This is a genomic window from Patescibacteria group bacterium, assembly GCA_041665365.1.
GTDB lineage: Bacteria > Patescibacteriota > Patescibacteriia > UBA9570 > UBA9570 > UBA9570.
Window position 1 is genome coordinate 115,343 of record JBAYIY010000001.1, and the last position, 95,805, is coordinate 211,147.

A 95,805-nucleotide genomic window follows, 5' to 3' on the forward strand; every position below is an offset into this window, starting at 1 on the left:
TTAAACCAAATGCAAACACTAATAAAGTATAAATATACGGCGTTGGCTCATCTAACTCTAACGATATTAAATCTGTTTTTGTCGTAAACACAAATATTAAAACAACAAAAGTAACAATTAATCCAATGAGAACTCTGATTTGCATCGCTGATCGACTATCATGCACTTTTAAAAAAGCCTCCGCGCCAATGGCTATCAACAACAAACTTATCAAATAAAAATTGACTGTATTCACCAACACATGATCAGAATAGTTAACAAACGCACCCATACTCATGCTGAAATATTCCACAATATGCGATATGGTGAAAACAAATAAAGCCGCTAAACTGGCTTGAAAAAATTTTTCTAGAATTGGATCGTAAGAATAATACCGCACAAAAATTCTGACAATCGCTAAGGCAATAAAGAAAACAGCGATCATATGAATGATACCAAATTGAAAGAATAATTGTCCGGTAAATTCTGTTATGGCGATAATGGCTAAGTTAACAAAAAACAACACCACTGGACTAAATATTTTTTCGGTTTTGATTTTATCCATAAGTACAGATTAATTTTTTTATAAATAGATAATGTAATAAGTATACTACATTTTACCAAAATTGCTATCTGACAACTGGAATTATGACCCTTATAATTCTTTCTTAATGGCCTCTAATAACAAAACAAATTTATTGTAACCAGCGGCGTCATTAAAATGACCGGCGTTTTTGACTAGTGTAACAGTAACACCCAACTCAGTGGATAATTTATTAGCGGCATTGATCGGCACATAGGGATCATTATCCGAGTAGAATAAATAGAATTTTGGACAATTTTGTTTTATGTTTGGCCAAATAAAACTTCTGTCGACAAAAGTCTTATTGATCTCATCAAACGCTGGGTTGTCCAATAAACTAATAAAGCCAGCCACGAAAAAAGCTGCTTTGATTGGTTGGTTAATCCTTTCCAAAACATCTAACAAAAAAGCCACGCCTAGACTATGCCCAATCACTATAGAGTTCTGATCTAATAATTTTTCGTATTCACTAAAAACATCTTTCCAACTAGCCAGAGTTTGGTTATCTGGTGTCGGAAATTTCGGCACATAAACTGTATTACCTAATGTCTCTAATTCACTCTTCAACCAAGGCAACCAATTTTCTTTTGGTTGTCCAAAGGCACCGTGGATAATAAATATGTTGGACATAATTTTGTCGGGGTAGCCAGACTTGAACTGACGACCTCACGCACCCCATGCGTGCGCGCTACCAACTGCGCCATACCCCGTTATATTAACACTGCCAAATCGTTCAACACTTGTTCTACATGCTCAGCCGGTTTGACGTGCTCATAGATTTTAGCAATTTTACCAGCCGGGTCAACTAAAAACGAACTCCGTTTGGTGCCGAGTAAACTAGTTACACCATAGGCTTTAACCATGTCTTTCTTTTCATCAGACAGTAATGTAAAAGGTAAACCGTACTTATCAACAAATTTTTTATGGCTAGCCACGGAATCAGTACTGATACCAACCACGATAGCATCAACATTTTTAAACTTTGGTAAGTTATCCCGAAATGAGCAGGCCTCTTTAGTACAACCAGGGGTATCATCTTGTGGATAAAAATAAACCAGCACCCACTGCCCGGCCCAATCGGCTAAGGCATGCAGCGCACCGGTATAATCTGGTAAATTAAACTCCGGGGCTTTATCCCCAATCTTGAGTGTCATTGTCTTCTTCGTTATTGTTGGTCACTCCGGCCACGGTGGCAATGTCGGCATCTTGAAACAACACATGTTCTTGCTCGAATAACTTATTTAAACCGGTCACATCTTTTTCGGCTAACATTTTTTTCTGTAGTTTTACACCAGCCACCACGGCGCGGATTTTTTGGGGGTGATCCAAGAAATAATCCATGGCCGCCTCCCGTTTGGTATCAGGCACAATATCCAGCACTTTAAAAAAAATATCCTGATCACGTCTGGTCAGACCATCAAATGGATCAGCAATCGAAGCTTCTGCGTCTTCTGAAAAGCTATCGTCTAACCATGTTTCTTCAAAGTCCCCCATAAACTTTATTAAGCAGCTTGTTGTCTAACCCTAAATCTTTCTAAAAACTGATCTTCTAAAGATATATTATTATTAGCAGCATCGTCGTCAAATAACTGAACGGCACCTTCAAGAACTTCCCCTAAATTATTAGAGGCCAAACGTTTCTCTGCTGCTATTTTCACTCGTTCCTCGAGTGATACTATATTACCGCGTTCTAAGTTCTTCATAAAATAGATAGATTGAATAATGTTTACTAACAAGACTTATCAGAAAAAAACGATTTTGTCAAGAGCCTGTGATTAGTATATCATATCGACATGATTTGTCGACAATGCCAGCAGCCATTTACAGTGTTTCCGGATGAAACAGAGCTTCATCAGAGTTTTGGTCTACCAGCACCAACCTTGTGCCCGGTTTGCCGTTTACAAGGCAGATTAGCGTTTCGTAATGAACGTTCGTTATATAATCGCACATGTGACCTGTGTCATCAACCCATTGTGTCAATTCATAAGGGAACAGCCCCTTACCCAGTATATTGCCAACCCTGTTGGTGGAGTGACCAATACGATGCTATGGCATCGGGCCAACCATTTGATTTTTCTAAAACATTTACGGAGCAATTTAAACAATTACAACTGGCTGTCCCACACGCTGCCCTCTACCAAACTAATGCCACTAATAGTACTTATAATAATTACGTCTTGAATATCTCTGATTGTTACCTGTTATTCGGTGGCGGTAATAACGAACACTGTTTATATGGCAAATATATTATTGATTGTAAAGATGTGCTGGATGTCTATTCCAGTATCCAAAATGAACTAGGTTACGAATTAGTTGGCTCTGATCATTGTTATAATTGCCGGTATGCGGATTTTAGCCGTAACTGTCGTGATTGTGCGTTTATTGCCGAGTGCCTTGCCTGTAGTGATTGCATCATGTGTTACGGTTTACAACATAAACAATATTATTACCAAAATAAATATGTCGGCCCGGAAAAGTTTGCCGTGTTGAAAGACCAATATGATCATCTCACCGCGGCGGGTTGGGAAAATGCTGTCCAAGAATTTAAAGACTTTAGAAAAACCTTTCCGCAACGCGCCAGTCATATCTATGCCAGTGAAGATTGTACCGGTGATTTAATTTCGAATAGTGTGGATTGTCACGAATGTTTCGATATTAAAGAATCTGAACATTGCCGCTATGTCTCGTATATTCCCTTGGCCAAGGATAGTGTAGATTGTACGTTTGGTGCGCCGTATGGTGTCGAACACTGTTATAATTTATGTTCCGCCACCGGCAATAAAAATTGTCATAATGCTTTTTTAATCTGGAACAGTTACGACGTAGCTTACTCAACCGAGTGTCATCTCAGTCATGATTTATTTGGCTGCGCCGGTTTACGCAAGCAACAATACTGTATTTTAAATAAACAATATAATCCTGCAGAGTATCAAGCATTAAAAGAAAAAATTATTACCCATATGACAACCACCGGCGAATGGGGTGAATATCTATCTCCAGAATATGTTACATTGTAAACGCTGTCAGGCATCTTTTAAGATTATTCCAGACGAACAGGCTTTGTATAAACAATTACACGTGCCTGAACCGGTGATGTGTTTTAATTGTCGTCATGCTGATAGAACTACTCGGCGGAGACCTTACCAATTACGTTCAATTCAGTGTAGTAAATGTCAAAAACCAATCATGACCAACTCTCCTCGAGACATGGGTAATGTGATATACTGTGAGCAGTGTTTTATTGAGTCATTAATTTAATAAATTAAATAAATAAAAAAAACTTTATGTTGACACGTACTCTAATTTGCCTCTTATTGCTACTGCCCAGTTTAAGTTTGGCCGAAACCATTAATCAAACTACGGCTCGGGCGACTAACTTAGGTATTTTTGGAGGAGAAGTGCGCGATGTAGCAATTGATACCACTAACAATGTTTGGTATATCACCACCTACTCACCAACTGGTTTTTTCCATTCCAGTGATAATGGTGCTACCTGGCTTGGTTTAGATAGTACCACAAATAATTTAGGTCAACCCAGTGGTGTAGACATTGATGCCGACGGCAACGTGTTTACTATAATGGGTGGAAATCTTTATGAGAGTACTGACCATGGTATAACTGTCACAGAAATAGGCGATTTTAATGGTTACGCCAATTTGGTGCATTATGCTGATGGGATATTATATGTCGGCCGACAAGATGGTAATATTTCTATCAGTACAAATGGTGGTAATAGCTTTTCAGATGTCTTAGTTGATCGCACCGATCAATATCCCGTCTCACTGGCTACCTCCTCAACTAGTAACATTGTTTATGTGGTAATGGAAGATGGCAATAATTCAGTCTTGTACGTATCAAGTAACGGCGGACACACCTGGGCAGTAGCCAATACCGATGATGTCGCTGAGCGCTATGTGGTTATCGCCGTTGATCCGACTGATGAAACCCACTTGATTCTGACGAGCCATGATGAATCGGCCAGTAATTGGCAGAGTTATAACGCCGGGGCAACTTGGGATCCTATCGTTGGAGTGAATTACACAAAAACTGTCACCTTTGATAGTACCGACCGCATTTATATGGGTGTGTCATACTCTGATGATAATGGTGTCACTTGGCAAAGTATCACCGATACTACACCTAGTAGTCGTGTGAACCAATCGGTTTGGGTAGATACTAGTAACAATAATAATCTATTTGGTGCCAGTTTTGCTGCACTGGCTGTCAGCACTGATCGTGGAGTTACTTGGACAGATAGTAATAATGGCATTACTGCAGTTACTGTAAAAGATCTGGCGCAATCGACGGATAAAAATACCGTTTGGGCGGCGACTAATTCTGGTCTGGCGAAAACGACTGACTTTTTGTCCGCTAGCCCCACCTGGGAATTCCCGATTTTTTATGATTCATTTCCGGAATCGGTTTGGTTAGATGCGGCCAATTCCGATCATGTTGTAGTGGGTGGTATGGGTGCGATGTATGTGTCGACTGATGGGGGTGATAATTGGACAACCGCCACGGGTTGGGATAGTAATCTCACGGCTTACCAAATAGCCAGCGCTGTAGGTGAATCTAATACACTGTATGCCGCTGCCGCTGTGCAATCGCTTGAAGCCACCAGGACGGGTGAGGTGTTTAGTAGTACCGACGGCGGTGCTACTTGGACATCGTTAAGCATTCCAGGTGATGCCGCTGTCCAAAGTTTGGCTGTTACCACCACTGGTGAAGTGTATGTTGGTGCCGGCATTATCGGTATCTCTGGAGCGGGTGCCACGGGCATTTATAATTATGATGGCACTTGGCACTATTTAGATAACAGTCCAACTGAAGAAATCACGAGCATAATTGTTGATCGAAGTGATGATAATACTCTCTATGCGACCGCCAGCGATTTTAGCAGCACCCAAACGAGTGCTGGCGGTGTTTATAAAACTACCGATAGTGGTAATAGTTGGACACAACTGACCAGTGGTTTAGAAAATGCCTCACAGTATCGCGTAATTTCACAACAGATTAGTACTAACACCTTATATGTTTCCGGCACTGATACGGCGAATAATTCTGGAGCGTTGTGGAAATCAACCGATGGCGGAAATACTTGGGGTGAATATTATGTTGGTTTGAAAGATGAGGATTTTAATTGTTTGTTATTCGATGGTTTAATGACCGGTAATAGTCGTGGTGCCTACAACCTTAAAGGTAAGGCGAAACTGAAAATTACTGTTACCAATACTACGCTCTCATCAACTTTAAAAGATGCGGCTACCCACAAAAAATTAAAACACAAAAAAGTGACCCTTTGGAAAAAACACAACGACTCTTGGACAAAGATTGGCACGACTACTAGTAACAACAAAGCCAAGGTTCATTTCACAGTACATCCACGGAAAAAAACCACGTATCGTTTACAATACAAACCAACCGGTCAAGCGGCCGAAGAATATACTAAGTCTTACTCAAAAACGTTGACGTTGACGGTGCCCAACTGAACCGCCGGAACGACGGCCACTGAAACCACCTCTACGTCCACCAAAAGATCGTCCACCGAAAGATTTTCGGCCGGCTGGGTGACTGCTGGCAGCGGGTAGATCAATTGTTTCGATTGATGTCATTTTGCGCTGAGTCATTGGTTTAGTCGTGAAACGTTGAATTCTACGAAACAAATCAGACTGATCAATTGCCACTAATGATATTGCTTTACCCATTCGACCCGCTCGACCAACTCGACCAATGCGATGAACATAATCTTCAGCCTGTTCAGGTAAATCATAGTTAATTACCACATCTAAGTGGGCAATATCAATACCACGACCAGCGATGTCGGTAGCTACTAATATTTTGGAACGTTTGCTTTGTAAGGCCGCTAAGGCTTGTTTACGTTGAAACAATGAGCGATTGGAATGTAATTCTTCGGCGCGCCAACCTTTTTCCCGTAATACTTGAGTTAAACGTTTGGCGCCATGTTTTGTGCGTGTAAAAATTAGAGCTGTGGTATTTTTATCAGCAATTAATTCAAAAATCGCTGTATTTTTTTGGCCAGTTCCAACCACCACAAATTCCTGCTCAATATTTTCGGCGGTTGTGCCACTCGGTGCCACTTCAATCGATACCGGTGTACGCATCGATTGCGTCACTAAACTGCGAATACTGCTGGGCATAGTAGCGGAAAACAATAAAGTTTGACGCTGCGCGGGCGGTACGACATGTTTTAAGATATCTTTAATTTGAGGAGCGAAACCCATATCAAACATGCGGTCTGCTTCATCTAAAATTAAGGTATTGACCGCTTGTAAATTAACAGTACGTTGGCGTAAATGATCCAATAAGCGACCGGGTGTAGCAATTATGCAACGCGGTCGTCGTTTCAAAGCCGAAATTTGTGCCCCCATCCCCGCTCCACCAATTACCACGGCATAAGGTAAACGCAAATCGCGCTCAAACCATTGCCATACGTCGGCGACCTGCTGAGCTAATTCACGCGTTGGGACTAAAATTAAAGCCTGTCCTGGATTCTGAGCCAATTTCATTACGGTTGGTAAGACAAACACTAGTGTTTTACCGGTGCCGGTCTGGGCTAAACCAATCACATCGTGTCCTTGCAAAACCGGCGGTAACGCCTGATGTTGAATGGGTGTGGGGATATTAATATGGCGTTGTTGCAACAACCGCAGAACGGCTGGAGCAATGCCAAGATCAGCAAAAGTTGCTGGTGTCGCAGTGGTACTCATAGAATGTGTATAATGTTAACCGATACTCCGGAACATTTCCACAAACCAGAGAACCGATACGAATAAATAAAACGTGATGAGTATATAGGAACCGGCGGTTCCTGTCAAGAACACACCCCGTTGATTAATATATATTCATTCAAAAATAATTTTTCGGGTTGTCAATAATATATTTCCTTATATTGCATAATTCATGTTCAGTACGAATAATATGATCATGATACCGCGGTTGCCATTGAAAACTATAACCGGATGACCAAATACGTTTGGTACAGATCGATTTGAATTGGTTGATGATGGAACCAAGTGAATTGGGTAATAAACGCGGTTTGTGCGTTGAAACAACCCGTGTAGAGACGTCCCGCCGGGACGTCTCTACGAAAAATACTCTTTCATTGGTGCGAAATAATGTTCTTCCCAGCCTTCCCGATATGACGCTTCCTGATTTTTTGGTGTGCCGACATGCTTGAGTTTTAAACTGGTACCAGTTTTGGTGGCTTTTAATTCAATCGTCAGAATTGAATCTGGATCAGCGTCAGAAAATTCGGTTGTTCTCCAGGTTTGCACAATCTTTTTTCCAGGCACTAATTCCAGGTTTTTCCCCGAAATATATCCATCCCAAGCCGTAAATTTTTCACCAACTTTTTTTGAGGCGGTGGCTTGACCGCCGGTCATGGCACCGTGTTTTTCCCCGTCCAACCAGGCTGTGTAAACCGCTGTTGAACTAGCGGGTAATTTTGTTGTGAGTTTTATCATAACCGTAGTATACATAATAAAAGAAAAATGTTATAGTACGCGTAATGTCTGAACAAAAATTGATACTAATAGCCGAAGATGAACCAGCTCTAGCCAGAGCCATGCAACTCAAATTAGAGCGCAGTGGTTTCGCTGTGGAGGTCGCGAGCGATGGTGAAGTTGTACTGGAAAAATATGTCCCGGGTAAATATGACTTAATCTTATTAGATTTAATGATGCCAAAGAAAAACGGTTTTGACGTTTTAACCGCTTTGCAGAAATTAAAAAATACCACACCAATTATTGTCAGTTCTAACCTTAATCAAGCGGAAGATGTATCTCGTACCAAAGAACTAGGTGCCGTGGATTACTTAGTAAAATCTGAAATTCCCATCTCAGAAATTATCACTAAAATAAAAAGTCGCCTGACACCTACTACTTAGCCACTCAGATAAAAATAATAAACAAAAAAATATGGCCAAACGAGAATTCAATGTTCGAGCCGTGCAAAGCATTTTAGTGCGTGAAGATTATATTACCTCACAAGATGTAGCCAAGGCTGAAAATTATGCCAAAACCTACAACGCTAGCCCACTTGAATATTATTTGTCTAGTGGCGTACTCACTGAAGAATTACTTGGCCAAGCTTTAGCTGAAGCGTTTAATGTAACATTCGTTGATTTGCTGACTAATCTACCAGACGCCACCCACATTCAACTTATTCCCAAAGAAACTAGTGAGGCCTTACGGATTGTCGTTTACAAGATAGACGATCAAACAGTCACACTAGCGACCGACGATCCAACTCAGCTCGATATCAATAAACTAACCAACCAACTGTTTCCTGATCGTCAGTTAAAAATTGTTTACGCTTTACCATCTGCCATCGATTTTGCACTCGCCACCTATCGTTCTTCATTGGATTCTCAACTCCAAAATTTATTTTCCGGCGATGCCTTACAGGCTCCGGAAGGCATCCAAATTATTGTCAGCGAAGCGATTTTGCACCGGGCGTCGGATATTCATTTTGAGCCCAGCGAAACTGAAGTCATTCTTCGTTATCGCATTGATGGTATGCTGCATGAAATGGCCAAATTAAAACACGATTTTTTTGATCTACTAGTTAATCGTATTAAAGTCATGTCCCGCCTACGAATTGATGAGCATATGACTCCTCAAGACGGTGCCATGCGCATGGTAATAGATAATAAACCAGTTGATTTACGCGTCTCATGTGTACCAATGTTAGATGGTGAAAAAATTGTCATGCGCGTGCTGGCTCAATATGTAAAAGATTTTTCTTTGCAAGATATTGGTTTATTAACTGATCATCAAACCAAAATTAAAGAAGCTCTCAAAAAACCGTATGGTATGGTGTTAACCACTGGTCCAACTGGCTCCGGTAAAACTACCACGCTCTATGCTTTGATAAAATTGCTTAATACTCCTTACGTCAATATCACTACCATTGAAGATCCAGTCGAATATAAAATCAGTGGTGTCAATCAAATGCAAGTGAACAATATCATGAACGTCACTTTTAGTACTGGTTTACGTTCGTTGATGCGGCAAGATCCTGATGTTATTTTGTTGGGCGAGGTGCGCGATTTTGATTCCGCCAACAATGCAGTTAATGCTGCCTTAACTGGCCATTTAATGTTTTCTACGTTTCACGCTAATGATGCCGCTACCACTATCCCCCATTTGCAAGAAATGGGGATTGAACCATTTCTACTAGCCTCAGCTTTAGAATTGATTATTGCCCAACGGTTAGTACGTAAAATTTGTAGTCATTGTCGCATTAGTTACGTTGTGCCACGTAAAAGCTTAAAACCAATTGTGCGCGCCCACTACGGCAGTGAAACTGCCACTCTCTATAGAGGTAAAGGTTGCGTGGCTTGTAACCAGTTGGGTTACATGGGTCGGGTGCCAGTCTTTGAAATGATTCAAATGACGAGTGAAATGCGTGATTTAGTACTTAACCATGCTTCATCTGAACAAATTTGGGAATTAGCTTTACAACAAGGTAGCCAATCGTTTTTTTCTGATGGTATGAAGAAAGTTAATCTTGGATTAACTACTTTGGAAGAATTACTGCGCGTCATTCCAACAAAATAATCACTATGCACATACCTGGCTTGAAAAATTTTGGACTGCGTAAAGAAGTCTACATTATGGTGGAAAATTTATCTGATTTGCTCACCAGTGGCATGAGTATTATCACGGTATTAGATTCCATTGCGTCTGAAGTACGCACCACTCGCTTACGAAAACGGATCTATAGTATTTCTAAACAAGTACAAAGTGGTTCAACTTTAGCTAGTGCCTTTGCCAAAGAAGATCTGCTTCCACCCCGCATGATTACGCTAATTAGAATTGGTGAAAAAACTGGTAAACTATCAGAAAACCTTAAAGTCTTAGTGCTGCAAAACCAAAAAGATGAGATGTTTCGTTCGAAAGTACGCTCTTCCCTACTCTATACCACAATCATTATGGTGCTGACAGTATTAATTGGCGGTGGCACTGCCTGGTACGTTTTACCAAAACTAACTTTAGCTTTTGAGCAGTTTGATGTGGTTTTGCCTTTACCAACTCGCATTATGTTGTGGTTTGGTACCATACTGAGTCGATTTGGTTATATTATTATGCCGTTAGTCGCCTTGATATTAATAAACGTATTTTATTTTCTGTTTAGTTTTCCGCGCACTAAATTTATCGGGCATAGAATACTGTTTCACGTCCCGTTAATAAAGACTCTGATTCGTGACGTCGAAATTGCCCGCTTCGGGTTTATTTTAGGCACGATGGTTCAAGCTGGCGTACCAATTGTACCCGCTTTGGAAGCACTAATTGACACCACTACATATAAAAATTATCAAGCTTTGTACAGCTATTTGGCAAAATCAATTGGTCAAGGCAAATCATTCCGGCAGTGTTTTCATGAATATCCAGGGATTGATAAATTATTTCCGAATACAGTGACGGCTTTGATTATGGCTGGCGAATTATCCGGCAATCTGGATAAACAATTACTCCATATTGGCGAACGCTATGAACGCTTTGTTGATGAAGTCGCGCGCAATTTACCTATCATCATTGAACCAATTCTGATTGTTGGCGTTGGCATCGCGGTGGCTTTTTTAGGTGTCAGTATTATTTATCCAATTTATCAATTGGCTGATTCTATTTAACATGCTGCCACGGGCGGGGTTTAGCTTAATCGAATTAATTGTAGTTCTAGCCGTAGTTAGTTTATTAGCGGTGTTATCTATTTCCACTTACGGCACAATTAGCGTTCATCATGATGTTAATAGTTCGGTTACAATGTTGCGTAGTAATATTGAGGCAGCCAAACACAGAGCGGTGGCTGGAGTGAACGATTCAAACTGGGGTATAAAGTTATTAGCTGATCGCATGGTGATATTTAGAGGTGTCAGTTATGCCGCTCGAGTAACAGCCTCTGATATTACCACCTACTGGCCACAGGGTGTAACATTTACTGGTACAGATGAAATCGTGTTTACTAAACTGACCGGCTCGCCCTCAACCACTACTGCCTGGCAGTTAACGAAAAAAAACTTTTCCACTAACTTAACGCTCAATGCGACTGGAACATTACAATAATAAAGCAGGTTTCTCTTTAGTTGAAGTAGTGGTAGCTACGGCCATTCTGGCGTTGCTGGCTACTGCTGTCACTGGAGTAATGATTTATGGTAGCCGCATCGGTTACACTGTCAATCAAAAACAGCAAGCCTCAGCCCTAGCCGAAGAAGGTTTGGAAGCCGCCCGCAATATCGCTGATAATAATTTTAGTAATCTAGTTAATGGCACTTACGGTTTGGTGATTAGTGGTAATCAGTGGACATATTCTGGAGCCAATGACACAACCGGCAGTTTTACTCGTACTACGACCATTAGTACGGTTGATGCTAATACCAAATCGGTCGCTGTTAACGTCTCTTGGACCGGTTTATTTGGGAGCAGCTCAACGAGTGCTACATCTTACTTGACCAACTGGAAAGCCGCTACCTATACTCCTTGGCAAACGCCTGTGGTATTTACTAGTTTAAATTTAGCCGCTGGACACGATGGATTAAAATTAGATCAATCAGGTAATTCTATTTATTTAGTACGCTCGAATGCTACGGTTAACCTGATAGATGTTTCTACTCCATCCGCACCAACCTTAACTAGTTTTTTCACGGCCACGGTATCACCGAACAATTTAGCAGTGAGTGGCACAAATGTATTTTTATCCTCATCAGCCAATGCCCGAGAACTGGAAATAATTAGTTTTGCTACGCCACTTAGCCCGGTGTATGTTGGCAGTTATAATGCCGCTGGAACAGATAATGCTACTAGTATCGCAGTGGTTGGTACGACGGCTTACCTAACACGAGTTAATGGCACTAATCCTGAATTTAATATTATTAATGTCTCAACTCCAGCAACTCCAACCTTAACTGGATCATTAAACCTTTTAGGTAGCGCCAATGACATTAGTGTTAGTGGTAGTTATGCTTATATCGCTAGTAGTGAAGATACTCAAGAATTACAAGTGGTGAATATTTCCGTACCGGCTACACCCAGTTTAGCTGGTACATTAGGTTTAACCGGCACCGCTGACGCTACCGCCATAGTTATCTATGGAACGACTGTTTATGTCGGCCGTACCGATGGCAGTGTGGCCATTATTAGTGTCGCTACTCCAGCTACACCAACTTTATTAGGTACCTTTACTTCAGCCACGGCCATAAATGATCTTAAAGTAAACCCCACTGGTACCTTAGTATTTATTGCGGCCACACTTGGCACGGCCGAATTTCAAGCCATTGACGTTACGATACCGGCTACCCCAACTTTATATAGTAGCTTAAATTTATCTGACACTTTATACGGCATAGTTTATCAAACTTCACCTGAATACGCTTTTGGTGCATCAGCCGATAATGCCGCCGAGTTTCAAGTGTTTAGCCCCAATTGATATGAATAAACATACAACCGGTTTTACTTTAATTGAATTGATTGTCTATATAGCCATAGCCAGTATTTTGATTTTAACCGCCGCTGGTTTTATTCAAAGTATTTTACAAATTCAACGCACGCAAAAAATCGCTTCGTTGCTCGAGGCCAATGGTAATAATGCCATGCGGCGTATTACCCAAGCGGTGCGTAACGCCGATAGTATTACACTACCAACCACCGGAACCAGTGGCACCACGTTAACAGTGGCTACCTATAGTGGACCAACTAATCCAACTAGTTACACGCTCAGTGGTGGTCAATTACGTGAACAATTGGGCGCTGGTAGTGTCACACCTATCACTAGTACCGAGGTCACTGTTTCAGCGTTATCTTTTTATAATCTGTCACGAGCCGCAACACCGGGCGCTGTCCGTATTCAATATACCGTCACTTATGGTACACAAAGTAAAACATTCTATGGCACTGCTACACTCCGTTAAACCAAGTAATGGCTACACTATTTTAGTAGCAGTTATTTTAATATCAGCTGTGGCTTTAATTGTAGCTACCACCCTGGCCTTAACCAGTATTAATAGTTTGCGCGATCAAAGAATTGATAATGCCGCTGTTATTGCTCAAGCCACCGTCAACGGCTGCGGTGAATTAGCTTTATTGGCCATTCAACAAAATACCAGCTTCACCGGCACTGTTAACACTACAGTGAACGGTAATGCTTGTACCTACATAGTTACCAACACAGGCGGTAGTACACGCACCGTGACTGCTACAGCGACATACAACACAGTCACAAGAAATATCACTATACTGGTTAATCAGGTAACGCCCAATATTACTTTCACGAGTTGGTTAGAAAATTAGGTTTTTACTTTAATAAAGTTTCCAAATCCAACCGCTCTGTAACATTTATTTGATTCAAGAATTCTTGATCGTGACACACTAAAATAATGGCTCCAGCAAACTTATTCAGCGCCTCAGCAATAATTGGTAAGTGTCGAAAATTTATATGGTTAGTTGGTTCATCCAGAATTAATAAACCGGGTTGTTGCACCATAAAACGAGCGTAACAAAGCAAACCTTTTTGGCCTTCTGATAATGACCCAATGTTATTTTGTAACAAATCTCCGGTTAACATAAAATGCGCCGCCGCCCGATAGACCGTTTCATCTCCCCCACTATTTTCCAATTGACTAGCCCGCAATGTTTTCATGGCTGTACTGGAAAAATCTAAACCGGAAAAATCTTGCTCATAATACCCTACTCTTAACCCCGCCGGCGGTGTTTGCGCCAGACGTTTAAGAGCCGTAGTTTTGCCGATGCCATTGGGCCCAATAATATGTAAAATATCTTTTTGGCGTAAAATAATATCAACCGGTTTATCTAAAATAGAGGTCAATTTTATCACCGGATTGCCAATATTTTGTGCCTGAATAATAAATGGCCGAATGGTTTTATCTTCTTGTCTAACATCTACTATATTCTCTTCACTCTCTTCAATTTGATCGCGTAATTTACTGGCTAACTTCCGCATCTTGCCCCCTTTATGTGAGAAGAAGTTCACTTTATCTTTACGATCTTGAATGTTTTTTTGCAGTTGAGCATTTTTATGTTTCTCACGCTCTATTTGCGCCGCGATTTCTTCCACCACATCAAAGTAATTACCAACATATTGTTGTACGGTGTGTGTAAAAACATCTAAATTTAATACACCGTCAGTGAAAGTATTTAAAAAACCAGCGTCATGGGAAATAACAATGACAGTTTTTTCGTAACCTAATAGAAAGCCGGTCAGATGATCTATCCCGGCACTATCTAAATTATTAGTCGGCTCATCTAATAATAAAATGTCCGGCTCTTGAATTAAGGCTTGGGCTAATAATAACCGCGCTTGTTGACCACCCGATAATTGTTTGACTAAACGATCTAGTGGTATATCCAAATTTACTACCTTAAATATTTTCTCAATCCGTCTAGACAAATCATAAACTTTGTCCGGAAAGGCTCTCGTAAAAAAATCCTGTACAGTAATGTCTAAACAATCACGCGGTACAACTTGGGCTGCCAAGGCAATACTAGCACCCGGTTGAATATGAATATTCCCACCCTGAGGTTGTAATTGCCCAGTGATTAATTTAAATAAGGTGCTTTTACCGGCTCCATTTTGACCCATGATGGTAATTTTAGCGTTGGCGCGCACCGAAAAATTCGCCTCAGTCAAAATAACCTTAGTTTCGTTATAATGATAAGTGACATTATTAAATCGAATGGCAACAACTTGGTCAGTCATACAGTGGCTCACACTAATAGATTTCACCAGTTTGGTCAAATCGCATCACTATGTCACTTGAAATTAATCAAGTAGAGACGTGCCGGCGGCACGTCTCTACTTGATTAATTTTATTTGGTTTGATAATCGCATCACTTGATCAGTTCAACGACCTCATCTGTCGCATCAGATATTTCTTCAGTCTTAATTTTTTCAACCACAGAAGTGAGTTTTTTTGTGCGTGTAACCGATACTTTTTGGTATTGATCTGAGGCCGATTGGAGCCGAGTACCTAAAGTATCTAACTCTTCATTAAATTTTGTGTATTCTAATTCAAATGTTTTTATTAATTTAATAATATCGTGTAAATTTTCTTGATAGCGAAAATTACGATAGGCTTGATAAACCATACGCAATAGGGCTGTGAAACTAAATGGTCCGGCTAAAATCACCTTTTGTTTTAACGCATCTTCCCAAATATCTGGCATTTTTTCATAGATGAAACTAAAGATCATTTCATTTGGTACAAACATCACCACAAAATCCAAAGTCTGTTCGGCCGGATTAATATAATCACGCGAGGTGGCTTGTTTGATTTTTTGTTTAACATCCTTGGAAAATTCCCGTAAATATATGTCTTTATCGACTTTAGTTTCGGCGGCTTGATATTTTAACAATGACTGAAAAGGAAATTTAGCATCAATGTTCAATTTGGTTTTATCTGGTAACAGAATCGTAAAATCTGGCCGAGTGGTGACAGTATCTAAGGCGGTATTAGCTAAATATTGTTGCCCCTTAACAAAGCCAACTGACAATAATAGATTTTCAGCCACTTCTTCACCATAGCGTCCACGCAATTGATTGTTCGATAAAATATTTTTCAAATCATCCGTCGAGGTTTTTAATTCACTAGTCACTAATTTATGTTCGTCCACCACACTCTTGAGGGCACTGAATTGGCTAATCCGGGCTTGCTCGGATTGTTCAATTTTTTTCTGACTCGCCTCCAGATCATGTCCGATCCGATCAACTAGTTCTTTAATGGCATCTTTTTTACTATCCAGCGTTTGCGCACCTTGTTTCATTTTTTCATCTAAAACTGATTGTAAACGCTGCTGCATGACATCGGTCGCTAGAGTTGTAATATAATGCACAATTGGTTTCTGCAGAACAAACAGCAGTGCCGTGCCAAGTGCAATGGTAGCCAGAATAGTCAAAATAATGGTGGTAATCATATAAATAATATTGTTATAAAGCCTGCGTCAGTAACTCCTTAATAAATTTTAAATTGTTGTATTTAGCGTGTCGGCCGACTAATTCAAGAAAACCATCGCCTGTTACCGGCTTCCCTGCCATCGTACCACACACCTGTAGTGGACCTTCCCAGTAATTCATTTTTCCAAAGATCATTTCTTGCTGTTTGACTTTTGGTGTGACTGTGACATCCAATTTTATGGCTGGAATTTTTATATGCCAGGTTAATTGATAAGTGGCACTGGTATTAGGACTAGTCCAGGCAGTACCAACTGGCTCAAGCGTAAATTTTTTATTATGAACTTGAGTATTATCTGGAAAAGATACGCTGGCACTATTTTTAAATTTTTCATTATCCTTAAAACGAGCCAACAAAATATCAGTTTTATTATCCAGTTGTAAGGAAAACCACGTCCAGTCAAAATCAACGAATCGCGCCTCAGCCCACTGATGATCCATCCAAGCAATCCCCTGTACTGGAATGAGGTTATTGTTCCACTGGATATTACCAGACACATATAATCTGGGTATTGAATAATAACATGATGATTTACCTTGATATTTCATAATACCCGTTCCACCTACTAAGAGGGGCGGTTTTTCGGACAATAATTGGAGGTGCATTTTATCGGTTTGCACAACATAATGAAATGGTTCCAGTTCGTCTAGGCGCTGCGGTGCTTGTAATGGTTTTAATGGGAGACTACACGATAAAGACAACAACTTAGCTCTAGGAGGCTGTGTATGTAAGGCTAAATAACTAATTTGCCGTTCACAACTTTTTTGGCTAACATTAGTTAATACAGCATGGGGAAAATAGATTGACTCCACTGGTAAATATTCCAAAATGGGTAAACTGGATTTTTTTGGATTAACATGAAAAATACAGTACATAAAAGCATACTGTTTGTTGTATTTATCGGTCAGATGCCCATTAATGTACCACCACTCTCCGGCGACATTGTGGGGTAACTCATCGTGAGGGAATCGTAGTGCTTTCATAGTTACCCTGTATGATATAGAATAACCTCAGTCTAGACAACTCTAAACATTTTTTTAATATCACTATGAAACCCATCGCTGAACTATTTAATCTAACTGGCCAAACTGCTATTGTCACCGGTGGCGCTATGGGCATTGGTCAGGGCATCGTCCAGCGTTTACACGAAGCCGGAGCTAATGTCATAATTGCCGACGTTGCTGAACCGAAAAGCTTAACAGATAATGAGTTTTACATAAAAACCGATATCAGTGATGAAACGAGTATAAAAAATTTAGTTACTGCTGTACAAAAACAATTTGGTCGAATAGATATACTAGTAAACAACGCCGGTATCTTTCCACAACAACCAGTCTTAGCTATGGAGTTATCCTTCTGGGAAAAAATCCAGGCGGTTAATTTAAGAGGGACTTTTTTGTGTTGCCGCGAAGTTGGTAATGTCATGGCCAAGCAAGGTCGAGGTAATATTGTTAATATCGCCTCAATTGATGCGTTACACCCCAGCATGGCCGGGTTAGCCGCCTATGATGCTTCCAAGCACGCTGTATGGGGCTTTACGAAAAACTTTGCCTTAGAGGTAGGTAAGCTAGGTATTCGTGTTAACGCCATCGCGCCGGGCAGTATAAACACTGAGGGTGTAAAAAACCTGAATTCAGGAGCCGTACCGGCCGGTGTTGATATGACCGCCATCATGAAACAATTTTTAGCCAAAATACCATTAGGCCGCATGGGTGAACCGGATGATATCGCCATGGCAACACTATTTTTAGCCAGTGCTGCCTCTAGTTACATGACCGGTAGTATGATGGTAGTAGACGGCGGCGTGTTGTTGTCTTAAAAACTACTGAATCGCGTTTAAGCGCACTTGAAATTGCAAAGTAGCATTGGGTGGAATAGCGGCGCCGGCACCCATAGAACCATAACCTAACTCAGATGGAATCACTAAAATTCTCTCTTGCCCAATTTTCATACCAGCGACACCTTCATCCCAACCGGCAATCACTTGACCAACGCCTAAGGTAAAGGTAAAAGCCTGACCACGATCAAGCGAACTATCAAATTTCGTACCATCGGGCAACATGCCAGTATAATCCATTACAACATTATCACCAGCTTTGGCAGTATCGGTAGAAGTACCAACCGTTAAATCTTTATATTTTAAACCAGATGTAGTAGTGGTTAATGTACTCATATCAGTGATGGGTAATTGCAAACCACTGCTAAACTCACCACTTGATATATTAACATTTGCATTCATATTTTTTGTAGTAGATTTATTAACGTTTATATTCGTATTTGAAGAAGTGGTAGTGGTGCTAGCACAGCCACTGATTAACACTAGTGATAAAATAATGGTAGTTATTTTAAAAACATTTTTCATAGAATTGATTTATTTATTAATCAATGATATCACATTGTCTCGATTGCGACTAGAAAAGCCTACACTAGTGATGGGTACAATTCACAATTAGTATGATGAAGCTATATTTAAAAAAAGTCTGGATTTTGTTTAGGTTCCAGAAACCATGTTTCTACTCGCAGCCCTCATCGACTACGAAGTCGCAATCGTTGTCCTGCCCGTCGCAGAGCTCGGGCGCTCCGGGGTAGACACTGTCGTCCCCTTCACTACAGTCGGCATCTTCGACCATCAGCGCCCACCCATCGGGCTGAGTGCAGTCGACAACTCCATTGAACGGGTTGATGTACCCGTCCTCATCCTCATCCTCGTACCAGGTAGACGGGCCAGCAACATCTGAGTCGGCGTCGTCACAGTCAGTGGAGGCCGCCACCCCGTCGCCATCGGAGTCGGGCCAAGTACCCTCGTCGATGTCTCCATCGCAGTCGTTGTCGAGACCGTCACACAACTCCGGGGCTCCGTTGTAAACCGTCGCATCGCCGTCGTCGCAGTCGGTCGCATCGGCCAGGTACCCATCGGGCTGAGTACACGACATGATGGGACTATCCTCCTGACCATGACCGTCCCCGTCATCGTCAGAGTGCCAAATCTCAGCTAACTCTGACGTCACGCCTTCAATGCAAACATCGTTGAGGTTGCAGCCGGAAAGCAGAAACAAAGAAATAGAGATAAACATGAATACCTCACATGTTGGTGGCCTGGGGTTTGGCTGTGGTTGAAAGTAAAACCCCGCGCTTGCCATTACCACTTGGTACTGAACAGTGCGGGACTTACTTTCGCCTCATCCACCAAACTATGCGGCTAAACCGAGCTTAGCCACATAGCCTGTGTTAGCTGATGTTGGGCTGATTTTATTAGAATTTCAATGTTGAGATAATCTCTTTTAGGGCTTCATTATCTCTCTCAGTCCAATAAACTCTAAAAGCGACGATCTGATTATTGTGTTTTGTGTAGTATCCTGTCACGTCGAACATATCGCTAACTGTGATTTTGACAAAATCATTGTCGCCGATTTTTACATTCTCATATTTAATGCCGGTTTGTGCTGACATTTCTGCCAAGGTTGTTCCCGGCAAGTCGTAATCACTAATGATTTGTTGATCCACGGTGTTATTTGACGTTGTGGCTTTTACTTGTACTTCTGGTATCTGACATGTGTCGCAAGCTTCAGGCGGATTTATATGTCTTTGATAACCTTCTTCTGTCCAAAGTCCTTTATCATCTGCTGTATATCCTTTTTGATATGTGAATGAAAATCCGCTACCCTCAAATGTTTTGTCAGTTTCAACTGCTGGAACTGGCGTTTTGTCTTTTGTCTCTTGTGTAATTTGTGGGGTTTCCACTTCTTTGTTTTGTTGCCAGAAGTAAAAGCCACCCCCGACAACGATTGCCGTAATTATGACGGCGACAATGATTTTCCATGTTTGATTCATAAGAATTATTTAAATTATATATTAAGTCGCTTTTAAAATCAGCCCAACCTCATCCACCAAACATTCTGTGATGTGTACGCTTACTCTATCTGTAACGATTCAATGATGGGTGCAATGTCACTATCATGCCCTTTTAATACAATATGATAACCGGCGGGCGCATTCGGGATGTAGTAGCTCCAGAATTCAAACTCACCGGTTACTTTCAACGCATCATGCCCATCTACTGTTGACCTGGTTACATCAATACGTGTGTGATCCGCTTCTGGATAGAGTGTGTTTTCTAGCTCTTCATCTGATTGGGCAAAGTCAATACAATTAAAACAGAAATTAGCGCCAGTATCTCGATCACCCGTTTTTTCAAAATCTATGGTTTGGTACCAAAATAGAAATGTCCCTTCTTCTGCACCGTTTAGAGATGTATCTTCTCCGCCTTCAAACGTAATCGCGTAATATTCTCCTATCTTGGCTTCATCTCCAATTGCTGAAGGTTCAATGATCGGCGCTCCCCAGGCGGGATCATAACAAAAGGATAACGCGACATCCGCTAGCGCGTAGCGTTCCCAGCCATCCGTGGCACAGGCAGTCTCAGCTGTATCTGCAGTAGCCACATTCAATTTCAAACTTGGTTCAACAACTTTTTTCACTTCGTCACAGCCAATCGGTAGCCCTGATCCATCGTCAAATCCACTGCCACAGGAATCTTCAAACAGCAGCCAGTCTGTATTGAGCATTGTAGGATATAAACTTCCTCCGGTAGCACATATATCCCAGTCATTTTTGAACTGATCTAGAGATGTATAACCTGCCGTATTAGGGATGAGTGTTACTTTAAAAGTATCTGCTGTTTGACTGGCCCCAGTATATTTAAAGTCATATGTTGTCATGACCGTGCCATTAAACATGGTAACCAATTGATCAAAATAGCCACTTTCATGTTGTGAACCACACTCAGTTGCGTTGCTCTGTAGTTGATCAGCAGTGTAATCAAATGGTGCTGTCGTTTTTGAAACCGCTACGGAAACGCCGCTGGTTGAATAAGACAGTGGCTCTGATTGTCCTATAGCCACTTTAAATTCTTGCAATAAGTTAGCAATGGTTACGGTGGCTTCATGATAGGTCGGAGCTGCATCGGCATCACCTCTCATTAAGGCAGTAGTTAAACGTTGAGAAATGTTCACGATGTCAATGGACGCATCATCGTGGGTGGCAATGAAGGTTTGCAGATGGGTACTGACGCTAGACATAGCCGTCATAAACTCACTATAACTTGGAGCTGCATCGGCATCACCGCGTTGCATGGCTGTCGACCATTCGGTGTCAATGTCGGTTAATTCAGGAGAAGTTGTGTCAGAAACTGTTGTAACTACGTTTGTATTTTTGACTGGATCCACCGGTGTTGGCGTGGTACAACTGGCTCCAATGAGAGTTATTAATCCGACTAAGCTCGTGATAAGATAGGTAGTGCTTTTCATAGATTGTATTGGTTAAATTGTTTATTTAAGAGCTTGTTGAATAGTTTTAATGACTGCTTGCACGAATGGATTATTATGTTCAAGTTTGGGAAAAACTTTTTTTCCATTTCGCTCCTTTTGCAATATATTAGCGTGTACTAAAATTTTGATGTGTTGCGAGGCTAACGGTACGGAAATGTTGAGAATTCTGGCGATATCACCAACCGTCAGTTTGGGCTGTTTGGCAAGCACCATGAAAATGCGGTAACGATTCACGTCGCTGAGCACCTTAAATACCCCTGCCATGGTTATATCGGTTTCACTGAATGTTTGACGATTTTTACGCACTTCTTTTTCACTGAGCATTAAAATATAGTTTAATACTTAAACAAGTGTTAAACTTATACCACGCCATAATTTATCTGTCTAGAGCAAGAGTTCTTTCTGATATCGAGCTGGCTTGCCAGCCGGAGTAACGAACCTTGTGAGTTACGTAGGCTGGACGTACTGGTCTAGAACCTAGACCACCGAGGGTTTACTTGGGTTAAATTCGGAGTTACCAACAGGGTTGTTGGGTCACCTAAATGAGACAAACGAGACAGTATAAAAAGGATATCATACTGTCTCGATTGCGACTAGAAAAAAGCCTAGACTTGTGAGGGGTATTGTTGCGTAATATGCTGTAAACTATACAGGGCGTAATGTACCGGCAAACACCTGCCAGGCCAGTAAAGATTTCGCCACCAGACTTAGGATAATATACACTTTTTCGCCATAGGTATACTCTTTCCATTTCCCGATTTTCTTATATTGCAATAACATATTCACTGCAAATGAATTGAAGAAGAGAAACATCGAGAAAAAAATCCAATACACAAAGGTGGGTGCATGATGATCCGCATCACCGGAAAAGGCTAAATAGCACGCAATCACAATCCAAGGGATAGCTCCTGCAATGCAGCCAAAGATATAGGCTGTCCAATCAGTTTTTTTGGTAGATTGATTATGCAATTCCATCATCCAGCCAAACAAAATCATCATGGCATTTAAGCCAAACATCAGCAGCAAACTAAATACATCATAGATACCAACCAACATACCAATCACTACAATCATCAGCGACGAGCTCAGTGAATATTCAACCCAACGAGCATAGTTCGCGCCCTTTTTTAAATGGTTCACATACCATTCATAGATACCGGGTAACGACACCATTAAATGTGCTAGGGCCGACAAGGCAAAAAAACCTGCCACCAGGGGCCCTACCGATACAGTAGTTAACTCTTGCAAATTTTGTTGCAGCGTGAAGTTTTGAGTATTGAAACTTAAAAATGCAGTCGTTAGTGGTACTGCAAACGAATTGCTCAATACCAGTACAGCGACAGCTTGCACGGCATGCAAACAAAACATGACGATATTCCAGCGTCGCAAATTAAGAAATGTATTTGGGTTCGGCATAGTCCTCCGTATGCTTAATGATAAATTAATTATTTACGGCTTGTACGATAATATAGAGCACCAATGCAGTAGTAATAGTAGCAGAGACCATCATGCCAATAAATAATTGCCGTTTAATTGGTTTGGCCGAAAAACCTGAAAACTGACTCAAGTCATCAAGCTCTTTTACGTTAGCTACTAATTCATCTTTGGTTAAAATAGTACTTTTGCTGACATAACTATCGGTCACAAAGTGTTGAGCATAGGGAAAACACACCACTTGAATTGGTTGTGGTTCAAATAAACCTGGATACCAGCTATTGGTTTCAACTGTGACGTGTTCAAGCGGAATGCGTAGCGCCTGTTCAACTTCTAATGGATCAAACTGCAGCGAAAATACATTCGATTTACCATCCGATACGTTTGTACCATAATCGATCGATAAATTGCCTTCCAACCATAGTCGTTGATCGAGCGGCCACATGGTTCCAGCGGTACTATCTGCTTCTACGACGAGTTTACGAGAAGCATCGTCACGTTCCATATGTACGAGCACCTTGCCATGATGCGTAGTGGTCATCACTGAATTTGTGCTATTGGCATTCACTAAACCATGTTTGGGATCATAACTATTGGTATTGGTATCGTAATCTACAATCACCCAACTGAGTAACCCGGTGTGTTTATTTTCTGCAATCACATACATTTCAATTCTACTTCCCCAGAAGGCACTGGTATGGGCGGTCACGCAACCAAAAATAATATAGTACTCTGGTTCATCGTCAGCAAATATTTTGGTTTTGATCATTTCATAATCTGCCGAGATTAAACTTTGTGCTAAGGCAACATTTTTAAGTTTATAACACAAAAACAGACTATACGGCTCCACCACAAAACCCATGTGCGGGATGGTCTTGGCAGTACTGGTCATCAACTTCTTTTGAATTGGCTTGGGAATAAGCTTGGTAAAGGAATTTAAAAAGCTAATTGCCACCACGTCGGTTGGTTTCACTAAACGTTCTACACCTTTAATAAATTGAGTTGTGTCGATTTCCTCCATGATTGATGAGTAGTATAGCACATATCAATGACGAGGACTTTTGAGAGGGTGAGGTTAGCTGGCTTGCCAGCCGGAGTAACGAACCTTGTGAGTTACGTAGGCTGGGGCGGTAGGGTTCGAAAATCACCTTTGATTTCGAAGCTCATCCTAAATTATCAATAAATACCAGTGTCGCAGGTTAGTCGAGCATCACAATGACGGTGTAGAAATGACGGCTTTGATCTGTGTGGAGTTGGCATGCCACCAGGCTCGGATCTCATCGGCTTTGCCGACCCCGCTAAACTGATTGACGGAAAATGCATTGCCTGCAAGCGCTGCTTGTTCGAGCTGTCTGCGCAGTTCTCCACCCACTCTGGAAGCTGCGTAGGAAGATATAGTTGTATTCAAGGCATCGTTTGACATCTCTCCCGTGAACATAATCGTACCGGTTGTCATCGTTGCGGAGTCCGTTGCCCCCATTGCGTTGAGTGACACGATGTCTGGGCTCCCATCGGCGGCGAGAAGGTCATGCAATTCAGATGCCTTCTCGGGTACGACCAAGCGGACAAGTACTTCTACCTGATCAGTGCCCTGACTCGCCAACATCGCGTCGAGATTCTGCTCGTACGCCGTCGCACCAAACGGTGGTTCTCCATTGCTTGCCGGCTGTGACGGAAGCCCAATTTTACAGCCAGTCGTGAGGCCGAGAAGGATGACGACGGTGGCGTACGCATATGTTCGCATAGGCATATTTTAGGCCTGGAAAGCCAGTGCTGTCAACAGCCCGCGGAGACGGGCTATACAACCTGACAGGTCCAGAACCTAGACCACCAAGGCTTTATCGGTCAGCTTATTCCGGGTCTCTTGGCCAAGCATGCGCTTCTCGATCCATTTGTCTGATCTGCCTAGTTCCTGCCAATTTTCTCGAGCTCGATTAAGACCCAACTCTGGATCAACAGTTTCTTGTAAGCGCTCATAACCAACTTTAGCTAGCCATTGTTTAAATGGTTCTGCTTTACTAAAATACCATTTCTCCTCGGCTTCAGCCCAAATACGACGGACTGGGCTATATGAGGACTTTTGAGAGGGTGAGGTTAGCTGGCTTGCCAGCCGGAGTAACGAACCTTGTGAGTTACGTAGGCTGGACGTACTGGTCTAGAACCTAGACCAGTCGGGGTTTATTGGGATTAGATTTCGAGTTACCTACAGGGTTGATGGGTCACCTAAATGAGACAGTTGAGACACTATAAAAAGGATATCACGTTGTCTCAGTTGCGACTAGAAGAAGCCTGGACTTGTGAGGAGTATAGTGGCGTAATATTCTGCACTTTATACTGGACGTAATGTACCGGCAAATACTTGCCAAGCCAAGAGTGATTTAGTCACCAAACTCATGACAATATACACTTTTTCACCATAGGTATAATCTTTCCATTTCCCGACTTTCTTGTATTGCAATACCATATTTATCGCAAAACTATTGAAGAAGAGGAACATCGAGAAGAAAATCCAGTAGACAAAGGTTGGGGCTTTAAATTCTCCTTCTCCAGCAAACGCTAAATAGCAGGCGATGATAATCCACGGAATGGCACCAGCAATGCAACCAAAGATGTATGCTGTCCAGTCCGTTTTTTGTGTGGATTGATTATGTAGCTCCATCATCCAACCAAACAGAATCATCATGGCATTCAAACTAAACATCAGCACCAGGCTAAAAACGTCATACATGCCGGTCAACATCGCAATGACCACAATCATTAACGACGAACTGAAGGTATACTCTACCCAGCGAGCATAGTTAGCCCCTGACTTTAAATTCTTCACATACCATTGATACACACCAGGCAATGAAACTATTAAGTGGGCCAAAGCTGACAGGGCTAAAAATCCAGCAATTAACGGGGCAATCGGTACTGTGGTCAGTTGCTGTAAATCTTGGCCGAGACTGCGCGTTTGCGGATTAAATTCAACAAACAATGTCGTCAACGGTAACGCAAAGCTATTACTGACTACCAGCATGATTGTGGCTTGGATTGAATGCAGGAAGAACATCGCAATGTTCCACCGGCGTAAGTTACGAAACTTGTTAGTTATTGGCATAATCGTCCTCCTAAGTAGTGTATAAAATACTAGGCTTAGGATTAAGATATCATATTGTCTCGATTGCGACTAGAAAAAACCTAGACTTGTGACGGCATGGCGGCGTAATACGAACTAGCTTTTTTGAGTATGGTGATTAGCCTTTACGCTCTGATGGGCGTCCTGTAGTAAGGATTTTAGGGTAGAGGCAAAGGTTGGATGACCTAATAACTGTGGTAACTGTATGCTGCGAATCTCATCTGGCAAAGACAAGTTGGCAAATACTGACACCTGACTCATTTTTAATTCTTCTACCGGAACAATATCAAGTAAAGAACCCTGCCTTTGCTCAAAGCGTTCTACTAGCTTAGTTAATTCCTGCTTAAACTCTTCGGGATATTGTTTAACATAACGTTTGTTCGTGAACCCTACTCTGCTAGCCAATTGAATGATATCTTGCGGTTGTATATTCTCACCTAAAAATCTACGAATGAGAAGTACCTCGTTGGAAGTACCCTCTAGCATTGATAAATTATTTTGCGCAAAATCAATCCTTTTTTTATGAATAATAGCAACCATTAAGGCTTGCTGAGCGTAGGATCGGAAAGTCCCTTTATCATGATGATTTAATAATCTCAAAATTTCTTCAGCGGCCAAATCAAAATTACCAACCAGCAACTGACGCTCAAGACCATAGTAGTATAAAAAGACATAACTTAGATTAGTTTCTTGAGTGACATCCCGCAACCAATTAATATATTGATACCGTTGTTCAGGCGTAAGTCCAGTATATGATGGATAGTAAAGCTTATCCTGTTCAAGCTCATCATTTTGCTCCACTGGTAATTGCGTCCAAATTAAACTGGGTTCAGCAAAAAAATTATGTCGATCTGGTATGTTAGTCCTTATACCGTCTGGACCCAGACTAATAGTGATATTGATGGTAGTGGCGGATTGAATTTTAGATGGGGGTTCATCTGTAAACCAAAGTAAGGACAGCGTAGGTTGAGGTATATGAAAAGAATTACGCAGTATAGACGGTATACTTGGCACTAGCGCTTGGTGCCTTGGAATTAAAGGTGAAAAAAGCTTTTTGAAAATGTTCATTTTATAGATTCAAAATATTTTCTTGCTGCGCTTGTAAAATACAGGTAATCTTTTACTGCATTATAAACATTTTTCTGCTCTTCTTTGGAACAAGCAAATAAATGATTATTTTTAGACCAAAACCCTTGTTTAAACATTATGGATTTCTTTTTTACTTTCCCAAAATATAGATTCTTCCAAACTAAATTGCCTCTCTCAATATGATGCTTGCTACTCTTATCTTTTAGAATACCTTCCAAATAACCATTCGTGAAATAATTAGCACTATTATTGGCTGTGTTTTCTTCTAACTTCTTCCAGCCGATTTTTTTGATAAAATGATTGATACGTTGAGTATCACTACAGCTAAAAAATCTCAACTGCCAAACAAGTTCATCTAAAACTAGTAACCAAGATCGTTTAGCATAAAATGGGAAATCAGGATAGCGAACAAAGTTATAAACACTTAAGTTCTTTACCAAATCAAGGCACTCTTTGTAGATGTTAAAAGATGGAATATTAGATTTACATAAATTATACAAATACTCTAGTTCATGCCATTGATTACCAGTTGCATTTCTGGGAACTTTTACGCCGTTGTATAAAAGTATCGATTTCAAATATTTCTCAATACTTTGATGAGCTAAAGTAAGGAACTGATCCAAGCACTGGTTGCGGAACAGTGTACGTGCAGCAATGTAGTCTCTATCAGCATAGGATCTAAAATCACTAGCTATCGCATTTCTATGGATAATACTTTCGTCGATCATAATAAGTATTATAATCCTAGGTACATTTTAATCATAGCCGTATCTTAGAATGATCACTGCCAGTCACATCCCATTCATCCGTTTCTTTTTTTATCTTTGGTAATTTTAATAAACCTTTCTTGAGCCGAGATATGACCAGCTGTTTAATAGCATCCTCTTGGTCATAACCATGTAAACGGCCTGTCAGTACTCCCATTCTAAAGGTTAAGCCTTCAGACATTAGTGACCAGTTGGTGGCCGCTAAATTCTTTTCAAGCAACCTGGTCAAAGTTCTGATGCTATCGTATGACTGGCGCGTTGATTCATCTTGGACTGAAAAGCCAATCTGCACATCTTTACTAATCGCCGGCTGTTCAAAAGTGATTTGAGTATATTCGTTTTTTGTAGCTAGTGCCTCTACACGCTTGCGTAACTGCGGGACAGTGAGTCGTTCAATGGACGCAATTAATTCATAAAGCCCCTTATGCTCTTCCTGTTCTTTGGCTTCATCGGTTATCTTTTTCATTTCTTCTAAATCTACCAGAAACTTCAAATACTCATGACCCTCTTCATCGGAAATGCAATATTTCTTACGCAATTTCTTAAACTCAATTTCACTCATTTCATCCTTTTTTTCTGTTTTTAAATCAAGCACATCTACAGTTTTGTGATGGCATTTCGTACAACGCTCTATAGTTGTAATAATATCTCCCTTACGTGATCGTTCTGTTTTAATTGTTTGCCGATGACAACGCACACAAACTTTTGGTTGCGATACGTATTCAATGCCATCATGGTAGAAAGCCCGGCCCCGATGTTTACTTGGACAAGTGTAAAAGAATAAGACGACGTCTTTGCCGTCTCGATCAGTTAATGTTTTAAAGTCAGATTGTATAGACTCATGGCATGTGGAGCAGTAGATATTTTTTGGAGCAATTGCTGCTTCAAGTAACTGATCCCGCACCCTGTCACGCTCCATCCATTCTTGGATTGTTTTTTCTTTGTTTTTCCATAGCTCACCTTTTTCAAAATACATTTGCAATTCAAGATTCATTTTTGAAAAAGTTTTATATTGCGCAAACTCAGGGGTTCCTTTCTTAAAATTTTTAGCTTCACTGACACGCTGCTGTGCATGCTCGATCATCTGACAATACTTGATAGTATGCAAGTCATATCTATCATCATAATGAGTTCTTTCTTTCAGCTCTCGTACAGTACCCATCTAAGCTTTGTACAACTATTTTTTTGTATGCGCTTCAAGTACGTCAATATAATTTTCCAAACGGCTAAGCAATTCATCATAAGTGACTATTACCACATCTTTCAATCCCTGCGTGAGTAGTCGCAAGTCATCTTTCTGCTTTTGCTCAGTTAAAATGGAAGCATTCCCTGCTAAGATAATGCCTCGTGGACGCAAGACCTGCAGTTGAATTTTATGTTTATCTATCAGATAACTTCGAATAGCATCACCATGACGATGAACTTGGGACATGTAATTCTCGGTTTGAATAATAGCTTTAGAAATTTCTTTATCAAAGTAATAATTGCCTCGGCTATCATCTGGCAGAAGCAGATTGGTATCCGGTTTTTTTATTTCTAGAATATCTAAATAGTTATCATGTGTTATTAAAGCAAAGTCAGGTAATTTTGTATTACCAATTGCTACATTCATTTTCTCTATTGCTTTAATGTACCCTTGTTGAATAAGTAAAATATTATCCCGAATATATTTTTGCCACCACGACTCCGCATGCTTCGATTGGATGGCTTTCTTGAGATAAGCTGCCAACTCTTTCAATGATTTAATTTGTGCTTGGGCTTTTAAGAGGTTAACGCTACTAATTGATTCAGATGCAATATACCCCGGTAAAAACTTATTCAGAACATCCCTATCCTCTGAGGAAAGCTGAGGTATCATCGCTGGACTAATAACCTTAGATAATAAACCTGGCACATATACTTGGATATCCTCAGCAGCAAAATGATTCGGATATGTTGCAGCAAAAAAATGATCAACAATATCATTTTTAATATCTCGGTTTCGTGTAATGCTCTCTCCACCCATTTTAGAAAGCAATGTTTTTGAAGTGTAAACAAGGTATTTTCCTCTAAAAAGATCTATGTGAGAATCTGAGTCTGTGATAATCCACTTATAATTGCCTGGAAATTTACGTTGCAACTTTTGCAAAATATGTTTTCCAAAAGATATCATGCCATCCTTTTTTAAATTCGATGGCTTTTTGCCTTCGTAATAAATACAAACTCCTTTAAGGGCATTACCATAAGTTCTATTCTTGATTTTGACATGTTTTAATTTTTTCTTTACAGCTCTCATAAGTTCATTTTATTGTTTGATTGTGTTCACTTGAAATTTACACAGCCGACAAATACCATTCACGTTGGTATTTGTGTTAACGTAAAATTCAAATCGATCCTTATTACATACTGGGCATAATACTAGTCCATTTTTATTTTTAGTCTCTCGTATTGCATTCAAAACAGTTTTAGCATTGCGGACATACTGATCTACTTTTTCTTTGTTATCAATATACCCCTTTACCCAAAGATCTGTGGTAATACGTCCGGCTGATGTTTCACGATATAAAATTTTGCCTTGGTTTAATAATTTTTCCCAATACTGACGACTATGCCCGTATTGTTTGGCGATATCACTGGATGATAATATTTCAGCATTGGCCGGGATGTAGCCCCTTTGCTCCATGAATCTAATGCAATCCTTTAAAGCTTGGGCCAAAGCTGATTCCTTTTTTGCTTTTGACAAGCCTTGCGCAAGAGTTAACCTAACACTGAGTGTTCCTCCACTTGAAGTATTGGCGTGCCAGTAAAATTTATTTGAATCTTTAAGCATTGTGCCAATGCTAACATATCTGGTTTCTTTTGGCAACCTATGTTAAACTGTCTCTATGGCTACAAAATTTAAAGCTCAGGGGAAAAATATCCTACATAACCAAGATAGATTTTGCTTGGTACTTAAAGACTATGGATTAGTTAGCACCCCTTTCGTGCTAAATGAATTCAGCAAACAGGACTTACTGAAACCAGGTAAGGGAAAGCAATATCAACAAGAACAGATTATTGTTTATGATAATATTCGAAGGCATTTGTTTAAACAATATCAGTTACCGATTATTTTTCAGCAACACATGAATGATGGTAAGACATTCGCTACAATGCTTTCGAGTTCACCCCAAGTCATTAAAAATGATTTAAAAAAATTAAGTACAATTTTATCTTTTTTAAAAAAAATCAATAACATCTGTGCGGATGCAGGACTAAATATTGAACGCATTTTAATTGATAGCAAGGTAAATGGTTACAATAGAAAAGATATAGAACGTGACTATAAAGCAAGTAGGAAGCACGAACTCAAAAATACTGTTATTCCAGGGTTGAAGAAACTGATCAAGACTTTTGGTTTTAGTATAAAGGATCTTCAGGAGTGGCAATCAGAGTTTGCATTTTTAGGAAAACAACATGATGACACAAAAGACTTTTTTGGTTACATGGAATGTATTCCACTCGTAGTACGACGTCGCGCAAAAAATCCGTACCGGCTAGCGATGCTTTACTACGATTACTCTTATGACTTGGAATGGGTATTACGTCAGTTGGACGAAAAAACCGTACACCTTCATACCCTGGTTACAAATATGCCTTATCAAAAAGTTTGCGTGTATTGTAACGCAGAATACGAACCAGTAAGAGCCGATAGTAAGAATTGCGCTAAAAAAGCATGCCAACAGGCCTATAAAAACCATCAAAAGCGTATTCAACGAGAACTTGGCAACTACAGCTAGCGGAACTTTACGGAACTTTCCAAATCTCCAAACACCCTATGCTTAAATGTATTGGGTGTTTTTAATTACTAAGAAAAATAACTTATGAATCAACCCATTCAAACCGTTCAGGTTAAGATAGTCGACCTAAACCCTGCCCCCTATAACCCGCGGCGCTGGGACGAAGCAGCCAAAACTCATCTCAAAGACAGCATTCAGCGCTTTGGCTTAGTAGATCCAATTATTGTTAATAATAATCCAGACCGTCACAATATTGTTATCGGAGGACATTTCCGGCTGCACATTGCAAAAGAACTAGGATATGTAGAGGTGCCCGTGATCTATCTCAATATCGCTGAGGTTGCCAAAGAAAAAGAACTTAATCTTCGGCTCAACAGGAATGTGGGGTCATGGAACTTCGAGTTGCTTAAAGAATTTGATCTGAACCTCTTGCTCGATGTTGGATTTGATGATGCAGACCTTTCTATCATTTGGGATGAAATGTTAGAGGTAGAAGATGATCACTTTCATACCCAAAAAGAATTCAAAGAAGCACAACATACTACTATTCAAGCTGGTGATTTGTTTGCGCTCGGTGATCATCGCGTCATTTGTGGTGACGCTACTCAACCCGAGGTGATTCAAGCACTGCTAGGAGGTCAGCATGTACAGATGATTTACTCTGATCCCCCATACAACATTGCCTTAAATTATTCTAAGGGTATAAGCACCCAAGGCAAGTATGGCCATAGCCAGCTGAATGATCATCAATCCGATTCTGAGTATCAACTATTTTTACAACGTTCCCTAGAAACCGCGTTGACAGTACTGGATGATGCAGGTCATGTGTTTTACTGGTGCGATGAGCGATATATTGGCTTGTTGCAGCAACTGTATACCACAGTAGGGATCAACCACAAACGGGTCTGTCTTTGGATTAAAAACAACCACAATATGACTCCCCAAGTGGCATTTAATAAACTATATGAACCATGTGTCTACGGCACTCGTGGTAAACCTTATCTGGCTGAAATTAAAAACCTGCACGAAATTCTGAACAAGGAAGTGGGTACCGGCAATCGCGCTATTGATGATCTCCAAGACCTCTTAAATATTTGGTTCGAAAAACGCCTGCCTGGAATGCAATATACACACCCCACTGAAAAGCCAGCTACCCTACATGAAAAGCCCATACGCCGTTGTACTAAGCCCGGTGACCGTATATTGGATAGCTTCGGAGGTTCTGGTTCAACGTTAATCGCCTGTGAACAACTAAAGCGGGTAGCCTATGTAGCTGAAATCGACCCTATTTTTACACAATTAATACTCAATCGCTATGAACAACTTACTGGAAATAAAGCCAAACAGCTCAACGGAACTAAATGAACCACAACAGTTAGGTTACCACTACGTCATGTGTGGCGATGCTACTAATCCAACTGATGTCGCTCAACTGATAGGAAAACAGAAAATTAATCTAGTACTGACGGATCCACCGTACGGAGTTGGCTATGTAGAAAGTAAACAAGGTTTTCAAACTCTTCGTCATGAAAAAGTGATCGCTAATGACCACGTCCAAAGCGAAGAGGAATATCAAAACTTTATGGAGCAATGGCTAAAACTGACAGTGCCGCATTTAGCCAAACGGAATGCTTTCTATGTATTTAACTCAGATAAGATGCTATTTGCCCTCCGCCGTGCCATGGATAACCACAAGTTACACTTTGCTCAGTTACTAATCTGGATGAAACAACATGCTGTTATTGGTCGCTTAGATTACCTGCCACAACACGAGCTCATTATGTATGGCTGGTACGGCACGCATCGTTTCTATAAAAATAAAGATAAGTCCGTCCTCTTCTGCCCAAAGCCGCAGCGGAGTCGCCTGCACCCAACCACCAAACCAGTGAGTTTGCTACGCCGCCTCATACTGAATAATACCCAGGTGGGTGACGTTGTGTACGATCCCTTTGGTGGCTCAGGGTCGACGCTGATTGCATGTGAACAAACCCAACGCCGTTGTCTCATGATGGAACTTGATCCAGATTATTACACGACGATTCTACAACGCTTTGAGCAGCACATTTTGAAATATGGGGATCAATAAATATGGAACCTAAACACAAGAGAAGAATGACCATTGAAAAACGTCAGCAAACCCAAAAGGACGCCTTAATTGAACTACTGAAGAAAACACCCATCATCCAAGCGGCTTGCCAAAAGATGGAGCTGGGACGGGCTACCTACTATCGCTGGCTAAAAGATGACCCAGCATTTGCAGAGGCAGTACACACTGCACTCGACCATGGCGTGGGACTGGTAAATGATATGGCAGAGTCGCAGTTAATTTCTGCGATTAAAGATCAAAATATGACGGCCATCATCTTCTGGCTAAAACATCACCACATGGCTTATACAACACGTATTGAATTGACGGGCGGTCAATCTACGGATCTGCCTGAATTAACTCCAGAACAGCAGCGTGTAGTTCAAGTTGCTCTTGAACAAGCACGACTCCTAAATAATGAGTCACCACAGATACTATGAACACAGCTGAACAATTTGCGATTATCAGCAGCACAAAATCGGTACGGAAAGCTATAACAATGCAATCGCATTTTTGGTTTTTTCATGTTTACCTTAATCAATATATCACCTACGAAACGGCGCCGTTTCATCGAGAAATGTTACAGCTGACTGAAAACCCACAATTGAGTTTATTGGTCTTTATGGCGTTCCGGGGTTCTGGCAAATCCACTATCTTATCCTTGTCCTATCCCTTATGGGCCTTGCTAGGGAAGAAAAAGAAACGCTGTATCTTAATTTTAAGTCAGACCCAGTATCAAGCGCAGTCATTATTGCAGCACATTAAACATGAACTGGAGGAAAATATTTTATTACGTAAAGATTTTGGACCATTTGTCACACGCACTACGCAATGGAGCGCGGACACCATTGTTATTCCTCGGTACGATGCCAAAATTATTGCTGCTTCTACAGAACAAAGTATTCGTGGAATTCGTCATGCAGAAGTAAGGCCCGACCTCATTATTTGTGATGATATTGAAGATTTGTCATCAGTTAAAACCATGGAGTCAAGAAACAAAACATTTCAATGGTTAAGTGGTGAAATCATCCCTGCCGGTGACCGACACACGCAGACCGTCATTTTAGGAAATTTACTACATGAAGATTCCTTGCTGATGCGGATCAATAAACTGATTGATGATGACCGGATTGATGGTATTGTAAAACGCTATCCCATCATCTCAGAGGGCAAACCTTTGTGGGCTGCTAAATTTCCTAACGAAGCGAGTCTGGTTCAGGAACAGCGTAAGATTGGTAATCCCATTGCCTGGAAACGCGAATTTGAATTACAAATTGTACCCGAAGATGGACAAGTCATTAGCTATGATGATATTCATTATTACGACACACTCCCTGAACCCAAGGAACCAGAACAGCGAGAGCTGGATGATTACACAAATGTTATCCGTTTAGAAAAGGTCTGTACTGGTATTGATTTAGCCATTAGTAAAAAAGACTCTGCAGACTATACAGCAATGGTTTCTATTGAAATATTTAGTTTTGAGCACGAGGAAATTAAATTCTATGTGTTGCCGCACCCTATCAATAAACGTCTTAGTTTTGCCGAAACGATTGAACAGGCGGATAATATTAGTAAACGTTTAGGTAAAACGCATCCTACTCAACTCTACGTCGAGCAGGTAGCTTATCAGGCTAGTGCTGTGGAAACCCTCAAGGAACGTCGTCTGCCGGTGGAAGGCATTACTGTGACCGGGGCAGATAAACGAGCCCGATTACAAATCGTCTCACCTTTGATTGAACAAGGCCAGATCCTGTTTCCACGTACGGGTGCAGAGGATTTAATTGCCCAAATCGTTGGATTTGGAGTAGAGCGCCATGACGATTTACTAGACGCCTTTACCTTAGTCATCATGCAGGTGATGAATATGCGGCCAGCTTGGCAGCTAAGTGATATGAATAATGAACCCATTAAACGGATGCGCATGTACAGTAAATGCGTACCAGGAGGCTACTTTGATCCCCCAAACTGGAACATTATCTAAGAGAAAGTTACCAACAAGTTACCTACAGCTGTCACTGGATAGCCTACAAAGGGTGTGACATTACTGTAGATAGATGATTACCACTACCCTAGATACAACTCGAGTCAACCTTAAGTACTGCCTGTATGCGCGTAAGTCTTCAGAGGAAGACGAACGGCAAGCCATGTCGATTGAATCACAAGTCAATGAAATGCTGCAGCTTGCTGAGCAACAGGGGCTACAGGTCACTGATATCCGCCGTGAGGCCCATTCAGCTAAAAATTCAGGCCAGCGCGAAGTCTTAAATACTCTCTTGGCAGATATTGCCACAGATATGTTTGATGGAATACTCACGTGGGCGCCAGATCGATTAAGTCGTAATGCTGGCGACCTAGGCTCAATTGTCGATCTGATGGATCAAGGGCACATCAAAGAAATTCGTACCCACGGCCAGACGTTCAGCAATTCACCTAATGAAAAATTCCTACTGATGATTCTGGGTTCTCAGGCCAAGCTGGAAAATGATCACCGGGGTCTTAATGTGAAGCGCGGCCTACGGGCCAAAGCCGGTACGGGCTGGCGTCCAGGGATGCCGCCACTTGGATACAACATCATGAAAGCGATTGGACCAAATGACAAGAAGATTGTGATTGATCCAGAGCGAGCTGAGACGATCCAACTGATCTTTAAAAAGGTAGGGCTCTATGGGTTTAGCGGCCGGATGATTCATCGCTGGTTAAAAGAAGAAACTCCCTTTACTACACGTAGTGGTAATATGCTGGCACTAAGCGCCATTTTCCGCATGATGAAAAATCCATTTTACTATGGCATGTTCGAATTCCCTGAGGGCAGCGGTAACTGGTATGTTGGTAAACATGACCCACTCATTACGAAAGATGTCTTTGATGCTGCTAATGAACAGATGCAGCGGCCAGATACTGAAATAACAGTCTGGGGAGCAAAGAATTTTCACTTTACACAACTCCTCACCTGCGGAGGATGTGGTTCAGGAGTAACCGCAGAAGAAAAGTTTAAAAAGTTGCTCGATGGAAGTAAGAGGCGGTACGTGTATTATCACTGCACACGAGGACGTGATGTGAACTGTGCCGAAAAGTTTATTCGGGAAGAGGAACTTCTAAAACAACTACTGTACATTATTGATCAGGTTGATTTAAACACGATTGCAGCTAAGCGAAAATTCCAGGAAGAACTAGAACGCTTCAGAAAATTTGCACGAGGCGTGCTTGGACAGGTGACAGATGGCTCAACTGGCCAAAAAGTCGTTGATATGAAGATGTATGTGAGATATGTGCTGCAAGAAGGAACTAGAGAAGAGAAGCAGGAGATACTAAAATGTTTGGATAGTAAGCTGATGTTGAAGGATCAGAAAGTGAATATTGAAAATTAAATTTCTGATTTTTCTATATTCTTCTTGAAACAATCTTCAACTTGCTTCCAATTCTCATTCAAATAATATTGTATGCTTGCTATACTACATACTTCACAAGTAATGTTTAGTGACCGATTATCACAAATTTTGTTTACAAAATTAGGTTCAGTTTTAACATCATGAACGCTAAATATTTTATTATTAGCTTGTTTTACTAGTAATACGTTTCCTGGATTTTTTAGAGGATTAACTTTAGGCATAAAGATATAAGATAACAAGTTAGTCTTGTTGGGTTAAAAAACAAACGTTCTGAGTATGGTGACAACTGGCCTCAGCAAATCAGAGGTGCTTATTGATTATTTTTTAAATCATTAAGTGACTTGATCTTGTTCTCTTTTAAGTAGGTACCCAGATGCATATCTGAACGAACTTTTAGATTCAATCTATATTGCTGTTCAATGGTACCAATATGAGTGTCATCACGCTTATCGCGTAATTGGCCACTTTTATTGCGGGAACGATATCCACGCATACCTGGTGCGTCTTTTGCCATATCAATTTTAACATTAATTTGGAAGAGCTCGACCACATCTCTCCGACTGCTTAATGCAGTCTGCTGCAACCTGCAACAATCGGAACATGAGTAGAACGGCTGAGACCAGCTCACCGAAATATATTGTATAATTAGCACTCTCCATAGTCAAGTGCCAATTATTATCTATCAACCAACTTAGGCTATGAAGCAACTGAAGCTGATGGCTTGTTATCGTCTCTGGCATCAATAAGAATAATATTTTCTTGCCCACTCATTTCTAGTGCCTTAAGGATATGATCAACGCCGATTTTTTCCTGCTCAGAAAAATAGAAAATAACATAGATACCCTTATCGGTAGCATTCGCTTCTTTATAGATTTGCAATTGCTTTTGTAAATTTGTTCTCAGATGGGTGTTACTGGCTAATTTAAATTCGACCATTGTTTTATCGGCCGCGCCCATAGACACCTTAAAATCAGCTGGGCCTCTACCATTATTGACCTCTGCATTAAAATCATACTCTGAACCATACCAAACCAGTTTAAAAACTATTTGAAAATCTGACTCTCGTTTCACAGGATGACCATCAATATAAAATAGCTTATAGCCATCTTGTTTTTCAATAACATCCTTTAGATATTTAATTCTACGCATGCTTTCTGCGTACGAATTAATTGGCGTTCTTAAAAAATTGGTATTTTTACCAAGTAGCTTTAGAAGTTCCTTAGTATTCTCAATAAACAGTTGTTCAGAAAACTGAACCTTCAAATCACTTATTGCTTCAGCCTGGTCACCTGTTTTTTCTTTATAGCGAATGTAGTGGTCAATTACCTCAGGGAATTCTTTAATAGCTCTTTGTCCGGCTTCTTTCTTTTGTTTATCTTTAGAATCATCAGGAAGTACTTTTTGAAAATATCGATCTAAGTTACTTCTTAAGTTATCATCATCAATCGCATTTCCAATACTTACAACTTCTTTTACTAAATCTGGATAATTAATCCAACTTTCATCTTTAGTCAATAAATCTTTCGGTGTCAAGATAATGTAGTCACCATTATATGTAGGAAGAATATATTGCTTTTGTACCCATGTTTCTGTTTTATAATTAAACCAGACTCTGCTTACCGCAAATTCTCTACATAACGCAGGATCAATATACTCCCTTGCAAACTGTGCCGTATACTCTAGTAAGAAACCTTTTATTAGATTAACAGTAAAATCACTTATACTATCTCTGCCAACACCCGGTTGAATAAGACCTAATTTTTCAAGATGGCTACTAGCCGTAATTTGTTCTTCGCCAAAATTTCTTAAAATCGAAGACAACCCGGAATGCAGCGCCTTGGCAAATTTTGGTCCCAGGCCACGCCCCTTATTTCCGCCGACTGTGAAACCAAACCAATTCTGTTCAACTTCCTTAAAATGAAATAACTCTTTTCTTAAACCAGATGAGATAGTTTCATGCCTTATAGAAATTTCTCTCAAGAAACGAAGATACTTGAGAATTTCCAAATGTAAATTCTGATATACTTCCTTTTCACTGTGAAAAATTAAAAATGGATCAATAAACAATGGTAGGTCAGTCACTAAACTTATATTAAACGCCCCGTATTCCTCTAAATGTTGTGGAGGCACCTTAAAATAGTCACTAAATAGTAGACTGGGCTCAGATGTAGGGAGTGTTTGAGCAATCATATTTAAACAAGTTCACCCTTAAACGCTTTTTGCATCAATGCTTGAAATTGGGTTTCTATTTTTACAGATTGAACATGCATGGTTTGTTTTAGGGATTCTGTTTTTTATAAAATTTGAGCAAATTTCGTTTAAAACTTAATAAGTCTATTTGTTGAATTCTGAATAATTCCAAGTTTCATAATGATTATATTACTCCCTAATCGGTAACATTACTAATGTAAAAAGGATGCCCCGGACACAATCGTGAGATCATGCCGGGGCGAAGTACAGGAACGGATCACGTTGCCGTGACGGTGTTCACTGTTGGTCTGCGTTGCAAAGAACGAGCTGCTGCACCGTAGCCTTCCTAGGGTCTACAACCCATAGCCATAGCTGAAGGTCCAAACACCAGTCTGGCTCCCGTTGGGGGTGATGGTGTCGGTGCAGTGGAGCAGAGCACCTCGCACGACGCAGATGCCGTCAGTGCCATCACCGTCGAAGTCCGCGAAGTACCACTGGCTATCCAAGGTGGTATCACCGAAGGTGAACCAGTAGTCGTAGACCCCAGAGGTATTGTCGTCGACGTAGAACCGGTTACCTTCACGGAAGATCAGGTCAGCCAGGCCGTCACCGTTGAGATCGGCCAGGTAGTAGTCGTCGGCTCCGTTGCCCGTACCGTAGTACAGGTAGGTGTCCATGATACCGTCGAGATTGCGGTCGATCTGGAGCTGGCTGCCAAAGCGAGCTGCGATGGTAGTGTGCCAGTACAAGAACTGGTCAGCGGACACGTCCGCATAGACCAACACGTAGTCGGCGATGCCGTCGGCACCCATGTAGTCGTAGTAGCTGGTGCGGCCGGAACGCCAGATGATGTATTCTCCCGTTCCGATCACTTCGCCCGGAACCGTCCACGTGCCGTAGAGGCCGTCGTAGAGGCAGAGCAAGGTGGTTGCACGCCGGACGCAGGGATCATCGTCACCGTTGCCGTCGAAGTCGAAGAAGATGTATTGATCCTCGAAGAGGAAATCTTCATCGATCTCGCCGTCACAGTCGTTGTCGAGGTCGTCGAGGAGTTCGGGAGCACCCGGATAGGTGTGGTCAGCCGTGTCGTCGCAGTCGCCGTTGGTGCTGGACCAACCATCGTAGTCGTTGTCACCGACTTCGTCGGTCACCCCGTCACAATCGTTGTCGAGACCGTCGGGAATCTCTACGGCATAGGGGTTGATGTTGTTGCTCTGTTCGGAGCAGTCACCCTGGTCGTAGGACCAACCGTCACCGTCGAGGTCGAAGGCTTCGTCGATCAGGGCATCACAGTCGTTGTCGAAGGTGTCCCACAGTTCCGGGGCACCCGGGTAGGTGTGGTCGGCCGTGTCGTCGCAGTCGCCGTCGTCGGGGGTGTAGGAGTCGTAGTCCTGATCCAGATCGTTGTCAGCCACTTCGATGTAGACGAATGGAGCAGTGCAGTCAGACTGCAGACCACCAAAGTTGCCGAACAGCAACGTGCCATCCGTCGGCAGGTTGCTGACGATGTCCTGCTGATCTCCCTGTTCTTCGAAGGTCGTGGCACTGGTGTGCTGACCCAAGTAGAGCGTGCCGGAACTGTTCAGACGGAGCAGATCAGGGTAGTCGTCGTTGTAGTCGAGCGGGTAGACGAAGTAGTCTCCGTCGGTGCCACCGACATCGTTGGCCATCGTACTGACACTCAGCCACTGCAGCGTGCTGCTGTACTGGGCCAGGTAGGCTTCCACGGTGCTGTTCGTTTCGTCGATCCGCAGGAAGTCGTCCCGGCCATCGGCATCGGCATTGAGGTTCGACACGAGGTAGGTGTTGCTGGGTGAACCCCAACCGGTCGCGATGGTCGCACTGTTTCCAGTTGTATCCAAGCGCTGCCAGCCCAGTTCGACTCCACCGCTGTTGGTGGTGCCGACCAGGATTTCACCCTTACCGTTACCGTTGAAGTCTCCGACCAAGAAGTGACTGTCGGTGGAACCGAAGGACTCACTCCAGGTGGTCAGGTCAGCGAAGTCGCTGCCGATGTTGGTGCCGATCCGCCACTTGATGCTGCTCCCATTGGGATAGCCGAGTACCAGGTCCAGATCGTCGTCGTTGTCCATGTCGGTCAGGAAGGCGTGGCTGTAGCCGTTGTTGGCCTTCAGCCAGCGATCGCGACCGACGAAGGTGCCATCACCGTTGCTGACGTACACCTGAACGTAGGTGTAGTTGCCGTTGTCCGTGACGTTGACGATATCGTCGTTACCGTCATTGTCCAGGTCGCCTACCAGCCAGGTGTTGACGTTGTTGGTGTTGCCCAGGCCAGTCATGGTGTAGCTACTGTCGGGCAGCTTGAGGCTGACGCTGTTCCCAGAACCGGTGTGGTAGTAGGGTTTGATGGTGAAGGTGTGGGTACTGGCGTCTGCGGTGACGGTGAGCAGGTGAATGGTGTAAACGTCGGAGGTGCAGGTGGAGACTTCGGCATTGTAGGTCGGAGGACAGCTGGCCCAGAGGTAGTCTGAGTCAGTTGCTGCATCGCAGTCGAAGTCCGAATGCTGGCTGGAAGTGCCTTCGTTGGGACAGCCATTCGGGATATCACAGCAGGTAGCGTTGTCGTCATTGAGGTTGTAGGGATCGAGCCAGTAGTCATGACTGAGGTACTGAAGTGATCCGTAGTCCTGAACGCCGAAATGGAGATGCGCGCCGTCAGAGTAGCCCGAGTTACCCATTTGACCGATGAGGGTGTTGGAACTGACGGAGTTGCCGACCGCCACGGTGATAGAACCAGACACGAGATGAGTGTACTTGGTGGTGTAGTCGTAGATGCTGTCACCATCCACATCATGCTTGATATCCACGAAGCAGCCCCAAGTAGGATTTCCATTGGGGTACGTATTAGGACAGTCACTGTTCTGGATATTAGACACGACACCAGAAGCGGCGGCGTAGACGTTGTCGCCTTCGTCGCCGTCGAAGTCATATCCACCGTGGCTCGCGGGCAACGGATAATAATCGACTTCATACTGCGCGGCAGAACAACTCACACTGTAGTTCCAGGCACCGCCATTGATCTCGACGCTGTTGTTGTGGATCGGCAGAACGAAGGGACCATAGGCCAGAGCCTTGGTGGTGGGCAAGAAGAAGCCCAGGATCATGAGAAGCAGAACGAACAGAGGCTTGCGCATTGGAGTTTCCTTTTGACTTTGAATTGTCAACGTACTATCTTGCTGTAGCCTTGTATGGCGAGCAAGTCAGGGTGAGGATTCACCGCTGAAGCCATCTCATCAATCCGGTGCTGATGAGATGAATCAGGAGTGAATTAGAATTGTAAAGAGTTCAATAGTGTGTCAGGATCTATACCGGTAGCGGCTTCATCTGTTAACCTAATTTCTAATGTTTTTTCGTCTGAGTCTAAGTAATAATACTCAGCTACATCTTGAAGTTTATGGTCTTCATCGACTGGATAATTACCAGTTAGTCCTTGCACTCTAAAATTTTCTCCATAATATTGCTGGACTGAGTAGGTAGTTTCATTGACTACATTGTCATAACTACCGTCTGGCCTGGGTCCGAGTACAGATTGAACAGAATTGATTTCACTCGTTGTTGGGTGAGCAACAATACTATCGAAAAGAGTAATTCTTACTGGATCTATCTGTAAATCAGTTCTATCAATCATAAATACAGCGCCGGCATCGTCAATAAAGTCGGCTCGGGTTGATTTACTAACACTTACTGAATAAATTTTTGGATACTTAAAACTAAACCCATACTCCTCATTCGTATAAGTTAGCCAATCGCTGGTATCGAGAACCCCTTCATCAACTGTGACTTGCTCCCAATCACTAGTATCTACTTCACTTACTATTTCTGTATTTGTATTCTCATTGGTTAAATTGGTATTTTCATTAACTACAGTGACATTTATATTTTCGTTGGTATTCACTTCGGCATTTGTATTCACTGGGTTTACATTAACAATCTCATTAGTGACGGCCACCGTATTTACATTCGTCGATGGACCCGCACACCCAGTCAGTGTCAGAGCAAAAACTGCTGCTGTAGTTAAAAATAGTTTTTCTTTCATAGGTATTTATTAATAAGGTGTGTTAGAGAACAAATATTTACATATCTAATAAATTCTTTCCGGATACCTGACCATTTCACCTATAGTCTTTTCCGGCACCTTAACAACATGATTCTGTATATAGGTAAGTAACTGGCTATTGGACATGACAGTCAAATCATCAATCTCATCGATATCTGGAATAAAATATAATTTACCATCACTCTCGGCTGCCATGATGACACGTCCAACTAAACGTTGCTGTAAATTATCATATAGTTCCTCACGACCCATAAGAACATCACTACAAGCTGCTCCCTCGCCATAGTCTAGACAAGCTAGTGCTTGAATATCTAAATCTGATGCAGGCGTAACACGAGAATCACCTTTAATCGCAGTTTCTAAAAACGCCGAATAAATGTTTTTTAATTTCAATTTGTGTTTATAACCATCAGCTACCCAGTAATATCTATTTTTTTTAACCTGATAAAAACCATCAGGTAAATATCTGTAACGTATTGGTAAAATATCAGAGGTATCTACCAAGTACATTTCCCCAGCATGCTGGGCACGTAAAATAACTCTGCCTTCTAAATCCTCCCATATAGGGTCACACAATCGTCCTAATGCAGTTGTGATTGCATCACTAGATGCGCTGTCGGCTACATTGTAACAACGACTATCTAACAACTCTTTATAAGAAGATTCACTAATACCAATGATGTCAGGGGTAAGATTAACCACTGCCATAGCGTTAGTTAAGGATGGTAGTACTAACGCAAGTACCAATAAACTAGCAGTTAGGGTGGAAATGAGGATGGTTTTGGGTTGGGTCATAGGGTCGTATAGATGAAAAAACGTCCAGTAACAGCTACAGATGGTTAGATCTGCATATTGTTAAGGTGGACGCCTTTAAGATTGTTAATAAAATGTACCTCAAGTATAGCACGCGCCCATACGGTGTACAGGGTATTAATAAGCTCATTCGCTTCGACCTACTACCACATTATTATGCTGCGTAACAAGCTCTGGTTTAATCTTTTGACGCTTAAAAATCGTATTGGGAACACCAGGTTGTTCAAACGCTATTTTTTCAACAATAATCTGGTAAATGGATGCAAAAATATCCTCGTCAGAAAATGTTAGTCCAGCTTTCTTTTTGAGGGCACGGCGTAAGAGATTACCAACCTCTGTGGAATAAAGGTACTTGCACAGATTATTTGGCTCGAGTGCCTGAAACCGAAGCCAGAAATCATCCAGCTCATTTTTCAACATGCTGCGTTTGGTCATCATCGCAAAATACTCAATGGATTGTTTGAGTTGGGCTTTATCCTTGAGGTCAAATGAACAGATGCGTTTATGCGTAATCGGTTTTTTAAAGACTACTCGATACAGTGAAAAGACTCTGCCGTTAGTGAGTAACACCCAGTCTACACCTTCATTAGCGGCATAATTAATGGATTGGTAAATATGCTTATCCGACAAATCAATCTGGATAGCTTTCACTTCAACGATGATATACTTTTTGCGTTGGACTTGGATAATGTAATCAGCGTAGGTATTATTGATCTGGTACTCTGTTTTAATCTCATCCAGTTCAGCATAACCCAGTACCTCTGTTAGAAAACTATTAATCATCAGGCGAGTAGCTGACTCATCTAACGTCTCGTATTTCTTCGACAGGTAACGCTTAGCATACTCTTTGAGTCGTTTAGCTATTTGGTCTTTTTGAGTTTGTGTAGGCATAGTGATCAAAAGTTATAAGGAAAGCATTAACTCACCCTCAACTAGTCCAGCACGAATGCTCGGGTGGATAGATTGGTATTCAGTATTATCCTGCATAGTTTGGTAGATGGGCTGAAACTCTAAGTTTTCCCAGTTAAACTTTTCAAATGTCTCTTTTCCCATCTGCAAACCAACTGCATCTTTTATAGATTCAGCTCCAAATTCGTCAACGAATGGCACCTGGTAAGAGATGTCAACATACTCTACCCCATCAACCCTGAAAGCCTCCTGACCAAATTTGATGAAGTCAGTATATGTATCTTCGACTAAGTCTTGCTCGTCCCAAAAGGTATCTTGTGTACGTGTTAGCCATGCTGTCTTATATTCCTCGTCCCATTGCACATCATAACCATTGCGTGTCCTGATGCTATCGTCTAAAGCAATCCAGAGTTTATCTAGTGTCGTTGGTTCCGGCTTAGGTTCTTCTTTGACTTCTTCAACCACAGCGGGAGCAACTTCTTCTTGAACGGGTTCCTGGACCACATTGGTATTTGATACAACGGGAGCATTAACTACATCTGCCGTATTGGTATCTTCGTTTGGTACCACTTCGTTCGTATTCACTACTGCGTTAGTAGCTACGTTGGTATTCTTATTAGTGTTTTGAGCTATTTTAGCTGTATTGTCCGTCGAGCTCGGAAAAGTAAATATTGATGCTGCAATGAAAAACGTACCTATAAAGAAAGCCATGAGACGAGGTATTTTTTTATGAATTATACTCTCAAACCATTGACGTGATGGTGGAAGCAGTAACAACCCGAGCAGTAGCATGGCTAGTCCTGATACAATGCTGCTAAACACGAGCAAGATACTGATGAATATAATGACGATGCCAAATACCCATCCAAGGATGTGGTTACCTTCTTTGGCGGAAGGTGTTGTGACTTGCGAATTTTCGCTGGCCATATTGTTGTGTAGTTAGGGATTTGTTAGATTGGTTCAGAAAACACAAAGGGTCCCCTGAACCAGCGACAGCCCTTACGGAACTGCCACCCATCCTTTCGAATGGGTACCCTAACTACAAGATGCTGATCAGGAGACCTTCTCTACGTAGTTAGGGATTTATAACCATGCCGCTGGAAATCAACGGTTTAGGCCATTAAATTGTATTTAAAGTATAGCTTGAAAAGCACCAGAAAGAAAGTCTGGGATTTTGAAGTTACCAACAATCACCCCATTCAAGCCACGTGCAAGCATGTGGGGTTTTAGACCCAAACTGGGACACTGACTCACAAAACAAAAATCCTCGCGGTGTACGAGGACTTTTGAGAGGATGAGGTTGATGGGTCACCTCCAGAACTTTCTGAAATCAAGCTGGGGCGGTAGGGTTCGAACCTACGAAATGGCGGCGCCAAAGGCCGCTGCCTTACCACTTGGCTACGCCCCAATGTAAATAAACGCTATTTGTATATACCATATACTTGTTTTGTGTTCAAGTGATTACACCTATCCCCCGGCCCCTTTCCTAAACAGGAAAGGGGTGTTAGACTACGGTTAGAAAAGCGCTGCCGAAGTTTGGGGCGCTATTATGTTAATACAGGGTTATCATCCACATAAACTTAGCTATGATCGCAAACTACGATCAATCGCTGAACAATTTAGAGATAATGCCACTGAGGCTGAACAACTCTTATGGAAAAGTTTAAAAGGTAAACGTTTAGGCTATAAGTTTCGCCGACAACATCCTTTACATGGATTTATTGTTGATTTTTATTGTTATGAATTAATGTTGGTAATTGAACTAGACGGTCCAATTCATCAAGATCAAAAAGAACGCGATTCTTTAAGAGATATAACCTTATCCCATCATGGCTTCAAAACATTGCGCTTCAGTAACGAAATAGTACTAACTGAATTACATTCAGTTATAAAAAAGATTTTCGATCACACTTCTTCCACCTCCCCCTTTCCTGCATAGGAAAGGGGGCCGGGGGGATAGGTGTTCTACACCTTCAAGTATCTCCCAATCGAAAGCATACTACTCCCCAAAGCCAGCGCTAATGATATTAAGAATTGGCTCAGAACAATAATCCAGAAATTACTCAAGAAAAATACATTCAAGCTGAAATTATAGCCGGCAAAAAAACTATCGACATAAGGTGAAGCGGAAAATACGGTGATGGCTAAGGCCACAGTGGCTAAGGTACAGGCACAGACGGCATACAAAACACCTTCCCATAAGAAGGGGGCACGAATAAACCAATTAGTGGCTCCGACCAACTTCATAATCCCCAACTCTTCTCGGTGAGAATAGATGGCTACCCGAATGGTGTTATATAACATAATTACCGATATCAACACAAATATGCCACTAATCAATAAACCACCTTGATAAATCCGTTTGGTAATTTCGGATAATTTCGTAATGGCGGCTTGGTGATCAGAAAAATTCTTCTTATCCACTAACACATTATATTCGGATGCCGAAAAAGCATCACTAATTACTTGGTAGTTATCCAGGTCATTAGATTGCACACTAAGTGTGGCTGGTAACGGGTTCTCATCTAGTTCACCTAAGGCCGCTTGAATATCAGGATCATCGGCATGAGTTTCAGTAAAGCTAGACAAGGCTTCCGCTTTGGAAATATAACGCACATTGGTCACTTCGGGTAATGATTCTAAATAAATTTTAGCTTTTAATATATCGCTTTCATCCGTACTGGCTTTAAACGTGAAATCAATATTGATTTTTTCCTCAACGGCATTAATCGCTTGGTCGGCCACTAAATTTAGCGTGCTCACTAAACCAACAATAAATAAGGTTAACGATAAAATCAGAATGGTGATACTGGAAATCCAGAGGTTTCTCCAAAAATGTTGAGTGGCATACTTAGTCGTGCGCGTTATAAAAACCAACATATTATAAAGTATACTTACCGGCTTCTTGATCGGATACTATCACGCCATCATCAATGGTGACTACGCGTCGCCGTAAGCGATCCACAATATCTTTATTATGTGTGACTAACATAATAGTAGTACCTAAGGTATTTATTTTTAATAACAAATCTATCACTTCTTGGGCATTAATGGTATCTAAACTGCCAGTCGGTTCATCGGCTACTAGCACTTTTGGTCGGTGTACTAGGGCTCGACCAATGGCCACACGTTGCTGTTGACCACCGGATAATTGGTGCGGAAATTTATCCCGTTTATTCTCCAAACCAACCACTTTTAACACTTGCGGCACAATCGTATTGATTTTACTTTGTTCTACCCCACACACTTCTAAAGCAAACGTGATGTTTTCATAAACCGTTCTTTTGGGTAATAATTTATAATCTTGAAACACTACTCCAACCTGCCGCCGTAAGACTGGAATGTCATGGGATTTTATATCGGTAATATCCCAACCACCGATCACTACTCTACCCCGGGTTGGATGTTCCTCGGCAATTACCATCTTAGCTAAAGTCGTTTTACCAGTGCCAGATTGGCCAACAATTGAAATGAATTCACCCGAGCGCACTAACAAAGACAAATCACGGGCGGCGTAAGTGTTATCGGAATATATTTTGGTTACTTTTTTGAATTCGATCATGGTACTAATTGAACTGTCACGGTGGCAACGCCAGCTGACAAATCGGCTATTTTTGAAAAATCATCGCGGGTTAAATCTACTACTCGCCCCGGAATAAATGGTCCGGTGGAAACAATAGTGGAATCGACATAAGCACCGGTGGCCACATTGGTAGTTCGAATCCGACTACCCATTGGGAAAGAGTTACACGCCGCTCCTGTCCAATCATACCAACTAGCCAAGCCCTCGACAACCTCTCCGCTGGCATTCTTTTCGAACAAAGCAATAATAGCGTGTTTTTTAAGTAATCTGCCTCTTTGCACCAATAAATTATTAACATTAGATTGTTTACCAACGGGGCGCCAACGGTTTACTACTGAATCATAATACTTAACCACTATTGTCTGACCACCATAACTGGCCGGATAAGACAGTTGCAGTGCCACGGGCTGTTTTAATTTAAAAGTATCTTGACTTTGAAAGCTGTAACGATATAAATCAGAGATCGGTTGGGAGGTGCCATAATATTTTTCCGGATGAGCCACTTTACTTAATTTAACCCGGAGTTTTTTGGCACCGGATACACTGGCCGCCGGCAAACCGAGCCAAGCTGTTTGCGTTGGATTGACTAGTGTATAACCAGACCGCAAAGCATCCCGCCGCAATACAGTCTCCACACTGAAAAGATCAGCCGCCAAAGTGGGTAATGTGACCGATAATAAAACTATACCCGTTAGAAAATAATATTTCATAAATCAAACTAAAGCGTTAATTTCCTCAACAATTTGTTTTGGCACCACGTTTGATTTTACGATGTAACCATTGGCTCCCAAAGTTTCGGCCATTTGCCGATCTTCATTATTATCCAAATTAGTCATGATAATAACCGGCACCAACTCATACCATTTATTCTGCCGTAACCATTGCAAAATTTCGAACCCGGCTCGATCCCTAAATTTTACAGCTTCTGTGCGCGCTCCAGGCAAAATTAGATCGAGCAACACTACGGACGGCTTTTTATTTTCGGCCAGTAACCGCTCAAATAACTCGAAAGCATCCTGTTTGGTGCTAGCTGCTAACACCTGACCAATTTTATGTAGACCAAAGCTGTATAATGATACGAGCGATGGTTCATCTTCAATCAGGACAATCCTTAAATCGCTTGACATACGGGCTGAATGATACTATTTTTACTCTCGTTCGTCAACCCCCACACTAGCCGACTTGTCGGCCGGAGTGAATCTGATGAACGAAGGCCGATGTAGCTCAGCTGGTAGAGCAACGGTATCGTAAACCGTGGGTCGCCGGTTCAATTCCGGCCATCGGCTCCAATGTTTTGATCTAGTCTTTATCAGCAAACACCACTAGCCGCGTGGCATATTGTTTAGCATTCTTGTCCCAGGTACCGGAACAGGTAATCAGATTGAGATGTGCCTTGTTATCGTTTGAGGTAAAAACATCCGTCGCATCAGCTTCAGCATCATACGTTCGGCTATCACGCACAATAAAACTAACTAACTGTCCGGTACTATCCTCCAGGGTAATTTTATCGCCGGTTTTTAATTTATTTAAATCTTCAAATACTCCAGTGGCACCGTTGTACCAATCAACATGTCCGGCGATAACGGCACTGCCTGTTTCTCCCGGGCGAGGCCCTAATTCATACCAGCCACCGTTTAACGGGTCTTGCGGCACGGCCATTGAGCCATCATCAGTTAAACCCACTGCTTCAACCGCAGCATCAACTGCAATACTCGGGATTTTAAGACGTTGCGGTAAGCCAATTGCAGAAACGTCTGGCGTTTCATTATTAATTACGATTTCAGGTTCACTTTTTTCATTCACTACCACATGAGGAGTAAAAACATTTCTCCAAACTAACAGACCAAACAGCACAACTGCTAGAGCGGCTAAGGTTAGTATTATATTGACTGGATTAAGTATTTTTTTATGCATGCCTTTCACTGCTCAGGCTCGACGCCTGTATCAGGTAATCCAGGTACAAATACAACTGTGTCTGTAGGTGATGGTAATGCTGTAGCCACAACGACCGTAATAATAGCAAAGTCGCGCGCGATCAAACCGTTGGCCTCACCTGTCGCGACGGCCGTATTTGTGGTAGTTTCCGTAAGATTTGTCTGACAGGTGTACACCCATGATTCGGTCGGATCAAGTTTAGAATCGTCATTGATGTCGCCCGACACAAATGTTAACGGACTACATTTATCATCCGAAAGCGTCACATGACTCAATGGGACAGTTCCTGGGTTAGTGATTGTTTCCGTATAAGTGACCAGCCCCCCATCAACTGACAACGCCAGCGGATCTGGAATTTTTGTGACGTGGATCAACGGCGGCACAACTGGAACACCAACCACCACCGTGGCACTGGCAATATCCGTGGCGCTGATACCGTTGGCCCAACCAGTCGCAACAACCGTGTTGGTATGCGTTTCCTGAAGCGTAGTGGTACAGGTAAATGTCCATGTTTCATTCAGATCGAGTTTCGCGTCAGCATTAGCATCACCAGATATAAGTACAATGGGGCTACAAGTATCACCAACCAATGTAATATCAGTTACCGGCAGAGTCCCAATATTAGTTAATGTGTAGGTGTATTCCACTTTCCCTGGACCATCTGGCAAAGACAGTAGATTCGGCACCTTCACTACATCAATGATAGGCGGTACAACATTAGGTGGAACCACCACAGCGGCTATGTCATTATTCGTGATAATACAGAACAAGTTGTCGCCCGGATTGAGAGCCATCTGACCATTACTATTACAATCGCCTGATATTGTCTGCGTATAATTAGGGTCATCGGTTTCAGACACCGTATATGTTGCCGGTGCGGAAAACGTGTTGGTTTCGCCAGAAATGACGCTAGTAGTACCCACAAACAATGGAAAATCACCCACAGTCTTAGTCCCACCATTATCATTCACAACCGTTTTGACGACATTGATTGTCGCAGTCGGCACTACAACAGCTGCCATATCATTATTCGTGATGGTGCAGGTCTGGTCATCAGCCAAGGAAAGTGTCACGTGGCCCGTTGCATCACAATCCCCACTAAACGTTGCATTATATCCAAAAAATGCATCCTCACTCACAACATATGCACCGGCATCTAAGGTATATGCAGTTCCAGGCGATGCCGCTCCAGGTGCCGGGCTTCCTGACACATCCACGCCTCCATTCTTCACATACAAATTAAAATCAGATCGCACAGCCGTTCCACCATCATTGTTCACAACACGTTTAATGACGTGTAAAGTGGCTGGAATATCATTGTTAATAATCCTGCAAGTCTTGTCCTCACCCGCCGCCAGCGTAATGTTACCGCTCGCATCACAATCCCCTGTGAAACTTTGTGTATAGGAGGTATTTACATCTTCACTGACCGCATAGGTTCCTGCAGTTAGGGTATAAGCTGTGCCAGGGGATGCAACACCAGGTGCCGGACTGTCGGCGACGTCTGCACCACCCGTCATCACGTGCAGATTAAAGTCAGACCGCACAGCCGTACCGCCATTGTCATTGGTAACCGTTTTTATCACACGCAGAGTTGCGGGAACGGGAGCACATGTGGCACGCGTAATGGTATTAGTATCTAAAGTAACGGCACCATTTCTGGCTAAAACGCGACCTTCGACATTAGCTCTGGTGGTAAGAGTAGCTGAGGTTAAGGCCAGAATATTACCTTTAAAGGTGGAGGTGGCACCGAGTGTAGCGGAACTGCCGACTTGCCAAAAAACGTTACACGCCTGAGCACTATTAATAAGACTTACCGTACTTGCTCCTGCTGTAATCAGAGTGGAAGCGGTTTTAAAGATAAAAACCGCATTAGGGTCACCCTGGGCGTCCAGCGTCAGGGTTCCTGTGATTCCAAAGGTGCCTGAGGCAGAGTTATAAACCCCTGAAGTTTTAGTCGTTCCCCCAAGCTCAGTTGCGACTGTAGAAACTGGTGTTTGTCCGGCGGCGTTTGTATAGGCTGTTACCAGATCAACTTTAGCCTGCACAGCAGTAGCATCGGCTACATGGGACGTTCCATTCAACGTTCCTGGTGGAAAACCAGTAACAGACGTACCGGGGCTAAGACCGAGATCGCCATTTAATACACTCGACCCCGTGTTAGTGACGGTTGAGCCGCCTAACACGACAAAATTATCCGCTGAGCCAAGATCCACGGCCGTAGCCGCACTAACTGCATTAATTCTAGCTAGACCAAATGCAAATACAGTAGTTAAAACGATAGCTGAAAATCTACTAAAATCTTCACCTACCATTTAATCACTCGCTTATTCAAATAAGAATATAATAACTTTAGAAACACTCTCCGAAATGATCCAAAAAATATTCTGGTCATAGGGAGCAACGCCGGTGTCTGGTAATCCAGGAACGGTTGTAGTAGTGTCGGTTGTGGTATCAACCGGAGTAGAAGTATCTTCCGTTGTATCTTCTGTTGTATCTTCAACAGGAGTCTCAATCGGAGTTGTATCCTCCTCGACTGGAAGATTAACAACTGTCACGACAGAATAATCGATAATAGTTATTCCATTGGCACTACCTTGGGCAGTACCGGTGTTGGTAGTTGTGTCTGTTAAATTCGTGGTACAGGTATAAATCCATGTTTCTAACACATTCAAAGTACCACTATCATTGTCATCACCAGACACATAAGTAACCGGGCTGCATTTATCATCAACCACACTAACGTCAGTTAAGGCCACTGTGCCTGGATTAGTGACAGTGTAAGTATAGGTCACATCGCCACTCTCTGGAATAGTTGTGGAGTCTGGTGTTTTAACTAAAGTGATCAGAGGTGGGGGTAAAGCGACACCAACAACCACTGTGGCGTTAGCCGTATCAATTGCAGTATAACCATTAGCTTCGCCGGTAGCAGTGACAGTATTAGTAACGGTTTTTGAGACTGTTCTGGTACAGCTATAAAGCCAAGCTTCATCGAGGTCAAGCATGTCGTCACTGTTGGTATCACCTGAGACATATTCTACAGTGTCACACTTATCATCTGTAACTGCAATATTGCTCATTGCCACTGTACCAACGTTGGTCACAGTATAAGTGTATATCACTGCACCAGCTCCATCAGGTAACGCCAGTGGATCAGGAACCTTTGTCACGTTAATTAGTGGCGGCACGGCTGGAGTTGTTGGAGGTGTGGGCAACTCAGGTGGAGCGACACAAACTGCTTTGGTAATAGTATTAGTATCCAAAGTAACAGCCCCATTTCTAGCCAATACGCGACCTTCAACATCAGCTCCAGTAGTAAGAGTAGCTGAAGTTAAGGCTAAAATATTACCTTTAAAGGTGGAATCAGTTCCAAGTGTGGCCGAACTGCCGACTTTCCAAAAAACATTACACGCCTGTGCACCGTTTAATAGACTAACGTTACTGGCTCCAGCTGTTATCAAGGTTGAATCAGTTTGAAAAATAAACACGGCATCAGGATCACCTTCGGCATCAAGAGTTAATGTTCCGGTTACACCAAAAGTACCAGCTGATGAATCGTAAATACCAGCCGTTAAGGTTGTGCCACCCAGCTCAGTTGGGACTGTGGAAACGGGAGTTTGTCCGGCGGCGTTAGTATAGGCTGTTACCAGATCAACTTGAGCCTGCACAGCAGTAGCATCAGCTACATATTCTGTTCCATTCAACGTTCCCGGTGGAAAGCCAGTGACTGAAACCCGGGCTAAGACCAAGATCGCCATTTAATACACTAGGCCCCGTATTTGTGACGGTTGAGCCACCCAACACGACAAAATTATCCGCTGAGCCAAGATCCACGGCCGTAGCCGCACTAACTGCATTAATTCTAGCTAGACCAAACGCAAATACAGTAGTTAAAACAACTACTGAAATTTTATTATATGTTTTGTTCATAATCCCCCTCTATAATTTATCCGTCTTAAATAAAGATCGATACACTTTAAAGAAAGTATACACTATATTAATTATTTTGCCAAAGTCTCAGGATTAATCAAGCGTTTTACGTTGGAACTTTCACCTAATTTGGTGATGTAATCATCTAACGAGAACTTAGCTAAAATGTGGCGGGCATGCACTTGTTCGGCTTCGGTATCGGTGGCGGCTTTACGCTCAATTAATTGAATAATGTGAAAGCCAAATTCAGTTTGCACAACATCAGATACTTGATTTGGTTCAGTTAAGGCAAAGGCGGCCGTTTCAAATTCCGGCACCATCACACCGCGGGCGAACCAATCAAGATCGCCACCATTGGAAGCGGAACCGTCATCACTGTATTGTTTGGCTAATTCAGCAAATTGAGTTGGATCGGCATCAACTTTTTGTTTGACCTCTTCAATTTTTTGACGGGCTGAGGCGGTATAATCGGTCACATTATCCGTTAATAAAGTGGTTTGTAGTTTCTGTCTTAAAACTAACTCACGCACCACTTTTTGCTTGAATTCATCCACTGTCCAACCATATAATTCTTGCAAAGTTTGTTCAACTTGGGATTCATCCCCTTGCACTTGGCTTAGGATGGCATCTTTATACATGGTATCAATCTCGTCTGCACTCGCAGTCACTGCATGCTCTTTAGCCACTTGTTCAAGTAATTCAACATTGATCAAACGGTCATACTCAGTTTTGGCCACTTCAGTCGCCGTCGGCACAGCCCCAAGCTGGGACACCATGGCTTGATCAGAGGCAAATTTTTCCGTCACTTTAACGGCATCGTCAACACTGCTATGCACATCACGATACGACAGCCATTGTTGATTCACAATTGCGGCCGGAAATGGAAACCAGTTGGTCATTTGATCGGTAAAACTGTTGCGTTGCTGTTGCCCGTAAATAACTATACCAGTATAAATAAATGGAATTAAAACTAACACCACTGCCACTACAACTCCAATAATCACCTTTTTTTTGGAGCGCAGTGACATTGTATTATTAAATTCCTCACCCTCAGTACTAACTGTGTCTTTTTTTAGTTCTTCGGTTGATTGTTCGTTTGGTTCCATACGTACCTATAATAATGAAATAATTAGTGTTTAAAGAAATAATCTTGCCATTTTTTAGGATTATTATCTTCAGATTGAGTAACTGCCGCTCCATTAACCGCAGCCGCCGCATCAGTATCCGCTGTTTTTGGTAAAACCGCAACCGTTTCACCCGGTGCTACTAGACCTAATTTAGTGCGTGCTTCTTTTTCTTGAAAGGACGATGAATTAAAGTAAGTCAGCATATCATTTAATTCAACGTTGTGTGCTTCTAACGTACTGATTTCCGTTTCGAGCTCTTGAATTTGGGTATGAATCTGAATTTTACGCACCAATTCTTTGGTCAGAGCCACCCCGAGCACAATAATGCCTAAGCCTACCATAACCGAAAACATTCTAGTACTAATGGTTTCCCGCCACTGGCCGGGATGTTTCATTTGGCTGGTTGACATACTGGTTTAGTATATCATGAACGGTTTGTGGATGATAGATGTGTTGTAGATGCACTTCTTCTAGTTGGTCTAACACCAGGACAATGGTGCCATAATGTAATAATGTGGCAAAAATACCGCGCTGTTTAAAGCGCACATCTTTCACGGTTGGCCAGATTATTTCTTGCACCTCCCGGTTAAACAAGCCGGATTGAACAATATCTACACAGCGCACATTTGTGACAATACAAACTTCATAATACCATTGGTATAATCGGCGCATAACAAAACATGCTGTCATAATAAGACCGGCAAAAAATATTATAATACCGAGCAAACCTAACCGGAAAAGTGGATATAAAAAAAATAATAAACTAAAATAAACCGCCGTGGCTATAGCCAAACCAGGGAGTTGCGTGATACCATATTCCCGCATGATTAGCACAATGTCTTCATGCGGTTTTAATTGAATAAGTTGAGTAACTTTGCGCATATGACTCAAAAACAACTCAGACGAATTTGGGTAGTAATCTGTATTTTCATGTTAATTACCATGGTATTGTTTGCTGCCTTACCTGGTTTACAATACATTTCAAATTCCTATTAAGACTCATTATAGTAAACTCCGATCAATTAGGACAAACATTATCCCTAACCCGGCCATAACCGCTGAGATAATCCAAAAGCGCATAACAATTTTTGGTTCTGGCCAGCCAATGGCTTCCAAATGATGGTGCAGCGGTGAAGTAATAAAAATTTTCTTTTTAAATAACCGTTTGCTGGTCATTTGTAGTAAAGCGGACGCGGTATCGAGTACAAACACGAAGCCAATTAAAGGCAATAATAAAGCGTAGTTGGTGAGCATGGCAATAATACCTAAGGTCACACCCAACGACATTGCCCCAGTGTCGCCCATGAAAAAGCGCGCCGGATAAATGTTAAACCACAAAAAAGCCAATAACGCTCCAATGATAACTGCACAAAAGACGGCTAAATCATACCGGCCCAACAAATACGAAATGGCTCCATAAGCAGCGTAGGCGGCTAACAATCCCCCGCCAGCTAAACCATCTAAGCCATCGGTTTCATTGACTGAAAAACTGGTGGCTACAATTACCAAAATAAAAAATGGCACGTACCACCAACCGATGGAAATATTTTCGTACCAAGGAATATGTAAGACGTCCCAATCTAATTTACTGTAAAACCACCAGGCACCCACTACGGCAATGGCTGTGTAGATAAATAATCTATGACGCATCCGCAAACCTCCGCCATGGGAACCACGTTTTTGCACATTAAACATGTCATCGACTAAACCGACTAAGGCAGAGGCCACCAGAGCACCCAGTGGCAACAAAGTTTCCGAGCGTGACAAAAAATCTAAACCTTGTAGTTGCGGCCAGATTTTTGCCAGGCCGGCCGTTATGATAATAATAAAAACTAGTGTTCCCCACACCAGCACTCCACCCATCGTGGGTGTGCCAGCTTTAGCCGCATGTAATTTGGCATAAATCGGTGCCTCCGCGGCATCGCGAATTTGTTTACCTAATTTAAATTTATACAAAACATAAGTCAGCAGCGGCGTTGCCAGAATCGCCACACAAAACGCCGTGGCCAAGAAAAATAATATTCGAATCAGCTCTTCATTCATGCCAGTTTATGTCCGATTAATTAGCACCATTAGATAGACCGAAACCAATATAGTAGCTTGAGCAGCGACTGCTCCAACTGTGGCCACATAGGCCAAAAAACGATCTTTCCGCCACAACCAGGTGGTTAAAATAAAATCCAGTACGATCAAACCTAACCCTAAACCTGGTAAAACAAATAAATCTGTCCACGCGCCAAAAATATCCGGACCAAAATAGATATTGTAGTGCAAGACAATAATCGGATTCATCCGATCAACTGCTAAAAAAATCAACAACCAGGCCGCGGTGTTCACTAACACTGCCACTGGATAACCAAACAGCACTAACCTTTGATAAGCTGTCATCATACTGTTTCGCATTGTAGCAGCGTCATGGTATAATTTCAACCATGATTCATGCACCCAGATTGAAACAAGTACTATTGTCTGACGGCACATTGACCGAAAAAGATATTGACGATCTAATCAATAAAGCCGAACGGAAAGGTACTAACCTCTTGGTTTATTTAATTGGGCAACATGTTGTCAATGAACAACAGCTGTTTGAACAATTAGCTCAATCATTTGGGGTACAATTCATTGATTTACATGATTTTACTCTCAGTGATGATTTGCGTGCCTTACTGCCAGAAACTATTGTCCAAACCCACGAGGTAGTTGTTTTTCAAAAAGATGAGGCCGCTCATGTTTTAAAAATTGCCACCACTGACCCGGATGATTTGCAAACGGTTGATTTTATCAGAAAAAAAACTGGTTATGTCATTCAAGTTTTTTTAACCAATCCGCAAAGTATTCAACATATTGTCAGACAGTATCACAGCCACATCGAACAAGAGTTTGCCGCTTTTCAAGGGCCAATTTCACACGGCACTGAGTTATCCGCCACCGATATTCAACGCAATATTCCAATCATAAAAATGTTAGATACGGTTTTGGATTATGCTGTCTTTCAGGAAGCCTCAGATATTCACGTTGAACCAACCGACAAACAAGTGATTATTCGCTTTCGGATTGATGGCACACTGCGTGATGTGATGTCTTTACCGAAAATGATCCAATCTGGTTTGGTGGCTCGGGTTAAAGTGTTAGCCAATCTCAAATTAGATGAACACCGTCTGCCGCAAGATGGTCGGATTACCGTGCAAACGCAACAAGGTAAGGTGGCTATTCGGGTGTCGGTTTTGCCAGTGTACGATGGGGAAAAAATCGTTATGCGGATTTTGGATGAATCTAAAAATGTCTTGACGTTGGAACAGTTGGGTTTTAATGAATCAGTCTTAGAGGTGGTAAAACGGAGTATCAGCAAACCGCACGGCTTGATCTTAGCGTCTGGCCCAACTGGCTCTGGCAAAACCACCACCCTCTATACAATTTTAAATATTCTCAATACTTCTGAAGTTAATATTTCTACCGTGGAAGACCCGATTGAGTATCGCATGACCAGAATCAATCAAAGCCAGGTTAACCCAAAAATTGGTTTTACGTTTGCCTCTGGTTTACGCGCCTTATTGCGGCAGGATCCTAATATAATTATGGTCGGAGAGATTCGTGATCAGGAAACTGCTGAAATTGCCGCCCAATCGGCCATGACCGGTCACTTGGTTTTATCCACCATTCATACCAACGATGCAGTCAGTAGTGTGTTTCGCTTAAGTGAAATGGATGTCCCTAATTTTCTCATTGCTTCAACCATCAATTTGATTATTGCTCAACGTTTGGTGCGAAAAATTTGCCAAAATTGTGTTCAATCTTATCAACTCAGTCCGGCGCAAATTGAAGATATCGCCAAACAATATGGCATCGATCATATCATGCAAGGTTTTGCGCGGTTAGGTGAAGCTGTGCCGGAAAGTGGTAAAATTGAAGAGATTACTTTTTTCCATGGTGTTGGGTGCAGCCATTGTTTAGATACCGGCTATAAAGGACGGTTGGGTGTTTATGAAGTTTTTGAAATGACCGCCAAGGCCAGTAAACTAATTTTAGATAAAACAGACAAAGCTAGTCTGTTTTCACAAGCAATCGCAGATGGTATGATTACCATGGTGCAAGATGCCTTTGTTAAAGCCAAACGCGGCTTAACCACCATCGAAGAAATTTTACGTGTTACTAAAGAATAATATTATCGCATGAAATTTAAATTCACCCTCCGTTCAATCCCCGTTGTCGAAAAAATATTTTTTGTGCAAAATTTGTCGCTCATGATAAAAACCGGTTTTTCCATCGGCGATGCTCTGCGTACCCTTAGTCAACAAATAAAAAATAAACAATTTCGTTTAACCGTGCAAGGCTTGGAAGCTTCAACCCAACAAGGGGAAAGTTTTGCGGCGGCGTTAGCGCATTTCCCTGATGTTTTTGATGAATTGTTCGTCAACATGGTAGCAGCCGGTGAAACCAGCGGCAATTTGGAAAAAACTTTGCAACAACTATCAGTGCAAATGAAAAAATCATACAGTTTACATAAAAAAATTCGTAACGCTATGATTTATCCATGTTTGATTATTACTGTCATGATTACGGTTGGTAGTGGTATGTTTATCTTTGTCGTGCCAAGAATTCTTGAGCTCTATACCACTAATGGATACAATTTACCGTTACCCACTAAGATTATTATGGCGATTAGTTCTTTTATTTCCAATAATGGTTTAGTTTTAGGAGTTAGTATTGTCTGTTTAATCACAGGTTGGATACTAGTATTACGCACTGAGGCTGGTAAGCTGGCGTGGCATCGCGTTTTATTGCGTATACCTATTGCCGGTAAAATTATTAAACACATCCAATTAGCTCGTTTAAGCCGGGTACTTAACTCGCTGATTATTACCGATGTCTCCATCGTCAAGAGTTTTACGATTGTAGCCAACACCCTATCGAATCGGGTATATCGCAATCACCTGCTCAACGCCAGTTTATTATTATCCAAAGGTGACTCTATCTTCAGCATCTTAAATGCGCGGCCGGATTTATTTGATCCGGTGATTGCGCAAATGATAAAAATTGGTGAAGAATCCGGCACACTGGATGTTATGACCAACGAAATTGCGGGTTTTTTTGAAGAAGAGGTCGACTCAACTATGTCTAACTTAACCGTTATTATTGAACCAGTTTTGATGGTAATTATTGGTGCCGGTGTTGGCTTTTTAGCGGTTGCCATTGTTATGCCAATTTACTCCTTAGTCGATGAAATCTAATCCGCTTGCCAACGGTTTTACCTTAGTCGAAACATTAGTGGCTTTAGCGATTGCCCTGCTCTTTATCTTTGCCATTTATGGTTTGCTGTCCAGTACATTAAAAATTGTCGGCGATGATCGCAGTCGATCGGTCGCCCTCGGCATTGCTCGAAAAAAACTCGAACAAATAAAAAATTTACCCTACGATAGTGTTGGTACAGTCGGTGGCGTACCAAGCGGCACAATCGAGCCAACTGAAACAGAAGCCCTAAATAATGTCGACTACACAGTGACCACGTCTATTCAATATGTGGATGATCCCTATGATGAATTAGCGCCCACTGATTTATTGAATACTGATTATAAAACGGTTCACATTACTGTCGAATGGAATCAAGCCGATATCACTGGGCCGGTCGAATTAACCACTAAACTTGTTCCTACCACCTTGGAAAGAGATAGTGGCGGTGGCACTATTTGGATTGAGGTTTTTGATGCCAGCACGAATCCGACTACACCGGTAAACAACGCTGACGTCTCAATTATTGCACCTAGTTTGGGTATTGACACAACCGGCAAAACCGACGCGGACGGCCGTTTTATTTTACCGGGTGTTCCGCCGGGCATTGAGGCCTATCACATAGTGGTGACCAAACCAGCTTATAGCAGCGATCAAACCTACGATCGCGATCCGATTACTAACCCTAATCCTGATCCGCCCCATTTGAATGTGGTGGCCGGTGAAATTACCGAAGAGTATTTCGAAATCTCCCAAAAAGTAAACTTACTTGGCATTCAGTTACGCCAATATAATAGTGAAGATCATTTAATCTTACCGTTTCGCCTGCATGGTGAAAAACTCAAGGGCACAGATACCAGTGGTTTACCAATTTATCAATACGATGAAATGATTACTCCTAATGATGGAGGCAATGCTGAATTAAATTACATACCGACTGATATTTATACAATTATCTTTGAAGAAGCCGAACTGGGTTATGTCTTAGCCGGCTCATCTGCTCGTCTTCCCTTGGCCGCCTTACCACAATCATCTAATAACATCTCCTTGTGGTTGGATACTTATTCAGCTACTACCGCCCTGATCACTGTCATAAACAGTGCCGGAGACATTATTCCGGACGCCACTGTGCATTTAGAACAAGCCACTACTTTTGATCAAACATTAACCACTGACAGTTATGGCCAAGTATTTTTTAATCCAATAGTAGCCGGTACTTTAAATTTAACCATTACCGCTACCGGTTACACAACCTATAGCGGTACCTTTACCGTAAATGGAAATGAACAACAAACCTTTACCCTATCAACGGCCTCTTAAACATAACCGCGGCTTCTCTTTACCGGAGATTATTATTAGTCTGGCGATTGCCACGCTGACAATTTTTGTGATCGCTGAATTTATGATTGAAACCAACCGTTTTCAACAATTCATTTCCGATCAATCTCAAGCCATTGCTCAAGCTGACTCGGCCAGCCAAATCATGACTAAAGCCTTACGTGAAACAACTGATGGCGCCGATGGTCGTTATGCTATATTAACGGCCGCCGCGAATAGTTTGTCATTCTATTCAGACATTGACGATGATGATCTAACCGAGCAAGTCACCTACACCATTTCCGGTACGACACTACAACAAACCATTATTGAACCAACTGGCACGCCGGCGGACTATTTACCGGAGGATGCTGTTACCAAAACTATCGCGTTCGGTGTCGTCAATGTCACCTATACAAACAATGCCGTCTTCACGTATTATGATGATAACAATGTCGAGCTAACCTATCCGATCACTTTAGCTAATGTCATGCTGATAAAAATTCATTTGGATATAAACGCTAACGTTGATCGCATACCGGATACGCATACCATTGAAACTTATGCCCAATTACGCAACCTCAATGACAACCTCTAAACGCACCGGCTATTTACTGGTATCGTTAATTATTTTTGGCGGTTTAACCATTATGGTGTTGGGCGCGATTATAAGTTTAATTGTGCAAGAACATCGCACTATCCAACGCTCCGTTAGTTCTGAACAGACGATGCAAATAGCCGAAAGTGGTGCTAATTATTATCGTTGGTTACTGGCACATGACCCGGATAATTATGCTGGCACTGACCAAGATTATTATGATGACACCGGTACTGTGCTGGGACATTTTACTGTCACGGTGACACCACCACTGAATGGTTCAACTATTGTCACTCTCACCAGTACCGCTTGGACCACTATGTTTCCTAACCTAAAACGCACGGTGCGGGTGCGTTACGGTAAACCATCGTATGCCGAATTTGCCTTTTTGAGTAATTCCAACGTCTGGTTTGGACCGAATGAGTCAATTCATGGTCGACTTCATTCCAATGGTGGCATTCGCATGGATGGCACGGTGGATTCTTTAACAACATCCATTGTTGAGACCTACATCTGTGGACCAGAACACAATTGCGCAGATGAAACCAAACCTGGTATTTGGGGCAGCGGTCAAGACCCCGCCTTGTGGAGTTTTCCCATTGCCGACGCCTTAGATTTTGACGCCATCACGTTGGATTTTGAAGACACCCGCACCGCGGCAGAAAATGGCGGCATCATCTTTGATAACGTTGGCGGTCAGGGCGTCCATATTGTGTTTAATAGTGACGGCACTTTTACGGCCAATAAAGTAACCAAATTACAAAATAATGTTTGGGGTTATGACGGCACCGATTGGACTAATGAATCTAATGACATCTCCAAAGAAACCGCTATCTCTGGCTATACCAATCACGCCTTTCCGGATAACGGCATTATCTTTGTGGATGATCAAACTTGGGTGTCCGGCCAAGTGAACGGACGAGTCACTGTGGCGGCGGCTCATTTACCTAGTACTGATGGAATAGTAAGAGACATCATTATTCCTGATGATATTACCTATTATCCCGATCGAGACAGTGGTGCGGTGCTGGGATTAATGGCGCAAAAGGATATTTTGGTACCACTTTATTCACCAGATGATTTAACCATTGATGCGGCTTTGCTGGCACAAGACGGTAGTGTGCTGCGTTATTATTATTACCCATCTTATTATCCGGCCGATACTATAAAAACTAATATTGAAACTTATGGTACTATTATCACCAATGGTGTCTGGACATGGAGTTGGGTAGATGGATCTAGTACACTATTATCGGGTTATGAGAATACAACCACTAATTATGACGCGAACTTATTTTATTCACCACCACCATATTTTTCGACTCAAGATGATTACACCTTTATTTCCTGGGAAGAGATAAACCAATAATATGTCATTATTCACTAGCCAAGTTACCACCGGAATAGATGTGAGCGATCGTAAATTACGCTTAGCGCGCGTCCAGCGCCGGTATGGTAATTTTATTTTGCGCGCTTTTGCTGAATTAAATCTACCGGCCGGTATTGTTGCCAATGGCATCATCTTGAACCCGGCACAATTTGTTTTGGCGCTGAAGGAATTACCCAAGCATACGATTGGTACCCATTGGGCTAACCGCGATGTGCACGTCGGTTTGCCGGAACAAATTGCTTTTCTCACCACTGTGCCATTAGGTGAAGGTAATCGAGAAGTAGTCGAACAAGCCGCGCTTAAATCTATTCCCTTACCCGAAACTGACATGTATTTTGATTCTACGGTGGTGCGTCCATCTAAAACTGTTACCGTAGCCGCGGCTCGCCGTGACCAAGTGGATGTATTACTACATCAGTTTGCCGAAGCCCATTATGAAGTGGTTGGACTCCACGTTGAATCTGAGGCTTTAGCGCTGGCGCTATTACCCTATCCTCTCACTAAAGCGCCCATCACACTATTAGCCGATCTGGGTGCTGCGCGCAGTACCTTTGCCCTAGTGGGGCGCGGTTCGATTTATTTTACCGTGAGTTATCCCAGTATTATTAGTACCACCGGCATCATGGATCAGGCGTTAGCGGCCTCACTCCAACAGGCACTGCACTATGCCCAAGAACACTTTGCTCAAGTGGGAAAAATTCAACAACTAGTCTTGTGTGGCAGCGGGGCACATATTCCTAATATCGACCAGTGGTTACAACAAGTGGTACAATTACCCGTCGTGATTGGTAATGTTTTGACTCATCTCAAACCAAATCACGTCAGTGCCAAGCTTACTACCCCGGCCGCTTATGCGACGGCCATCGGTTTAGCGCTAAGTAATATCTGATATGTTAAATATCCTGCCCCCTGATCGTAAAGCCAATTTGCGCGGTAATCTGATCGCCCATCATGTGATGATTTATGTTAATTTAGCTTTGTTAGCCACTAGTCTGTGTGTGGGTTTAATTTACGCGAGTGATTGGATTTTACAATTGTGGTTTGAAACCAATTCCGTGACAATTAAAACTGATAGTATATCTGCCACTGACCAAACTGAGTTAAAAGACTTGGTGACAGACTTAAACCAATTAATCGGTAAAGTGGATCCTTTATTAAAAAAACCGGTGCACTCCACCGCTGATTTAGTCAGCATAATACAAGCCACTCCCACTGACATTAAGTTGCACTCGTTGCGGTTAGACTATACTACGAAAGCGCTGGAAATATCCGGTACTGCCACCTCACGTGACACCGCGGTGGCTTATCAACAAGCTCTGAGTGGTATTGCGGGTGTTAGTAATGTGAAATTACCGTTTGGTGATCTTAATCAAAAAGAGGCTATCACGTTTTCAATCAATGCCAAATATGAAACTCCCCCAACTAAAGCAAATCCATAAATCTTACTGGTACAGCTTAGGAGCTGTATTGGCGGTGGCCGCTGTCTGGTCATTGGTTATTATTCCTGGCTTAAATCGTTTACAAAACACCACTCAAGAAATATTAAGTGGTCAAAGTACACAATATAGCAGCGCTGATGCCACTGCTAAACTTATTGCGGTTTTACAAAGACGCCAAGACTTAGCATCTAATCGTGTTCGATTGAAATCCATTTTTATCGATCAAAATAATCCAGTGGTCTTTATCAGTCGCATTGAGGAATTAGCCAATATTCATCACCTCACCTTAGACACCAACTTAGAAGAGCCCGACGATAAACTCACATCAAGTTTGGATCTAACCGTCGCTGGACAGTTTAACGATGCCTTAGCATTTTATAATGATCTCACTCATGAACCAACTTTATTAACTATAAACAAAGTATCGCTTGATACACCAACCAACACCCCTGGTCTAATATCTTTAACACTTGAAGCCACCAGTTATTGGTATTAATATACATTTATGGAACGCTACTTACGTAATTACTTAAATCCCCTTGGCACTTTACTAATTTTATCCAGTTGTTTGGTGTTAGTGTGGTTTTTATACAGCACTGTCTATCAACCCTTGTTTAAGGTGACCGCTCCCACAGTTAGTGCCAGCGATTATACTGTGCAAACTGCTACCTTAAATCAAATCTTGTCACAACTTGACGCCCGCACTCAATCCACCATTGATACCTCAGTTGTGCCAAATCCTTTCACACCAACTTTGAGTGAATAATCTAGTGGTATTGGATTATTTAATAGCACTCGTCTGGATTTTCTTGGGTTATTAATCCAAGAGAAATAATATCATTTTCACTGGCGTATAAATACGGCAATTGATTGTGGGTAAACTCAACCAGCTCCTTAGTTTTTTTACCTTTCCACTTCTTGGTAATATCATTGATCAGTTCTGATTCTTTGGGTTTTATTTCTGATAAACCATTTTTTGCACCTGCCCTATCCTGCGTTACCTCGTAACCCATCGAATTCGATGGGTTTGAAATTTGGGTTATTGTATATATTTGTAATCCCAAGGTGTTAATTTTTTTCATCTTTGCTGGTTATTGATAGTAATTTCAGATAAAGGGTGTGGACAATTTGTCCACACCCTTTAAGACTAAGTTGTTGGCGCCGTCTCAGTTGTCCGATTTTTTCGTACAACTGACCCATGATTCGCAGTTGAAATAAAGTCTCAATTTCTATTGTGACACAATTGTGTCTAAATCCCTGTTTGGGTTAGCGCGATATGGAATACTGGAAAATGCTTGAGCGTTTACTGCGCTGAGATACTGGCTGTATTTGTCGGCTGTAATGTATTCCACACTCAAGATACGTTTGTGGTGGTTAGAAAACTTATTTAACAGCCCTTTGCGATACGTTCTATCCGATTTTGAGGAATGATAGAACAAGTCCTCTACTCCGATACAATCGATATTCCTCCAATAGATCGTTCGATATTTTTTCGAAGCATCATCAATAATGGATTCCCCATTTTGTGGACACACAATTGGCGCGTCTGCAGCTAAATGCTTACGGACTTTCTTAATGAGCCGCACCATGCGGTTGGCAGATACTGTAGTACCATACCCATGGTTATCCCAGTAGTCATAGCCATCAATAATATCTAAGTAGACTCCATCAAATCCTGCAGCATTAATCCGATCAATGTAGGGTTGCAATCCGGCATCCCACCAACCGGCTTGCCAATACTTTACTTTATAGTTCCCTGCCCAATCAGGATTTTCCGGGCCAAGCCAACTTGGGGCAGCTGTACTCCAAGCATTATCCCAATAGAAACGATAGTCCTCGGCCTCGCCTATAGAAAAATAGGCTAAGACAATTTTACCGCTGTCTTGCAGCTGTTGAATTTGACTTTGGGTATAGGCTGTATCGTCGGTACCGTCTTGAGCGTAATCGATCACCACAATGTCAAAATCAGTGGCGGCAATCTCAGAAATGTTGGCATCTTGCAGTTGATACAACCATGAATCTGCCTCAGTCAGGATCGGGTTGTCTGCTGCGCTAACTGCTGGGTTCAGTAGCAAGGCGAACAGTGTTCCACAAATTATTGCATATCGCTTCATACTCAAAGTATACTCTTCATGGAGACCATGGTAAATAAAAACACCTCAGAAACGAGGTGTTTGATAGTTGAGCCGTTGGTCGAGTTATCCACGTATTTGCAATATGCAAAAAATGCACATTGCCTATTTGGTAGAACAGGCCCATAATTACAAATATGAAAACACTACTGGCAATATTATTCATTTCCTTATCATTGCCAACTCTAGCTTCCGCCAAAACTGTGATCGTTGATCGGGTAATCGACGGTTATACCTTTGTTACTACGGATGGCGAACATGTCCGCCTGATCGGTGTAGATACTCCGGAAATAAACACCCAGGACTGTTATGCAAATAAAGCCAAAAATTATTTGGATCAAATTATTGGAGGTAAAGCAGTTACGTTAAAATTTGATCAAGACAGACGTGATCAGTATGATCGTCTACTTGCCTATGTCTATTACAATGGCTTCATCAATCGTAAATTACTACAAAAAGGTTACGGCACAGTTCTAACTGTTGAGCCTGATACTAAACACGTTGAAACATTTACTGAAGATCAAACCGTTGCTCAAGATAATGCCCGCGGTGTTTGGGGACATTGCGATGACATTATTGCCGACTTCCTACCCGGTGACGTTTCTAATGTCGGTGCTGAATCTATCACAACAGATCAAGCCACCATTACCTGGGAGGCTGCCGACTTAGCAACATCCTATGTACTTTACCATGGAGCTGATATTTTAGACTTAGGTAAAGTAACAGGGCTAACAGAGACATCGTATGTACTCACTGGATTAACACCAAGTACCAACTATTACTATCAAGTAATAGCAAAAAATAGTTTGGGAAATGGCCCAAAATCTAGTACTAACTTTTTTTCTACAGCAGAAGTGCCTACTGATAACACTGACGATACCAGTGATATCATCTGCAGCTCAGATGTCTATAACTGTTCGGATTTTTCAACGCAGACGGATGCTCAAAATGTTTATGACTACTGCATGATACAAGTTGGAAGTGATATCCACGGCCTTGATTCGGATGATGACGGTGAGGCATGCGAGACATTGCCTTAAATAGTTATTAACAATTATGGAATCTTCAATCAATCAAACCAACTTATTTAAAAGGTTAAATTTTTTCCAAAAAATAAAGGATTTAGATGAGCAGTGTCAAATTCAAGAAGAACAGCATAGCTCCAATGCAGCGCCGACGTGGCAACTTGAAAAGAAAATTTTATATTGGACATATTTAGGACACAAACGCCTTGGGTCTCCACTGAAATCTAAAGTGCATTTTGAGAATCCAAATTTCGCAGCTGAAGATCATTCAAAACTAGTAGACTTTTTGATCACAAGTGGTGAAATTAATGCAATAAAGGGACGTGGTAAGACTACACTCAATAATTTAGAGCAAAAGGGTTTTTGTGAGAAAACAGATGGCCCTAAAGAATGTGGTCCAGATGAAATGTGTTACATAATTACAAAAGATGGCCTTGAAATGGGAGCAGCTTTATGGGAATTTTGTACAATCAACGGTGATAACAATTTAAAATTGCATTGGAGATATCGATTTGGTTATTTTCTGATGTTATTAAGCATATATCTTATTTACATTTTTGCTGTATGTTTACTAATATTTGAAGTTTTGCAGAAAATAAACATGCAATCACATCTTGCTTTACTAAGTAATTCAATTGCGTCAAGATTTTCACCTGAACACCAAATCATAATCGACCAGGTACCGGCCATACTCAAAGATATTTACATTGGATCTGGAATTCTGACTACTGCTTTTTTAGTTATTGGCATGGTTTTTACCATACGTTATCCGGGATTCAGTAAACGACGCATCACAAAAATAAATGAAACTAGGAATCTGATACGTTCAACCTGGGGGAAAAAATAGAGCCTGCAATCAGATGGTGTCACATCTGGATATGTGTGTAGAGTTGGTTACTGTGCTTTTCTCAAAAGCTATTGACAATAATTTTATTCAGATCTACTATTGAGATGTAAATGTTGTAAGTCCCATTGAGGTGACTCAAATACCATTACGCCGCACTGATGACAGTATACCGATTAGGCACAATATTTCCCTCCGACTTTAAAACAGCAGAACGACCTAGCCATCACCTAACTTTATAACGCCAAGTGCTAGCATTCTTTGTTTAGTCTAAAGTACCAGGGATAGTTTGAACCAAAATCGAATTAGGCTTTGCCTTATGTAGCGCACTGTTGTTATTGCCAAGAGCGCGTTTTATCCAATCGGTAATCGTACCTTTACGATTATCCTGTTAAATTTACCCAATTCTATGCAACCCTATAAAAATCTCAGCGGTCAATCTGGCGTAAAAGCCTATGAATATGGCACTAATTACATCGTAGTCCAATTCAAAACGCAAAATATCAGCGATGGCTGTGATACCTACGAATACACCTACCGGAGTGCTGGCGCAATGTGCGTGAACGACATGAAACACTGCGCGGACCTCGGCGCCGGTTTGAACAGCTATATCAACCTACACGTACAAAAGCTGTATGCTAATAAGTGGTAAATCCACACCAGCATTCACTATTAACTATAACTTCCTACTTTTATGAACAAAATCAAAAATGACGCTCCTGGTATGAAGGGTCAGCGTTCACGTAATCAAGATGGCGAACTTCGCGGTAAACGTGGTGACACTCACATCGCTACAATTGAGAAAGAGTATAACCGGGATCTAGGTGTTCATGGAAATATGCACCTCAGAACTTACCTTGAGCAACATAACATTGAGTCATTGAATGATTTGATCACAGGAAGGTAACTTACTTTCTGGGTGTAACACCCCCCTAAAATAAGTCGGCAAGCATCGTAGTTAGTTAAATGTTGGTTTGTTACCCGCCTGTTTTGGCTTCGCCCCCAAAACTTTCGGACAGACGGATTTTGCGGCGTTTATAACTGTATCAAACCGCTGCTGCACCAAGTTAAGCAATGTTGTAAATTTATTAATTTCAGATTCCATATTTATACTTGTTAATATTATTCTCCACTCCAATCTTTACAAAGCACCTCGGCTTGTTCTAATACTGTTTTGGTAGCCAATTCTTGTTTATCTGGCGGATATTTATATTTGTTGAGAAGTTTCTTAACCAAGACACGGAGCTTGGCTTGAACACTTTGTTTGAGCGTCCAATCGATGGAAGTATTTTTGCGGAGCATAACTACAAGCTCTTGAGCAATCTTTTTCAATGTGTTGTCGCCTAATTCCATTACTGCACTATCGTTGGCACATAGAGCATCATAAAACGCTACCTCATCTTCGGTTAAATTTAAAGCACCTCCTCGTTCTTTTTCTTCCCTAATTTTTTTAGCTAACTCCACCAATTCCGCAATAACCTGAGCCGCTTCTATGGTCTGGTTTTGGTATTTTTTAATCGTCTCCTCGAGCATTTTGGCAAACGAGCGTGACTTAACCAAAAACTTCTTTTCCATTATGCGAATCTCGTCATTCAAGAGTCGCTTCAAAACTTCCAAAGCCACATTCTTGCGTTCCAATCCCTGCACTTCCTGCAAAAATTCATCAGACAAGACAGCAACATTCGGATTCTTTAATCCAGCCGCGTCAAAAATATTTATAACCTTATCCGAAGTTACGGCGTCAGAAACAATCTGCCTAATAGCCTGATCGTAATCTTCCATTGTCGGTCCACCAAGACCGCCAGTCTGTTCAAACTTAGCAATGAAAGCTCGGACAGTTTGAAAGAAGGCCACCTCATCACGAATATGTAAGGCCTCACTGCTCGGCACCGACAAAGCAAAGGCCTGCGACAATTCAGCGACACTCTGCAAATACCGTTTCTTGCCGTTTTCAATTCCCAAAATATGATCCATTGCCTTTCCCGAAATTTCTGCCTTATCTCGAGCTTTGTCAGAAAAATAACCGGAGTAATCAAAACCGTGATACATCGCCTTAACCGTCTCGTATTTTTCAAACATGATGCTAATAGCATCCTCTTGCTTAACGGTCGGTGCTTCTTTGCCTTCTTGTGTGTAATAGGAAAGAGCTTCCTTGAGCGATGGTGCGATGCCGAGGTAGTCAACAATAAGGCCGCCCGGTTTGTCTTTATAGACTCTGTTCACACGAGCGATTGCCTGCATTAGTCCATGACCCTGCATTGGCTTATCGATATACATCGTGTGCATTGACGGAGCGTCAAAGCCGGTTAGCCACATATCACGAACAATAACGAGCTTAAGTTCGTCCTTTGGATCTTTCATCCGATCAGCCAACAAATCTCGTTCCTCTTTAGTGTGGATATGTTTCTGATAATTTGCCGGATCACTAGCTGAGCCAGTCATCACTACTTTTATAAAACCTTTTTTAATATCATCGCTGTGCCACTGTGGTCGCAGTTTTATTATTTCGTCGTAAAGTTCAACGGCAATTCTTCGACTCATAGAAACAAACATACCTTTGCCATCCATAACACTAAGGCGAGCCTCAAAATGTTCAACCACATCCTTGGCAATAAGGGCGACTCTTTTCTCCGAGCCGATCATGGCTTCGAGGCGTGCCCATTTGCTCTTGAGTTTCTCTTTCTTTTCTACTTCTTCGCCCTCAGTCAATTCTTCAAATTCAGCATCAATCTTTGGAGTTATTTCTTTAAGCAGATCAATCTTGGCAAGTCGGGCTTCATAATAAATCGGCACGGTCGCCTTATCCTCCACGGCTCGAGTAATATCATACACATCAATATATTCACCAAAGACCGCTCGGGTATTTTTGTCTGATAATTCAATAGGTGTGCCAGTAAAGCCGATAAACGAGGCATTAGGCAAAGCATCGTGCATATGGCGAGCAAAGCCGTCTATAAAATCATATTGGCTACGATGAGCTTCATCGGCAATCACAATAATATTTTTACGGTCCGAAAGAAGCGGATGCTTATCACCTTTAATCTCCGGCATAAACTTTTGAATTGTAGTAAATACCACACCACCGGAAGCAACTGAGAGAAGCTTTTTGAGATCAGACCTATCTTGTGCCTGTTTGGGAGTTTGTCGGATCAAATCACTGCAATGAGAGAATACGCCAAACAATTGACCGTCCAAATCATTGCGATCAGTAAGTAAAACCAAAGTCGGATTATCTAAAGCCTGAATGATCTTGCCGGCATAGAAAACCATAGACAAAGACTTGCCGGAACCTTGCGTGTGCCAAACGACACCGGCTCGTCTATCACCATTGGCAGATGTCGCTTCGGCTGTTTTTTCAACGGCTTTATTAACCGCAAAATACTGGTGATATGCCGACAGTTTTTTAATCGTCTTGCTGACATTATTTTTTGAATCCTTTTCGCTTTCAAAGACAATAAAGTTTTTGACGATATCCAGTAGTCGCTCTTTAGCGAAAACTCCCTTGATCAGAATTTCCAAATCGTTGGTTTTAACAATCTTTTTGCCATCAACACTTTTCCAACCAACAAAACGATCCATATCAGCCGAGATCGTGCCAACAACTGCACTTTTAACATGATCCGCCAAAACGCAAATCTCGTTATAGGCAAACAAAGACGGAATCTCCGCTTTATAAGTTTGAATCTGATTGAATGCACTTTTGAGCGTAGCGTTTGCGTCGGCCGGGTTCTTTAATTCAAAAATAGCGATAGGTAAACCGTTTACAAAAATCATCACATCTGGACGGCGATTATGATTGTTCTCAACGACAGTGAATTGATTGACCGCCAGCCAGTCGTTATTGTTTAAATTCTTAGTATCAAAAAGATACACCTTGTCACCGGCGATCGTGCCATCCTCTCGAGCGTATTCAACATCAATACCTTCGGTCAGCATTTTATGGAAAATGTGATTGTTTTCCAAAAGATTGGGATTAGCATATGATAGATGTACTACTTTCTTAATAGCATTTTCTTGCGCTTCTATTGGAATGGCTGGATTAATACGCTGTATTGCTGAACGTAATTGATCAATTAAAACAACATCCTGATAAGACCCCCGCGCCGGAAATTCCCCATCCGGTGCCAAGTTTGGCCCATGAGCCACGTTATAACCAAGTTCATCAAACCATTCAAGAACGGCATCTTCTAAATCTGATTCGGTGTATTTGTAGTGATTCATAAAATTTTATGTATTTTCTTGTTTTAATTTTTGACCTCGTTTCTCGGCTTCTTGTATTGAGGACTCGACCTCCTTTTGAATCACTTTGTCGATACGATCCAGAGAGTCAAGATTTCTGGCGAAAGCTTTTTGTTCATTTTTATCGCGAAAGTATTTTAGCTTTGTTCCCTCGTGCTTCCATAAAAACCAATAGCCACGCTTTTTACGCAAATGGTCGTTATAAATTTTAACTTGAGTCATTATCTCAATGCCTTGTTTTATGAATCTGCTCACAAAATCATCTATTGCATTAGCAAACGATTCTAAATTAGCGGCAAACTCTTCTCGTTGCAGATTAGCATTAGGAGTTTGATTTTGCCTCATCAAGATAATATGCAGTTCATTTTTTCTCTGCAGTTCAGCAAAGTCATTTTTCAAACTGGCAACAGTTTCGCTTGTTTCCTTGATTCCGGCGTCTATCCACAAAATCTTATTATGTAAGTAGTAGCTCTTAACCTTAAAACTTGGCGCCTCTATATCTCGATAAGCATCACGCATCGTCGGAAAATTTATACTCTCGAGGGAAAAATGGTAAGGGTCAGTGACCGCCCTTATTTCAGTTATTAGTGTGCGTAATCTTGAAACAAAATATTGAAGTTTTTGTCGCGTTTTATATGTATCATCTAAGCTTCGAGTGACACTAATCTCAATCCGTCGCAAAAATTCCTTGCGCTCTTTCTTCTCTTCGGTGGCTGATTTAATCCAGAAACCAATCGCCGAAAGAATGACGGCCAGAAAAGGGCCGAGAGCACTACCAATCAATGTCTGCCATTTGTTTATAAAAACTTCCATAAATTTAATTTATCTTAGTCATCCACGGTTCATAAAATATTTTTCTGTAATCGCTGGTTGTGTCTGTAGGTAAGAGAGTATCAAATCCACCCTGATGAAGCAGGAGGTAATATTTCTTGCCTAATTCTTCAATAACATCAATCGCTTTATTTAAAGTCGTAAAACTGAAATCTTTATCAAAAGTGACAACGCCCTTGTCTACATGAGCAATCCGCTTATCACGATACTTTTTTATTTCTTTTGTATAAAAAACAAGATTCCCAAGATCAGCATATATAATTGTCGGATCAATAAAATCGAGATTGCCAAAATGTTCTTTAAAATGAATCTCACCAAATTTTTCATTAAGCGCGGTATTTTTATACTGGTCAGCGTACCACTTCTTTGTAATTTTTTCTGAATTATTAAATATTTTATTTAATAGATTAAATAGGCTTAAAGATCTTTCATCCTTATCAATTTGTCTACATATACCAAGAATTATATGCGAAACGTAGCCGGTTTTAATAAAATCATAAAAAGCATTTGTCGTATTTATTTTTGAGTTGTTAGTTACAATGTCAACAAATTCAGTATACATTTTCCGGTCCCACATCAAATCAGAAATATCATCAGTAATTTCTTTGATATCTTTTTTTAATGTCGCTATTAAGTTTGTGTCAATATCGCTCATATTCTTATTTCGAAATTTTAGGAAAGATTGTATCACTCGCGATTCCATTTGCGTGGACTCCGGTTAATAAACCTAGGTGATACCCGTTGCCCCAATTTAGTTGTTTGTATAGTGATTTCAAATGAGAATCAAATTCATTTTTCGTATTGAGAGCTACCATTGGCGTTGAATTTACCACGCATAACAATATTTTTATATCTGCCGTAACAGAGTCTAGCTGTTTCTTTTTACTATTTGCTTTATCTATAAAATCACGTCCAAACTTTGAGCCATTAAAGCTGGGATCAAAATTGACATAAACATTCAGTCTAGAATCTTTCTGCTGTTCGTGCGTTTGCGTAAGACAAAATACTTCTACGGCACATATTTTGTCTTTAAATTTTGCGGTAAAATCTGGCTGAGTAGTTTTCCCTGCTTGAAGTGGATTGATATTTGTAAAACCAAAATCTCGTAACCAAAATATAGACCTTAATTCCGCCAAAAAAGCTTCAAGGGCTTCAATGGTTATGTCGTTCGGTTTAAAATCTAGTCGTTGCAAGAGATCAGCAAACGACAAGCCAGTAATCTTACAGGCGTCATCCATCTGCTTTAAAATTATAGCCTTTACGTTTTGGTCAGCTAATCTAGAGTCTTTTGTTTTTGAATAAAGGTTGTTCAGGTAAACCGATAGATTGTTTTGAATTGAAACATCTTGTCCGGCTCTTATTTTTCCGCTCATCAAACGTGGGAGTAGTGAATCTCTGATTGTCTGAAGATTTTGTAATTCATCATTTAAAATTTGTATCTGGCTAAAAATTGGCTCGATGATGCCGTTGAATTTTTGTAAAATATCATCGGGTGCAATAGCCAACTTAAACTCATTTAAGCCCTTTATGCTTAGATGTAGAACTGTTGATCCGTTAGAATAACCAAAAAGATAATCCTGTGTTTCCTGTCGCATAAAAAGCGTATAGAGATAAGCCTTACTTATTTGCTGAGTTTTTGGTCTTAAGATGGAAATATCAAGACTTGCGACGAGATGTTCCGCATCATTAATATTTGGGACAATTGCCGGCTTACCCAAAACTTCCGCTCCCTGCGTTAAATCTGTCATAGCAACGATGATGTCACCAGCATTTAGAAGATGTTGTTTTTTGAATTCTCCAGCAAAACGCTTCGTGCCATCTGCTCTAAATCCTCCACCTCTTTCAAAGCATTTCAAACCGATCAAAAGATTTTTACCTCCATCATTTAAATCAGACCCTTTGTAAGATAATCCCTTATCGATATTTACAAAGTCGGTCATTAATCTTAATTGCCATTCATTTGGAATTTCGCCCAATTCCGACTCGATCATTTTTCCCTCACTGGTTTTATATGGTTTGCCGTTATTGTCTGGAAAATTAAAATCAATAAACCATCGTTTGAATAACATACTCACTGTCTTTTCTAAATTATCATTTATCTGACGATTAAGTTCTATTTTGTAATCAAGAGAGGAAAGAATTTCAGTAATTCTCTTTTGTTCTTGTTTTTGAGGAAGAGCCAAGACAATCTTTTTTAAACCATCAATTGTAAGTGCTGGCTGTGTTGAGCCAATTGCAGTTGATAAAATACTTCTTTGTCCAACAGGAGATCTTAGCCAATATTGAATATAAATAGGCCATATATTCTCTGCATAATTTCTAAACCACGTTAAATTACCATCTTTAAAATAGAATCTCTCATTTTTTCCTACTTGATAAGATACTCCCAATGTACCGACAGAACTCATTAAAATATCACCTTCTCTGGGAGCACCAAATTTATCTTCAATTTCAGAAAATCTTTTTTCGCTAATATATAATTGAGTAGATATGTCTCTATCACCGTTAGCTTTTTCTATTATCTCTTTGCCTCTATAAAATGGAACGCCGGAGTTAACATACTCCGACATAAAAATTCGCTTGCTGGAAGTTATTTCCAAAACATCGCCCAATGTTTTTACTTCCCATTCTTGTGGAATAGCTCCAACATTATTCTCTTTAAATTTTGTTGTTAAATTAGATGCCATATTTCTTATAATTCATTACTGCGAGATAGGAGATAAAAGCTCGTCCTTTCTGGGTAATTGAAACCATCGTTGTATCTACCTTATATTAAATCAGCTGATTGGTTATTAAAAATTGGATATATTGAAAAACAGTCCAGTCCTTAAGAAGCGTCAATGCGGTCTGTTGAGATTTTGTATAATGATCAGTTATGTAAGCAAACTCTACTTGAGGAAAGTTGTTGATCTTAAATAGTAAGTCAACCTGACTTGCAAAAATAATATTGTAAATTCTTTCAAAATCAAGTTCTATTTGTGCTCGTGTAAGCTTTTCAACTAGCTGTTGGGAGTTATCTTTCAATGCTGTGATTTCTGCTTCTTTGGTGGTCACTATTGCCTTAAAGTCTTCACCCTCATTTTGAGCAACAACAACATCTGTTTTTATTGTTTCTTGCTGTTGTGCTAATACACCATGAGCTTTTCCTTTGCCAACAAAAGGTATTTCCCACTCCTCCATTCTTTCAATAAGCTGAGCAATATTAACTCTAAAAGTAAATGCTATCAAAAGCACAACGACTGGCCATGCCAAAGCTCTGATATATTCCAATATGTTTTTTGCAAGTACGTCTGATATGTTTTTGAAAATGTAAAGAGAGCCAGCATAAAGTAGTATTAGAAAGCCAAAAAATATAATGACTTTTAAAACAATTACCGCTGATGATTTTATTTTCTCTTTCATATAATTATTTTATTTCAAACCCAATACTCTTGAGATTTTTCTTTATCCTATCCTCCAGCTCTTTCGACTGCTTAAACTGACCTGAAAGTTCGACTGTAATTTTAGTCATTTTATCTTCAAAAGTTCCGTAGTCTTCCTCTACATAATCCGAGCCGACATAACGGCCGGGCGTAAGGACAAACCCATTCTTTTCAACGTCTGCTATTTTGGCCGCTTTGCAGAAACCTTTTACATCTTCATACTTTCCTTTAGGAGTTCTCCAGGCATGATAAATGCCGGTAATCTTTTTCAAATCTTCATCGATAAGCTCTCGATTTTTGCGAGTAACCATCGTTCCCATTTTGCGAGCATCAATAAACAGAATCTCATCGTGGCGATTGCGGAATTTGTGATCATAGCGATCGCGAGAGACAAACCACAAACAAGCTGGAATCTGTGTCGTGTAAAACAACTGGCTTGGGAGAGCGACAATGCAATCAACTAAACCATTCTTGATCAAACCTTGTCTAATGTCTCCTTCGCCGGAGGTGTTAGTAGAAAGTGAACCATTGGCCAATACAAAACCGGCGATGCCAGTTGGAGCCAAGTGATGAATCATGTGCTGTATCCACGCGTAGTTGGCATTGCTAGCCGGAGGCACACCATATTTCCAGCGGACATCGTCTTTGAGTAACTGACCATTCCAATCGCTATCATTAAATGGAGGATTAGCCAAAATAAAATCGGCTTTTAAGTCTTTGTGTAAATCGTTATGAAAAGTATCAGCATTCTTTTCTCCGAGATTGGCTTCAATACCACGAATAGCTAAATTCATTTTTGCCAAACGCCACGTTGTTGGGTTTGATTCCTGACCATAAATAGCCAAGTCGTGAGTCTGACCACCGTGGGACTCAATAAACTTCTCGCTTTGTACAAACATACCACCGGAACCGCAACAAGGATCGTACACCCGTCCTTTGTAGGGCTCAATCATTTCTGTAAGTAATTTAACCACGCATTGGGGAGTATAAAACTGTCCTCCACCTTTACCTTCAGCTCCGGCAAATTTGCCGAGGAAATATTCATAGACACGACCGAGAACATCTTTGCTACGGCTGGCTTTATCGCCCAGGCCGATAGAACTCATAAGATCGATGAGTTCACCGAGACGAACTTTATCAAGATCAGGACGACCGTAGTTTTTAGCCAGTACACCCTTAAGACTCGGATTATCTTTTTCAATGGCGATCATGGCGTCATCTAAAAGTTTGCCGATCTCTGGTTTCTTAGCATTGGCTTTTAAATATTCCCAGCGAGCCTTTGTTGGCACCCAAAACACGCCTTCAGCAATATAGGCGTCTTTGTCTTCCTCCTGGCCTTCGTAATAGTCAGCATCGACTTTAATAACTTTGTAGACTTCTTCGAATGAATCAGAAATGTATTTGAGAAAAATCAAACCAAGCACCACATGCTTGTATTCGGCCGGGTCCATGTTGTTACGCATTTTATCGGCTAGAGACCAGAGTGTCTCTTCAAAGCCAACATTTGCACTGGTAGATTTAGTTGATTTCTTTCCCATGTCCCACCTATCCTACCACACTCCCCCCACAAATCAAATCAAAAAAACGCCGTACGAAGCATTTTGTCTGACGACAATTTTGGCAATGTTATTGTAAGTTTTAGTCATAGTTATTTCTTTGGTTTGGGCTTTGATTTTTCATCAACATCTTTCAGCATTTTCTGAAAATCGCTTTCATAACTGCGATCTTGAATCACTCGAAACTTTGAATACTCATCAAGAGCTTTTTCATCAGCTTGTTCTTTGCTCACTTTCCCCAATCCTTCCAGCACAGGATAACCATTAAGATCAAGGTAACCGCTCATAAAACCAATCCAATCTTGCATTGTTGTAGGTAGTTGTCGCTCGGCTCTTATTTCGGCTAAGTCAAGAAAGGCGCTCACTGCAAGCCTCAATCTGTGCAATTCTTTTTCTTTTAGATAATTTTTTGCTATTGTAACATCTGTTTTATAAATTTTTCCGTTCGGAGAATGTGCCCATGAGGTCAATCCCATATTTTCTTTTGAAGCATCTACTCGTTCATAAATTATTTCGGCCGCAGTTCCTCCGGCAATAGCGAAATGTAATTTGTTTTGAATAAAGGCAAAAAACTCTTTTGTAATAACACTGCTTTTATCATAATCCGAAGCAAGCGCAAAAATATCGGTAATTTGTAAATAAAGACGGCGTTCACTGAGGCGAATATCTCTAATTCGTTCCAGCATTTCTTTGAAATATCCATCATCAAACTTTCGTCCTTGCTTAAATCGGCTATCATTGAGAACATAGCCCTTTTGGATATATTCATGGAGCACTCGCGTGGCAAACTTTCTGAATTGGGTTGCTTTAATAGAATTTACGCGATAACCGACAGAAATAACCATATCTAAATTATAAAATTGAATTTCACGATTGACTTGTCGTTTTCCTTCTTTTTGAACTACTCGAATTTTTCGAGTAGTTGCCTTTTCTTCTAATTCTCCGCTTTTGTATATTTCCTGAATGTGATAAGTGATAGTATGTTCTTCTACACCAAAAAGTTGCGCCATAATTTGCTGACTCATCCACATACTTTCATCAGTCATATAGACTTCAATCTCAACCTCTCCATCATCATTTGTATAGAAAGCAAGACCAATCCGCTCTGGAATTTCTTTGTTAAATTGTTTCCGCCAGTTCATTAACTGCTGATCAATGTTTTCTATATCAGTTTTTTTATTCATAGCAATGTACCGGATACTAATAGGCAGTAAGCACTCCTAAAATCGCTTTGGCTAGGGCGGTAAATTCTTCTTGCGATTTTTCAATATTTTCTTTGGTGCCGATTTGATGTGCATCAACCAGATTTGGATCAAGATCAAATATCGCGCTACCTAATTCCTGACATTTCTCTGGAATCCGACCATAATCTTGAATAATCTGTAGAGGATTTTTCCAGCTCGCTTGCACTAAACCATTGCGACAATGCTTTTCTGATAGAAATATTCTCACTCTGTCTGGAATTTTTTCCATCCAAGCGCGATGATCGACGATCGGTTGTTTTCCATAAACATTATATGAATTAATAATGTAACCAATAAACAACGGATCACCTGGTAAAACAAATTTTGTTTCCGTGTTTCCCGACAAGGCTTTAGCGGTTACTTTCCATGAGTTTTTCCATTTTTCATAGACCGTCCCAAGATTCTCAATCCCCTGAACGCTGAAGGCATCCGGCATCATTGGTACTACAAAATAATCACCACCCAACACGATCATTTGATTTAACAATCCCAAACTGGGAGAAGTATCAATAATAAAAATATCAATTTCTTCATGCAAACCTTTTTCTCGCAAAAAGCGATCAATGGCACTGGTTTGAAAATAACCAATTTGTTGTCCGGCCGCCGCTTGCCCATAAGCATTTATCAATAAAGCTTCATACGCGGATAGATTAATATCACCCTTCAATAAAGACAGATTATTATACGACTTAACCGGCATAAAATTTACAGACAAATCAATATCGGCTCCACCATTAATAACCCCATGTAAAACATCGTAAATTGTTTTTTCCTGACTGGAAAAAAGATTTTTTTCATAATACTGATCGCCCATCGTCAAACGAGTTAGATTGCACTGTGGATCAAGATCTACCAACACCGTTTTATAGCCAGCTTTAGCAAAGGACACAGCACAATTAAAGGCCATAGTGGTTTTGCCAACACCCCCTTTATTATTAACAAAAATGAGTTTTTTTGTACGCGTGAATTTCATAAATGCATACTAACACACCCCATGATATTTACCAAACAAACTCGTTAAAAATTAAGTACTTTTTTATTTACCTTTTATAACAATAAATCGTTAAATCGTGCTTGGTGGGTTTGTCTTTTTTGTATGGTTCCCAGCCATGAAAAGCAAAGCTGTAGGAAATTACCCGGGCACCGGGTTTTAGTTCGCGGTCGAGTTTGGCTTGGAGTTTTTGTTGGATGGTTTTTGGCATACCAAACACATACACCACATCAGCATCACTCACGTTGGTTTTGAATAAATTACCAAGTTTAAATTTAGCCTTGGGTGTCCAAATTAGTAGTTTTTTTATTTGACACACTAACCATAATGGCCAGGCAATTTCTACACCAATCGCGTTGGCTTGATAGTGCCGGGCGGCATACAAAACCACTTTGCCATCACCACAACCTAAATCATAAAATGTTTCGCCGGGTTTAAGCTCGGCTAATTGCATTACCCGTTCCAGATCTTTTTTCCACATTGGTACCCAGGGGGCGAGGGATAAACCGGCGAAAGCCACTGGTAATAAGGCCGCTAATAATATAATCAAAATTAAATATGCCCACATATTACATGCGTTCGGCTGGATAAATAGTTAATTTCCCTCCCATTTGTAATTCCACAATATCGCGTCGCTTTAAACTACCACTCAATAATAAATCGGCAATGCCATCCTCCACGCGATTTTGAATCAAACGCCGCAATGGCCGCGCCCCAAATTGCGGATGATAACCTAGTTTGGCTAGCTCCAACACGGCTTCGGCTGTCCAACGAAACACAATCCCCTTGTCGCGTAATTGCTTACCGACCTGACGCAACAGTAACTCACACACCGCTAACAGTTCATGCGTTTCCAGCGGTGTAAAGATGGCGATGTGATCAAACCGGTTGAGCAACTCTGGGCGATAGAATTTTTGGAGCACACCATCATCGAGCAAATGTTGCCGGATATCATCATGGGTTAAACCTTGTTGGTATGACTCTTGAATTTCAATCGTAGCCGCATTGGAGGTGGCAATAATCATAGCATTGGTGAAATCCACCGTGCGACCTTGCGCATCAGTCAGGCGGCCATCATCGAGCACTTGTAAAAATATATTGTGTACTTCCGGACTGGCTTTTTCAAACTCATCGAGTAACACAATGGCAAAGGGCATTTGCCGAATAGCCTCAGTTAAAAAATCCATCAGATGATCGATACTCTTGGCGGCACTATACTCAGACATATCCAAACGAATCATTCTATTACTAGCCCCAAAATAAGCCTCAGCGATGGCTTTGGCCGTTTCGGTTTTACCCACCCCGGTAGGACCAAGAAATAAAAATGAGGCAATTGGTCTGGTGGTATCACGCACATCGGCTCGCGCCCGGCGTAAAGCATGAGCGATGGCGGTGACAGCTTCATCTTGGCCAATGACGCGCGCATGCAAGGTTTGATCAAGTAATAATAATTTTTGTGCTTCAGATTCAGTGAGACTGGTGACAGATACATTAGTTTTTTCTGCCACCACTTCCGCCACATGTTCTTTGGTTACTAAAGTTGTGCCCTTAGCTCGTTCGCGCGCGAGAATGGCGGCTTCTTCCATGACGGCAATGGCTTTGGCCGGTAAATGACGATCTTTCATAAACCGTTCGGTTAATTCTACACAAGCCGATAACGCAGCATAAGTAAAATAAACTTGATACTTACTTTCCACAAATGGTGCGCGACCTTCTAACACTAAAATGGCACTATCCGGTGTTAGCTCGGGCACATGTACCACTTGAAACCGGCGCATAAAGGCTTCTTGTTTTTCAAGATAGTGTTGATATTCCCGTGTCGTTGTTGTACCGATCACTTTAATGTAACCCTGCGAAATATAATTCATTAATATCTTACCAATGTCGATACTAGATTGCGTTGAACCGGCGCCTAATAAAGTATGAATATCTTCGATACACCAAATAATATTTCCGGCCATGATGATTTCATGAATGAGTTGCTCCATTCTTTGTTCTAAACCACCGGCTTGCCCACCACCGGAAATAATGGCACCAGGGTCTGTTACTACCAAACGTTTATCTTGCAACGGGCCAGGCACATGTTCGGCTGTCATTAATTCGGCGATGCCTTCCAAAATAGTGGTTTTACCAACGCCTGGTTCACCTAACAACATCACACTACTGTTCCCCTCTTGTAAAATTCGAAACGCTTCAGCTACTTCATGGTCACGGCCAATGGCGGGTGTGAATTGGTTCGCCTTAGCTTGCAGGGTGTAATCAAACGACACTGCATCTAACAGTTTAGTCGGTCGGGCGGTCATGGCTCGATTCATAGTCGTCTTCGGTTTGTTGCGCGCTGAACTGCGGCGGGAGCGTTCGTGTTGCAAAACATCGCGCACAATATTCCCCCAATGCACCACGTGACGCAATTGATCTACTGTCACAGTATGGTCTTCTAATAAGGCGATTAACCATGGGTCGGCCAACACTGCTCCAACAAACATTTCGAGCGGGCTAATATGTGGCCGTTTATTAGCGCGGGCTTCACAGTACGCTAAAATCATCGCTTCTTGATAAGTAGTTTGTGAGCGTTCATCTTGGCGTTGTGACACACGCTGACAACCGGCTTTGATATCCGGAATGTATAACTCTAATCTAAATAAAGCCGCGCGCACATCGGGGTGATCAATCAGGACAGTGGCAAGTTGTGCCGGGGTAGTTAAATGTGAAATTTGATCAACTAAACGTTGCGTATCACCAGCCACAAATTGCGCGGCATTGATCCCTAATTTTGGCACTAATGGGGAAATATTTTCCCAATCATTTACTACGGTCGGCATTTTCTGTAAGGCTTGCACTACAGTAATGTTTTTCACGCGATGTAAAGCTCGTTCCACCCGATAATATAATTCTATATCCGCTAACACTGATACCCAGAACACTAATCTTTCCCAGGATAACTCACTAAAGAATTTTTCATAAGCGAAGGTTTCCCCGACTAAACTAGTGAGCAATGGGTAAATGGCAATAATACCGGCCATGGCTAACAGAATCAGCAAAAAATTTATGACGTAATCAAAGCCGTGGATCAACCAATGCCAATAGCGGTGCAAACCATGGTGCGGTTGGCGCCAGTAAATAATATCATCATCATATATGCCAATTACTGGATATTCGGTAGTTTGGTGTGGGGCACGCAGTATTACTGGATCCATAACAAACCGATTATCTGATAGATTAAATTACCAATTACCACCGGTGGTGCCAATAACCAAATCACTACTCCACATAGCTCAATTACTATATATACTAAAGTTATTATGGCAGTAATAACAAACTGCACGAGCCGCACGCAAAAACTAATAATCCGACTCCAAATATCATTATAACCATACATGGGTACAAATAAATATTTAGTGAGTGTGCCCAAATTCAACGATTGCGCAAATGACGTAATTTGATCACGCACTTGGCGTAACAAGCTCACTAACCCAGTGCTGTACCACCACAGCAAAACCATATCAATCTAAATTCGTCATAACACGGTACAAGAATAAGCTTGCGCCAAATAATGAATCATTAAACTGGTAATGACTACTCCAACAATACTGGCGGCCATCACTACAGCCACGTGTTGTTTATGCATTTCATATAAATTGTATGCTTCCAAACACACACCAATAAAAGCCACGGCAATGCCACCGTAACCAATCCGCGCGACACCTAATAAAAGCTGTTCGGCACAAACGTGGGTAAAGACAGGAAACAGCATCATGCCAAAAACGGTACTAATGATGACTGTGCCAACAAAAATAAAGATGATGGCAACAGCCGTATCGAGTTTATATTTGGTTTGATAATGTTGAGACATAGGCCTAGTGTAGCACAATCACCGATGGTACGACAAATGAATCATCACTATAATTAACCGCGTCACTGGCTATCACCAAACCAGTCGATGTGCCCCCATCTAAGTTCAAAGCTGTTTCTATATTTGGCTCCGTCCACGCTGCTATGATGGTCGCCATTTGTTGTAAAGTTAATACCCCATGTTCAGCAATTATAAAGTATATTTTACCGGACGCATCCAGCGCTACAACAGTTCTCTGCGCCACAGCGCCATTACTGTCTTCAACCAAAGCTTCACCCTGTTCTACTAAAATTGGATAAGATTGAATTAATTGATTAGTATCGGACAGAGCAACATCTTTGATATTACCTAGCTGCCAACTACTAGCTACTTGATAAAATGCCCCCGTTTGGCCAGTTAATAACGGTCCATAAGTTTGATCGTTGGTTTGTGTTCTAGTAACCAACTGATAAGCTTCGTCAAAATAACTGCCATTTATTACTACTGTCGCATCAAGTTTAGTTTGCCAATCGGCGACTGATAGTGGTGTAGTTTCATCTACCTTAACACTAATATCCACTTTAGTTGGATCAATTTTAATGATATCAAATAATTCAGCTTGTTCTAAAACTTGTTTGAACTGCACGCCTGGTTGCACTTTTGTCCAGTCTTTATAGGCCACCTGATTCGGTTCAATTTCAGCACTACACCCAGTGCTGATTAATATTACTAACAATAAATATTTAATCGTGTGAGACATATTTTCTAATACTAGACATTAATTCAATATAAAAAGATACATTATGGACTGTAATTAAACGCATAGCTAACGGTTCTTGCACAGAAAAAAGATGACGTATGTAAGCTCGGGTATAACCAGAGGTGCAAGTAGTACAATGACAATATTGATCTAACGGTGTGGTATCTAGTTGAAATTTACTGGCGGATAAATTAACTCGTTCAAAAAAAACTTGCTCTAATTTAGAATCTATCAAATCTGGTTGTAAGTGTAGATAGGCTTGGGCATGACGCGCGTTACGAGTGGGCAAGACGCAATCAAACATATTTATACCCCTTTTGACTGATTCTAAAATTTGTTCCGGTTGTCCAACACCCATTAAATATCGCGGTTTATCGACGGGTAATAATGGCACAGTGGCTTCTAACATCTCATACATTATTTCAACCGGCTCCCCTACGGCCAAACCGCCCACGGCATAACCATCTAAATTTAACGCCACTAACTCAGCGGCGGATTGTTTACGTAAATCCGCAAAACTTGAACCTTGGACAATGCCAAATAATAATTTATCCTGTTTTTTGGCTAAGCAACGTTTGGCCCAAGCGGTAGTGAGAGCGACTGATTGTTCGGCTTGCGCTCGGCTAGCCGGATACCCCGGAAAATAATCAAAACACATTTGGATATCTGAACCAATCGCCGCTTGAATCTCCATGGATAACTCCGGTGTGAACATGTGTTCGGCACCATCAATATGCGAATTAAACCGTACACCCTCGGCGGTAATTTTTGTTAGGTGAGCCAAACTAAACACTTGAAATCCACCAGAATCTGTGAGAATGGGTTTATCCCAGTGCATGAAGTTATGCAGCCCACCGACCGCCCGTAATGTGTCTAAACCCGGCCGCAAATATAAATGATAAGCATTACTCAACAGAATATCATTACCGATCGCGGTTAAATCAGCTTGGTGTAAATGTTTCACGGTGCCACGCGTGGCAATCGGCATGAACGCCGGCAATGGGACATTACCGTGTTGGGTCGGCAGCACCATATTACTTCACCACAATGCCATCATCGGTCGCACCAGGATCGGTATCGAGATGGGTGGTTAATTTTTTGGCTTGCGCTTGTACTACCGTACCACTTGCTGCATCGGTCGCTGCGGCAATGGCCTCATGCGTTAAAATCATTAATTTATCAACATCGGTTTTGGTTGGAGTAACACTGACGGTAAATTGGGCGGTAGCAGCTGAACCACTATAAGTTACGGTTCTGGTACTACTATCGTAAGCGATGTCATTAGCAGAACTGGCCACAAACTCAACATTGTCCGGCAACGTGGTGGTGATAGTTAAATCAGTCATGGTTCGACCACCGCTGACCAGCGTCCACATTATTACATACTGAGTGGTTTCACCCACTTGCGGCGGAATCGGACCGGAACCAAGTTTGGTTAAATCATCAGCGAAATAGCGCGCAGCAGCGGAGAGCTCAAACTCCCCTTGCACGGCGGTGGTGACATCGGCTGTCGTGGTAAATTCCACTTCAGCATCGTCTACTTTGGCTTGGCCGATAGATAAAGTGGCGGTGATGGCACTGGTGGTGTCTGGAATATTGTCTTTCACTTGAGCTTGGTATGATAAAGTTTGTTCATCACCTGGTGCCAATGTAGCAATGGTATCTAAAGTAGCTGAGCTGGCTTCCACGGCGTTGCCAGAAAAATCGAGCTGTAACTGCACCTCTTTAATATCAGTTTTGGATGGGTTACTAACTTTAATGTCATAATCTAATTGCCCACCGGCCGCCACACTGCTCGGCCCAGATAAACTGAGCGCTAATTCAGGGTTAGACACTTTCACGGTATGACGATCCTCCGCTTGCAGATTTAAGAAACCATCCGGCTCTTGAATGCCCACTTGTAAGACAAACTCCTGTTTTTCAGCTGCGTCCGTATCCATCGTACCGGTTAGTTTTATTTGTCTGGATTCATTGGCCGCAATTTCATCAAACGTCCACTCACTAGTTTGTGTGGTGGGAGTAAACCCGGCCGGAAATTGCAGCACAGCCTTTGTATTGACCAGCGATAACGAGGCTGAATTGGTAATCGTAAACGCATACTCCATATCTTCAGCACTGCGCACCTGTTCTGGTACACTGACATCAACCTTAATAATCGATTCCCCCACTGTGATACTGGTAGTGGCTGAGGTTTGAAAATTGGAAGCAAAATTTTGTGGTGTGTAGGTTAACAAGGCCGTAAAATCTTTCGTGTCACCCACTTTACCGAGCACTTGCCCAGTGACGGTAATATTATCACTCGCACCAGGAACAAGATCTGAAATATCCCATTGTTTAGTAGTATTTTTAGCATAAAACCCATCCGGTTCAACTAATTCAACTGAACCAGTGGTTAAAGTGACGGCGCTGTTATTTTTATATGTGATAGTCAAAGTCATTTCATCACCGGAGGCAACAGTTTGTGCATCATTCAAATCAGTTTTTAGGGCAACTGTAACTTCACTCGGTGAGACTGTTAAACGATTGTCACTAAACACCATATAACCGAGCCCGGCGGCGATGGCGGACAACAAAATAATCGCACTAACACCCAATGTTGCCCAACGCTGTTTGCCGGTACCGCGTTCGAGAGTGGTCATATCAATGGTTTCCTCTGGATCATCTGAGGCATAGAAATTTACAAAATCAGTATGTTTCTGTTCAGTGGCGGTTGGTTTACGGCGCTTACTCATAGGAGCATTATACTAAAAATTTCTCACTCTGTACATGAGTGCCAATATACTCGTATAACCACAGTTGCACGGCTTGATAAAGAGCCTGCCAAGTGGGCTGATCTAAGCGTAATTTTTGAATATCCTCATACGGACTAACCGCTAACCACTGTGTGACCTTATCTTGCCCAATAGTGTAGCCTAAAATATGAACCAGTTTAATCACAAAACTAAGAGGCAATAATTTGGAATACGAGGCGTGATCTAGCCAGGTAAAACTACTAAATAATAATTGATACACGCGCTCATCTGGCGCGTCTACTTTTACTAGTTGATCTAATACTTCAACCATATAAAGCATGGCGGCGTTTTTGGGCAATGATTTAGTAACATGGCTAAAGCGATGTTGCACAGTAGCACCTCCTAATTTATAATTTTTTCCTAAAATAATATACAGCTCGGTTTCGGCAAAAGGCTCTAGCACTCCAGTCAGCTTAGCGGTTGGTCGGCGCACACCCATAGCCGTTGCCCGAATCTTACCGAACTGTTCGGTGTAGATGACATAGCGACGGTCGTAGTCACGCCAGGGTTCGTAAAATAGTACGATGCCCCGCGTATTAACTGTTGCAGACATGATTAATCTTTAAACGTCACACTTAACTCAATCCCATTCACTTTCAATATATGTTCTTGAATTTGATCACTCTCCCCTATGGCACTAACTATAATACTGGTTTGTAAATCAGCATCATATTTTTGAAAAATAACGCTTAATGCTGGAGTGGTGTGATAGAGCAATTTTTTTTGATCATTGATCGTAAATTTTAATGTCTTCCTTAAGGCATTCAAACTGCGCACCAGTTCACGTAACATGCCCTCGTCTTTTAATTCCGGTGTTAATGTTGTATCTATCTCAACAACATCACCATATTTATGATGTTTAATATTAACCTCCTCTAATAGAACATCTATATATTCTGGATCAAGCCCAGACGGTAATGTCACCGTGGCTAACGGTTGTCTGATTTTTATATTTAATTTTTCCCGCAAAGCCAGTACGTTTTCAACTAGTTCTCTAGTTTTATTCATTTTAGAAACAATTTCATCAGAGACAAAATTTTCTTGAATATCTGGCCATAAAGTTAAGTGCACCGAATCGCCGGTGGTGATAGCCTCAGGCTTGAGTGTTTGATAAATGCGTTCAGCGATAAACGGTGTAAATGGTGCCAGTAATTTAGAGATGGTTAATAAAACATATTTTAAAGTACTCAAGGCCTCAATTTGACTAGCGGCATCTTTAAACCGGGCTCGACTTCGGCGGATATACCAAGTAGACACGGCTTGAATATACTGCTCCAACCTAGTTGTTACGGTCGACAGATCATAATTATCCATGGCTTGAGTGACATCACGAATGACGGCTTGAGTGTAAGCCAGCACCCATTTATCCATGATGTGAGTTGCAGTCACTTTATCCGGAATGGTTTTACCTGCCGCAAACATCGTATAAAAAGATGTCACATTCCAGAGTGTGAGCAATACCCGTTTCATGACTAAATCCACCCCTTTTTCGGAAAAGCGTAGATCTTCGGCTTTGACTACCGGCGAACTCATTAAATAAAACCGTAACGCATCAGCCCCGTATTTATCAAACACGACACTGGGTTCGGGATAATTTTTTAAGCGCTTACTCATCTTTTTACCATCTTCGGCTAACACCAAACCATTGACGATCACATTTTTAAAGGCTGGTTGGTTATAGAGTGCCGTTGATAATACGGTGAGGGTATAAAACCAACCGCGGGTTTGATCTAACCCTTCAGCAATAAAATCAGCCGGGAAACCAGGTGGTAACTCTTTATCAGTTTTTCCTCCCAGCCAATGGTTTTGGGCATAAGGCATGGAGCCAGATTCAAACCAACAATCTAATACCGACGTAATTCTTTTAAATAATTTGCCGTTGTGTTGAAAGGTTATCAAATCAACAAACTCTTTATGTAAATCAGTAATAGTTTGGCCAGATAATTGCTCTAATTCAGCGCTACTGCCGATACATATTATTTCTCCGTCGTCAGCTTGCCAAATTGGTAACGGCGCACCCCAATAGCGTTCGCGGGAAATCGCCCAATCTTTTGCACCCTCTAGCCATTTACCAAACCGACCATATTTCACATGCTCCGGCATCCAGGTAATCGTGTCATTATTTTTCATCATGTTGTCTTTCACTTGGGTAACACGCACAAACCAAGAACTGGTAGCATAATTTAATAACGGTGTATCACAGCGCCAGCAGTGCGGATAACTATGAGTGTAATCTTGCTCGCGCCATAATTGATTATGGTCTTTTAACCACTGAATGATTTTTTTATCTGTGCTACTAGAATTATCTTTTGGTTTAACCGCTATACCGGCAAAATCCGTCACTGCATCTATAAATTTTCCCTCCATGTTCACATGTTGCAGAATCTCAACGCCCTCTTGCAAACCTAATTGATAATCATCTTCACCATAACCGGGCGCAATATGCACGATGCCGGTACCTTCGGTGGTGGTGACAAAATCGGCAGCGACTACACGAAAAGCCTGGTTAGTATCTTTAAAATACGAAAATAAAGGTTCGTATTTTAAACCGACTAACTCACTGCCTAACAAGGTTTTTTCAACCTGACCATCCGGCACAACTTGGGCTAATAATTTTTCGGCACAGACTATTTTGCCGTCTGCAGTATTAACCACCACATATTTTTCTTGTGGGCTCACGGCCAATAATAAATTGCCCGGTAAGGTCCAGGGCGTGGTTGTCCAGGCTACTAAAGCATAATCTTGCCCAATGATTTTAAATTTCGCATAAGCCGTACTATCGGTGATATCTTTATAACCTAAGGTCACTTCAAAGTTGGATAGTGATGTGACACAACGCGGGCAAATGTGCATCGCCTTCTTGCCTTCATAGATTAAACCCTGATCGTAGAGTTGTTTGAACACCCACCAGACAGATTCCATATAGGCTGGATCCATCGTCCGGTAATCATTATCCATATCCACAAACCGCCCTAACCGCTCAATGGTTTGCCGCCACTCAGTGGTGTATTTCAGAACACTGGTGCGACACGCCTGATTGAATTTAGCCACACCCAGCACTTCAATATCTTGTTTGGTTTTTAAACCCAAATCTTTTTCGATTAGATTCTCCACTGGTAGACCATGACAATCCCACCCCCAGCGCCGTTCTACCCTATACCCACGCATGGTGGCATAACGCGGAATGACATCCTTAATAGTAGACGCCACAATGTGCCCATAGTGCGGTAACCCCGTCGCAAACGGTGGCCCATCATAAAAACTGAACTGCTTATCAATTGGTCGTTCGGATACTGAACGCTCGAAAACCCGGTGTTGTTTCCAAAACGCCGTCACGGCTTGCTCCGCTTCTGGGAAGGTTGGTGTGGCCATAATGGCTACAATTGTACTAGAGCCGCACTCTTTTGTACACTCGCCCGAATAATGGTTTTGCTACCCTGTTTCACTAACACTTTATTAACTTTGCGTTTTAATTTAATCGTTCTGGCTTTGGCTGTAACTGTGATAACTGTCTTTCTTTTTGTAAGAGTCTGATTAGCCGATAAAGACAATGAGGATAGTTTAACAGTTCTATTACGCCGCGTGGCAATAATTATTTCTTCTTTGGCATCACTATAGAAGTTATGTACTAATAATTTACTGTTAGTTTGTGTCTTGCGCCGAACAGATGCTTGGTCGATAATTGCACCCGTCGAGACATCGACCAATTTTACTACTCGACCATTACCGCGTAACACAGCTACTAACAATCCATCACCGGCTAGAGCCGCTAAGGGTTTTTTGGTATCACCGGAAAAAATCGTAAAGGTTCTAGTTGAACTATCAGCATAGGTAATGGTAATTGATCCATCATTAGCCGTCGTTACATTGGTAGCAGCACCGCGAGATATGACATTTACTGTACGCCTAGTTGAGCTGGAATTAGTGGAGGCATCAGTGACAGTGTATGTTAAAGTATATGAACCAACTGTTGCGGTATCAACGGAACCGGTGACAACAACAGTTGGAGCAGCATCAGCGGCATCACTGACAACATAACCTGGTTCAGTGTAAGTATCACCTTGAGTTAAAGTGAGTGGATTATCTCCAGTGAGCGTAATCGTTGGAGCGGTGGTATCAACCACATTGACTGTGCGCGTGGCTGTACCGACATTACCTGAATCATCGGTGGCAGTAAACGTAATAATTTGTATACCTAATGTTGTTGTAGAAATACTAGAAGCCGACACGGCTACGTCATCATCAAAGTTGTCTAACACACTAGTTCCAGCATCGGTATAAGTTGCACCGTATTCAATAGTAACAGAATTAGAACCTATCACAGTTATTACCGGAGCAGTTTGATCTAATTCATAGGCACCTATGTCACAACTAGTATGATCGGGGCGAGGCACACCACGCGCATCAGTAGTGACTGCCGCCAAAGTATAATCTGTACATCTAACTGCTGGTATTACATCTTTAGCCGGTGATGACGAACTAATGGCATGAGTTTGTACTGGGCCACCATTATCAGCTAAAGCAACTAACAATGGATCGGTACTAATAGCATCGCCCGTCGCAAAAAATGATGAACAGCTTGTACCATCGGCAATATTGTAACCAAAAGATGTAATATCTCCAGAATTAGTATAACAATTTGAACCAATCGTCGTTGCAGAATTACCTGCGACAATGGAATTTCTTATGTTTAACGCGGTTGAATTTGCACTATAAATTCCACCGCCACTGGCATCACTACCACCTGATACGGTGTTATTGGTAATAGTGGAAAAAGCTGTTTCAATTGTGGCAGATTCCGCCGCATAAATCGCTCCACCGCCAGCATTTACTACTTTTGCGGTCACTGCATTACCGCTGATTGTTGCATTAGTGATTGTTACTGAACCTCCATTAACACCTAAGCCACCGCCATAAGCATTGGTACCATTTGCCGTATTACCACTAACAGTAACTGCACTCAGTCTTAAGGTTGAACTGGAATCAACAAATATGCCACCACCACTAGCTACCATACCGGCTCCATCTGGATTTAGCACACTATTACCAGAAATAATACAATTCGTCATAGTCACAGTAGCGGGTGATGACAGATAGACCCCACCACCGTTAGCGGCCGCAGTATATGACGTTATGCTATTATTACTAACTTTACAATCAGAAAAACTAACTGTACCACTCGAGATAAAAACACCTCCACCCTGTACTATACCGCTATCAGGTACATTGAGATTCCCGCCCGATAAAGTGACATTAATTACAGTGGCATTAGCAGCTATTTCTAAGACTCTGTCTCCCAACCCCGTCGCACTAATTATTGTATTGCTATAACCATTACCTTGCATGGTAACACCATTTGCATCGGTCAGGTCTAGATCACCCGTCGCGGCAACATCTTCATCATCACTAACATTAGTAATACTTAATGTATATGTATTACTACCTAATACAATTGTATCAGCGGCAGCATTAGCATTGGCAGCAATCACCGCTTCTCTTAATGAACAGTCACCGACATCACATGTGCCATCGGCTGTATCGGTTGTTTTGGTAACTGTATAAGTACTAGCCTGAGTAAGGGCAGGAATGAAGAATAAAGAATTTATAATTATGAATAATGTGGGAGAAATGTATTTAGGCATACTTAACATTAAGTGTACACTAAATCACTTGTAATGTCGCGGTGGTCTGCACGCGGGCTTTTAACACCACGGCCGATACTTGTTTCACTAACACATTATTAGCCTTGCGTTTTAATTTAATACTTTTGGCTTTAACTGTTTTGGATAAAGTTTTACCTTTAGTTAATTTATGATCAACCGACAATGATAAGGCTGATAGTTTTACAGTAGTGTTACGCCGTGTGGCTACAACTATTTCTTCATTGGCATCATTATAGAAATTATAGACGAGTAACTTACTGTTTTGTTGCGCTGTTTTACGAATTTTCATTGTCTGAATTGTACTACCATCCGTTACACTCACTAGTTTTACAGTGGTACCTTTACTGTTTAAGACAATAACATACTGACCATTACTAACTAATGCCGCAAGTGGTGTACCCGGTTCAGAAAACACCTGAAA

Annotated in this window: 98 protein-coding genes and 3 tRNA genes (1 of these 101 running past the window's edge); 32 read left to right on the forward strand and 69 right to left on the reverse strand. The window is 41.6% G+C overall.

The genetic code is table 11. The features are described 5' to 3' along the window. From WCV88_00605 to WCV88_00630, 6 genes are all read right to left on the reverse strand, one after another. Positions 1 to 544, reverse strand: partial view of a hypothetical protein gene (locus tag WCV88_00605; protein ID MFA6474684.1) — the 5' portion only. Its footprint begins 260 nt before the window's first position; only the first 544 of its 804 coding nucleotides appear in the window; it begins with the start codon at positions 542 to 544; its stop codon lies beyond the left edge, outside the window. A 90-nt stretch (positions 545 to 634) separates the two neighbouring features. Beyond that, complete coding sequence (locus tag WCV88_00610) at positions 635 to 1,192, reverse strand: alpha/beta hydrolase (protein MFA6474685.1); 558 nt, start codon at positions 1,190 to 1,192, stop codon at positions 635 to 637. A 7-nt stretch (positions 1,193 to 1,199) separates the two neighbouring features. After that, positions 1,200 to 1,272: transfer RNA gene (locus tag WCV88_00615), tRNA-Pro, on the reverse strand. Continuing rightward, the gene (locus WCV88_00620) at positions 1,273 to 1,716 is read right to left on the reverse strand and encodes a peroxiredoxin (GenBank protein MFA6474686.1); all 444 of its coding nucleotides are present in this window, start codon (positions 1,714 to 1,716) and stop codon (positions 1,273 to 1,275) included. It abuts the tRNA gene before it with no gap. Continuing rightward, complete coding sequence (locus WCV88_00625; GenBank protein ID MFA6474687.1) at positions 1,694 to 2,056, reverse strand: hypothetical protein; 363 nt, start codon at positions 2,054 to 2,056, stop codon at positions 1,694 to 1,696. Before WCV88_00625 ends, WCV88_00620 begins: the two co-directional genes overlap by 23 nt. Before the next feature lie 8 nt (positions 2,057 to 2,064). Then, entirely contained in the window at positions 2,065 to 2,265 is a 201-nt protein-coding gene (locus WCV88_00630; GenBank protein MFA6474688.1) for a hypothetical protein, read from the reverse strand. Positions 2,266 to 2,610: 345 nt separating this feature from the next. Here WCV88_00630 and WCV88_00635 point away from each other — a divergent pair, with 345 nt between their 5' ends. From WCV88_00635 to WCV88_00645, 3 genes are read left to right on the forward strand one after another with little or no spacing between them, the layout of a single operon-like run. Continuing rightward, positions 2,611 to 3,579, forward strand: a complete 969-nt coding sequence (locus tag WCV88_00635; GenBank protein MFA6474689.1) for a hypothetical protein — start codon at positions 2,611 to 2,613, stop codon at positions 3,577 to 3,579. Next, the gene (locus WCV88_00640) at positions 3,566 to 3,820 is read left to right on the forward strand and encodes a hypothetical protein (protein ID MFA6474690.1); all 255 of its coding nucleotides are present in this window, start codon (positions 3,566 to 3,568) and stop codon (positions 3,818 to 3,820) included. Before WCV88_00635 ends, WCV88_00640 begins: the two co-directional genes overlap by 14 nt. A gap of 26 nt (positions 3,821 to 3,846) precedes the next feature. Continuing rightward, a complete protein-coding gene (locus WCV88_00645; protein MFA6474691.1) occupies positions 3,847 to 6,051 on the forward strand; it encodes a hypothetical protein in 2,205 nt (734 codons plus the stop codon). Here the strand turns inward: WCV88_00645 and WCV88_00650 are convergent. Further along, positions 6,019 to 7,290: a DEAD/DEAH box helicase gene (locus tag WCV88_00650; protein ID MFA6474692.1), complete on the reverse strand. Its 1,272-nt coding sequence runs from the start codon at positions 7,288 to 7,290 to the stop codon at positions 6,019 to 6,021. The genes WCV88_00645 and WCV88_00650 overlap by 33 nt on opposite strands. 375 nt (positions 7,291 to 7,665) lie before the next feature. Further along, entirely contained in the window at positions 7,666 to 8,046 is a 381-nt protein-coding gene (locus WCV88_00655; GenBank protein MFA6474693.1) for an SRPBCC domain-containing protein, read from the reverse strand. A gap of 44 nt (positions 8,047 to 8,090) precedes the next feature. On the opposite strand from WCV88_00655, the gene WCV88_00660 reads away from it, so the two are divergent. The 7 genes from WCV88_00660 to WCV88_00690 are packed head-to-tail and all read left to right on the forward strand — an operon-like array spanning position 8,091 to position 13,869. Then, positions 8,091 to 8,468 carry a response regulator gene (locus WCV88_00660; protein MFA6474694.1) on the forward strand — a complete coding sequence of 126 codons (378 nt, stop codon included), beginning with the start codon at positions 8,091 to 8,093 and terminating at the stop codon, positions 8,466 to 8,468. Positions 8,469 to 8,499: 31 nt separating this feature from the next. Beyond that, positions 8,500 to 10,143: a GspE/PulE family protein gene (locus tag WCV88_00665; protein MFA6474695.1), complete on the forward strand. Its 1,644-nt coding sequence runs from the start codon at positions 8,500 to 8,502 to the stop codon at positions 10,141 to 10,143. A gap of 5 nt (positions 10,144 to 10,148) precedes the next feature. Next, positions 10,149 to 11,216, forward strand: a complete 1,068-nt coding sequence (locus WCV88_00670; GenBank protein MFA6474696.1) for a type II secretion system F family protein — start codon at positions 10,149 to 10,151, stop codon at positions 11,214 to 11,216. 1 nt (position 11,217) lies between these two features. Beyond that, positions 11,218 to 11,649, forward strand: coding sequence for a prepilin-type N-terminal cleavage/methylation domain-containing protein (locus WCV88_00675; protein MFA6474697.1), 432 nt, complete (start codon positions 11,218 to 11,220; stop codon positions 11,647 to 11,649). Continuing rightward, entirely contained in the window at positions 11,627 to 13,009 is a 1,383-nt protein-coding gene (locus WCV88_00680) for a prepilin-type N-terminal cleavage/methylation domain-containing protein (GenBank protein ID MFA6474698.1), read from the forward strand. Before WCV88_00675 ends, WCV88_00680 begins: the two co-directional genes overlap by 23 nt. A 1-nt stretch (position 13,010) precedes the next feature. After that, on the forward strand, positions 13,011 to 13,490 hold the full coding sequence (locus WCV88_00685) for a prepilin-type N-terminal cleavage/methylation domain-containing protein (GenBank protein ID MFA6474699.1): 480 nt from the start codon (positions 13,011 to 13,013) through the stop codon (positions 13,488 to 13,490). Continuing rightward, on the forward strand, positions 13,468 to 13,869 hold the full coding sequence (locus WCV88_00690; GenBank protein ID MFA6474700.1) for a hypothetical protein: 402 nt from the start codon (positions 13,468 to 13,470) through the stop codon (positions 13,867 to 13,869). Before WCV88_00685 ends, WCV88_00690 begins: the two co-directional genes overlap by 23 nt. A 4-nt stretch (positions 13,870 to 13,873) precedes the next feature. Here the strand turns inward: WCV88_00690 and WCV88_00695 are convergent, their stop codons facing one another. From WCV88_00695 to WCV88_00705, 3 genes are all read right to left on the reverse strand, one after another. Beyond that, positions 13,874 to 15,295: an ATP-binding cassette domain-containing protein gene (locus tag WCV88_00695; protein ID MFA6474701.1), complete on the reverse strand. Its 1,422-nt coding sequence runs from the start codon at positions 15,293 to 15,295 to the stop codon at positions 13,874 to 13,876. 131 nt (positions 15,296 to 15,426) lie between these two features. Then, on the reverse strand, positions 15,427 to 16,509 hold the full coding sequence (locus WCV88_00700) for a DNA recombination protein RmuC (GenBank protein ID MFA6474702.1): 1,083 nt from the start codon (positions 16,507 to 16,509) through the stop codon (positions 15,427 to 15,429). Positions 16,510 to 16,522: 13 nt separating this feature from the next. Continuing rightward, entirely contained in the window at positions 16,523 to 17,530 is a 1,008-nt protein-coding gene (locus WCV88_00705; GenBank protein ID MFA6474703.1) for a lipocalin family protein, read from the reverse strand. A 65-nt stretch (positions 17,531 to 17,595) separates the two neighbouring features. Here WCV88_00705 and WCV88_00710 point away from each other — a divergent pair, with 65 nt between their 5' ends. Continuing rightward, the gene (locus WCV88_00710) at positions 17,596 to 18,366 is read left to right on the forward strand and encodes an SDR family NAD(P)-dependent oxidoreductase (protein MFA6474704.1); all 771 of its coding nucleotides are present in this window, start codon (positions 17,596 to 17,598) and stop codon (positions 18,364 to 18,366) included. Between the two features lie 3 nt (positions 18,367 to 18,369). On the opposite strand, the gene WCV88_00715 is transcribed toward WCV88_00710, so the two are convergent. The 14 genes from WCV88_00715 to WCV88_00780 all read right to left on the reverse strand — a co-directional run bounded on the left by WCV88_00715 (position 18,370) and on the right by WCV88_00780 (position 31,091). Beyond that, positions 18,370 to 18,909 (reverse strand): FKBP-type peptidyl-prolyl cis-trans isomerase, encoded by a 540-nt coding sequence (locus tag WCV88_00715; protein ID MFA6474705.1) that lies wholly within the window; start codon positions 18,907 to 18,909, stop codon positions 18,370 to 18,372. A 151-nt stretch (positions 18,910 to 19,060) separates the two neighbouring features. Next, positions 19,061 to 19,621 carry a putative metal-binding motif-containing protein gene (locus WCV88_00720; protein ID MFA6474706.1) on the reverse strand — a complete coding sequence of 187 codons (561 nt, stop codon included), beginning with the start codon at positions 19,619 to 19,621 and terminating at the stop codon, positions 19,061 to 19,063. Between the two features lie 178 nt (positions 19,622 to 19,799). Next, positions 19,800 to 20,378, reverse strand: a complete 579-nt coding sequence (locus WCV88_00725) for a hypothetical protein (GenBank protein MFA6474707.1) — start codon at positions 20,376 to 20,378, stop codon at positions 19,800 to 19,802. Between the two features lie 80 nt (positions 20,379 to 20,458). Further along, positions 20,459 to 21,853 carry a hypothetical protein gene (locus tag WCV88_00730; protein MFA6474708.1) on the reverse strand — a complete coding sequence of 465 codons (1,395 nt, stop codon included), beginning with the start codon at positions 21,851 to 21,853 and terminating at the stop codon, positions 20,459 to 20,461. Between the two features lie 21 nt (positions 21,854 to 21,874). After that, positions 21,875 to 22,198 (reverse strand): metalloregulator ArsR/SmtB family transcription factor, encoded by a 324-nt coding sequence (locus WCV88_00735; protein MFA6474709.1) that lies wholly within the window; start codon positions 22,196 to 22,198, stop codon positions 21,875 to 21,877. A gap of 321 nt (positions 22,199 to 22,519) precedes the next feature. Further along, a complete protein-coding gene (heR, locus tag WCV88_00740) occupies positions 22,520 to 23,290 on the reverse strand; it encodes a heliorhodopsin HeR (protein MFA6474710.1) in 771 nt (256 codons plus the stop codon). 25 nt (positions 23,291 to 23,315) lie between these two features. Next, the gene (locus tag WCV88_00745) at positions 23,316 to 24,329 is read right to left on the reverse strand and encodes a hypothetical protein (GenBank protein MFA6474711.1); all 1,014 of its coding nucleotides are present in this window, start codon (positions 24,327 to 24,329) and stop codon (positions 23,316 to 23,318) included. A 189-nt stretch (positions 24,330 to 24,518) separates the two neighbouring features. Continuing rightward, the gene (locus WCV88_00750) at positions 24,519 to 25,058 is read right to left on the reverse strand and encodes a hypothetical protein (GenBank protein ID MFA6474712.1); all 540 of its coding nucleotides are present in this window, start codon (positions 25,056 to 25,058) and stop codon (positions 24,519 to 24,521) included. 579 nt (positions 25,059 to 25,637) lie between these two features. Next, positions 25,638 to 26,408, reverse strand: coding sequence for a heliorhodopsin HeR (gene heR, locus WCV88_00755; GenBank protein MFA6474713.1), 771 nt, complete (start codon positions 26,406 to 26,408; stop codon positions 25,638 to 25,640). Positions 26,409 to 26,522: 114 nt separating this feature from the next. Beyond that, positions 26,523 to 27,494 (reverse strand): TerB N-terminal domain-containing protein, encoded by a 972-nt coding sequence (locus tag WCV88_00760; GenBank protein ID MFA6474714.1) that lies wholly within the window; start codon positions 27,492 to 27,494, stop codon positions 26,523 to 26,525. Then, positions 27,491 to 28,243, reverse strand: coding sequence for a HEPN domain-containing protein (locus WCV88_00765; GenBank protein MFA6474715.1), 753 nt, complete (start codon positions 28,241 to 28,243; stop codon positions 27,491 to 27,493). Before WCV88_00765 ends, WCV88_00760 begins: the two co-directional genes overlap by 4 nt. Before the next feature lie 31 nt (positions 28,244 to 28,274). Continuing rightward, positions 28,275 to 29,444: a hypothetical protein gene (locus WCV88_00770; protein ID MFA6474716.1), complete on the reverse strand. Its 1,170-nt coding sequence runs from the start codon at positions 29,442 to 29,444 to the stop codon at positions 28,275 to 28,277. Between the two features lie 15 nt (positions 29,445 to 29,459). Further along, positions 29,460 to 30,557: a Shedu immune nuclease family protein gene (locus WCV88_00775; protein ID MFA6474717.1), complete on the reverse strand. Its 1,098-nt coding sequence runs from the start codon at positions 30,555 to 30,557 to the stop codon at positions 29,460 to 29,462. Positions 30,558 to 30,566: 9 nt separating this feature from the next. After that, positions 30,567 to 31,091, reverse strand: coding sequence for a hypothetical protein (locus WCV88_00780; GenBank protein ID MFA6474718.1), 525 nt, complete (start codon positions 31,089 to 31,091; stop codon positions 30,567 to 30,569). A gap of 55 nt (positions 31,092 to 31,146) precedes the next feature. Here WCV88_00780 and WCV88_00785 point away from each other — a divergent pair, with 55 nt between their 5' ends. The 6 genes from WCV88_00785 to WCV88_00810 all read left to right on the forward strand — a co-directional run bounded on the left by WCV88_00785 (position 31,147) and on the right by WCV88_00810 (position 37,497). After that, the gene (locus WCV88_00785) at positions 31,147 to 32,040 is read left to right on the forward strand and encodes a hypothetical protein (protein MFA6474719.1); all 894 of its coding nucleotides are present in this window, start codon (positions 31,147 to 31,149) and stop codon (positions 32,038 to 32,040) included. An 84-nt stretch (positions 32,041 to 32,124) separates the two neighbouring features. Next, entirely contained in the window at positions 32,125 to 33,405 is a 1,281-nt protein-coding gene (locus tag WCV88_00790) for a DNA modification methylase (GenBank protein ID MFA6474720.1), read from the forward strand. Then, positions 33,356 to 34,126, forward strand: coding sequence for a site-specific DNA-methyltransferase (locus tag WCV88_00795; protein MFA6474721.1), 771 nt, complete (start codon positions 33,356 to 33,358; stop codon positions 34,124 to 34,126). The genes WCV88_00790 and WCV88_00795 overlap by 50 nt, the downstream gene beginning before the upstream one ends. A gap of 2 nt (positions 34,127 to 34,128) precedes the next feature. After that, positions 34,129 to 34,566: a hypothetical protein gene (locus tag WCV88_00800; protein MFA6474722.1), complete on the forward strand. Its 438-nt coding sequence runs from the start codon at positions 34,129 to 34,131 to the stop codon at positions 34,564 to 34,566. Beyond that, positions 34,563 to 36,110, forward strand: coding sequence for a hypothetical protein (locus WCV88_00805; GenBank protein ID MFA6474723.1), 1,548 nt, complete (start codon positions 34,563 to 34,565; stop codon positions 36,108 to 36,110). Before WCV88_00800 ends, WCV88_00805 begins: the two co-directional genes overlap by 4 nt. 73 nt (positions 36,111 to 36,183) lie before the next feature. Beyond that, positions 36,184 to 37,497, forward strand: a complete 1,314-nt coding sequence (locus WCV88_00810; GenBank protein MFA6474724.1) for a recombinase family protein — start codon at positions 36,184 to 36,186, stop codon at positions 37,495 to 37,497. On the opposite strand, the gene WCV88_00815 is transcribed toward WCV88_00810, so the two are convergent. The 9 genes from WCV88_00815 to WCV88_00855 all read right to left on the reverse strand — a co-directional run bounded on the left by WCV88_00815 (position 37,494) and on the right by WCV88_00855 (position 46,916). Beyond that, positions 37,494 to 37,739, reverse strand: coding sequence for a hypothetical protein (locus WCV88_00815; GenBank protein MFA6474725.1), 246 nt, complete (start codon positions 37,737 to 37,739; stop codon positions 37,494 to 37,496). The genes WCV88_00810 and WCV88_00815 overlap by 4 nt on opposite strands. A gap of 89 nt (positions 37,740 to 37,828) precedes the next feature. Then, positions 37,829 to 38,032: a hypothetical protein gene (locus tag WCV88_00820; protein ID MFA6474726.1), complete on the reverse strand. Its 204-nt coding sequence runs from the start codon at positions 38,030 to 38,032 to the stop codon at positions 37,829 to 37,831. 182 nt (positions 38,033 to 38,214) lie between these two features. Continuing rightward, positions 38,215 to 39,708 (reverse strand): hypothetical protein, encoded by a 1,494-nt coding sequence (locus WCV88_00825; protein ID MFA6474727.1) that lies wholly within the window; start codon positions 39,706 to 39,708, stop codon positions 38,215 to 38,217. A gap of 353 nt (positions 39,709 to 40,061) precedes the next feature. After that, positions 40,062 to 42,863 carry a MopE-related protein gene (locus WCV88_00830; GenBank protein MFA6474728.1) on the reverse strand — a complete coding sequence of 934 codons (2,802 nt, stop codon included), beginning with the start codon at positions 42,861 to 42,863 and terminating at the stop codon, positions 40,062 to 40,064. Between the two features lie 134 nt (positions 42,864 to 42,997). Continuing rightward, complete coding sequence (locus tag WCV88_00835; GenBank protein ID MFA6474729.1) at positions 42,998 to 43,765, reverse strand: hypothetical protein; 768 nt, start codon at positions 43,763 to 43,765, stop codon at positions 42,998 to 43,000. Between the two features lie 45 nt (positions 43,766 to 43,810). After that, positions 43,811 to 44,581: a hypothetical protein gene (locus WCV88_00840; GenBank protein MFA6474730.1), complete on the reverse strand. Its 771-nt coding sequence runs from the start codon at positions 44,579 to 44,581 to the stop codon at positions 43,811 to 43,813. A gap of 144 nt (positions 44,582 to 44,725) precedes the next feature. Then, positions 44,726 to 45,490 carry a type I restriction enzyme HsdR N-terminal domain-containing protein gene (locus tag WCV88_00845; GenBank protein MFA6474731.1) on the reverse strand — a complete coding sequence of 255 codons (765 nt, stop codon included), beginning with the start codon at positions 45,488 to 45,490 and terminating at the stop codon, positions 44,726 to 44,728. 12 nt (positions 45,491 to 45,502) lie between these two features. After that, positions 45,503 to 46,435 (reverse strand): hypothetical protein, encoded by a 933-nt coding sequence (locus WCV88_00850; GenBank protein ID MFA6474732.1) that lies wholly within the window; start codon positions 46,433 to 46,435, stop codon positions 45,503 to 45,505. A 408-nt stretch (positions 46,436 to 46,843) separates the two neighbouring features. Next, positions 46,844 to 46,916: transfer RNA gene (locus WCV88_00855), tRNA-Gln, on the reverse strand. Between the two features lie 141 nt (positions 46,917 to 47,057). Between WCV88_00855 and WCV88_00860 the strand changes: the two genes are divergently transcribed. Next, complete coding sequence (locus WCV88_00860; protein ID MFA6474733.1) at positions 47,058 to 47,447, forward strand: endonuclease domain-containing protein; 390 nt, start codon at positions 47,058 to 47,060, stop codon at positions 47,445 to 47,447. A gap of 26 nt (positions 47,448 to 47,473) precedes the next feature. Here WCV88_00860 and WCV88_00865 read toward each other — a convergent pair whose 3' ends face one another. The 4 genes from WCV88_00865 to WCV88_00880 are packed head-to-tail and all read right to left on the reverse strand — an operon-like array spanning position 47,474 to position 50,218. Next, positions 47,474 to 48,388, reverse strand: coding sequence for a permease-like cell division protein FtsX (locus WCV88_00865; GenBank protein MFA6474734.1), 915 nt, complete (start codon positions 48,386 to 48,388; stop codon positions 47,474 to 47,476). A 1-nt stretch (position 48,389) separates the two neighbouring features. Further along, positions 48,390 to 49,070, reverse strand: a complete 681-nt coding sequence (locus tag WCV88_00870) for an ATP-binding cassette domain-containing protein (protein MFA6474735.1) — start codon at positions 49,068 to 49,070, stop codon at positions 48,390 to 48,392. Next, positions 49,067 to 49,801 carry a septal ring lytic transglycosylase RlpA family protein gene (locus WCV88_00875; GenBank protein ID MFA6474736.1) on the reverse strand — a complete coding sequence of 245 codons (735 nt, stop codon included), beginning with the start codon at positions 49,799 to 49,801 and terminating at the stop codon, positions 49,067 to 49,069. The genes WCV88_00870 and WCV88_00875 overlap by 4 nt, the downstream gene beginning before the upstream one ends. Before the next feature lie 3 nt (positions 49,802 to 49,804). Next, complete coding sequence (locus tag WCV88_00880; protein MFA6474737.1) at positions 49,805 to 50,218, reverse strand: response regulator; 414 nt, start codon at positions 50,216 to 50,218, stop codon at positions 49,805 to 49,807. Between the two features lie 86 nt (positions 50,219 to 50,304). Between WCV88_00880 and WCV88_00885 the strand changes: the two genes are divergently transcribed. Further along, positions 50,305 to 50,380: transfer RNA gene (locus tag WCV88_00885), tRNA-Thr, on the forward strand. Between the two features lie 10 nt (positions 50,381 to 50,390). Here the strand turns inward: WCV88_00885 and WCV88_00890 are convergent. The 9 genes from WCV88_00890 to WCV88_00930 form a co-directional block, all read right to left on the reverse strand. Then, positions 50,391 to 51,005, reverse strand: coding sequence for a class F sortase (locus WCV88_00890; protein ID MFA6474738.1), 615 nt, complete (start codon positions 51,003 to 51,005; stop codon positions 50,391 to 50,393). Between the two features lie 5 nt (positions 51,006 to 51,010). Continuing rightward, positions 51,011 to 53,341 (reverse strand): ice-binding family protein, encoded by a 2,331-nt coding sequence (locus WCV88_00895; GenBank protein MFA6474739.1) that lies wholly within the window; start codon positions 53,339 to 53,341, stop codon positions 51,011 to 51,013. Positions 53,342 to 53,353: 12 nt separating this feature from the next. After that, positions 53,354 to 54,784 (reverse strand): ice-binding family protein, encoded by a 1,431-nt coding sequence (locus tag WCV88_00900; GenBank protein ID MFA6474740.1) that lies wholly within the window; start codon positions 54,782 to 54,784, stop codon positions 53,354 to 53,356. Continuing rightward, on the reverse strand, positions 54,705 to 54,956 hold the full coding sequence (locus WCV88_00905) for a hypothetical protein (GenBank protein ID MFA6474741.1): 252 nt from the start codon (positions 54,954 to 54,956) through the stop codon (positions 54,705 to 54,707). Before WCV88_00905 ends, WCV88_00900 begins: the two co-directional genes overlap by 80 nt. Before the next feature lie 71 nt (positions 54,957 to 55,027). Beyond that, positions 55,028 to 56,062, reverse strand: coding sequence for a peptidylprolyl isomerase (locus tag WCV88_00910; protein ID MFA6474742.1), 1,035 nt, complete (start codon positions 56,060 to 56,062; stop codon positions 55,028 to 55,030). Positions 56,063 to 56,085: 23 nt separating this feature from the next. Beyond that, positions 56,086 to 56,493, reverse strand: coding sequence for a septum formation initiator family protein (locus WCV88_00915; protein ID MFA6474743.1), 408 nt, complete (start codon positions 56,491 to 56,493; stop codon positions 56,086 to 56,088). Beyond that, positions 56,444 to 56,965: a hypothetical protein gene (locus WCV88_00920; GenBank protein ID MFA6474744.1), complete on the reverse strand. Its 522-nt coding sequence runs from the start codon at positions 56,963 to 56,965 to the stop codon at positions 56,444 to 56,446. Before WCV88_00920 ends, WCV88_00915 begins: the two co-directional genes overlap by 50 nt. A 120-nt stretch (positions 56,966 to 57,085) precedes the next feature. Continuing rightward, complete coding sequence (gene mraY / locus WCV88_00925; GenBank protein MFA6474745.1) at positions 57,086 to 58,126, reverse strand: phospho-N-acetylmuramoyl-pentapeptide-transferase; 1,041 nt, start codon at positions 58,124 to 58,126, stop codon at positions 57,086 to 57,088. 6 nt (positions 58,127 to 58,132) lie between these two features. Continuing rightward, positions 58,133 to 58,474 carry a hypothetical protein gene (locus WCV88_00930; protein MFA6474746.1) on the reverse strand — a complete coding sequence of 114 codons (342 nt, stop codon included), beginning with the start codon at positions 58,472 to 58,474 and terminating at the stop codon, positions 58,133 to 58,135. Between the two features lie 41 nt (positions 58,475 to 58,515). Between WCV88_00930 and WCV88_00935 the strand changes: the two genes are divergently transcribed. From WCV88_00935 to WCV88_00975, 9 genes are read left to right on the forward strand one after another with little or no spacing between them, the layout of a single operon-like run. Further along, positions 58,516 to 60,243, forward strand: a complete 1,728-nt coding sequence (locus tag WCV88_00935) for an ATPase, T2SS/T4P/T4SS family (GenBank protein ID MFA6474747.1) — start codon at positions 58,516 to 58,518, stop codon at positions 60,241 to 60,243. 9 nt (positions 60,244 to 60,252) lie between these two features. Continuing rightward, on the forward strand, positions 60,253 to 61,311 hold the full coding sequence (locus tag WCV88_00940; GenBank protein ID MFA6474748.1) for a type II secretion system F family protein: 1,059 nt from the start codon (positions 60,253 to 60,255) through the stop codon (positions 61,309 to 61,311). Beyond that, on the forward strand, positions 61,301 to 62,629 hold the full coding sequence (locus WCV88_00945; GenBank protein MFA6474749.1) for a carboxypeptidase regulatory-like domain-containing protein: 1,329 nt from the start codon (positions 61,301 to 61,303) through the stop codon (positions 62,627 to 62,629). The genes WCV88_00940 and WCV88_00945 overlap by 11 nt, the downstream gene beginning before the upstream one ends. Beyond that, entirely contained in the window at positions 62,592 to 63,224 is a 633-nt protein-coding gene (locus tag WCV88_00950; protein MFA6474750.1) for a prepilin-type N-terminal cleavage/methylation domain-containing protein, read from the forward strand. The genes WCV88_00945 and WCV88_00950 overlap by 38 nt, the downstream gene beginning before the upstream one ends. Continuing rightward, positions 63,190 to 64,593, forward strand: a complete 1,404-nt coding sequence (locus tag WCV88_00955) for a hypothetical protein (protein ID MFA6474751.1) — start codon at positions 63,190 to 63,192, stop codon at positions 64,591 to 64,593. The genes WCV88_00950 and WCV88_00955 overlap by 35 nt, the downstream gene beginning before the upstream one ends. A gap of 1 nt (position 64,594) precedes the next feature. Continuing rightward, positions 64,595 to 65,503, forward strand: a complete 909-nt coding sequence (pilM, locus tag WCV88_00960; GenBank protein ID MFA6474752.1) for a pilus assembly protein PilM — start codon at positions 64,595 to 64,597, stop codon at positions 65,501 to 65,503. Position 65,504: 1 nt separating this feature from the next. Then, entirely contained in the window at positions 65,505 to 66,053 is a 549-nt protein-coding gene (locus WCV88_00965; protein ID MFA6474753.1) for a PilN domain-containing protein, read from the forward strand. Next, positions 66,022 to 66,549, forward strand: coding sequence for a hypothetical protein (locus tag WCV88_00970; GenBank protein MFA6474754.1), 528 nt, complete (start codon positions 66,022 to 66,024; stop codon positions 66,547 to 66,549). Before WCV88_00965 ends, WCV88_00970 begins: the two co-directional genes overlap by 32 nt. A 9-nt stretch (positions 66,550 to 66,558) precedes the next feature. Further along, positions 66,559 to 66,819 carry a hypothetical protein gene (locus WCV88_00975; protein ID MFA6474755.1) on the forward strand — a complete coding sequence of 87 codons (261 nt, stop codon included), beginning with the start codon at positions 66,559 to 66,561 and terminating at the stop codon, positions 66,817 to 66,819. Between the two features lie 19 nt (positions 66,820 to 66,838). Here WCV88_00975 and WCV88_00980 read toward each other — a convergent pair whose 3' ends face one another. Both WCV88_00980 and WCV88_00985 read right to left on the reverse strand, forming a co-directional pair. Next, positions 66,839 to 67,135 (reverse strand): hypothetical protein, encoded by a 297-nt coding sequence (locus WCV88_00980; GenBank protein MFA6474756.1) that lies wholly within the window; start codon positions 67,133 to 67,135, stop codon positions 66,839 to 66,841. 147 nt (positions 67,136 to 67,282) lie between these two features. Continuing rightward, positions 67,283 to 68,167 (reverse strand): MJ1477/TM1410 family putative glycoside hydrolase, encoded by an 885-nt coding sequence (locus WCV88_00985; GenBank protein ID MFA6474757.1) that lies wholly within the window; start codon positions 68,165 to 68,167, stop codon positions 67,283 to 67,285. A 155-nt stretch (positions 68,168 to 68,322) separates the two neighbouring features. Here WCV88_00985 and WCV88_00990 point away from each other — a divergent pair, with 155 nt between their 5' ends. The 4 genes from WCV88_00990 to WCV88_01005 all read left to right on the forward strand — a co-directional run bounded on the left by WCV88_00990 (position 68,323) and on the right by WCV88_01005 (position 70,961). Continuing rightward, the gene (locus WCV88_00990) at positions 68,323 to 69,225 is read left to right on the forward strand and encodes a thermonuclease family protein (protein ID MFA6474758.1); all 903 of its coding nucleotides are present in this window, start codon (positions 68,323 to 68,325) and stop codon (positions 69,223 to 69,225) included. Between the two features lie 16 nt (positions 69,226 to 69,241). Beyond that, entirely contained in the window at positions 69,242 to 70,057 is an 816-nt protein-coding gene (locus tag WCV88_00995) for a hypothetical protein (protein ID MFA6474759.1), read from the forward strand. Between the two features lie 406 nt (positions 70,058 to 70,463). Beyond that, positions 70,464 to 70,706, forward strand: coding sequence for a hypothetical protein (locus WCV88_01000; protein MFA6474760.1), 243 nt, complete (start codon positions 70,464 to 70,466; stop codon positions 70,704 to 70,706). 42 nt (positions 70,707 to 70,748) lie between these two features. Further along, a complete protein-coding gene (locus tag WCV88_01005) occupies positions 70,749 to 70,961 on the forward strand; it encodes a hypothetical protein (protein MFA6474761.1) in 213 nt (70 codons plus the stop codon). Between the two features lie 51 nt (positions 70,962 to 71,012). Here the strand turns inward: WCV88_01005 and WCV88_01010 are convergent, their stop codons facing one another. The 20 genes from WCV88_01010 to WCV88_01105 all read right to left on the reverse strand — a co-directional run. After that, positions 71,013 to 71,159, reverse strand: coding sequence for a hypothetical protein (locus WCV88_01010; protein MFA6474762.1), 147 nt, complete (start codon positions 71,157 to 71,159; stop codon positions 71,013 to 71,015). Between the two features lie 17 nt (positions 71,160 to 71,176). Then, positions 71,177 to 74,275 carry a type I restriction endonuclease subunit R gene (locus WCV88_01015; protein ID MFA6474763.1) on the reverse strand — a complete coding sequence of 1,033 codons (3,099 nt, stop codon included), beginning with the start codon at positions 74,273 to 74,275 and terminating at the stop codon, positions 71,177 to 71,179. Positions 74,276 to 74,281: 6 nt separating this feature from the next. After that, positions 74,282 to 75,106, reverse strand: a complete 825-nt coding sequence (locus WCV88_01020) for a hypothetical protein (protein ID MFA6474764.1) — start codon at positions 75,104 to 75,106, stop codon at positions 74,282 to 74,284. Positions 75,107 to 75,110: 4 nt separating this feature from the next. Further along, positions 75,111 to 75,779 carry a hypothetical protein gene (locus WCV88_01025; protein ID MFA6474765.1) on the reverse strand — a complete coding sequence of 223 codons (669 nt, stop codon included), beginning with the start codon at positions 75,777 to 75,779 and terminating at the stop codon, positions 75,111 to 75,113. A gap of 4 nt (positions 75,780 to 75,783) precedes the next feature. Next, positions 75,784 to 77,811 (reverse strand): restriction endonuclease subunit S, encoded by a 2,028-nt coding sequence (locus tag WCV88_01030; GenBank protein MFA6474766.1) that lies wholly within the window; start codon positions 77,809 to 77,811, stop codon positions 75,784 to 75,786. 85 nt (positions 77,812 to 77,896) lie between these two features. Continuing rightward, on the reverse strand, positions 77,897 to 78,526 hold the full coding sequence (locus tag WCV88_01035; protein MFA6474767.1) for a hypothetical protein: 630 nt from the start codon (positions 78,524 to 78,526) through the stop codon (positions 77,897 to 77,899). A gap of 4 nt (positions 78,527 to 78,530) precedes the next feature. After that, positions 78,531 to 80,084: a class I SAM-dependent DNA methyltransferase gene (locus tag WCV88_01040; protein MFA6474768.1), complete on the reverse strand. Its 1,554-nt coding sequence runs from the start codon at positions 80,082 to 80,084 to the stop codon at positions 78,531 to 78,533. A 110-nt stretch (positions 80,085 to 80,194) separates the two neighbouring features. Then, positions 80,195 to 81,286, reverse strand: a complete 1,092-nt coding sequence (locus WCV88_01045; protein MFA6474769.1) for a virulence RhuM family protein — start codon at positions 81,284 to 81,286, stop codon at positions 80,195 to 80,197. 16 nt (positions 81,287 to 81,302) lie between these two features. Beyond that, positions 81,303 to 82,319 (reverse strand): AAA family ATPase, encoded by a 1,017-nt coding sequence (locus WCV88_01050; protein ID MFA6474770.1) that lies wholly within the window; start codon positions 82,317 to 82,319, stop codon positions 81,303 to 81,305. 67 nt (positions 82,320 to 82,386) lie between these two features. Continuing rightward, positions 82,387 to 82,905: a class I SAM-dependent methyltransferase gene (locus tag WCV88_01055; GenBank protein ID MFA6474771.1), complete on the reverse strand. Its 519-nt coding sequence runs from the start codon at positions 82,903 to 82,905 to the stop codon at positions 82,387 to 82,389. Position 82,906: 1 nt separating this feature from the next. Continuing rightward, the gene (locus WCV88_01060; protein ID MFA6474772.1) at positions 82,907 to 85,534 is read right to left on the reverse strand and encodes an ATP-dependent Clp protease ATP-binding subunit; all 2,628 of its coding nucleotides are present in this window, start codon (positions 85,532 to 85,534) and stop codon (positions 82,907 to 82,909) included. Beyond that, on the reverse strand, positions 85,522 to 85,839 hold the full coding sequence (locus tag WCV88_01065) for a hypothetical protein (GenBank protein ID MFA6474773.1): 318 nt from the start codon (positions 85,837 to 85,839) through the stop codon (positions 85,522 to 85,524). Before WCV88_01065 ends, WCV88_01060 begins: the two co-directional genes overlap by 13 nt. 15 nt (positions 85,840 to 85,854) lie before the next feature. Continuing rightward, a complete protein-coding gene (locus WCV88_01070; GenBank protein ID MFA6474774.1) occupies positions 85,855 to 86,190 on the reverse strand; it encodes a hypothetical protein in 336 nt (111 codons plus the stop codon). Between the two features lie 4 nt (positions 86,191 to 86,194). After that, positions 86,195 to 86,929: a phosphodiester glycosidase family protein gene (locus WCV88_01075; GenBank protein MFA6474775.1), complete on the reverse strand. Its 735-nt coding sequence runs from the start codon at positions 86,927 to 86,929 to the stop codon at positions 86,195 to 86,197. Next, positions 86,913 to 87,962 carry a tRNA guanosine(34) transglycosylase Tgt gene (gene tgt / locus WCV88_01080; protein MFA6474776.1) on the reverse strand — a complete coding sequence of 350 codons (1,050 nt, stop codon included), beginning with the start codon at positions 87,960 to 87,962 and terminating at the stop codon, positions 86,913 to 86,915. Before tgt ends, WCV88_01075 begins: the two co-directional genes overlap by 17 nt. A gap of 1 nt (position 87,963) precedes the next feature. Beyond that, entirely contained in the window at positions 87,964 to 89,661 is a 1,698-nt protein-coding gene (locus WCV88_01085; GenBank protein MFA6474777.1) for a hypothetical protein, read from the reverse strand. Positions 89,662 to 89,668: 7 nt separating this feature from the next. Continuing rightward, complete coding sequence (gene recO, locus WCV88_01090; GenBank protein ID MFA6474778.1) at positions 89,669 to 90,274, reverse strand: DNA repair protein RecO; 606 nt, start codon at positions 90,272 to 90,274, stop codon at positions 89,669 to 89,671. 2 nt (positions 90,275 to 90,276) lie between these two features. Beyond that, the gene (gene ileS / locus WCV88_01095; protein ID MFA6474779.1) at positions 90,277 to 93,093 is read right to left on the reverse strand and encodes an isoleucine--tRNA ligase; all 2,817 of its coding nucleotides are present in this window, start codon (positions 93,091 to 93,093) and stop codon (positions 90,277 to 90,279) included. Positions 93,094 to 93,098: 5 nt separating this feature from the next. Beyond that, positions 93,099 to 95,363, reverse strand: coding sequence for an immunoglobulin-like domain-containing protein (locus WCV88_01100; GenBank protein ID MFA6474780.1), 2,265 nt, complete (start codon positions 95,361 to 95,363; stop codon positions 93,099 to 93,101). Positions 95,364 to 95,382: 19 nt separating this feature from the next. Then, a partial coding sequence (locus WCV88_01105; protein ID MFA6474781.1) for a hypothetical protein occupies positions 95,383 to 95,805 on the reverse strand: 423 nt, incomplete at its 5' end.

What these genes read in the sequence shown, in the direction of transcription:
- WCV88_00610 (MFA6474685.1), bottom strand. Translation starts at nt 1,192, where the DNA reads ATGTCCAACATATTTATTATCCACGGTGCCTTTGGACAACCAAAAGAA.
- WCV88_00620 (MFA6474686.1), bottom strand. Translation starts at nt 1,716, where the DNA reads ATGACACTCAAGATTGGGGATAAAGCCCCGGAGTTTAATTTACCAGAT.
- WCV88_00625 (MFA6474687.1), bottom strand. Translation starts at nt 2,056, where the DNA reads ATGGGGGACTTTGAAGAAACATGGTTAGACGATAGCTTTTCAGAAGAC.
- WCV88_00630 (MFA6474688.1), bottom strand. Translation starts at nt 2,265, where the DNA reads ATGAAGAACTTAGAACGCGGTAATATAGTATCACTCGAGGAACGAGTG.
- WCV88_00635 (MFA6474689.1), top strand. Translation starts at nt 2,611, where the DNA reads ATGGCATCGGGCCAACCATTTGATTTTTCTAAAACATTTACGGAGCAA.
- WCV88_00640 (MFA6474690.1), top strand. Translation starts at nt 3,566, where the DNA reads ATGTTACATTGTAAACGCTGTCAGGCATCTTTTAAGATTATTCCAGAC.
- WCV88_00645 (MFA6474691.1), top strand. Translation starts at nt 3,847, where the DNA reads ATGTTGACACGTACTCTAATTTGCCTCTTATTGCTACTGCCCAGTTTA.
- WCV88_00650 (MFA6474692.1), bottom strand. Translation starts at nt 7,290, where the DNA reads ATGAGTACCACTGCGACACCAGCAACTTTTGCTGATCTTGGCATTGCT.
- WCV88_00655 (MFA6474693.1), bottom strand. Translation starts at nt 8,046, where the DNA reads ATGATAAAACTCACAACAAAATTACCCGCTAGTTCAACAGCGGTTTAC.
- WCV88_00660 (MFA6474694.1), top strand. Translation starts at nt 8,091, where the DNA reads ATGTCTGAACAAAAATTGATACTAATAGCCGAAGATGAACCAGCTCTA.
- WCV88_00665 (MFA6474695.1), top strand. Translation starts at nt 8,500, where the DNA reads ATGGCCAAACGAGAATTCAATGTTCGAGCCGTGCAAAGCATTTTAGTG.
- WCV88_00670 (MFA6474696.1), top strand. Translation starts at nt 10,149, where the DNA reads ATGCACATACCTGGCTTGAAAAATTTTGGACTGCGTAAAGAAGTCTAC.
- WCV88_00675 (MFA6474697.1), top strand. Translation starts at nt 11,218, where the DNA reads ATGCTGCCACGGGCGGGGTTTAGCTTAATCGAATTAATTGTAGTTCTA.
- WCV88_00680 (MFA6474698.1), top strand. Translation starts at nt 11,627, where the DNA reads ATGCGACTGGAACATTACAATAATAAAGCAGGTTTCTCTTTAGTTGAA.
- WCV88_00685 (MFA6474699.1), top strand. Translation starts at nt 13,011, where the DNA reads ATGAATAAACATACAACCGGTTTTACTTTAATTGAATTGATTGTCTAT.
- WCV88_00690 (MFA6474700.1), top strand. Translation starts at nt 13,468, where the DNA reads ATGGCACTGCTACACTCCGTTAAACCAAGTAATGGCTACACTATTTTA.
- WCV88_00695 (MFA6474701.1), bottom strand. Translation starts at nt 15,295, where the DNA reads ATGACTGACCAAGTTGTTGCCATTCGATTTAATAATGTCACTTATCAT.
- WCV88_00700 (MFA6474702.1), bottom strand. Translation starts at nt 16,509, where the DNA reads ATGATTACCACCATTATTTTGACTATTCTGGCTACCATTGCACTTGGC.
- WCV88_00705 (MFA6474703.1), bottom strand. Translation starts at nt 17,530, where the DNA reads ATGAAAGCACTACGATTCCCTCACGATGAGTTACCCCACAATGTCGCC.
- WCV88_00710 (MFA6474704.1), top strand. Translation starts at nt 17,596, where the DNA reads ATGAAACCCATCGCTGAACTATTTAATCTAACTGGCCAAACTGCTATT.
- WCV88_00715 (MFA6474705.1), bottom strand. Translation starts at nt 18,909, where the DNA reads ATGAAAAATGTTTTTAAAATAACTACCATTATTTTATCACTAGTGTTA.
- WCV88_00720 (MFA6474706.1), bottom strand. Translation starts at nt 19,621, where the DNA reads ATGTTTATCTCTATTTCTTTGTTTCTGCTTTCCGGCTGCAACCTCAAC.
- WCV88_00725 (MFA6474707.1), bottom strand. Translation starts at nt 20,378, where the DNA reads ATGAATCAAACATGGAAAATCATTGTCGCCGTCATAATTACGGCAATC.
- WCV88_00730 (MFA6474708.1), bottom strand. Translation starts at nt 21,853, where the DNA reads ATGAAAAGCACTACCTATCTTATCACGAGCTTAGTCGGATTAATAACT.
- WCV88_00735 (MFA6474709.1), bottom strand. Translation starts at nt 22,198, where the DNA reads ATGCTCAGTGAAAAAGAAGTGCGTAAAAATCGTCAAACATTCAGTGAA.
- heR (MFA6474710.1), bottom strand. Translation starts at nt 23,290, where the DNA reads ATGCCGAACCCAAATACATTTCTTAATTTGCGACGCTGGAATATCGTC.
- WCV88_00745 (MFA6474711.1), bottom strand. Translation starts at nt 24,329, where the DNA reads ATGGAGGAAATCGACACAACTCAATTTATTAAAGGTGTAGAACGTTTA.
- WCV88_00750 (MFA6474712.1), bottom strand. Translation starts at nt 25,058, where the DNA reads ATGCCTATGCGAACATATGCGTACGCCACCGTCGTCATCCTTCTCGGC.
- heR (MFA6474713.1), bottom strand. Translation starts at nt 26,408, where the DNA reads ATGCCAATAACTAACAAGTTTCGTAACTTACGCCGGTGGAACATTGCG.
- WCV88_00760 (MFA6474714.1), bottom strand. Translation starts at nt 27,494, where the DNA reads ATGAACATTTTCAAAAAGCTTTTTTCACCTTTAATTCCAAGGCACCAA.
- WCV88_00765 (MFA6474715.1), bottom strand. Translation starts at nt 28,243, where the DNA reads ATGATCGACGAAAGTATTATCCATAGAAATGCGATAGCTAGTGATTTT.
- WCV88_00770 (MFA6474716.1), bottom strand. Translation starts at nt 29,444, where the DNA reads ATGGGTACTGTACGAGAGCTGAAAGAAAGAACTCATTATGATGATAGA.
- WCV88_00775 (MFA6474717.1), bottom strand. Translation starts at nt 30,557, where the DNA reads ATGAGAGCTGTAAAGAAAAAATTAAAACATGTCAAAATCAAGAATAGA.
- WCV88_00780 (MFA6474718.1), bottom strand. Translation starts at nt 31,091, where the DNA reads ATGCTTAAAGATTCAAATAAATTTTACTGGCACGCCAATACTTCAAGT.
- WCV88_00785 (MFA6474719.1), top strand. Translation starts at nt 31,147, where the DNA reads ATGGCTACAAAATTTAAAGCTCAGGGGAAAAATATCCTACATAACCAA.
- WCV88_00790 (MFA6474720.1), top strand. Translation starts at nt 32,125, where the DNA reads ATGAATCAACCCATTCAAACCGTTCAGGTTAAGATAGTCGACCTAAAC.
- WCV88_00795 (MFA6474721.1), top strand. Translation starts at nt 33,356, where the DNA reads ATGAACAACTTACTGGAAATAAAGCCAAACAGCTCAACGGAACTAAAT.
- WCV88_00800 (MFA6474722.1), top strand. Translation starts at nt 34,129, where the DNA reads ATGGAACCTAAACACAAGAGAAGAATGACCATTGAAAAACGTCAGCAA.
- WCV88_00805 (MFA6474723.1), top strand. Translation starts at nt 34,563, where the DNA reads ATGAACACAGCTGAACAATTTGCGATTATCAGCAGCACAAAATCGGTA.
- WCV88_00810 (MFA6474724.1), top strand. Translation starts at nt 36,184, where the DNA reads ATGATTACCACTACCCTAGATACAACTCGAGTCAACCTTAAGTACTGC.
- WCV88_00815 (MFA6474725.1), bottom strand. Translation starts at nt 37,739, where the DNA reads ATGCCTAAAGTTAATCCTCTAAAAAATCCAGGAAACGTATTACTAGTA.
- WCV88_00820 (MFA6474726.1), bottom strand. Translation starts at nt 38,032, where the DNA reads ATGGCAAAAGACGCACCAGGTATGCGTGGATATCGTTCCCGCAATAAA.
- WCV88_00825 (MFA6474727.1), bottom strand. Translation starts at nt 39,708, where the DNA reads ATGATTGCTCAAACACTCCCTACATCTGAGCCCAGTCTACTATTTAGT.
- WCV88_00830 (MFA6474728.1), bottom strand. Translation starts at nt 42,863, where the DNA reads ATGCGCAAGCCTCTGTTCGTTCTGCTTCTCATGATCCTGGGCTTCTTC.
- WCV88_00835 (MFA6474729.1), bottom strand. Translation starts at nt 43,765, where the DNA reads ATGAAAGAAAAACTATTTTTAACTACAGCAGCAGTTTTTGCTCTGACA.
- WCV88_00840 (MFA6474730.1), bottom strand. Translation starts at nt 44,581, where the DNA reads ATGACCCAACCCAAAACCATCCTCATTTCCACCCTAACTGCTAGTTTA.
- WCV88_00845 (MFA6474731.1), bottom strand. Translation starts at nt 45,490, where the DNA reads ATGCCTACACAAACTCAAAAAGACCAAATAGCTAAACGACTCAAAGAG.
- WCV88_00850 (MFA6474732.1), bottom strand. Translation starts at nt 46,435, where the DNA reads ATGGCCAGCGAAAATTCGCAAGTCACAACACCTTCCGCCAAAGAAGGT.
- WCV88_00860 (MFA6474733.1), top strand. Translation starts at nt 47,058, where the DNA reads ATGTTAATACAGGGTTATCATCCACATAAACTTAGCTATGATCGCAAA.
- WCV88_00865 (MFA6474734.1), bottom strand. Translation starts at nt 48,388, where the DNA reads ATGTTGGTTTTTATAACGCGCACGACTAAGTATGCCACTCAACATTTT.
- WCV88_00870 (MFA6474735.1), bottom strand. Translation starts at nt 49,070, where the DNA reads ATGATCGAATTCAAAAAAGTAACCAAAATATATTCCGATAACACTTAC.
- WCV88_00875 (MFA6474736.1), bottom strand. Translation starts at nt 49,801, where the DNA reads ATGAAATATTATTTTCTAACGGGTATAGTTTTATTATCGGTCACATTA.
- WCV88_00880 (MFA6474737.1), bottom strand. Translation starts at nt 50,218, where the DNA reads ATGTCAAGCGATTTAAGGATTGTCCTGATTGAAGATGAACCATCGCTC.
- WCV88_00890 (MFA6474738.1), bottom strand. Translation starts at nt 51,005, where the DNA reads ATGCATAAAAAAATACTTAATCCAGTCAATATAATACTAACCTTAGCC.
- WCV88_00895 (MFA6474739.1), bottom strand. Translation starts at nt 53,341, where the DNA reads ATGGTAGGTGAAGATTTTAGTAGATTTTCAGCTATCGTTTTAACTACT.
- WCV88_00900 (MFA6474740.1), bottom strand. Translation starts at nt 54,784, where the DNA reads ATGGCGATCTTGGTCTTAGCCCGGGTTTCAGTCACTGGCTTTCCACCG.
- WCV88_00905 (MFA6474741.1), bottom strand. Translation starts at nt 54,956, where the DNA reads ATGAACAAAACATATAATAAAATTTCAGTAGTTGTTTTAACTACTGTA.
- WCV88_00910 (MFA6474742.1), bottom strand. Translation starts at nt 56,062, where the DNA reads ATGGAACCAAACGAACAATCAACCGAAGAACTAAAAAAAGACACAGTT.
- WCV88_00915 (MFA6474743.1), bottom strand. Translation starts at nt 56,493, where the DNA reads ATGTCAACCAGCCAAATGAAACATCCCGGCCAGTGGCGGGAAACCATT.
- WCV88_00920 (MFA6474744.1), bottom strand. Translation starts at nt 56,965, where the DNA reads ATGCGCAAAGTTACTCAACTTATTCAATTAAAACCGCATGAAGACATT.
- mraY (MFA6474745.1), bottom strand. Translation starts at nt 58,126, where the DNA reads ATGAATGAAGAGCTGATTCGAATATTATTTTTCTTGGCCACGGCGTTT.
- WCV88_00930 (MFA6474746.1), bottom strand. Translation starts at nt 58,474, where the DNA reads ATGATGACAGCTTATCAAAGGTTAGTGCTGTTTGGTTATCCAGTGGCA.
- WCV88_00935 (MFA6474747.1), top strand. Translation starts at nt 58,516, where the DNA reads ATGATTCATGCACCCAGATTGAAACAAGTACTATTGTCTGACGGCACA.
- WCV88_00940 (MFA6474748.1), top strand. Translation starts at nt 60,253, where the DNA reads ATGAAATTTAAATTCACCCTCCGTTCAATCCCCGTTGTCGAAAAAATA.
- WCV88_00945 (MFA6474749.1), top strand. Translation starts at nt 61,301, where the DNA reads ATGAAATCTAATCCGCTTGCCAACGGTTTTACCTTAGTCGAAACATTA.
- WCV88_00950 (MFA6474750.1), top strand. Translation starts at nt 62,592, where the DNA reads ATGAACAACAAACCTTTACCCTATCAACGGCCTCTTAAACATAACCGC.
- WCV88_00955 (MFA6474751.1), top strand. Translation starts at nt 63,190, where the DNA reads ATGCCCAATTACGCAACCTCAATGACAACCTCTAAACGCACCGGCTAT.
- pilM (MFA6474752.1), top strand. Translation starts at nt 64,595, where the DNA reads ATGTCATTATTCACTAGCCAAGTTACCACCGGAATAGATGTGAGCGAT.
- WCV88_00965 (MFA6474753.1), top strand. Translation starts at nt 65,505, where the DNA reads ATGTTAAATATCCTGCCCCCTGATCGTAAAGCCAATTTGCGCGGTAAT.
- WCV88_00970 (MFA6474754.1), top strand. Translation starts at nt 66,022, where the DNA reads ATGAAACTCCCCCAACTAAAGCAAATCCATAAATCTTACTGGTACAGC.
- WCV88_00975 (MFA6474755.1), top strand. Translation starts at nt 66,559, where the DNA reads ATGGAACGCTACTTACGTAATTACTTAAATCCCCTTGGCACTTTACTA.
- WCV88_00980 (MFA6474756.1), bottom strand. Translation starts at nt 67,135, where the DNA reads ATGAAAAAAATTAACACCTTGGGATTACAAATATATACAATAACCCAA.
- WCV88_00985 (MFA6474757.1), bottom strand. Translation starts at nt 68,167, where the DNA reads ATGAAGCGATATGCAATAATTTGTGGAACACTGTTCGCCTTGCTACTG.
- WCV88_00990 (MFA6474758.1), top strand. Translation starts at nt 68,323, where the DNA reads ATGAAAACACTACTGGCAATATTATTCATTTCCTTATCATTGCCAACT.
- WCV88_00995 (MFA6474759.1), top strand. Translation starts at nt 69,242, where the DNA reads ATGGAATCTTCAATCAATCAAACCAACTTATTTAAAAGGTTAAATTTT.
- WCV88_01000 (MFA6474760.1), top strand. Translation starts at nt 70,464, where the DNA reads ATGCAACCCTATAAAAATCTCAGCGGTCAATCTGGCGTAAAAGCCTAT.
- WCV88_01005 (MFA6474761.1), top strand. Translation starts at nt 70,749, where the DNA reads ATGAACAAAATCAAAAATGACGCTCCTGGTATGAAGGGTCAGCGTTCA.
- WCV88_01010 (MFA6474762.1), bottom strand. Translation starts at nt 71,159, where the DNA reads ATGGAATCTGAAATTAATAAATTTACAACATTGCTTAACTTGGTGCAG.
- WCV88_01015 (MFA6474763.1), bottom strand. Translation starts at nt 74,275, where the DNA reads ATGAATCACTACAAATACACCGAATCAGATTTAGAAGATGCCGTTCTT.
- WCV88_01020 (MFA6474764.1), bottom strand. Translation starts at nt 75,106, where the DNA reads ATGGAAGTTTTTATAAACAAATGGCAGACATTGATTGGTAGTGCTCTC.
- WCV88_01025 (MFA6474765.1), bottom strand. Translation starts at nt 75,779, where the DNA reads ATGAGCGATATTGACACAAACTTAATAGCGACATTAAAAAAAGATATC.
- WCV88_01030 (MFA6474766.1), bottom strand. Translation starts at nt 77,811, where the DNA reads ATGGCATCTAATTTAACAACAAAATTTAAAGAGAATAATGTTGGAGCT.
- WCV88_01035 (MFA6474767.1), bottom strand. Translation starts at nt 78,526, where the DNA reads ATGAAAGAGAAAATAAAATCATCAGCGGTAATTGTTTTAAAAGTCATT.
- WCV88_01040 (MFA6474768.1), bottom strand. Translation starts at nt 80,084, where the DNA reads ATGGGAAAGAAATCAACTAAATCTACCAGTGCAAATGTTGGCTTTGAA.
- WCV88_01045 (MFA6474769.1), bottom strand. Translation starts at nt 81,286, where the DNA reads ATGAATAAAAAAACTGATATAGAAAACATTGATCAGCAGTTAATGAAC.
- WCV88_01050 (MFA6474770.1), bottom strand. Translation starts at nt 82,319, where the DNA reads ATGAAATTCACGCGTACAAAAAAACTCATTTTTGTTAATAATAAAGGG.
- WCV88_01055 (MFA6474771.1), bottom strand. Translation starts at nt 82,905, where the DNA reads ATGTGGGCATATTTAATTTTGATTATATTATTAGCGGCCTTATTACCA.
- WCV88_01060 (MFA6474772.1), bottom strand. Translation starts at nt 85,534, where the DNA reads ATGGATCCAGTAATACTGCGTGCCCCACACCAAACTACCGAATATCCA.
- WCV88_01065 (MFA6474773.1), bottom strand. Translation starts at nt 85,839, where the DNA reads ATGGTTTTGCTGTGGTGGTACAGCACTGGGTTAGTGAGCTTGTTACGC.
- WCV88_01070 (MFA6474774.1), bottom strand. Translation starts at nt 86,190, where the DNA reads ATGTCTCAACATTATCAAACCAAATATAAACTCGATACGGCTGTTGCC.
- WCV88_01075 (MFA6474775.1), bottom strand. Translation starts at nt 86,929, where the DNA reads ATGTCTCACACGATTAAATATTTATTGTTAGTAATATTAATCAGCACT.
- tgt (MFA6474776.1), bottom strand. Translation starts at nt 87,962, where the DNA reads ATGGTGCTGCCGACCCAACACGGTAATGTCCCATTGCCGGCGTTCATG.
- WCV88_01085 (MFA6474777.1), bottom strand. Translation starts at nt 89,661, where the DNA reads ATGAGTAAGCGCCGTAAACCAACCGCCACTGAACAGAAACATACTGAT.
- recO (MFA6474778.1), bottom strand. Translation starts at nt 90,274, where the DNA reads ATGTCTGCAACAGTTAATACGCGGGGCATCGTACTATTTTACGAACCC.
- ileS (MFA6474779.1), bottom strand. Translation starts at nt 93,093, where the DNA reads ATGGCCACACCAACCTTCCCAGAAGCGGAGCAAGCCGTGACGGCGTTT.
- WCV88_01100 (MFA6474780.1), bottom strand. Translation starts at nt 95,363, where the DNA reads ATGCCTAAATACATTTCTCCCACATTATTCATAATTATAAATTCTTTA.